Source organism: Nonomuraea sp. NPDC050310, assembly GCF_040655795.1.
Lineage (GTDB): Bacteria > Actinomycetota > Actinomycetes > Streptosporangiales > Streptosporangiaceae > Nonomuraea.
In genome coordinates, this window is record NZ_JBFAKP010000011.1 from 112,167 (window position 1) to 223,826 (window position 111,660).

Annotated in this window: 107 protein-coding genes and 4 tRNA genes (2 of these 111 running past the window's edge); 38 read left to right on the top strand and 73 right to left on the bottom strand. The window is 72.1% G+C overall.

Annotated features, from left to right (window positions below; all coding sequences use genetic code 11):
- The 3 genes in view from AB0I67_RS24785 to AB0I67_RS24795 are tightly spaced (at most 12 nt apart) and all read right to left on the bottom strand, a layout consistent with a single transcriptional unit that may run on beyond the window.
- On the bottom strand, positions 1–200 hold the start of the coding sequence (locus AB0I67_RS24785; protein WP_357927699.1) for a ferritin-like protein. 826 nt of this gene lie to the left of the window's left edge; only the first 200 of its 1,026 coding nucleotides appear in the window; its start codon is at positions 198–200; its stop codon lies off the left edge, out of view.
- Positions 197–610, bottom strand: coding sequence for a cupin domain-containing protein (locus AB0I67_RS24790; RefSeq protein WP_357927701.1), 414 nt, complete (start codon positions 608–610; stop codon positions 197–199). Before AB0I67_RS24790 ends, AB0I67_RS24785 begins: the two co-directional genes overlap by 4 nt.
- Before the next feature lie 12 nt (positions 611–622).
- Positions 623–1,375: an SDR family oxidoreductase gene (locus AB0I67_RS24795; protein ID WP_357927703.1), complete on the bottom strand. Its 753-nt coding sequence runs from the start codon at positions 1,373–1,375 to the stop codon at positions 623–625.
- A gap of 172 nt (positions 1,376–1,547) precedes the next feature.
- On the opposite strand from AB0I67_RS24795, the gene AB0I67_RS24800 reads away from it, so the two are divergent.
- A complete protein-coding gene (locus AB0I67_RS24800) occupies positions 1,548–1,856 on the top strand; it encodes a UBP-type zinc finger domain-containing protein (RefSeq protein ID WP_357927705.1) in 309 nt (102 codons plus the stop codon).
- Here the strand turns inward: AB0I67_RS24800 and AB0I67_RS24805 are convergent.
- The 3 genes from AB0I67_RS24805 to AB0I67_RS24815 all read right to left on the bottom strand — a co-directional run bounded on the left by AB0I67_RS24805 (position 1,846) and on the right by AB0I67_RS24815 (position 7,887).
- Complete coding sequence (locus AB0I67_RS24805) at positions 1,846–4,596, bottom strand: AAA family ATPase (protein WP_357927706.1); 2,751 nt, start codon at positions 4,594–4,596, stop codon at positions 1,846–1,848. The two genes, AB0I67_RS24800 and AB0I67_RS24805, sit on opposite strands and share 11 nt — an antisense overlap.
- 104 nt (positions 4,597–4,700) lie before the next feature.
- Complete coding sequence (locus AB0I67_RS24810) at positions 4,701–5,534, bottom strand: SDR family NAD(P)-dependent oxidoreductase (RefSeq protein WP_357927708.1); 834 nt, start codon at positions 5,532–5,534, stop codon at positions 4,701–4,703.
- A gap of 106 nt (positions 5,535–5,640) precedes the next feature.
- Entirely contained in the window at positions 5,641–7,887 is a 2,247-nt protein-coding gene (locus tag AB0I67_RS24815) for a helix-turn-helix domain-containing protein (protein ID WP_357927710.1), read from the bottom strand.
- A gap of 122 nt (positions 7,888–8,009) precedes the next feature.
- Between AB0I67_RS24815 and AB0I67_RS24820 the strand changes: the two genes are divergently transcribed.
- Positions 8,010–10,841 carry an AAA family ATPase gene (locus AB0I67_RS24820; RefSeq protein ID WP_357927712.1) on the top strand — a complete coding sequence of 944 codons (2,832 nt, stop codon included), beginning with the start codon at positions 8,010–8,012 and terminating at the stop codon, positions 10,839–10,841.
- 30 nt (positions 10,842–10,871) lie between these two features.
- Positions 10,872–11,699: an alpha/beta hydrolase gene (locus AB0I67_RS24825; protein WP_357927714.1), complete on the top strand. Its 828-nt coding sequence runs from the start codon at positions 10,872–10,874 to the stop codon at positions 11,697–11,699.
- A gap of 15 nt (positions 11,700–11,714) precedes the next feature.
- On the opposite strand, the gene AB0I67_RS24830 is transcribed toward AB0I67_RS24825, so the two are convergent.
- On the bottom strand, positions 11,715–12,368 hold the full coding sequence (locus tag AB0I67_RS24830) for a sigma-70 family RNA polymerase sigma factor (RefSeq protein ID WP_357927715.1): 654 nt from the start codon (positions 12,366–12,368) through the stop codon (positions 11,715–11,717).
- A gap of 297 nt (positions 12,369–12,665) precedes the next feature.
- Between AB0I67_RS24830 and AB0I67_RS24835 the strand changes: the two genes are divergently transcribed.
- The 3 genes from AB0I67_RS24835 to AB0I67_RS24845 all read left to right on the top strand — a co-directional run bounded on the left by AB0I67_RS24835 (position 12,666) and on the right by AB0I67_RS24845 (position 14,758).
- A complete protein-coding gene (locus AB0I67_RS24835) occupies positions 12,666–13,484 on the top strand; it encodes an alpha/beta hydrolase (RefSeq protein WP_357927717.1) in 819 nt (272 codons plus the stop codon).
- A 116-nt stretch (positions 13,485–13,600) separates the two neighbouring features.
- Positions 13,601–13,891: a WhiB family transcriptional regulator gene (locus AB0I67_RS24840; RefSeq protein WP_357927719.1), complete on the top strand. Its 291-nt coding sequence runs from the start codon at positions 13,601–13,603 to the stop codon at positions 13,889–13,891.
- Between the two features lie 36 nt (positions 13,892–13,927).
- The gene (locus AB0I67_RS24845; protein ID WP_357927721.1) at positions 13,928–14,758 is read left to right on the top strand and encodes an alpha/beta hydrolase; all 831 of its coding nucleotides are present in this window, start codon (positions 13,928–13,930) and stop codon (positions 14,756–14,758) included.
- A 74-nt stretch (positions 14,759–14,832) separates the two neighbouring features.
- Here the strand turns inward: AB0I67_RS24845 and AB0I67_RS24850 are convergent, their stop codons facing one another.
- The 8 genes from AB0I67_RS24850 to AB0I67_RS24885 all read right to left on the bottom strand — a co-directional run bounded on the left by AB0I67_RS24850 (position 14,833) and on the right by AB0I67_RS24885 (position 21,786).
- On the bottom strand, positions 14,833–15,744 hold the full coding sequence (locus AB0I67_RS24850; RefSeq protein ID WP_357927723.1) for a sigma-70 family RNA polymerase sigma factor: 912 nt from the start codon (positions 15,742–15,744) through the stop codon (positions 14,833–14,835).
- 119 nt (positions 15,745–15,863) lie between these two features.
- Positions 15,864–16,079: a hypothetical protein gene (locus tag AB0I67_RS24855; RefSeq protein WP_357927725.1), complete on the bottom strand. Its 216-nt coding sequence runs from the start codon at positions 16,077–16,079 to the stop codon at positions 15,864–15,866.
- A gap of 22 nt (positions 16,080–16,101) precedes the next feature.
- Positions 16,102–16,848: an SDR family oxidoreductase gene (locus tag AB0I67_RS24860; protein ID WP_357927727.1), complete on the bottom strand. Its 747-nt coding sequence runs from the start codon at positions 16,846–16,848 to the stop codon at positions 16,102–16,104.
- A 101-nt stretch (positions 16,849–16,949) separates the two neighbouring features.
- Positions 16,950–18,674, bottom strand: coding sequence for an FAD-binding protein (locus AB0I67_RS24865; protein ID WP_357927728.1), 1,725 nt, complete (start codon positions 18,672–18,674; stop codon positions 16,950–16,952).
- 36 nt (positions 18,675–18,710) lie between these two features.
- Positions 18,711–19,940, bottom strand: coding sequence for a low temperature requirement protein A (locus AB0I67_RS24870; protein ID WP_357927730.1), 1,230 nt, complete (start codon positions 19,938–19,940; stop codon positions 18,711–18,713).
- A gap of 141 nt (positions 19,941–20,081) precedes the next feature.
- Positions 20,082–20,155, bottom strand: a tRNA-Lys gene (locus AB0I67_RS24875).
- Between the two features lie 45 nt (positions 20,156–20,200).
- Positions 20,201–21,118 carry a nucleoside hydrolase gene (locus AB0I67_RS24880; protein WP_357927732.1) on the bottom strand — a complete coding sequence of 306 codons (918 nt, stop codon included), beginning with the start codon at positions 21,116–21,118 and terminating at the stop codon, positions 20,201–20,203.
- Positions 21,119–21,393: 275 nt separating this feature from the next.
- A complete protein-coding gene (locus AB0I67_RS24885; protein WP_357927733.1) occupies positions 21,394–21,786 on the bottom strand; it encodes an OsmC family protein in 393 nt (130 codons plus the stop codon).
- 53 nt (positions 21,787–21,839) lie between these two features.
- Between AB0I67_RS24885 and AB0I67_RS24890 the strand changes: the two genes are divergently transcribed.
- Together AB0I67_RS24890 and AB0I67_RS24895 are read left to right on the top strand one after the other, a co-directional pair.
- Complete coding sequence (locus tag AB0I67_RS24890; RefSeq protein WP_357927735.1) at positions 21,840–22,160, top strand: hypothetical protein; 321 nt, start codon at positions 21,840–21,842, stop codon at positions 22,158–22,160.
- Between the two features lie 52 nt (positions 22,161–22,212).
- Positions 22,213–22,839 (top strand): FAD:protein FMN transferase, encoded by a 627-nt coding sequence (locus tag AB0I67_RS24895; protein WP_357927737.1) that lies wholly within the window; start codon positions 22,213–22,215, stop codon positions 22,837–22,839.
- Here the strand turns inward: AB0I67_RS24895 and AB0I67_RS24900 are convergent.
- Complete coding sequence (locus AB0I67_RS24900; protein WP_357927739.1) at positions 22,836–23,138, bottom strand: hypothetical protein; 303 nt, start codon at positions 23,136–23,138, stop codon at positions 22,836–22,838. The genes AB0I67_RS24895 and AB0I67_RS24900 overlap by 4 nt on opposite strands.
- A 42-nt stretch (positions 23,139–23,180) precedes the next feature.
- Between AB0I67_RS24900 and AB0I67_RS24905 the strand changes: the two genes are divergently transcribed.
- The 3 genes from AB0I67_RS24905 to AB0I67_RS24915 are packed head-to-tail and all read left to right on the top strand — an operon-like array spanning position 23,181 to position 26,066.
- Positions 23,181–24,374 (top strand): cation:proton antiporter, encoded by a 1,194-nt coding sequence (locus AB0I67_RS24905; RefSeq protein WP_357927741.1) that lies wholly within the window; start codon positions 23,181–23,183, stop codon positions 24,372–24,374.
- 4 nt (positions 24,375–24,378) lie between these two features.
- Positions 24,379–24,756 (top strand): phage holin family protein, encoded by a 378-nt coding sequence (locus AB0I67_RS24910; protein ID WP_357927743.1) that lies wholly within the window; start codon positions 24,379–24,381, stop codon positions 24,754–24,756.
- Positions 24,757–24,758: 2 nt separating this feature from the next.
- Positions 24,759–26,066 (top strand): aromatic amino acid ammonia-lyase, encoded by a 1,308-nt coding sequence (locus AB0I67_RS24915; RefSeq protein WP_357927745.1) that lies wholly within the window; start codon positions 24,759–24,761, stop codon positions 26,064–26,066.
- On the opposite strand, the gene AB0I67_RS24920 is transcribed toward AB0I67_RS24915, so the two are convergent.
- Positions 26,053–27,036 (bottom strand): LacI family DNA-binding transcriptional regulator, encoded by a 984-nt coding sequence (locus tag AB0I67_RS24920; RefSeq protein WP_357927747.1) that lies wholly within the window; start codon positions 27,034–27,036, stop codon positions 26,053–26,055. The two genes, AB0I67_RS24915 and AB0I67_RS24920, sit on opposite strands and share 14 nt — an antisense overlap.
- 140 nt (positions 27,037–27,176) lie before the next feature.
- Here AB0I67_RS24920 and AB0I67_RS24925 point away from each other — a divergent pair, with 140 nt between their 5' ends.
- Together AB0I67_RS24925 and AB0I67_RS24930 are read left to right on the top strand one after the other, a co-directional pair.
- The gene (locus AB0I67_RS24925) at positions 27,177–28,049 is read left to right on the top strand and encodes an amidohydrolase (RefSeq protein WP_357927748.1); all 873 of its coding nucleotides are present in this window, start codon (positions 27,177–27,179) and stop codon (positions 28,047–28,049) included.
- The gene (locus AB0I67_RS24930; RefSeq protein ID WP_357927749.1) at positions 28,033–28,521 is read left to right on the top strand and encodes a cysteine dioxygenase family protein; all 489 of its coding nucleotides are present in this window, start codon (positions 28,033–28,035) and stop codon (positions 28,519–28,521) included. Before AB0I67_RS24925 ends, AB0I67_RS24930 begins: the two co-directional genes overlap by 17 nt.
- On the opposite strand, the gene AB0I67_RS24935 is transcribed toward AB0I67_RS24930, so the two are convergent.
- From AB0I67_RS24935 to AB0I67_RS24945, 3 genes are read right to left on the bottom strand one after another with little or no spacing between them, the layout of a single operon-like run.
- Positions 28,502–29,467, bottom strand: a complete 966-nt coding sequence (locus AB0I67_RS24935) for a glycerophosphodiester phosphodiesterase family protein (protein WP_357927750.1) — start codon at positions 29,465–29,467, stop codon at positions 28,502–28,504. The two genes, AB0I67_RS24930 and AB0I67_RS24935, sit on opposite strands and share 20 nt — an antisense overlap.
- A gap of 14 nt (positions 29,468–29,481) precedes the next feature.
- Positions 29,482–30,123, bottom strand: a complete 642-nt coding sequence (locus AB0I67_RS24940; RefSeq protein WP_357927752.1) for a (2Fe-2S)-binding protein — start codon at positions 30,121–30,123, stop codon at positions 29,482–29,484.
- Positions 30,124–30,157: 34 nt separating this feature from the next.
- Entirely contained in the window at positions 30,158–31,294 is a 1,137-nt protein-coding gene (locus AB0I67_RS24945) for an MFS transporter (RefSeq protein WP_357927754.1), read from the bottom strand.
- Between the two features lie 105 nt (positions 31,295–31,399).
- Here AB0I67_RS24945 and AB0I67_RS24950 point away from each other — a divergent pair, with 105 nt between their 5' ends.
- Positions 31,400–32,374 carry a LacI family DNA-binding transcriptional regulator gene (locus AB0I67_RS24950; protein ID WP_357927755.1) on the top strand — a complete coding sequence of 325 codons (975 nt, stop codon included), beginning with the start codon at positions 31,400–31,402 and terminating at the stop codon, positions 32,372–32,374.
- On the opposite strand, the gene AB0I67_RS24955 is transcribed toward AB0I67_RS24950, so the two are convergent.
- Positions 32,346–33,566 carry an MFS transporter gene (locus tag AB0I67_RS24955; RefSeq protein WP_357927757.1) on the bottom strand — a complete coding sequence of 407 codons (1,221 nt, stop codon included), beginning with the start codon at positions 33,564–33,566 and terminating at the stop codon, positions 32,346–32,348. The two genes, AB0I67_RS24950 and AB0I67_RS24955, sit on opposite strands and share 29 nt — an antisense overlap.
- 107 nt (positions 33,567–33,673) lie before the next feature.
- Here AB0I67_RS24955 and AB0I67_RS24960 point away from each other — a divergent pair, with 107 nt between their 5' ends.
- A complete protein-coding gene (locus AB0I67_RS24960) occupies positions 33,674–34,657 on the top strand; it encodes a DUF5937 family protein (RefSeq protein WP_357927759.1) in 984 nt (327 codons plus the stop codon).
- Here AB0I67_RS24960 and AB0I67_RS24965 read toward each other — a convergent pair.
- From AB0I67_RS24965 to AB0I67_RS24975, 3 genes are read right to left on the bottom strand one after another with little or no spacing between them, the layout of a single operon-like run.
- Positions 34,632–35,459: a carbohydrate ABC transporter permease gene (locus AB0I67_RS24965; RefSeq protein ID WP_357927761.1), complete on the bottom strand. Its 828-nt coding sequence runs from the start codon at positions 35,457–35,459 to the stop codon at positions 34,632–34,634. The genes AB0I67_RS24960 and AB0I67_RS24965 overlap by 26 nt on opposite strands.
- Complete coding sequence (locus tag AB0I67_RS24970) at positions 35,456–36,349, bottom strand: sugar ABC transporter permease (protein WP_357927763.1); 894 nt, start codon at positions 36,347–36,349, stop codon at positions 35,456–35,458. Before AB0I67_RS24970 ends, AB0I67_RS24965 begins: the two co-directional genes overlap by 4 nt.
- Positions 36,350–36,392: 43 nt before the next feature.
- Positions 36,393–37,691, bottom strand: coding sequence for an ABC transporter substrate-binding protein (locus AB0I67_RS24975; RefSeq protein WP_357927765.1), 1,299 nt, complete (start codon positions 37,689–37,691; stop codon positions 36,393–36,395).
- A 759-nt stretch (positions 37,692–38,450) separates the two neighbouring features.
- Between AB0I67_RS24975 and AB0I67_RS24980 the strand changes: the two genes are divergently transcribed.
- Positions 38,451–40,340 (top strand): ABC transporter ATP-binding protein, encoded by a 1,890-nt coding sequence (locus tag AB0I67_RS24980; protein ID WP_357927766.1) that lies wholly within the window; start codon positions 38,451–38,453, stop codon positions 40,338–40,340.
- A gap of 199 nt (positions 40,341–40,539) precedes the next feature.
- Here AB0I67_RS24980 and AB0I67_RS24985 read toward each other — a convergent pair whose 3' ends face one another.
- The 4 genes from AB0I67_RS24985 to AB0I67_RS25000 form a co-directional block, all read right to left on the bottom strand.
- Positions 40,540–41,868, bottom strand: coding sequence for a threonine/serine exporter family protein (locus tag AB0I67_RS24985; RefSeq protein ID WP_357927768.1), 1,329 nt, complete (start codon positions 41,866–41,868; stop codon positions 40,540–40,542).
- A 222-nt stretch (positions 41,869–42,090) separates the two neighbouring features.
- Positions 42,091–43,440, bottom strand: coding sequence for a HAMP domain-containing sensor histidine kinase (locus tag AB0I67_RS24990; protein WP_357927770.1), 1,350 nt, complete (start codon positions 43,438–43,440; stop codon positions 42,091–42,093).
- Positions 43,441–43,533: 93 nt separating this feature from the next.
- Positions 43,534–44,925, bottom strand: coding sequence for a penicillin-binding protein 2 (locus AB0I67_RS24995; RefSeq protein ID WP_357927914.1), 1,392 nt, complete (start codon positions 44,923–44,925; stop codon positions 43,534–43,536).
- Positions 44,926–45,027: 102 nt separating this feature from the next.
- Positions 45,028–45,387, bottom strand: coding sequence for a MerR family transcriptional regulator (locus tag AB0I67_RS25000; RefSeq protein ID WP_357927772.1), 360 nt, complete (start codon positions 45,385–45,387; stop codon positions 45,028–45,030).
- A 77-nt stretch (positions 45,388–45,464) separates the two neighbouring features.
- On the opposite strand from AB0I67_RS25000, the gene AB0I67_RS25005 reads away from it, so the two are divergent.
- On the top strand, positions 45,465–46,364 hold the full coding sequence (locus AB0I67_RS25005; RefSeq protein WP_357927774.1) for an aldo/keto reductase: 900 nt from the start codon (positions 45,465–45,467) through the stop codon (positions 46,362–46,364).
- A 104-nt stretch (positions 46,365–46,468) separates the two neighbouring features.
- Here AB0I67_RS25005 and AB0I67_RS25010 read toward each other — a convergent pair whose 3' ends face one another.
- The gene (locus AB0I67_RS25010; protein WP_357927776.1) at positions 46,469–47,095 is read right to left on the bottom strand and encodes a TetR family transcriptional regulator; all 627 of its coding nucleotides are present in this window, start codon (positions 47,093–47,095) and stop codon (positions 46,469–46,471) included.
- A gap of 40 nt (positions 47,096–47,135) precedes the next feature.
- Positions 47,136–48,026, bottom strand: a complete 891-nt coding sequence (locus AB0I67_RS25015; RefSeq protein WP_357927778.1) for a hypothetical protein — start codon at positions 48,024–48,026, stop codon at positions 47,136–47,138.
- A 206-nt stretch (positions 48,027–48,232) separates the two neighbouring features.
- On the opposite strand from AB0I67_RS25015, the gene AB0I67_RS25020 reads away from it, so the two are divergent.
- Positions 48,233–49,666: an aldehyde dehydrogenase gene (locus AB0I67_RS25020; RefSeq protein WP_357927779.1), complete on the top strand. Its 1,434-nt coding sequence runs from the start codon at positions 48,233–48,235 to the stop codon at positions 49,664–49,666.
- Positions 49,667–49,870: 204 nt separating this feature from the next.
- Here AB0I67_RS25020 and AB0I67_RS25025 read toward each other — a convergent pair whose 3' ends face one another.
- The 5 genes from AB0I67_RS25025 to AB0I67_RS25045 form a co-directional block, all read right to left on the bottom strand.
- Entirely contained in the window at positions 49,871–50,623 is a 753-nt protein-coding gene (locus AB0I67_RS25025; protein ID WP_357927781.1) for an alpha/beta fold hydrolase, read from the bottom strand.
- Between the two features lie 71 nt (positions 50,624–50,694).
- Complete coding sequence (locus AB0I67_RS25030) at positions 50,695–51,372, bottom strand: AMP-binding protein (RefSeq protein ID WP_357927783.1); 678 nt, start codon at positions 51,370–51,372, stop codon at positions 50,695–50,697.
- Between the two features lie 56 nt (positions 51,373–51,428).
- Positions 51,429–52,229, bottom strand: a complete 801-nt coding sequence (locus AB0I67_RS25035) for an AMP-binding protein (protein ID WP_357927785.1) — start codon at positions 52,227–52,229, stop codon at positions 51,429–51,431.
- A 56-nt stretch (positions 52,230–52,285) separates the two neighbouring features.
- Positions 52,286–54,715 carry a tetratricopeptide repeat protein gene (locus AB0I67_RS25040; protein WP_357927787.1) on the bottom strand — a complete coding sequence of 810 codons (2,430 nt, stop codon included), beginning with the start codon at positions 54,713–54,715 and terminating at the stop codon, positions 52,286–52,288.
- A gap of 143 nt (positions 54,716–54,858) precedes the next feature.
- Positions 54,859–55,296, bottom strand: coding sequence for a hypothetical protein (locus tag AB0I67_RS25045; RefSeq protein ID WP_357927789.1), 438 nt, complete (start codon positions 55,294–55,296; stop codon positions 54,859–54,861).
- A 165-nt stretch (positions 55,297–55,461) separates the two neighbouring features.
- Here AB0I67_RS25045 and typA point away from each other — a divergent pair, with 165 nt between their 5' ends.
- From typA to AB0I67_RS25060, 3 genes are all read left to right on the top strand, one after another.
- Positions 55,462–57,315: a translational GTPase TypA gene (typA, locus tag AB0I67_RS25050; RefSeq protein ID WP_357927791.1), complete on the top strand. Its 1,854-nt coding sequence runs from the start codon at positions 55,462–55,464 to the stop codon at positions 57,313–57,315.
- 97 nt (positions 57,316–57,412) lie between these two features.
- A complete protein-coding gene (locus tag AB0I67_RS25055; RefSeq protein WP_357927793.1) occupies positions 57,413–57,988 on the top strand; it encodes a superoxide dismutase family protein in 576 nt (191 codons plus the stop codon).
- Positions 57,989–58,038: 50 nt separating this feature from the next.
- Positions 58,039–60,549 (top strand): hypothetical protein, encoded by a 2,511-nt coding sequence (locus AB0I67_RS25060; RefSeq protein WP_357927795.1) that lies wholly within the window; start codon positions 58,039–58,041, stop codon positions 60,547–60,549.
- On the opposite strand, the gene AB0I67_RS25065 is transcribed toward AB0I67_RS25060, so the two are convergent.
- The 4 genes from AB0I67_RS25065 to AB0I67_RS25080 form a co-directional block, all read right to left on the bottom strand.
- Entirely contained in the window at positions 60,546–61,196 is a 651-nt protein-coding gene (locus tag AB0I67_RS25065; protein WP_357927797.1) for a DUF2461 domain-containing protein, read from the bottom strand. The genes AB0I67_RS25060 and AB0I67_RS25065 overlap by 4 nt on opposite strands.
- A 19-nt stretch (positions 61,197–61,215) precedes the next feature.
- Positions 61,216–62,709, bottom strand: a complete 1,494-nt coding sequence (locus tag AB0I67_RS25070) for a helicase HerA-like domain-containing protein (RefSeq protein ID WP_357927799.1) — start codon at positions 62,707–62,709, stop codon at positions 61,216–61,218.
- Positions 62,706–63,422, bottom strand: coding sequence for a polysaccharide deacetylase family protein (locus AB0I67_RS25075; RefSeq protein WP_357927801.1), 717 nt, complete (start codon positions 63,420–63,422; stop codon positions 62,706–62,708). Before AB0I67_RS25075 ends, AB0I67_RS25070 begins: the two co-directional genes overlap by 4 nt.
- Positions 63,423–63,911: 489 nt before the next feature.
- Positions 63,912–64,487 (bottom strand): XRE family transcriptional regulator, encoded by a 576-nt coding sequence (locus AB0I67_RS25080; protein WP_357927803.1) that lies wholly within the window; start codon positions 64,485–64,487, stop codon positions 63,912–63,914.
- 32 nt (positions 64,488–64,519) lie between these two features.
- On the opposite strand from AB0I67_RS25080, the gene AB0I67_RS25085 reads away from it, so the two are divergent.
- Both AB0I67_RS25085 and AB0I67_RS25090 read left to right on the top strand, forming a co-directional pair.
- The gene (locus tag AB0I67_RS25085) at positions 64,520–65,362 is read left to right on the top strand and encodes a DMT family transporter (protein WP_357927805.1); all 843 of its coding nucleotides are present in this window, start codon (positions 64,520–64,522) and stop codon (positions 65,360–65,362) included.
- A 20-nt stretch (positions 65,363–65,382) separates the two neighbouring features.
- Complete coding sequence (locus AB0I67_RS25090; protein ID WP_357927807.1) at positions 65,383–66,240, top strand: sensor histidine kinase; 858 nt, start codon at positions 65,383–65,385, stop codon at positions 66,238–66,240.
- On the opposite strand, the gene AB0I67_RS25095 is transcribed toward AB0I67_RS25090, so the two are convergent.
- Positions 66,241–66,828 carry a sigma-70 family RNA polymerase sigma factor gene (locus AB0I67_RS25095; RefSeq protein WP_357927809.1) on the bottom strand — a complete coding sequence of 196 codons (588 nt, stop codon included), beginning with the start codon at positions 66,826–66,828 and terminating at the stop codon, positions 66,241–66,243.
- Between the two features lie 229 nt (positions 66,829–67,057).
- Between AB0I67_RS25095 and AB0I67_RS25100 the strand changes: the two genes are divergently transcribed.
- Entirely contained in the window at positions 67,058–68,113 is a 1,056-nt protein-coding gene (locus AB0I67_RS25100) for a PLP-dependent cysteine synthase family protein (protein ID WP_357927811.1), read from the top strand.
- Here the strand turns inward: AB0I67_RS25100 and AB0I67_RS25105 are convergent.
- Positions 68,106–69,092 carry an iron-siderophore ABC transporter substrate-binding protein gene (locus tag AB0I67_RS25105; protein WP_357927813.1) on the bottom strand — a complete coding sequence of 329 codons (987 nt, stop codon included), beginning with the start codon at positions 69,090–69,092 and terminating at the stop codon, positions 68,106–68,108. The genes AB0I67_RS25100 and AB0I67_RS25105 overlap by 8 nt on opposite strands.
- Positions 69,093–69,186: 94 nt before the next feature.
- On the opposite strand from AB0I67_RS25105, the gene AB0I67_RS25110 reads away from it, so the two are divergent.
- From AB0I67_RS25110 to AB0I67_RS25120, 3 genes are read left to right on the top strand one after another with little or no spacing between them, the layout of a single operon-like run.
- Positions 69,187–70,179 (top strand): iron ABC transporter permease, encoded by a 993-nt coding sequence (locus AB0I67_RS25110; RefSeq protein WP_357927814.1) that lies wholly within the window; start codon positions 69,187–69,189, stop codon positions 70,177–70,179.
- Positions 70,176–71,201: an iron chelate uptake ABC transporter family permease subunit gene (locus AB0I67_RS25115; RefSeq protein ID WP_357927816.1), complete on the top strand. Its 1,026-nt coding sequence runs from the start codon at positions 70,176–70,178 to the stop codon at positions 71,199–71,201. Before AB0I67_RS25110 ends, AB0I67_RS25115 begins: the two co-directional genes overlap by 4 nt.
- Positions 71,198–71,980: an ABC transporter ATP-binding protein gene (locus AB0I67_RS25120; protein WP_357927818.1), complete on the top strand. Its 783-nt coding sequence runs from the start codon at positions 71,198–71,200 to the stop codon at positions 71,978–71,980. The genes AB0I67_RS25115 and AB0I67_RS25120 overlap by 4 nt, the downstream gene beginning before the upstream one ends.
- A 9-nt stretch (positions 71,981–71,989) precedes the next feature.
- Here the strand turns inward: AB0I67_RS25120 and AB0I67_RS25125 are convergent, their stop codons facing one another.
- From AB0I67_RS25125 to AB0I67_RS25190, 14 genes are all read right to left on the bottom strand, one after another.
- On the bottom strand, positions 71,990–72,877 hold the full coding sequence (locus AB0I67_RS25125; protein WP_357927820.1) for a glycerophosphodiester phosphodiesterase: 888 nt from the start codon (positions 72,875–72,877) through the stop codon (positions 71,990–71,992).
- A 26-nt stretch (positions 72,878–72,903) separates the two neighbouring features.
- Positions 72,904–74,565 (bottom strand): tetratricopeptide repeat protein, encoded by a 1,662-nt coding sequence (locus AB0I67_RS25130; RefSeq protein WP_357927822.1) that lies wholly within the window; start codon positions 74,563–74,565, stop codon positions 72,904–72,906.
- A 417-nt stretch (positions 74,566–74,982) separates the two neighbouring features.
- On the bottom strand, positions 74,983–76,158 hold the full coding sequence (ftsY, locus tag AB0I67_RS25135; RefSeq protein WP_357927823.1) for a signal recognition particle-docking protein FtsY: 1,176 nt from the start codon (positions 76,156–76,158) through the stop codon (positions 74,983–74,985).
- A gap of 119 nt (positions 76,159–76,277) precedes the next feature.
- The gene (gene smc / locus AB0I67_RS25140) at positions 76,278–79,967 is read right to left on the bottom strand and encodes a chromosome segregation protein SMC (protein WP_357927825.1); all 3,690 of its coding nucleotides are present in this window, start codon (positions 79,965–79,967) and stop codon (positions 76,278–76,280) included.
- Positions 79,968–80,127: 160 nt separating this feature from the next.
- Complete coding sequence (locus AB0I67_RS25145; protein WP_357927827.1) at positions 80,128–80,322, bottom strand: hypothetical protein; 195 nt, start codon at positions 80,320–80,322, stop codon at positions 80,128–80,130.
- Positions 80,323–80,514: 192 nt separating this feature from the next.
- A complete protein-coding gene (locus AB0I67_RS25150) occupies positions 80,515–80,799 on the bottom strand; it encodes an acylphosphatase (RefSeq protein ID WP_357927829.1) in 285 nt (94 codons plus the stop codon).
- A complete protein-coding gene (gene mutM, locus AB0I67_RS25155; RefSeq protein ID WP_357927831.1) occupies positions 80,796–81,638 on the bottom strand; it encodes a bifunctional DNA-formamidopyrimidine glycosylase/DNA-(apurinic or apyrimidinic site) lyase in 843 nt (280 codons plus the stop codon). The genes AB0I67_RS25150 and mutM overlap by 4 nt, the downstream gene beginning before the upstream one ends.
- Positions 81,639–81,643: 5 nt before the next feature.
- A complete protein-coding gene (gene rnc, locus AB0I67_RS25160) occupies positions 81,644–82,405 on the bottom strand; it encodes a ribonuclease III (protein ID WP_357927916.1) in 762 nt (253 codons plus the stop codon).
- A 255-nt stretch (positions 82,406–82,660) separates the two neighbouring features.
- Positions 82,661–82,840, bottom strand: coding sequence for a 50S ribosomal protein L32 (gene rpmF / locus AB0I67_RS25165; protein ID WP_139632166.1), 180 nt, complete (start codon positions 82,838–82,840; stop codon positions 82,661–82,663).
- Position 82,841: 1 nt separating this feature from the next.
- Positions 82,842–83,387 (bottom strand): YceD family protein, encoded by a 546-nt coding sequence (locus AB0I67_RS25170; protein WP_357927833.1) that lies wholly within the window; start codon positions 83,385–83,387, stop codon positions 82,842–82,844.
- Positions 83,388–83,457: 70 nt separating this feature from the next.
- A complete protein-coding gene (gene coaD, locus AB0I67_RS25175; RefSeq protein WP_357927834.1) occupies positions 83,458–83,934 on the bottom strand; it encodes a pantetheine-phosphate adenylyltransferase in 477 nt (158 codons plus the stop codon).
- A 28-nt stretch (positions 83,935–83,962) separates the two neighbouring features.
- Positions 83,963–84,526: a 16S rRNA (guanine(966)-N(2))-methyltransferase RsmD gene (gene rsmD, locus AB0I67_RS25180; RefSeq protein ID WP_357927836.1), complete on the bottom strand. Its 564-nt coding sequence runs from the start codon at positions 84,524–84,526 to the stop codon at positions 83,963–83,965.
- 495 nt (positions 84,527–85,021) lie between these two features.
- Entirely contained in the window at positions 85,022–87,205 is a 2,184-nt protein-coding gene (recG, locus tag AB0I67_RS25185; RefSeq protein WP_357927837.1) for an ATP-dependent DNA helicase RecG, read from the bottom strand.
- Positions 87,206–87,285: 80 nt separating this feature from the next.
- A complete protein-coding gene (locus tag AB0I67_RS25190) occupies positions 87,286–88,812 on the bottom strand; it encodes a DAK2 domain-containing protein (RefSeq protein WP_357927839.1) in 1,527 nt (508 codons plus the stop codon).
- A gap of 208 nt (positions 88,813–89,020) precedes the next feature.
- Here AB0I67_RS25190 and rpmB point away from each other — a divergent pair, with 208 nt between their 5' ends.
- Positions 89,021–89,206, top strand: coding sequence for a 50S ribosomal protein L28 (rpmB, locus tag AB0I67_RS25195; protein ID WP_357927840.1), 186 nt, complete (start codon positions 89,021–89,023; stop codon positions 89,204–89,206).
- A gap of 78 nt (positions 89,207–89,284) precedes the next feature.
- On the opposite strand, the gene thiD is transcribed toward rpmB, so the two are convergent.
- The 3 genes from thiD to AB0I67_RS25210 all read right to left on the bottom strand — a co-directional run bounded on the left by thiD (position 89,285) and on the right by AB0I67_RS25210 (position 92,713).
- A complete protein-coding gene (gene thiD / locus AB0I67_RS25200; RefSeq protein ID WP_357927917.1) occupies positions 89,285–90,088 on the bottom strand; it encodes a bifunctional hydroxymethylpyrimidine kinase/phosphomethylpyrimidine kinase in 804 nt (267 codons plus the stop codon).
- Positions 90,085–91,233, bottom strand: a complete 1,149-nt coding sequence (locus AB0I67_RS25205) for a hypothetical protein (RefSeq protein WP_357927841.1) — start codon at positions 91,231–91,233, stop codon at positions 90,085–90,087. Before AB0I67_RS25205 ends, thiD begins: the two co-directional genes overlap by 4 nt.
- Before the next feature lie 508 nt (positions 91,234–91,741).
- Positions 91,742–92,713 carry a thiamine-phosphate kinase gene (locus AB0I67_RS25210; RefSeq protein ID WP_357927919.1) on the bottom strand — a complete coding sequence of 324 codons (972 nt, stop codon included), beginning with the start codon at positions 92,711–92,713 and terminating at the stop codon, positions 91,742–91,744.
- 87 nt (positions 92,714–92,800) lie between these two features.
- Between AB0I67_RS25210 and AB0I67_RS25215 the strand changes: the two genes are divergently transcribed.
- Both AB0I67_RS25215 and AB0I67_RS25220 read left to right on the top strand, forming a co-directional pair.
- The gene (locus AB0I67_RS25215; RefSeq protein WP_357927842.1) at positions 92,801–93,034 is read left to right on the top strand and encodes an Lrp/AsnC ligand binding domain-containing protein; all 234 of its coding nucleotides are present in this window, start codon (positions 92,801–92,803) and stop codon (positions 93,032–93,034) included.
- On the top strand, positions 93,031–93,465 hold the full coding sequence (locus AB0I67_RS25220) for a DUF3515 family protein (RefSeq protein WP_357927843.1): 435 nt from the start codon (positions 93,031–93,033) through the stop codon (positions 93,463–93,465). Before AB0I67_RS25215 ends, AB0I67_RS25220 begins: the two co-directional genes overlap by 4 nt.
- On the opposite strand, the gene AB0I67_RS25225 is transcribed toward AB0I67_RS25220, so the two are convergent.
- From AB0I67_RS25225 to AB0I67_RS25235, 3 genes are read right to left on the bottom strand one after another with little or no spacing between them, the layout of a single operon-like run.
- Positions 93,448–94,536: a D-alanine--D-alanine ligase family protein gene (locus tag AB0I67_RS25225; RefSeq protein ID WP_357927844.1), complete on the bottom strand. Its 1,089-nt coding sequence runs from the start codon at positions 94,534–94,536 to the stop codon at positions 93,448–93,450. The genes AB0I67_RS25220 and AB0I67_RS25225 overlap by 18 nt on opposite strands.
- Before the next feature lie 11 nt (positions 94,537–94,547).
- A complete protein-coding gene (locus AB0I67_RS25230) occupies positions 94,548–95,558 on the bottom strand; it encodes an NAD(P)H-dependent glycerol-3-phosphate dehydrogenase (RefSeq protein WP_357927846.1) in 1,011 nt (336 codons plus the stop codon).
- On the bottom strand, positions 95,551–96,261 hold the full coding sequence (locus AB0I67_RS25235; RefSeq protein ID WP_357927847.1) for a lysophospholipid acyltransferase family protein: 711 nt from the start codon (positions 96,259–96,261) through the stop codon (positions 95,551–95,553). The genes AB0I67_RS25230 and AB0I67_RS25235 overlap by 8 nt, the downstream gene beginning before the upstream one ends.
- Before the next feature lie 84 nt (positions 96,262–96,345).
- Here AB0I67_RS25235 and cofC point away from each other — a divergent pair, with 84 nt between their 5' ends.
- Positions 96,346–96,975: a 2-phospho-L-lactate guanylyltransferase gene (gene cofC / locus AB0I67_RS25240; RefSeq protein ID WP_357927849.1), complete on the top strand. Its 630-nt coding sequence runs from the start codon at positions 96,346–96,348 to the stop codon at positions 96,973–96,975.
- Here cofC and AB0I67_RS25245 read toward each other — a convergent pair.
- The gene (locus tag AB0I67_RS25245; protein ID WP_357927851.1) at positions 96,943–98,175 is read right to left on the bottom strand and encodes an MFS transporter; all 1,233 of its coding nucleotides are present in this window, start codon (positions 98,173–98,175) and stop codon (positions 96,943–96,945) included. The genes cofC and AB0I67_RS25245 overlap by 33 nt on opposite strands.
- Positions 98,176–98,230: 55 nt before the next feature.
- Here AB0I67_RS25245 and AB0I67_RS25250 point away from each other — a divergent pair, with 55 nt between their 5' ends.
- Positions 98,231–98,434 (top strand): hypothetical protein, encoded by a 204-nt coding sequence (locus AB0I67_RS25250; RefSeq protein ID WP_357927853.1) that lies wholly within the window; start codon positions 98,231–98,233, stop codon positions 98,432–98,434.
- Positions 98,435–98,494: 60 nt separating this feature from the next.
- Here the strand turns inward: AB0I67_RS25250 and AB0I67_RS25255 are convergent, their stop codons facing one another.
- From AB0I67_RS25255 to leuC, 4 genes are all read right to left on the bottom strand, one after another.
- Positions 98,495–98,794 (bottom strand): HU family DNA-binding protein, encoded by a 300-nt coding sequence (locus tag AB0I67_RS25255; RefSeq protein ID WP_357927854.1) that lies wholly within the window; start codon positions 98,792–98,794, stop codon positions 98,495–98,497.
- Positions 98,795–98,884: 90 nt separating this feature from the next.
- Positions 98,885–99,103: a hypothetical protein gene (locus AB0I67_RS25260; protein ID WP_357927855.1), complete on the bottom strand. Its 219-nt coding sequence runs from the start codon at positions 99,101–99,103 to the stop codon at positions 98,885–98,887.
- Positions 99,082–99,669 (bottom strand): 3-isopropylmalate dehydratase small subunit, encoded by a 588-nt coding sequence (leuD, locus tag AB0I67_RS25265; RefSeq protein WP_357927857.1) that lies wholly within the window; start codon positions 99,667–99,669, stop codon positions 99,082–99,084. The genes AB0I67_RS25260 and leuD overlap by 22 nt, the downstream gene beginning before the upstream one ends.
- A gap of 12 nt (positions 99,670–99,681) precedes the next feature.
- Complete coding sequence (leuC, locus tag AB0I67_RS25270; RefSeq protein ID WP_357927858.1) at positions 99,682–101,049, bottom strand: 3-isopropylmalate dehydratase large subunit; 1,368 nt, start codon at positions 101,047–101,049, stop codon at positions 99,682–99,684.
- Between the two features lie 61 nt (positions 101,050–101,110).
- On the opposite strand from leuC, the gene AB0I67_RS25275 reads away from it, so the two are divergent.
- Complete coding sequence (locus AB0I67_RS25275; RefSeq protein WP_357927860.1) at positions 101,111–101,827, top strand: IclR family transcriptional regulator; 717 nt, start codon at positions 101,111–101,113, stop codon at positions 101,825–101,827.
- A gap of 34 nt (positions 101,828–101,861) precedes the next feature.
- The gene (locus AB0I67_RS25280; RefSeq protein WP_357927861.1) at positions 101,862–103,592 is read left to right on the top strand and encodes a hypothetical protein; all 1,731 of its coding nucleotides are present in this window, start codon (positions 101,862–101,864) and stop codon (positions 103,590–103,592) included.
- Between the two features lie 4 nt (positions 103,593–103,596).
- Here the strand turns inward: AB0I67_RS25280 and AB0I67_RS25285 are convergent, their stop codons facing one another.
- Both AB0I67_RS25285 and AB0I67_RS25290 read right to left on the bottom strand, forming a co-directional pair.
- The gene (locus AB0I67_RS25285) at positions 103,597–103,983 is read right to left on the bottom strand and encodes a YchJ family protein (RefSeq protein ID WP_357927863.1); all 387 of its coding nucleotides are present in this window, start codon (positions 103,981–103,983) and stop codon (positions 103,597–103,599) included.
- A 141-nt stretch (positions 103,984–104,124) separates the two neighbouring features.
- On the bottom strand, positions 104,125–105,681 hold the full coding sequence (locus AB0I67_RS25290) for a hypothetical protein (protein ID WP_357927865.1): 1,557 nt from the start codon (positions 105,679–105,681) through the stop codon (positions 104,125–104,127).
- A gap of 129 nt (positions 105,682–105,810) precedes the next feature.
- Between AB0I67_RS25290 and AB0I67_RS25295 the strand changes: the two genes are divergently transcribed.
- Complete coding sequence (locus AB0I67_RS25295; protein WP_357927867.1) at positions 105,811–106,164, top strand: hypothetical protein; 354 nt, start codon at positions 105,811–105,813, stop codon at positions 106,162–106,164.
- Between the two features lie 72 nt (positions 106,165–106,236).
- Here AB0I67_RS25295 and AB0I67_RS25300 read toward each other — a convergent pair.
- From AB0I67_RS25300 to AB0I67_RS25310, 3 genes are all read right to left on the bottom strand, one after another.
- A tRNA-Glu gene (locus AB0I67_RS25300) sits at positions 106,237–106,312 on the bottom strand.
- Positions 106,313–106,335: 23 nt separating this feature from the next.
- Positions 106,336–106,408: transfer RNA gene (locus tag AB0I67_RS25305), tRNA-Glu, on the bottom strand.
- Between the two features lie 35 nt (positions 106,409–106,443).
- Positions 106,444–106,515: transfer RNA gene (locus AB0I67_RS25310), tRNA-Gln, on the bottom strand.
- A 177-nt stretch (positions 106,516–106,692) separates the two neighbouring features.
- Between AB0I67_RS25310 and AB0I67_RS25315 the strand changes: the two genes are divergently transcribed.
- The 3 genes from AB0I67_RS25315 (at position 106,693) to AB0I67_RS25325 (ending at position 110,165) form a co-directional block, all read left to right on the top strand.
- The gene (locus AB0I67_RS25315; protein WP_357927869.1) at positions 106,693–108,666 is read left to right on the top strand and encodes a M3 family metallopeptidase; all 1,974 of its coding nucleotides are present in this window, start codon (positions 106,693–106,695) and stop codon (positions 108,664–108,666) included.
- A gap of 75 nt (positions 108,667–108,741) precedes the next feature.
- A complete protein-coding gene (locus AB0I67_RS25320) occupies positions 108,742–109,290 on the top strand; it encodes an RNA polymerase sigma factor (protein WP_357927871.1) in 549 nt (182 codons plus the stop codon).
- Positions 109,290–110,165 carry a CU044_5270 family protein gene (locus AB0I67_RS25325; RefSeq protein ID WP_357927873.1) on the top strand — a complete coding sequence of 292 codons (876 nt, stop codon included), beginning with the start codon at positions 109,290–109,292 and terminating at the stop codon, positions 110,163–110,165. The genes AB0I67_RS25320 and AB0I67_RS25325 overlap by 1 nt, the downstream gene beginning before the upstream one ends.
- A gap of 46 nt (positions 110,166–110,211) precedes the next feature.
- Here the strand turns inward: AB0I67_RS25325 and AB0I67_RS25330 are convergent, their stop codons facing one another.
- Together AB0I67_RS25330 and gltX are read right to left on the bottom strand one after the other, a co-directional pair.
- Complete coding sequence (locus AB0I67_RS25330) at positions 110,212–111,021, bottom strand: NAD(P)H-binding protein (RefSeq protein WP_357927875.1); 810 nt, start codon at positions 111,019–111,021, stop codon at positions 110,212–110,214.
- A 126-nt stretch (positions 111,022–111,147) separates the two neighbouring features.
- Positions 111,148–111,660, bottom strand: the final stretch of a protein-coding gene (gene gltX, locus AB0I67_RS25335) for a glutamate--tRNA ligase (protein WP_357927920.1). The gene runs 819 nt beyond the window's last position; 513 of the gene's 1,332 nt are visible here — the last part of the coding sequence; the start codon falls outside the window, past its right edge; it ends in the stop codon at positions 111,148–111,150.

Consider the following 111,660-nt stretch of genomic DNA (forward strand, 5'->3'; position numbering starts at 1 on the left):
AGCAGGTTCGCCGCGAGCGCCAGGTGCAGCATCTCCTCGATGAAGACGCCCTCGACGGCTTCGGCGGCCTCCGGGTTGCGCTCGGCGTCGAGGGAGTAGAGCGCGACCAGGTAGGGCGGAAGGGTGGCGTGCTCCAGTTCGACCGCCCACTGCAGATGCTCGCGCAGGCCGGCGAGCGTGGTGATGGGCTCGCGGCTCATCCGCCCCGCACCTCGGCCTTCCGCCGCAGCTCGTCCTCGCCGACGAGGACGAACATCGGCTGCCCCGGCGGGCAGAGCATCGTCACGGTGAACCGCAGCGGCACGTCGTCCCGGTTGTTGCCGTCGCGGTAGTGGATGAGGTCGCCGCCCGGCTCCCAGAACGCCTCGCCGGCGCGGATCACGCGAGGGGGCTCGCCTTCGAGCTCCATCAGCATCTCGCCGTCGAGCACGACGCCGAAGGCGGGGCCCGGGTGCCGGTGCGGCGGTGCGCCGGGGTCGCCGGCGGGGTATTCGACGAGCACGGTCATCACGTGCGCGCCGTCGGGGATGAACGGCGGCTGCGCTTCCTGGAGCACGGTGAGCGCGGTCTGCCAGGCCGTCGATCGCGACTTGGACGGATGGGCGTTCATGTCCGGCTCCCCCTACTTCCCGGCGCCGCTGTCGAGCCACTCCCGGTAGGTGATCTTGGCGAGCTGGGCGCCCTCGCCCGGCACCAGGGTGCGGTCGCCGGGCACGCTGCCGAAGTAACGCGCCTGCGGGTCGGTCACCACCTCGCGCGGATCGCCCCAGGCGGCCAGCGCCTTGCGGAAGAACTCGTCCATCCGGTACTCGATCGGTCCCCCGACCTCCAGCCGTCCGTTCAGCGGGGACCCGGCGGCCGTGCGGCCGACCGCCTGCGCGACCTCCTCGCCCGCCATCGGCTGGAAGGCGACCGGCGCGATCCGCACCTGGCCGTCCACCGCGGCCTCGTCGGCGATGCGCCGGGCGAACTCGAAGAACTGCGTGGCGTGGACGAGCGAGAACGGGATGCCCGAGTCCTGGATCAGCCGCTCCTGAGCGATCTTCGCCGCGAAGTAGGCGTTCTCCGGCATCTTCTCGGTGCCGACGACGGACAGGGCGACGTGGTGGCCGACGCCGGCCCGCTTCTCCGCCTCGAGCAGGTTGCCGGTCGAGGTGGTGAAGAAGTTCATCACGTCGGCGGGGGCGAAGGAGGGCGAGTTCGACACGTCGATCACGACGCCGGCGCCTTCCATGACCTCGGCCAAGCCCTGCCCGGTGAGCGCGTTGACGCCGGTGTCCGGGGAGGCGGCGACCGCCTCGTGGCCGTGCTCGCCGAGCTTGCGCACCAGCTTCGACCCGATCAGACCCGTTCCACCGATGACCACGACTTTCATGCGAACCTCCTGTGGACCGCCGGGCAGCCCCTGCTGCCCGGTCGCTGCTTAGACCGGACGGCAGTCCGCGTTCGTGACAACGGGCGGGAAAATCTCCGGCTCGTCCGCCGCTCGCCGGGCGCTCACGCTTTCGTGCGATGTCGGCGCGGGCCGCCGGCCGCACAGTCGAGGCATGCACAACGATCTCCAAGCCCTCTGCTCCCACGTGTACGGCTCGCGCCCGGCCGTGCCGGCCGGCCACGCCGACGTCTGCGAGGAGTGCTCGACCTCCGGCGGCCGGTGGGTGGAACTACGCGAATGCCTCACCTGCGGGTACGTGGGCTGCTGCGACACCTCGCCGGGCCGGCACGCCGCCGCCCACTGGGCCGCCACGGCGCACCCGGCGACCGCCTCGCTGGAGCCGGGCGACCGCGGCGGCTGGTGCTACGCCGACCGCAGCCCGTTGCGGTCGGTACGGCGAAGCCGCCGGATCACCGTGTAGGGACGTCGTGGTCGAGCACGAGCCGGGTCAGCTCCACCCGGGAGCTGATCCCGAGCTTGGTGAAGGCGTGCCACAGGTGGGTGCTGACCGTGTGCGGGGACAGGTGAAGCTGCTCGGCCACCTGCCTGTTGGTCGCCCCGCCGGCCACGAGCCGGACGATCTGCAGCTCGGAGGCGGTGAGGCTGTCCCATCCCTCGGTGGGACGGCTCGCCACCGTGCGGGCGCGACGCTCGCCCAGGGACCGCAGCCGCTCGCGCACCCTTGCCGCGTCGCGCACGGCCTCGGCCTGCTCGTAGAGGCTCAGCGCGTCGTCGAGGCAGTCGATCGTGCCGGTGTCCTCCAGGGCGGCGGCGAGCACGAGCGGGCGGGGGAGGTCGCGGTAGTGCTGGACCGAGCGGGCGAGGAGCGCGCGGTCGCCGGCCAGCAGGGCGCGGGCGTGGAGGGCGGTCGCGGTGAAGATCGGGATGCCGGGGTTGGCCCGATGCCGGGTCTCGGCGAACTCGGTGGCCCCGATCGCGCCGGCCCGGTCACCGGCGCGCAGAGCCCTGCGCACGAGCACGACCTCGTCCACCGGGTCGCCGGGATGCAACAACAACGACACGCCCCGGCCGCCCCCACCGGCCTCCGCCCCCAGAACCGCCCGGCCCTGTCCGGCCTCGGCTGCCAGAAGGACCCCGGCGGGTGCCCGGCCCTGGTCCGGCTCTTCTGGGTGGCCGGTGTGGAGGGCGATCCGGGCGAGCACGTGCCGGACGGCGGCCTCGTCGAAGCTGCCGGGGCCGAGCTCGCGCGCCATCGCCAGGACCGCTTCCGCCTCGGCCCGGGCGTCGCCGAGCCGGCCCGCGTCCAGGAAGATCCGGCAGCGGGCCATCCCCCAGGGCAGCAGCCCGGTCTGCCCGAGGTGCCGCGCCCTGCGCACCCCGTCGTCCGCCTCGGCCAGCGCCTGCTCCACCTGCCCCAGCGCGCTCAGCAGCAGCGACTTCCAGACCCGCGGCAGCCACGGCGCCTCACCCTGCGGCAGGTCCCCCGCCACGGACACCGCCTGGTCGGCGAGGTCGAGCGCACGATGGACCTCCAGCCGGTGCTCGGCGATGATCGAGCCGACGCCGAGCAACGTCGCCCGCGAGGCCTGGTCGGCCGCCTGGGTCGCGGCCACCAGAGCCTCCGGCAGCAGCCGGCCCGCCTCGGCGATCCCGTCCTCGTCGAGGAGCGCGAGGTTGACGACCAGGGTGGCCAGGAGCTGGGTGCGGGTCCTGGCCGGGAGCCCCGGCAGCGCGAGGCCGGCCCGGCTCTGCCGTACCGCTTCAGAAACGGAGCGCTGGTCGGCCACCAGGGCCAGCCCGAGCCTGATGTTCGCCTCGACCTCGACCGGGAGCGGACGGGCGAGCGCGCTCTCGGCGAGCGCGTACGCCTCACCGGCCTGGCCGGTCTGGGAGAACAGCGGCAGCGCCTCGGCGATCAGGGCGGCCTGGCGCAGCGGATCGGGCGCGGACAGCTCGATCGCCCGGCGGCTCATCTCGACCGCCGCCGACGGTGTCATGCTCGCGAGCTCCCGGGCGGCCTGCCTGAGCAGCGCGACCGCGCTGTGGTCCCCCGGCTCGGCGATCTCGGCGAGGTCGGCGGCCACCCGCACGACCGGCACGCCCTGCGCCAGCCGCAAGTCGACGGCCTCGCGGCGCAGCGCCCTGCGCAGCGTGGCCGGCAACGCCGCCCGGACGGCCTCGCGGATGAGGTCGTGGCTGAACACGAGGCTGCCGCCGGTCTCCGTCAGGAGGTCGGCCTGCAGCAGTTCCTCCAGCGCGTCCAGCAGGGTGGCCGCCGGCTCCCCGGTGAGCTCGGCGAGCTGGTCGACCGCGACGGCGCGGCCCAGGACGGCCGCGATCTGCGCCGCCTTGCGCGCGGACGGCGACACCTGCTCCAGGCGGTGCTGGACCGAGGCGTGGAACCGCAGCGGCAGCCGCCGCCTGGTCAGCCGGGCGACGCCGCCGGCGACGGCGACCGCGCCTTCGTCGAGCACGCCGTTGATCAGCTCGTTGAGCAGCAGCGGCTGGCCCTGAGCGCGTTGCGCCAGCTCCAGCAGGGCGTCGTCGGGGGTGGCGGCGAGCAGGTCTCCGGTCATCGCCGCGACCGCCCGGCTCCCCAGCGGCGCGAGGGTGAGCAGGTGCGCGCCGGACAGGTCGAGCGCGGAGAGCGTGGCGCGCACGTCCGGCGCGAGAGGCCCGGTGCGGGTGGCCAGGATCCAGGCGACGGGGTGCATCGCGAGCCGCCGCGGCAGGGTGCGCAGCGCGAGCAGGGTCCCCTCGTCGCACCACTGGAGGTCGTCGAGGACGATCACCACCGGGGCGGCGAGGGCGGCGCGCTCCAGATGCTCGTGGACCTCCTGCAGCAGCCAGTACCGGCTCGCCGAGGTCTCGGGCGGGTCCTGGACCGCGTCCGGGGGCAGGATGTGGTGCGGCGCCGAGTGCAGCGCGCCGAGCAGTGCGCCGAACGGGATCGTCTGGCTGTCGGGGTCCCCGCCGCCGTGGATGACGCGCAGGCCCGTCTCCTCGGCCATCTGCCGGGCCTCGGCGAGCAGCCTGGTCTTGCCGAGGCCGGGGCTGCCCTGGACGAGCACGGTGGTGCCCCGGCCCTGGGACAACGAGGCGAGGTGGGCGCGCAGGCCGGCCACCTCGTGCTGTCTTCCGCGCAGCCGATGGCGGCCGTGCTCAGCCGCGGCGCCTGCCTTCGACTGACGTGCGTTCAAGCTGCCCTCCGATCAACGGCGGCACCGCTCGATGCGGTGCGTGCGGGTGGGGTGTGTGCGGGTGGGGTATGTGCGGGTCCGGGTGTCGGGCGCCGGGTGGCCGGTCATCGGACCGATGGCGGCCGGTGGCCGTTCCAGCCGTTCTGACCGTTCCAGCCGTTCTGGTCGCTCTGGCTGTTCTGGGTGGGTGGCTCGTGGGGGGCGTCCGTGCTGAGCGACACCGGCCGCCACGCGTCGAGGTCCTGCGCCACCCGTTCGAGCTTGGCCTCGACGGCCGCGACCGCGTCCGCCCCGAGGTGCAGCCGCATCGGCGGGTCCTCCGCCTCCAGCAGGTCGACGATCGCCGCACCCCCCTTGACCGGGTCACCCCCCTTGCCCCGGTCCGAGGGAAGAGCCCTGAGGCGGCCCAGTTCCACGACGGTGACGCGGATCCCTGCCTCGGCGAGCTCGGCACGGAGGGCCTCGCTCACCGCCTCGACCGCCGCCATCGACGCGCCGTACCAGCCCGCGCCGGCCGGGGTGGAGAACCCCGCCACGGACCCGACCACGACAAGGCGGCCGGTCCGCTGCGCGGCGAGCACGGGCAGGACCGCCCGCACCACCGCGAGCAGCCCGAACACGTTCACGTCGAACAGCGCACGAGCCTGCGCCTCCGTCATCTCGGCGAACGGCGCGCGAACGGTGCGGACGGCGTCATGGACGAGCACGTCGATCCGCCCGAACCGGCGCATCGAGCGCTCCACGGCCGCCGCGGGCGCCTCCGGACGGCGCACGTCGAGCCCCAGTGGGAGCACCTCCCCGGCCAGACCGGCGAAGGCCGCCGTCACCGCCGTGCGGTCACGGCCCGTCGCGACCACCCGGTGCCCACGCCGCAGCGCTTCGCGGGCGACCTGATGGCCGATGCCCCGCGCGGCCCCCGTGACGAACCAGACCGCCATACGTCCTGCCCGATGTCGGCCTCCTCCCCCGGCGGGAGGCGGTGCCGTCCACCGTGCCATCGGAACGCGAGGCGGCACATCGCACGAACGTGCGATGTTCACCGGTTCACGCCGCCAGCTCCTCCAGCTCGACGAGGATCGCGTCGGCCCGCTGGACGTCACCCGAGAGCCTGAACTGCCGGGCCGCCTCGGCGAACGCCGCGCGGGCCTCGCCGGCCCGGCCGACGTGCCACAGCGCGCGAGCCAGGTTGAGCCGGGAGCGGCCGAACGCCAGGCCGATCGGATGCGCCTGGAGTTCGATCAACGCCTGCTCGTAGGAGTCGATCGCCTCGGCCCAGCGCCCGAGCTCGGCGTAGTTGTCGCCGAGGTGGTCCAGGGCGGTCCCGAGGCTGAACGCGACGATCGCCGGCGAACCGCCGTACTCCGGGTCGCGCAGCGTGGCCACCAGCGCCAGGTTCCGCTCCAGCGACTCCTCGCGCCGGCCCAGCCTGCGCAGGACGGAGATGTGCCCGGTCTCGGCCTGGGGATAGCCCTCGAGGTCGCCGGCCTGGCGGAGCAGTTCGCCGGCCCGGGAGATGTAGTCCAGCTCGCGGGCCCAGTTGGCCGGGTCGTCGTCGATCGCCCAGGTCGCGTAGACCAGCGCCCAGCCCTGCTGGCGGAGGTCGCCGATCTCCTCGGCCAGGGCCATGGCCCGCAGCGCGGCGGCCTCGGCCTCGGCCGCCCGGCCTTCGCAGATCCGCAACGCCCAGGACAGGTAGTTGAGGTGGACCGCCTCCTGCAGCTTGTCGCCCATGGCACGGGCCGCGGTCGAGGACAGCTCGAAGATCTCCCGCCAGTTCCCCCAGGCGATCCACTGGTCGGAGAACCAGTGCATCGACTCGGCCACCTCGACCACCGTGGCGTGCTCGCCCCGGCGGGCGGCCGAGCGCAGGGCCTCCAGCCAGGCCGTGCCCTCGGTCTGCAGCCAGTCGCCCGCCTCCTCCCGGCTGCCGAGGCTGACCAGGGAACGCCAGCCGGGGGGCGGCGCGCCGTATTCGGGCTCGAACCAGCGGCCGGCCACCACCGCGGTCTCCAGCAGCCATGCCTCCATCCTCCGGCGGCCCCGCTCGCGCACCTCCTCGGTCTCCTCCGCCGCGAGCCGGGCGCGGCTGTAGAGGCGGACCAGGTCGTGGAAGCGGTACCTGGCCGGGTACGGCGACTGCAGCAGGCCGAGCTCGGTCAGCTCCTCCAGCGCGTCCTCGGCGTCGTCCAGGTCGAGCTTGGTCAGCACCGCGGCCAGGGGCACGCCGAAGGTGGGCGCGGCGGTCTCGGCCAGCCAGCGGAACGCCTGCCGGGCCGTGGGGCTGAGCTGCTCGTAGGAGAGGGCGAAGGCCGCGGCGACGTGCAGGTCTCCGGCGGTGAGATGGTCGAGGCGGCGCTCCTCGTCGCCCAGCCGCGCGGAGAGCTGCTTGATCGTCCAGCCGGGACGGCTCTGCAGCCGGTTGCCCGCGATGCGCAGCGCGAGGGGCAGGTGCCCGCAGAGGCGGGCCACTTCCTCGACGGCGTCGGGCTCGGCGGCCGCCCGGTTCTCCCCGACGATGGACAGCAGCAGGGCGGCCGCGTCGTCCGCGCCGAGCTGGGCGAGCGGGATCCGGTGCACGCCTTCGAGGCCGCCGAGCGGACGGCGGCTGGTGACGATGGTCATGCTGGGGCCGTCCGAGACCAGGAAGGGACGGACCTGTGCCTCGTCGGCGGCGTTGTCGAGCACGATGAGGCAGCGCCGGCCGGCGAGCTGGGCGCGGTACAGCCCGGCGCGCTCGTCCTCGTCGGCGGGGATGCGCCGCTCGGGTGTGCCGAGCGCCTTCAGCAGCCGCGCCAGGCCGCTCGAACTGTCCAGCGGAACCGCGTCCATGCCGCGCAGGTCGAGGAAGAAGCGGCCGTCGGGGAACAGGTCGGCGAGCTGCCCGGCGGCGTGGACGGCGAGCGCGCTCTTGCCCATGCCCGCCACGCCCCAGACGGCCACCGCCACGGCGTCGCCGGAATCGCGTGGGACCAGGCCGCGCAGCAGGCCGAGTTCGTGCTCGCGGCCGGTGAAGTCCCCGATGCGGCGGGGCAGCTCGCACAGGCCGGTGCCGGCGGGAGCCGGCCGGGGACGTCCTTCCCTGGCCGCGTCGAGGAGCGCGTCGTGATCGTCGGGCGAGAGCTGCAGCACCTCGGCGAGCGCGGCGACGGTGCGGCGCTGCGGGCCGCGGCTGACCCCGCGCTCCATGTCGCCGATGGCCCGCACGCTCACCCCCGAGGCGTGCGACAGCTCCTCGATCGTCAGTCCGGCCGCCTGACGATGCGTTCTGAGCAGCGCACCGAAACCCGTCACCTCATGCCTCCCGGTTCAGGCAGAGGGCGGACCGCCTACTTCTGCCTGTCGTTCCGCCTCGTCGCAAACCACCACGGTTGCTTCCATTGTCCTACGCGACTTCTCCCGGAACGGACGTGCACATGAGCCGCACCAGCCTGGCGACAGCGGGCTTCGCCCCTTCCGAGCCCACCCCGTCCAGCCCCGCCGGCGCCGCCCCGGCGCTGCCGCTGCGTGGGCGGGAGGCGGAGCTGCGCGTACTGCGCGACCGGCTGCACGCCCTGCGCCGGGGGTCGGGCGGCGCCGTCCTCATCGAGGGGCCCCAGGGCGCGGGCAAGTCCAGGCTGCTCGCCGAGGTCGCCGAGCTGGCCACGAGCCAGGGCCTGAGCGTCCACGCCGGGGCCGGGACGAGGGAGGGCCACGCCGTCCCGTTCGCTCCGCTGCTGGACGCGCTGCTGGCAGGCCGCGAACCGCTGGTGGCGCGGCGGCGGCTCCTGGCGCTCAGCGCGGCGGTGGACCAGCGGTTCTGGCTGCTGCGCGAGCTGCAGCACGAGCTGGAGCGCGCCGCTTCCGAGGCGCCGCTGGTGATCGTCATGGACGATCTGCAGTGGTGCGACGCGGCCACGCGAAGCGCGTTGCGCGCGTTGCCGTCCCGGCTGGCCGGCTGCCCCATCCTGTGGGTTCTGGCCACCCGAGAGCACCAGCAGCCGGGCGCCTCGCGGGCCTGGCCGGCGGAGCGGCTGGTGTTGCGGCCGCTGTCCGCGGAGGCCGTGGCGCTCCTGGCCCACGACCTCCTGCGGGCCGTGGCCGAGCCGGCCCTGCTGGAGCTCGCCCGCAAGGCCGACGGCCGCCCGATGCTCCTGGTCGAGCTGCTCAACGGCATCCGTGAGGAAGGCGCGATCACCGTCGCGGACGGGATCGCCCGGCTGCGCGAGGCCGGGCGGATGCCGCTCCGCTTCCGCTCGTCGGTCCGGCACCGGCTCGACCAGCTCTCGCCGCTGGCCCGGGACAGCGTGCGCTTCGCCGCGATGCTCGGTCCCGACGTGGACGTCGAGGTCCTGGCCGAGTTGCTGCGCTGCTCGGCGGTCGACCTCATCGGCCCACTGCAGGAGGCCCTGCGCGCCGACCTGCTGACCGACCGGCACGGACGGCTCGCGCTCAGGAACGACCTGGTCCGTGAGGCGGTCCGGGTCGGCGTGCCGGCGGCGTTCCAGGATCTCGTGCGCCGCCAGGCCGTCGATGTCCGGCTGCGCCGGGGCGCGGCGGTCATGGAGGTCGCCGGCGACCTCGCCGCGGTCGCGCGGCCCGGCGACCACGAGGCCGTCTCGCTGCTGCGCCGGGCCGCCACCGACCTCGCGGGCCACTCCCCCGCCACGGCCCTGGACCTCAGCGTCCGCGCCACCGGCCTGGCCCCCGCCGACCACCCCGACCGCCCGGCGCTGATCGCCGAGACCGTCGTCCTGCTGTGGCTGGCCGGCCGCGAGGCGGACGCGCTGGCCATGGCCGAGGACGCGCTCGCCGGCCCGCTCGCCCCCGAGTCCGAAGCCCTCGTACGGCTCAGCCTCGCCCGGGTGTCCGGCGGGCGTTCGCCCCGCGAGGCGCTCCGGCAGTGCGACCTGGCCCTGGCCCTGACCGGCCCGTCGCCCGCGACCCGGGCCCAGCTGCTCGCGTTGCGGGCGCTCCTGCTCGCCCTGGCCGGCGAGGGCGAGGACCTCGGCCGGGGCGCCGAGTCGGCGGTGTGGACGCTCGACTCCCGCGGCAACCACGCCGTCGAGGCCACCGCGATCGCCCTCGGCGCCCTCGACGCCGTCCAGCGCATGGACTGGGGGCGGGCCTTCGACCGCCAGGACGAGGCGGTACGGCTCGCCACCGGCGTCGGCGTCCTGCACTCGCTGTGGCTGCCCGACCCGTCGTGGAAGAGCCTGCTCTGGGGATCGACCGGCCGGCCGGAACGCGGGCTGGAGGAGGCCGACGCCGGGCTGCGCCAGGCCCGCGAGCACGGACGCGCCGCCGCGGCGGCCACCTGGTCGATGTACCGGGCGCGCCTCCTGCTCGACGCCGGACGGCTGGCCGAGGCCCGCGCCGAGGCGCAGTCGGTCCTGGCCGGCGGGGAGCGCGGCGCCCTCGCCGACCTCACCGCCGGGTACGCGCTCGGCCGGGCCGCGATCCACGCCGGCGACCAGCAGGGCGTGGCCACGTTCGCCGCGGAGGCCCGGCGCATGACGGAGGAGGGGACGGCGTTCACCGCGCGGGCCGGATCCTGGCTGCTCGCCCTGGCCGCCGACGCCGGCGACGATCCTGGCTCGGCCCTGGCCCACGCGCACGCCGCCGTCGCCACCCCGGGCGGCGAGCTCACGGCGACGCCCCTGGACCCCGCCGACGACGTGGTCTTCGTGCGCATCGCCCTCCAGGCCGGGGACCGCGAGTCGGCGGCCCGGATGGTCCGGTTGACCGAGGAGCGGGCCGCCCGCAACCCGGAGTTCCCCTTCTTCGCCGCACTCGCCGCGCACGCCCGCGGCCTGCTCGACGGGGACGCCGCCCGGCTCGCCCGCGCCGGCGAGGAGCTCGGCGGCTTCGCCAGGCCGCTCGTGCGCGCCTCGGCCCTGGAGGATGCCGGCCGTACGTTGGGGGCGAGCGACCCGAAGGCGGCCGTCCGGCACCTGACCGCGGCGCTCGACCTGTACGAGGCGGCCGGCGCCCAGCGCGACGCGGCGCGGCTGCGGCGCAGGCTGCGCGAGGCCGGGATCCGCCGCCGCGGCCGGGCGTCCGGCGCGACCCACGGCTGGGGCGCGCTGACCGCCGCCGAGCTGCAGGTCGTCCGGCTGGTCGCGCAGGGAGCCACCAACCGCCAGGTCGCCGAGCGGCTGTTCGTCTCGCCGCACACGGTCAACACCCACCTGCGCCATGCCTACACGAAGCTCGACGTCAACTCGCGCGTCGAGCTCACCAGGGTGGTCGTCGAACACGACGGCTGACCGCGACATCGGAAAGGAGGCGGCGGCCTCATGGCTCACCTGCCAGGCGGCGCCACCCGTGGCCGTACCCCGGCCGACCTCTGCTACGAGGACTACGGTGACGGCCGTCCCGTCCTCATGCTGCACGACTGGCCGCTGTCCAGGCACATGTGGGCGGCGCAACTGCCGGCGCTGGTGGAGGCGGGGTACCGGGCGATCACCTACGACCGGCGGGGGTTCGGCGACTCCGGGCGGCCGTGGGACGGCTACGACTACGACAGCCTGGCCGGCGACCTGCGCCACGTGATCGAGCGGCTGGACCTGGGCGAGGTGACCCTGGTCGGGGCCGGGATGGGCGCGGCGGAGATCGTCCGCTACCTCACCCGGTACGGCCCGGCGGGGATCAGGGGCGTGGTGCTGGCGGGGGCGGCGCTGCCGTACCTCTACCGCTCCTACGACAACCCGCGCGGCCCCTGGTCGCCGGAGCTGTTCGACCGGATGCGGACCCGGCTGGGCGCCGACCGGTTCGCCGAGCTCGACGCCTACACCTCGAAGATGTTCGAGGCGGACGGCCGGGTGCTGCTGAGCGACGCCCACCGCGGCCACTACCGGACGCTGGGCACGAGCGCGGCCCCGCACGCGCTCGACGCCGCGCTGGCCACGCTGGCCCGCAGCGACCTGCGCCATGAGCTGGCGCTCCCGGTGCCCGCGCTGGTCGTGCACGGGGAGCACGACGAGATCGCCCCCTTCGAGGCGACCGGCGCGCTGGTCGGGGCCGGCACGGTCGAAGTCATCCAGGGCGCGCCGCACGGCTGCCAGACGACCCATCCGCTGCGGTTCAACCGCGCCCTCCTGCAGTTCCTGGCGCAGGGCCGATGACGCCGGCCGCCTGCCTCAGCGTGCCTTCCTGACCGGGAGCGCGGCGGCCAGCAGTTCCTCCAGCGGGGCCAGCTCGCCGTCCTGGGCGGCGGCGGAGAAGGCACGCACCAGCCGGCGGTGGGCGACGCCGTCCACCCGCTGGCGGCGCCCGCCGCCGAGGCGCTCGCCGGCGCGGCGGACGAGCTGGCGGGCGTGGTCGGCGCCGAGCTGGAGCACCTCCGCGATCTGCCGGTAGGGGTAGTCGAAGGCCTTGCGCAGCAGGTAGGCGCCCCGCTCGGCGGGCGTCAGGCGCTCCATCAGCAGGCGGACCGCCGCCTCGATCGCCTCGTGCCGTTCCGCCACCGTGTCCAGGCCGTCGGCCGGGTCGGGCGGTTCGGGCAGCCAGGGACCCGCCGCGCTCTCCCGGCGCTTCCACGCGGACTGGGTCACGTTGATCGCCAGCCGGGTGGTCGTCAACGCGAGGAACGCCGGCGGATTGTGCACGGCCGAGCGGTCGGTGCGTTCCCAGCGCAGCCAGGCCTCCTGCACCACGTCCTCGGCCTCGGCGGCGTCGCCGAGGAACTGCCTGGCGATGGCGTGGAGGCGTGGCCGGGCGGAGGTGAAGACGGCGGCGTCGGCGTCGCGGGGGCAGTCCAGGACGGTCAGGGCGCGGGCGCGGAAGTCGGGCATGGGCGGTCTCCAGTCGAGAGGTCGGCGCCGGTCGGTGGGCCCAGGAAACGCCGCACCGGATCGGCCGACATCGCACGGATGCGTGACCCCGCGCGCGGGCGCCAAGGCGGATCTGGAGCACGGGCCGGGGCCTCGCCCCCGATCGGGGCGGGCGCACGGCCGCTGAAGAGCGGCGGAGCGACCTCAAGTCTTCGTGCGATGTCGCGCGGGGCGGCGGCTGGAACGGTGGGACACAGGCCGGCGGCGACACCCGAGCCGCCGGAACTCCCCGCCAGAACCCCTGAGAAAGGTGTTGTCATGCTTCGACGATCGACTGCCCTGCGAGCCGCGGCCCTGGCCGTCGGCCTGGCCTCCGTCACGCTCTCCACCACCCCCGCCCTGGCCGGCGAGGAGGCGCGCAAGCTGCCCACGGTGGTGCTCGTCCACGGCGCCTTCGCCGACGCGAGCAGCTGGAACGGCGTGGTGTCCCGGCTGCAGGAGCGCGGCTATCCGGTGATCGCCGCCGCCAACCCGCTGCGCAGCCTGTCCGGCGACGCCGAGTACATCGCGAGTGTCGTCAAGAACGTCGAGGGCGGCGTCATCCTCGTCGGCCACTCCTACGGCGGCACGGTCATCACCAACGCCGCCCGCAACGCGCCCAACGTCAAGGCGCTCGTGTACGTCGCGGCCTACCTTCCGGAGGAGGGCGAGAGCACGCAGACCGCGCTCGACCCCGCGAAGTTCCCCGGCAGCCTGCTCGGCCCGGCCACGCTGGACCAGCGCCCCTACCGTGACACCGCGGGCGAGGGCGTCGACCTGTTCATCAAGCAGGCCAGCTTCCGCGAGGTCTTCGCCGCCGACCTGCCCGCCGCGCAGAGCCGGGTCATGGGCGCCACGCAGCGGCCGTTCGCCGTCGCCGCCTACACCGGCGTCTCCGCCGCGCCCGCCTGGAAGACGGTTCCGAGCTGGGCGCTCGTCGCCACCCAGGACCGGGCGATCGACCCGGACGGGCAGCGCTGGATGGCCGCCCGTGCCAAGGCCCACACCGTCGAGGTGAAGTCCTCGCACGCGGTCTCGGTCAGCCACCCGGGCGCGGTCACCGACGTCATCGTCGCCGCGGCTCGCCGTACTCGCTGAGCCCGGGCGGACCGGCCCGCGAGGGGGCGGGCCGGCCTCTGCGCGACAGCACGATCCGGCTCCACGTGGGCGGGCCGGATCACCTTCCCACCGGCACCGACCACCGGACGGCGACCATGATCATCGATCGGCGGCACGAGGCCGCCTCCGGCTCCACGCCGAGCCTGGGCTGGACGGCCCGCGCGGCGTGCAGCACCAGCGATCCCGACCTGTTCTTCCCGCTCACCTGGGAGGGACTGCCGGCCGGGCGCAGCGACACCGCCCGGCTCATCTGCCTGGGCTGCCCGGTCCGGCTGCCCTGCCTGACCTGGGCGGTCGAGACCGGCGAGCCCGACGGCATGTGGGGCGGCACCACCCCGGCGGAGCGCCGCCGGCTCCGCCTCCGGCTCGAACGCGCGGGCGTGTGACCACACCCCGTTCCCACCTCCAGAGATAGGACTGACATGCCCTTCATCAAGGTCGGCCAGGAGAACTCCCGGCCCGTCGAGCTGCACTACGAGGACCACGGCAGCGGCCGTCCGGTCGTGCTCATCCACGGGTATCCGCTGAACGGCGACTCGTGGGAGAAGCAGGAACGCGCGCTGCTGGAGACCGGCCACCGGGTGATCACCTATGACCGCCGCGGCTTCGGCCGGTCGAGCCGGCCCGTCGGCGGCTACGACTACGACACCTTCGCCGCCGATCTCAACGCCCTGCTGGAGCGGCTCGACCTGCTCGAGGTCACCCTCGTCGGGTTCTCCATGGGCAGCGGCGAGGTGACCCGTTACCTCGGCGCCTACGGATCCGGCCGGGTGAGCAAGGCGGTGCTGATCGCCCCGCTGCAGCCGTACCTGCTGAGGACCGAGGACAACCCGGCCGGTCTGGACGCCTCGGTCTTCGAGAACACCATGAAGGCCGCGGAGGCCGACCGGTTCGCCTTCCTGAAGTCGTTCCTCGACGACTTCTACAACATGGACGTGCTGGGCGGCACCCTGGTCAGCGAGCAGGCGTGGCAGGCCAGCTTCCAGGTCGCGGCGGCCGCCTCGGCCACCGCGACGGTCAAGTCCGTCCCGACCTGGGCCACCGACTTCCGGGGCGACCTGGCGGCGTTCGATGTGCCCACGCTGGTCATCCAGGGCGACCAGGACCGCATCCTGCCGATCGACGCCACCGGCAACCGGCTGGAGGGCCTGATCGAGGACCTGCGGTACGTGGTCGTCGAGGGCGGCCCGCACGCCATCGGCTGGACCCACGCCGACCAGGTCAACGCGGCCCTGCTCGACTTCCTGAAGTAACACCCGAGACGCCGCCGGCGCCGTCCCTGTCCCGGGGCGGCGCCTTCGGCATGTGAGCAGACGATCCCGCGGGCTCAGCGGCCCGTGCGGGTGCGCGAGCGCTCGAAGGTCTCGATCTTGTCGGGGCTGACCACCCACAGGAGCTGGTGGATGCCCTCCGGCGAGGCGTCGATGGTCAGCAGTGCCCGGCCGTGGCGGCCGCGCGGGACGAGGACGGCGGGCCGGCCGTTCAGCTCCACCCAGTCCGGCTCGACGCCCTGCCAGAAACGCGGCGCGAACGCCGCCATGAACCGCGCCACCCGGTTGCGGCCCGGCACGGGGAAGCGGGCCGCGCCCCTCAGGCCGTTGCCGTCGGAGGTGCTGACCACGTCCGCGGCGAAGAGCGCTTCGAGCCCGGCCACGTCGCCGTTCCTGGCGGCGTCGAGGAAGGCCGCCAGCAGGCGCCGGTGCTCGGCCCGGTCGACCGGCTCGTGCCGGACGGCGGTGAGGTGCTTCCGTGCCCGGCTGACGAGCTGGCGGACGTTGGCCGTGCTGAGCCGCAGGATCTCGGCGATCTGCGGGTAGGGGTAGTCGAAGGCCTCACGCAGGACGTAGGCCGCGCGCTGGGCGGGGGTGAGCCGTTCGAGCAGCAGCAGGAAGGCCAGTTCGAGGGCTTCGCCGCGTTCGGCGCCGACGGTCGGGTCGAGGCTGGTGTCGATCGGGTCGGGCAGCCAAGGCCCGACGTAGGCCTCCCGGCGGACCGGCGCCGACCGGGCGAGGTTGATGGACAGCCGGGTGGCGATCAGGGCGAGGAAGGCGGGCGGGTTCTCCACCACCGACCGGTCGGTGGCCTGCCAGCGCAGCCACACCTCCTGGACGACGTCCTCCGCCTCGGTCGCGCTGCCCAGCATGCGGTAGGCGATGCCGAACAGCCGAGGCCGCAGCTCGACGAAGGCCGAGGCCGCCGCTTCGAGGTCGTCCGCCTCCGCCGGGAGCCCGATCTGCATCTCGGCCCGCGCCTCCACCTCGTCGTCAGCCCGCCACGCGCTCCAGGCGTCGAGGCACCACGAGGGAATCGTACGGCGCGCCGCGGCGTCTCCCGCACGGAGACGCCGCCCGCCACGTGTCAGACGAGGTCGTCGCGCCGGTGGCCCTCCTCCAGCGCCTCGACCGCGTCGTGCAGGCCGCGCAGGCCGATCTCCTCGCGCTCGACGTCGGCCGGGTCGAACCTCCACTCGGTGATCGGGAGAGCCATCTCCTCCTCGGGCCGGCTCGACTCGGCGATGGTCAGTTCGACCTCGACCTCGACCCTGAGCTCGACCAACGCCTCGTTCTCGTGCATCTCTTCCTCCAGGTGCGAGTGATCAGGCATTACGGTCGAGCCAGCCGCGGTAGGTGGTCGTGCCGAGCGTCGCACCGTCGTCCGGCACGAGCGTGCGCTCGCCCGGCACGCTGCCGAAGTAGCGGGCGCGCGGGTCGGTGACCACCTCGCGCTCGTCGCCCCAGGCGGCCAGCGCCTTGCGGAAGAACTCGTCCATCCGGTCCTGCTGCGGGCCGCCGACCTCGACGCGGCCGTTCAGCGGGGCGCCGAGCGCCACCCGGCCGACGGCCTCCGCCACGTCGTCGCCCGCCACGGGCTGGAAGCGCACGGGCGCGATGCGCACCTCGCCGTCCACGGTCGCCTCGTCGGCGATGCTCCGCACGAACTCGAAGAACTGCGTCGCGTGCACCAGCGAGTACGGCACGCCGGAGTTCTCGATCAGCCGCTCCTGGGCGATCTTGGCCGCGAAGTACCCGTTCTCCGGCATGCGCTCGGTGCCCACGACGGACAGGGCGACGTGGTGCCCGACCCCCGCGGCCACCTCCGCCGCCAGCAGGTTCCGCGTCGAGGTGACGAAGAAGTCCATGACCGCCGATGGCTCGAAGGAGGGCGAGTTCGACACGTCGACCACCACCCGCGCCCCGGCCAGGACCTCGCCGAGCCCCTCCCCGGTCAGGGTGTTCACGCCCGTGCCCGGCGAGGCCGCCACCGCCTCGTGGCCCTGCTCGCCGAGCTGTTTCACCAGTTTCGATCCGATCAGCCCGGTACCGCCGATCACCACGATCTTCACTGCCGACCCCCTTCTGGCTGCCGGGGCGCACCACGCGGCACCCGGTCACCAGCTAAGACAAGGCAGCTCCCGAAGCTGTGACACCGGCCGGGCGGTCTTCGCTACTCGACGAGCTTGCCGTCGGCGGAGACCTCCGCCATGAGCGTCGCGATCTCGGCGGGCACGGGCGCGATCGCCTCGCGCTCGACGGCTCCCGGCCCCGACCAGACGAGGTTGACGCGCAGCGCGGGGTCCGCCTCGGGGTAGTCGGAGCGGTTGTGGCAGCCGCGCGTCTCCCGGCGTTCGAGGGCGGTCTCGACGGTGGCCCGGGCGGCCAGCAGCGACGACTTGAGGTCGAAGGCGTGCGCGAGATCCTGGAATCCGGCGAGGTCGGGGTGCACGCCCAGCCCGTCCAGCCGGGCCTCGACCTCGTCGAGCTCGGCCAGTCCCTTGCGCAGGCCGGCCTCGTCGCGGACGACGCCGGCGTGCTCGGTCATGGTGTCACGCAGCGTGCGTTGCAGGACGCGCACGTTCTCCGGCCCGTCGGCGGCCAGCAGGCCGTCCACCTCGGCGCGGGCCTCGGCCAGGGCTTCGGCCGAGCGGCGCTGGGCGGTCAGCCCCGCCGAATGGGCGGCGGCGGCCTGGCCGGCGAGCCTGCCGTACACCAGCAGTTCGATGAGCGAGTTGCCACCGAGCCGGTTGGCGCCGTGCAGGCCGCTGGCCGCCTCGCCGATCGCGTACAGGCCGTCGACGTCCGTGCGATGGTCGGCGGGGCGGACCCACACACCGCCCATCGAGTAGTGCGCGGTGGGCGCGATCTCGATCGGCTCCTTGGTGATGTCGCGCATCTGCAGTTCCAGCAGCGTCTGGTAGACGCGCGGCAGCCGGTTCATGATCGTCTCTCTGGGCAGGTGCGAGACGTCCAGCCACACCCCGCCGTCCGGGGTGCCGCGCCCCTCCTTGATCTCGGTGTAGGCGGCCAGCGCCACCCGGTCACGGGTGGACAGCTCCATGCGCTCGGCGTCGTATCGCCCCATGAACCGCTCGCCGAGCGCGTTGCGCAGGATCCCGCCCTCGCCGCGCGCCGCCTCCGAGACCAGCGTGCCGGCCACGTCCTCCGGCGCGATCAACCCGGACGGGTGGAACTGCACCAGTTCGGGATCGCGGAGGCGGCAGCCCGCCAGGACCGCCAGGCGGAAGGAGTCGCCGGTGTTCTCGTCCCGCCGGGAGGAGGTGCGCCGCCAGATCCTGGTGTGCCCGCCCGCGGCCAGGATGACCGCGTCGGCGTGGATGACGTAGCGGCTGCCGTCGGCCAGGTCGAACCCGTAGGCGCCGCAGACCGCCTGGTCGCGGACGAGCAGGCGGGTGATGTACACCGAGTCGAGGATCGGGACGCCGAGCCGGGTGGCCCGGCCGACGAGGGTGCGCTGGATCTCCAGGCCGGTGTAGTCGCCGGCGAAGGCGGTGCGCCGGTGGGTGTGGGCGCCGAAGAAGCGCTGGGAGATGCGGCCGTCGGCCTCCCGGGCGAAGGGCATGCCGTACCGTTCGAGGTCCGCGATGCCGCGGGCGGCGTTCTCGGTGACGATCCGCACGATCTCGGGATGGGCCAGGTGGTAGCCCTCCTGGATCGTGTCGGCGGCGTGCTGCTGCCAGGTGTCCTCGGGGTCCATCGTGGCGAGCGCGGCGTTGATGCCGCCGGCGGCGAGCGCGGTGTGCGCGTCGGCCTTGGGCCGCTTGCCGACCGCGAGCACGTCGACCCGGCGTTCGGCCAGCTCGATCGCGGCCCGCAGTCCTGCTCCCCCGGTTCCTATCACCAGGACGGACGTGGCGATCCTGTGCTCGGTCATGGCTGTTCCTCCGGCGCGCGACGAGAGCGGTCGGCATCAAGACCGGACGGCGGCGCGTTCCGTGACAACCGCCCGCGAAACGGACCACAGCGTGGCGGCCAGGAGGCCCACGCAGGCCAGGGCGACGAGCACGACCACGGCGGCGACACCGGCCCATGCCGCCGTGAGCGGCAGCAGCAGGAGCGCGGCCAGGCAGAGCAGCAGGGCCGGCGCCCGCACGACCGGCGCGCCGGCGGCCAGCGCGTGGACCGCCCAGAGCGAGGCGAGGTAGCCGGCGGCGGGGATCGCGACGGCGTAGCCGATCGCCTGCGGCGAGGCCGCCACGTGGTGCCCGCTCTGCTCCACCGCGACCTCCAGCCCGGCGCCGAGGGCGGCCAGGGCGGCGAACACGCCGAAGTGCCCGTAGCCCCACCAATAGGACCGGTGCCGCCGGTCGCTGAGCCCTTGACCCGCCTCCACCAGGAAGTACAGCCACCAGAGCGTGAACAGCAGGATCAGCCCGGCCCCGGCGATCACGACGAACCGCCAGCCGACCTCGCCCGCCGCGAGCGCCCCTTCCACGCCCCTGCTGGCGGCCAGCACGCTCTCGCCGAGCAGGATGATCGTGAACAGGCCGTAGCGTTCGGCGATGTGGTGCGGGTGCCAGGTCGTGGGCCGCGCTCGTTCCGCCCACCTCGGCACCGCCAGCTCCAGCGCGGCCAGCACGAGGAAGAGCGGCAGGAGGGCGGAGCCGGGGAGCACGCCGCTGTCCGCCAGCGCCAGCCGGAGCAGCCAGCCCACCTGGGCGAGGCCGATGCCGAGGGCGTACCGCAACCCGGTGCGGCGGCCCTCGGGGTCCTCCAGCGCCGCCCGCACCCACTGCGCGATCAGCCCGGCGCGCATGACCAGGTAGCCCACCGTGATGATCGCCAGATCGCCGTCCTCGACCGCCGCGGGCACCCCGGCGGCCAGGACGAGCACCCCGGCCATCTGCGTCATCGTCAGCACCCGGTAAAGGACGTCGTCGGTGTCGTACGACGAGGCGAACCAGGTGAAGTTCATCCACGCCCACCAGATCGCGAAGAACACCTGGAGGAACGGCACCAGCCCGCCGAGCGCGTGCCCCTCGGCGACGGCGTGTGCGAACTGGGCGACCGCGGCGGCGACCGCCACCACGAAGGTGAGGTCGAACAGCAGCTCGAGCTGGCTCGACACCCGGTGCGGCTCGTCGATGGGCCGCGAGCTCATCCGCAGCCGGATCCGGACGGAGATGATGGGGGCAGGCACGGTGGAGCTCCTGTCGCTGTGCATGGGCCGGTCCGACACATGGACAAGACAGCAGGAGGATTTGTGACAAGCGGGGCGACGCGCTTGAGGCGCCGACACGAGAAAACCCCAGCTCAGTTCTGAGCTGGGGTTTTCCGTCTGTGCGCCGCCAGGGACTCGAACCCCGGACCCGCTGATTAAGAGTCAGCTGCTCTAACCAACTGAGCTAGCGGCGCTTGCGACGAGAAGAACTCTACCAGCCCTCAGCCACCACTCGCACATCACCCAAGCCGTTCGGCCAGCCTTTCGTAGGAGGCGATCAGCAGCTCCCAGAACCCGCCGACGTCCAGCCCGGTGGCCACCAGGGCGTTGCCGCCGTCGGCGGTGAAGCGGGTGACGGTCATGCCGGAGCTGAAGCGGCCGGCGGTCTCGACGTCGACCTGGGCCGGGGTGAGGTGGACGAGGCCGGGGTCGAGGGCGTAGGCGACGGCGACGGCGTCGTGCAGGGCCGGGCCGCCGTCGGTGGTGACCTGGCCGTAGAACTGGCAGCAGGGCACGACGAGGTCGGCGAGCCGGCCCAGGGGGCGCATGCGGTCGAGGACGGCGGTGGTGACCAGGGCGGTGAGGGTGACGTCCAGGGTGATCTGGGTGACCTTCCAGCCGGCGCCGAAGACGATGGCCGCGGCCTCGGGGTCGGTGAGGATGTTGAACTCGGCGGCCGGGTTGGTGTTGCCGCGGGTGAAGGTGCCGCCCATGACGACCAGCTCGCGAGCCCATTCGACGATGCGGGGCTCCAGGCGTACGGCGAGCGCGATGTTGGTGAGCGGGCCGACGGCGACGAGGGTGATCTCGCCGGGGCGGGCGCGCAGGGAGGAGATGATGAAGTCCACCGCGTGCCCCGGGTCGGCGCCGCGGGCGGGGGCGGGGAGGTCGACGCCGGCCAGGCCGTTGTCGCCGTGCACGTGCGCGGCGTGGATCTGGTCGCGGAGCAGGGCGCGGCCGGCCCCGGCGTGCACCGGGACGTCGCCGAGCGCCAGGAACTCCCGCAGGGCCAGGGCGTTGGCGGTGGTCCGGTCGAGCCCGACGTTCCCGGCGACCGTGGTCACACCGACCAGTTCCACCGAGGGGGAGCCGGCGAGCAGCGCCAGGGCCAGCGCGTCGTCGATGCCGGGGTCACAGTCGAGGATCAGAGCAGTCATAGGACAAAAGTAGAGGCCGGGCGGCCTCCCCCAAGAACCGCCCGGCCGGTACAAAAGCGGAGGCCGGGTGGTCTCCCCCAAGAACCACCCGGCCTCCCAGATGCGGTCCAGGCCGGTACTTTCCCCCAAAGCACCGGCGGCCCCGCAAAGCAGACAGCGGTCCCCCTCCGCGTCCGCATCGGCAAAAGTCTGCAAGTCAGTCGCAGCACCCTTGACCTGCTACCACGCTACCGAGCGGAACGTCACGGACGGTTCATAACCCGGCATAAACGCCCCTAAGGAAGCTCCAGGTTCACCTTGGTCCCCTCTTGCAGGGAGCGGCTCACGGTGCAGTACTTCTCGTGCACCCGCTCGGCCACCGCGCGGTAGACCTGGTCGGCCGCCTCGGAGGGCAGCTCGACGTCGTAGGTGACGGTGACCGGCCCGAGCAGGTTCGGCTCGACCTTCTCCGACTCGACGGTCATGGCCAGCCGTACGAGCTGGTGTCCCCGCTTGGCGGTCAGCGGCTCGACGGTGACGATGTTGCACCCGCCGACCGCGGCCAGCAGGAGCTCGACCGGGGAGAAGACGCCCTCCTCGTCGCCGGCGCCGATGCGCACCTCGGCGCCTCGGGCGTTGACGGCGCGGAAGCCGCCTTCGGTGGTTCGTTCGACGCGTACATTAGCCATGTCCACAGGAACCACTAAGAGCGCTCTCATCTTCCTGACGCACCGTCGAAGACATGACGAGCACCGTTCTGATCGCCGCCGACGTGGACGCCGCCGAGCTCCGCGCCCTGCTGGCCGACCTGCCGCCCGACGCGCCGGCCCTCGTCAGGACCGCCCGCGTGACCCCCGAGCTGCGCGAGCTCCAGGCCCGCCGCGGCGTGGTCCTGGTGGTCGGCGAGGAGCACGATCCGCGCGCCAAGGAGCAGGTGAGCGCCTCCGGCCTCAGCCGCCTGCTCCCCGACATCACCCGCCGGAAGGTACGGCTGGCCGGCCCGAAGCCCTTCCGCAGATACGTCCGCGGCTCACTCAGGCGCCTCCGGAGGCAAAGCGTTTAGCCCGGCCTTACGGTCGTTATGAAAGCGTGATCTCTGAGTCTGAGGAGGCAGAATGACGTTCCCTGGAACTGCCCGGATGGAAGTGGTCATGGGCATCCCGGTCATGGTGGACATCCGGACCGCGTTGCCGGAACGAGAGCTCGTTCCGGTCATGGCCGACGCGTTCGCCTGGCTGCGCTGGGCGGGCGAGACCCTGGCCCCGGAGATGGACCGCTTCCACGGCGGCCAGACCATCGAGCAGCTCCCCGAACTCATCGAGGTCCTGCACCGCTGCGACGAGCTGTACGAGGCCACCGGCGGCTGGTTCGACAAGGCGGATCATCCCGCCTACATAAGGGGCTGGGCGATCGAGCGGCTGTCGCGGGCGCTGACCAACGCCGGGGCGGTCGACCATCGCATCGACGTGGGCGGCGACATCCGCGTGCGCGGTTCGGCCTCGCCCGGACGGGCGTGGCGGATCGGCGTGCGCGACCCGCGCGAGGGCACCGTCCGCCGGGTGCTGAGCGCGCACGACCTGGCCGTGGCCACGGTGGACGAGGTCACCGTCTGCGGGCCCGACCTCGGGGTGGCCATGGCCTGGGCGCTCGCGCTGCCGCGGATGCGCCCGGCCGCCGCACGGCTGCCGGGCGCCGACTACGAGGTGATCGCCTCCTCCGACGAGGGGCTCCTGGTCGGCTAGGCGTCCGGATGCTGGGCGAGGTACTCGACGTACACCGGTTTGAGCGCCTCGCCGAGCTCGCCTTCACCGGCCGCCATGGCGTCGCTGAGCAGGGCCGACACCCGGCTGAGGTCGTTGGCCGACTCCCCGCCGTGACCGCTCGCGGCCTCGGCCGCCGGGATCACCTTGAGCAGATCCCACAGGAAGGCGAAGTCCCCATGGCGTACGGCATAGCGCACGGCGCGCTCGTGCAGCTCGCTGGTGGGCAGGGCTTCCAGCTCCTCGACGTCCATGGTTGCGCTGTTCCCGCGAAACAGCATGAGTAACGACTACCCGGCGTAATCGTTGGGCACATAGCGTGCATGTCCGATCATGCTCTGACCAGCGTGCTGGTGGTGGCGCTGGCGGCGATGCTCGCGCCGATCCTGGCCGCGGCGTCGGCACGCGTGGTGCGGGTGCCGAACGTGGTGCTGGAGATCCTGCTGGGCGTGCTGGTCGGACCGGTGGTCCTGGGCTGGGTGCGGGTGGACGGACTGGTCGCCGCGATCTCCGACTTCGGCCTGGCGATGCTGATGTTCATGGCCGGTTTCGAGATCGAGTTCCAGCGCATCCGCGGGCGGCCGATCCGGCTGGCGGTGCTCGGCTGGCTGATCTCGCTGGCCGCCGGGATGGCGATCGGCCTGGCGCTGTTCGGGTTCGGGACCGCCGCCCAGGTGATCGGCCTGGCGCTGACCACGACCGCGCTGGGGACGATCCTGCCCATGGTGCGCGACGCCGGCGCGCTGGGCTCGCCGTTCGGCGGGCGGGTGCTGGCCATGGGCGCGCTCGGCGAGTTCGGGCCGATCGTGGTGATGGCCTTCGTCTTCTCCGAGGACGAGAAGATCCACACCGTCCTGGTCATCGCGCTCTTCGCGCTGATCGCGATCGCCGCCGCGGCCTGGGCGGCCCGGCCGCGCGATCCGCGGCTCGGCGAGCTGGTCAGCGTCACCATGAGCACGAGCGGGCAGCTCGGCGTGCGGATCGTCATGTTCGTCCTGGTGCTGATGCTCTGGCTGGCCGCCACCTTCCGGCTCGACGTGCTGCTCGGCGCGTTCGCCGCGGGCATCGTCATCCGGCTGGCGGTGAACTCCGGCCCGCCCGGCGAGGAGGAGATCGTCGCCTCGAAGCTCGACGGCATCGGCTTCGGGATGCTCATCCCCTTCTTCTTCGTGATCAGCGGCGTCACTTTGGACTTGAAGGCGATGTTCGCCAGTCCGGCCAGCCTGCTGCTGATCCCCGTCTTCCTGCTGCTGTTCCTGCTGGTCCGGGGCCTGCCGACCTACCTGCTCAACCGGCGCGACCCGGAGCTGCGGCTGGGCGAGCCGCGCGCGCTCGGGCTTTTCGCCGCCGCCGCGCTCCCACTCATCGTCGTGATCACCAACACTGGAGTAGAGGAGGGTGTGCTGACCACCAGCACCGCGGCGGCCATGGTGACCGCGGGTGTCATCAGCGTCATGATCTATCCACTGGCGGCCCTACGGCTCTATCGCGCCGCCGAGCAGAATGCGAGGATCTAGCAGCGTGAGATTCATCCTGAACATCCTGGCAGCCGCGGTCGCCTTCTGGGTGGCGACCAAGCTCCTGCCGGACGACATCGTCGTCAGCTCCACCGGGGGCACCGCCAAGTACTGGGGCACCCTGCTCATCGTGGCGCTGATCTTCGGCGTCATCAACGCGATCGTCAAGCCGATCGTCCAGGCCCTGGGCTGCGCGCTGGTCGTGCTCACCCTGGGGCTGTTCCTGATCGTCATCAACGCCGGCATGCTCATGCTGACGAGCTGGATCTCCGGGCAGCTCGACGTGCCCTTCACCGTGGAGACCTTCTGGCCGGGCGCCGTGCTCGGCTCGATCATCATCAGCGTGGTCACCTGGGTGATCGACCTGATCATCCCCGACTGACCATGGAACTGACCGGCTCGGGCCTGACCTGCGCGCAGCTCTACGCGGTGGCGTACGGCGGCGCGCGGGTGGGGCTCGGGCCGCTCGACCGGGCCTGGCGGGCCTGGGAGAGCGCGCAGGACCTCACCGGGCCGGTGTACGGCCAGAGCACCGGCGTGGGGGCCAACAAGGATGTCGACGTCGCCCAGGGCGGGTTCGACCTGCTGCGCAGCCACGCCGGCGGGGCCGGGCCGCTCGTGCCGGCCGAACGGGTGCGGGCGATGCTCGTGGTCCGGGCCAACCAGCTTCTCGCCGGCGGGTCCGGGGTGGATCCGCGGGTGCTTCCCGTCCTGGTCGAGGCGGTGAACGGCGGCTTCGTCCCGCCGGTCCGCACCTACGGCGCGATCGGGACCGGCGACCTCACCGCGCTGGCGACCACCGCGCTGTGTCTGCTCGGCGAACTACCCTGGCACGACCAAGCCGAAGGTCCGCGGTTCGCCCTCACGTCCGCCGACGCGCTGCCCTTCATCAGTTCGGGAGCCGCCACGCTGGCGGATGCCGCGCTGGCCTGCCACCAGGTGGCGCACCTGCTGGAGGCCGCCGTCACCGTCGCCGCGAAGGCGTTCGCCGCGGTCGGCGCCTCGCCGGAGCCGCTGGCGCTCGCCGTGCAGCGGGCCCGGCCGCAGCCCGGCCAGGTCGCCGCGGCCGAGGCGCTGCGGCCGATGCTGGGCGTCGAGGGGGCCAGGCTCCAGGACCCGTACGGCTACCGCGCCTTCGCCCAGGTGCACGGCGCCGCCCTCGACGCGGTGCGGCACGCCTGCCGTACCGTCGAGATCGATCTGAACGCCGCGGCCGAGAACCCGCTGATCGCGGAGTCGCTGGCCTGGCACAACGGCAACTTCCACGCCGCCTCGGTGGCGCTGGCGCTGGACACGCTCCGGGCGGCGGTGTGCTCGGTGGCGCAGTTGAGCGCGGCCAGGCTGGCCACGCTGATGGAGCCGGAGTACACCGGCAGGCTGCCCTTCCTGGCCGCCGCGCCGGGCGCGTCGGGGGCGATGATCCTGGAGTACGTGGCGCACGACGCGCTGGCCGAGCTGCGGCACCTGGCCGGCCCGGTGTCGACCGGAAGCGCGGTGCTGTCGCGCGGCGTGGAGGATCATGCCTCGTTCGCCACGCAGGCGGCCCGGCTGGCGCTGCGCTGCGTGGAGCCGCTGGAGATCGTGCTGGCCTGCGAGCTGGTCGCCGCCACCCGCGCACTGGGCACTCCCGGCCCCGACCGCCCGCTGGACGGCGAGCTCGACGCCGCGCGGGCGACGTTCAGAGCCCCTTGACCGACCCGCGCTCGATGAGGGTGGGCTGCTGGATGGAGCGCCGCCGCCGCATGGTGCCGTCGGCCGCGGCCACCACCAGCCGCACCGAGGAGCGGACGATCCCGTCGATGTCCCAGTCGACCGTGCTCAGCCCGGGGGTGAGCAAGGCGGACATCGGGTGGTTGTCGTATCCCATGACGGAGAGGTCGTCCGGGATGCTCCTGCCCAGCTCGGCCGCCGCCGCGTACACGCCGTAGGCGATGGAGTCGGCGAAGCAGAACACCGCCTGCGCGCCCGCCTCCAGCACCTCGCGGGCGACCGCGGTGGCCCCGCCGAGGTCCTGGGGCGCGGTGCGGACCTCGACGGCGAGGCCGAGCCGCTCGCCCTCGGCCAGCACGTGCACGTCGGCGGGCCGGTCGGGGGTGGAGGCCATGGTGGGCGTGAGCAGCACGATCCGGCGCTGGCCGAGCGCCAGGAGGTGTTCGAGGACGAGGGTCACGCCTCGCCGGTTGTCGAAGACGACTTCTCCGGCGGTTCCCGGCAGCGAGTCACCGATCGCCACGACCGGCACCGATTCGCACAACTCCGCCCAGAACTCCGCAGCCGGGTCGATCGGGTGGACGATCATCGCGTCCACCCGCTGGTCGCGCAGTTGCTGGGCGAGGGTCCGCTGGCGCGCGGGCTCACCGGCGGCGTCGAGGATGAGCGCGTAGCGGTCGTGGGCGAGCAGGCGGCGCCCGATGCCGACCACGAGCGCCTGCTGCCAGAGGTCTTCGAGGGAGCCGGCCAGCAGCCCGATGGTGCCGGTCTTGCCGCTCGCCAGCGCCCGGGCGATGGGATCGGCCTCGTAGCCGAGCTCGGCCGCGGCGGCGCGCACCCGGAGCATGGTCTCCTCGGAGACCTGCAGGCCACGCAGCGCGTACGACACAGCGGCGGGTGACAAGCCCGTCGCCTGTGCCACCTCACGGATCGTCGCTCGTTTCCGCGGCATCGGGCCAGCCTAACCCCCATTGACACAGAAGCGGGTGAAGCGGTTCACTGAACCGTATCACTGAACCGTTTCACACCGATGTGTTCCGCAACCGACCTGGTTTACCTATAAAATCAGTCGGAAATGAAGGGAGTGTGAGCATGGACGTGCACCAGCACCTCTGGACCCCGGCCTTCGTCGAGGCGCTGCGCCGCCGTGCCCGCGCTCCCCGGCTGGACGGCTGGACCCTGTTCCTGGACGGCGAACCGCCCTACGAGGTGGACCCCGCCGACCATGATCCGGCCACCCGCGAGACCGGCGGCCTGGCCCTCGTCTCGCTCTCCAGCCCGCTGGGCATCGAGGCGCTCCCGCCCGAGGAGGCCTGGCCGCTGCTCGACGCCTACCACGACGGCGCGCTCGCGCTCCCGGCCGGCTTCGGCGCCTGGGCCTCGACCTGCCACAGCGCGCCCGACCCCGACCGGCTGGCCGCCGACCTCGACCGGGGGTTCGCCGGGCTGCAGATCCCGGCGACCGCCGAACCGGCCGACGAGCTGCTCGCCGTACTGACCGAACGGGACCTGCCACTGTTCGTGCATCCCGGACCGGCCGCCGGGCCGTCGCCCACGCCCTGGTGGCCGGCGGTCGTGCCGTACGTCCAGCAGATGCACGCCTCCTGGCACTACTTCCACGCGGTGGTCCGGCCCCGCCACCCCCGGCTGCGCGTCTGCTTCGCGCTGCTGGCCGGGCTGGCCCCGCTGCACTCCGAACGGCTGCTCGCCCGGGGCGGCCGCAGCGGCCGGGGGCGCGTCGACCCCGGCTTCTTCGTCGAGACCTCCAGCTACGGACCCAAGGCGATCGACGCGATCGTCCGCGAACTCGGCATCGACGTCGTCGTCAACGGCTCCGACGCCCCCTACGCCACCGCCCCCGACCTCGGGCCCGGCCTCGGCGAGGCCGCCGCCCACGCCATCCGCGTCACCAATCCGCATCGCCTCTTGCACGGAAGGAGATCCGCACGTGAACACGCTCCCTGAGCGCAACCTCGACCGGAGGGAGCTGCGAGACCTGGTGGAAGAACTCGCCGCCGATCCGGCGCGGTGGCAGGACCAGGTCGAGTTCCCCGAGGGCGAGGGGCGTCACTACGCCTCGCTCTACCGTGACGCCTACGTCGACGTCTGGCTGCTGTGCTGGCGGCCGGAGGACGACACCGGCTGGCACGACCACGACATCAGCTCCGGCGCGGTGCGGGTCGTGCGGGGCGCGCTCCTGGAGTGCAACCCGCGCATCGGCGGCCAGCACCTGGAGACGGTGGTCGGCGAGGGCCAGTCCTTCTCCTTCGGTCCCGACCACATCCACCGGCTGACCGGCGCGGTGGACCGCAGCGTCTCCATCCACGCCTACTCGCCGCCGCTGTGGCGGCTCGGCCAGTACTCCATCGACGACACCGGGCTCATGCGCCGCGTCTCGGTGAGCTACGCCGACGAGCTCAGGCCGATCGTCGCCTGAGCACCGCCGAGGCCAGACCCGGATCGTCGCAGAACGCGCCGTCGATCCCCAGATCGAGCAGCCGGCCGAGCCAGCCCGCCACGTCCCCGGTGGCGCGCTCGTAGGCCGGGCTGGCCGGGTCGCCCAGCCGGTGCTCCGGCGGGAGCTGCGAGTTCTCGTTCCTGATCGTCCAGACGTGCACCTGCAGCCCCGCCTCGTGGGCGTCGCGCACCAGCGTGGTCGGCTCGCCGTCGCGCACCACGCACCCGGTGTGCACGCCGATGCCGTCGGCGTAGGTCGCCACCTCACGCAGGCCCTCGGGGGTGAGCAGCTCGTCGTAGCCGCGGGTCTCCTCCCCCGAGACCACCCAGTCGTACGGCCGGCCGCCCGCGTACATGAGCTGGATGAGCGGCAACGACGTCTTGCCCCGCAACTCCCGCAGGTTGCCCACCTCGAACGACTGCAGGAACACGCGGGGCACCGGCGTCGCCGCCAGCCGCTCCAGCATGAGGTCCTCCAGCGGCAGCCCGAGCGCGGCGAAGTGGCTGGGGTGCTTGGTCTCGGGGTAGACGCCCACCCCGTGCCGCCGGGCCAGCGCCAGCACCTCGTCGAAGGTGGGGATCTCGGCCAGCCCGTCGAAGGCGGTGTTGGCCGGCCGCAGCTCGGGCACGCGCTCGCACGCCCGCAGCGTCTTGAGCTCGGCGAGGGTGAAGTCCTCGGTGAACCAGCCGGTCACCGGCCGGCCGTCGATCTCCTTGGTGGCCCGCCGGTCGGCGAACTCCGGCCGGGCCGCCACGTCGGTGGTCCCGCTGATCTCGTTCTCGTGCCTCGCGACCAGCACGTGGTCGCGGGTGGCGACCAGGTCGGGCTCGATGTAGTCGGCGCCGAGAACGATGGCGCACTCGTAGGAGAGCAGGGTGTGCTCGGGGCGCAGTGCGCTGGCTCCGCGGTGGGCGATGACGATCACACGGCGACGGTAGCTCAGCCCTTGGCGAGGATGCAGCAGGTGCCGCAGGGCTCCGCGTCCGGCAGGGTGATCCACAGGCAGCAGGTGCGGCGGAAGTAGCCGTCGCCGCCCGGCTGGATGAGGCCGTGCACGGGCGGGCCGATCCGCTCCAGCAGGCTCATGTAGTCGCCGGGGACGTAGACCTTCAGCGGGTGGGCCACGGCTTCGGCGGTGGAGCCCCACAGGGTGCGCTCGCCGACGCGGGCGATCGTGGACAGCCGCTTGACGAGGGGCTCCTGCGACTCCAGGAGGGCCGGGCGGATGTCGCCGGCGTCGCCCCAGGAGACCTCGCTCGCGCCCAGCGTGACGCCGGCGTCGGAGACCTTGAACCACGTGTCACGAAACTTCATGATCGGTACGTGGCCGTCCAGGGCCCAGCCGACCGCCATGGGCAGGGTGTGCCAGTAGGAGTAGGTCTTCCAGAACAACGCGGCCCCCACGTGCCGGGGCGCGTTCCAGCGGGCGGCGGTCTGGTCGACCAGGGCGTCGAGGTCGGGGCCGGACAGCAGCGCCGAGGCCGGGGTCCAGCTCTCGTCCGGCTCGATGACCAGGCCGGGCACCACGCCGAGCACCCCGCCCCGTTCCGCGGCGAACCGCTCCAGCACCGTGGTGAGCACCCAGAACTCCTTCCCTATATAGGCAAGGCTAACCTTAACGAGGCACGGGGCGTCCGGCGAGCCAGCCCGCCACCACCTGGATCAGGCAGAACGCCAGCCCCGCCAGCAGCGGCACGTCCCATCCCCCGCTGGCCTCGCGCAGCGCCCCGACCAGCACCGGACCGGCCGCCGCGAGCAGATAGCCGGCCGACTGGGCGACCGCCGACAGCGCGGTGACCGACGCCGGGTCGGCCGCGCGCATGGTGATGATCAGCAGGGCCAGCGCCAGCGTCGCGCCCTGGCCGACGCCCAGCACGATCATCCACAGCCAGGGCAGCACCGTGGGCGCCATCAGCACGCCCAGGTACCCGGCCACGGTCAGCAGGGTCGCCGCGACCACGTGCGGCACCTGCGAACCCCGGCCGCCGGCGTGCATGGGCGCGCCGAAGGTGCCCACGACCTGGGCCACGGCCGACAGGCTGAGCAGATAGCCGGCGTTCTCGGCCGAGACGCCCGACTCCTGGAAGATCGTCGGGAGCCAGGCGAGCATGATGTAGTAGGTCAGCGACTGCAGCCCCATGAAGGCCGTCACGTACCAGGTCACCCGGCTGCGCAGGATGGCGCGGAACGGCCTGGCCCCGCCGTTGCCGCCGGCCTGCCGGCCCAGCGCCTGGGGCAGCCAGAGCACCGCCGCCAGCAGGGCCGGGACCGCCGCGAGCGCCGAGACGCCGCGCCAGCCGTACCCGGTGAGCCGTTCCAGGGGGATCACGAAGGCGGAGCTCGCGGCGGCGCCCAGCACCAGCGCGGAGACGTAGACGCTGGTGAACGGGCCGACCCGGCTGGGGAAGTGGTGCTTGACGACGCCGGGCATGATCACGTTCATGATCGCGATGGCGGTGCCCGCGACGGCGGCGCCCAGGTACAGCAGGACGGGCCCGTCGAGGCTGCGGATCACCACGCCGACGGCGAGCAGCGCCAGGCCGGCCAGCAGCGTGCGGTCGACGCCGATCCGGCGGGCCAGCAGCGGGGCGAGCGGGCCGAAGACGCCCAGGCAGATCACCATCACCGTGGTGATGGCACCACCCCCGGCCGCGGTGAGGCCCACGTCGGTCATGATCTCGTCGAGGAGCGGGGACACGCCGGCGATGGCGGGACGGAGGTTGAGCGCCGCGAGCACGAGCCCGGCGACCAACAGAGCAGATCTCAGCCACATAGCGCGACTACTCTCCCATTCGCCGTAACGTGCTTGAAACCGGGCCGGGTAGGCGGCGTTGACAACGTTGTCTATGATCCTGTCGTGAGACCGACGATGAAGGACGTGGCCCGGGCGGCGGGTGTGGCGCTCAAGACCGTCTCGCGCGTGGTGAACGGCGAGCCGGGCGTGAACGAGGTCACCGCCGGGCGGGTGCGCGAGGCCATCGAACGGCTCGGGTACAGCCGCAACGAGGGCGCCCGGATGTTGCGCCGGGGCAGGACCGCGACGATCGGCCTGGTCATCGAGGACGTCGGCGACCCCTTCTACGCCGGGCTCAGCCGCGCGGTCGAGGACGCCGCGCTGCGCCACGGCTGCCTGCTGCTCAGCGGCTCGTCCGGGGAGGACCCGGCGCGCGAGCGCGACCTGGTGCGCGAGTTCTGCAGCCGCCGGGTGGACGGGCTGATCATCGTCCCGGCCGGCGGCGACCACACCTACCTGCGGCCCGAGCTCGACGCCGGCACCCCGGCGGTGTTCGCCGACCGGCCGCCCGGCCCCGGCGTCGCGGTGGACACCGTGGTGTGCGACAACGCCGGCGGCGCGGCGCTCGCCGTCGAGCACCTCAGGCAGCACGGTCACCGGCGCATCGCGTTCCTGGGCGACAGCCCGGCGATCTTCACCGCCACCGAGCGGCTGCGCGGATACCGCGAGGCGCTCGGCCCGCTGTTCGACCGGCGCCTGGTCTCCATGCGCGCGCCCGTCCTGGAGGGGGTGCGGGCCGACCTGGAGAGCATGCTGGCGCTGGAGGACCCGCCCACCGCGTTGTTCACCGGCAACGGGCGGCTGACCGTGACCGTGCTGCGCGCGCTGGCCGGGCGCTGGATGCCGCTGGTCGGCTTCGACGACTTCGAGCTGGCCGACCTGCTCACGCCCGGCGTCACCGTGGTCGCCCAGGATCCGGTGGGGCTCGGCCGGGTCGCCGCCGAGCTGCTGTTCCGCCGGATCGGCGGCGACACCGGGCCGGCCGAGCACGTCGAGCTGCCGGTCCGCCTCATCCCGCGGGGTTCGGTCGCCCGCTGACCGCCGCGTCGGTGGCCGGGGTGTCGGTGGTGAAGAGGCCGCGCACGGTGAGCAGGGCGGCCAGGATGCCCACCGCCCCCGCGGCGGCGATCGCCAGGTGCGGGCTGACCAGCTCACCGGCCCCGCCGACCAGCGCGGCGCCGACCGCCTGGCCGGTCATCAGCCCGGTGTTCTGCAGCCCGAACGCCTGCCCGCGCACCCGCTCGGGCACCGCGTCCAGGAAGGGCCGCTGCAACCCGAGGGTGTACCCGAGGCAGCCCGCCGACAGCGCCGCGCAGGCCGCGGCCACCGCCGTGCCGGGCTCGAGCAGGAAGAACAGCCAGGGCACCCCCATCGCCACCGCCAGCGGCCGGACCAGCCGCTCGCGCAGCGCGGGCGTGGCGAAACGGCCCACCAGGAACTCGCCGACCGCCATCCCGCCGGCCGCGAAGCCGAGCACCAGGCCCGCCCGGCTCCCCAGGTAGGGCACGAGCATCGCCTCCGCCCCGGCCAGGAACATGACCGGCGTCCACTGCGCCAGCAGCAGCCGCCGCACCCGCCGGTCGGCGAACAGCCGCCGGTTGACCCGCCAGGTGCCGCCCGCGCCTCCCCTGGCCTCGCGGTACGGCAGGCCGGCCCGCAACACCACCGCCGCCACCGCGCTCATCCCCGCCGTGACCAGCAGGGCCGGCTCCGGCCCCACCGTCGCGATGAAGCCGCCGCCCACGGCCATGCCGACGATCTGCGCCCCCGCCGCGGTGACGCCGAACACCGACCGGCCCAGCACGAAGGCGTCGCCCGGCAGCACCTCGGGCAACATCGCGTTCCTGGCCGCCATGAAGACCGGGGTGAACAGCCCGCTGAGCAGCACCAGGCCGAGCATCACCCAGATCGGCGCCCCGGTCAGGGCGATCACCAGGCAGACCGCCATCCGGACGAACTCGCCGAGGATCATCAGCAGCCGGGGCGAGACCCGGTCGGCCAGCGACAGCAGGAACAGCCCGCCGAAGACGAACGGCAGCCAGCCGGCCATGTAGGCGGTCGCGGCCAGGCCCGGCGAGTTGGTGCGGTCGAAGACCAGCACCGACAGGGCCAGCATCTTCACCGAGTCGCCGGCGACGAGCAGGGCGAAGCTGCCGAACAGGACGCGGAACTCCCGCACGGCGAAGACCTCGCCGAAGGTCGCGCCACGGGCGGGGGTGGACGTTGCCAAGGAGCACTCTCTCTCGCTTCGGAGGCGGCCCGGAGGGAGGTCGGGCCGCCGATTCGAGGATGAAGCCGGGAGCCGCTCGACAACACTTATTCGGATATAACCGAAAGGTGTATCGCCTGGAGCTGACCCCGCAGGACCTGGTGACCAGCCGCTTCGCCATCTCGCCGCTGGTCGAGACCATGCACGCCCAGCTCGTCCTGGACGGCCGGCAACCCGCCCCGCTGCTGACCGACTGGGCCGAGCGATGGCGCGAGCCGTACCGGCGGCTACGGGCCCGGCACCACGGCCTGCAGGTCATGGCGGCCATCATCGGCGCGAAGGGGGTGGCCAACGTGGACTTCCTCGCGCCCCCGCCCACCGGCGTGGACGTGCCGTTCGAGACCGAACTGGCGAAGATGCGCGCGGTGCCGCTGGAGCAGGCGCACGCCGAGATCCGGCAGGCGCTGGCGCTGCGACCGCCGGTGGACGAGCCGACCCGGCGGCTGCTGTTCGGGGCCGACATCGTCGAACTGCTGGCGGAGGGCATGCAGGCGCTCTGGACCGAGATCGTCTCACCGGGGTGGCCGCGCTTCCACGCCGTCCTGCAGCGCGACATCGCGCACCGCGCCGGGCGGCTGGCCGCCTACGGCTGGGCCGAGGCGCTCGAGGACCTCAGCGAGCACGTGCGCTGGATCAGCAGCGGGCACATCGAGGTGGACATGCACAGCGAGGGCGAGATCAGCCTCGGCGGGCGGGGGCTGCTCCTGCTGCCCAGCGTCTTCGGTCCCAAGGTGGGCGCCTACCTGGCGGAGGCCTGGCCGTACGCGCTGATCTACCCGGCGCGCGGGGTGGCGGCGGCCAGCCGGGAGCACCGCGACCTGGCCGGGCTGATCGGGCGCAGCCGCGCCAGGATCCTGGCCGAGCTGTCGGGACCGGCCACGACGACCCAGCTCGCGGCGCTGCTCGGGCAGAGCCCCGGCACGGTCGGCGAGCACCTGGCCGCCCTGCGCCGGGCCGGTGCGGTCACCGGGGCCCGGGCCGGGCGGCACGTGCACTACTCGCGCACTCCCCTGGGGAAGGCGCTGATCAACCCTTCAACGCTCCGGCCATGAGGCCGCGCATGAAGAAGCGGCCGAGGAAGACGTAGATCAGCATCGTCGGGATGGAGCTGAGGATCGCCGCGGCCATCTGCTGGCTGTACGGCGTGGCCTGCGCCCCGGCGATGTTGTTGAGCATCACCGTGGTCGGCCAGTTCTGCGGGCTGGCCAGGAAGACCGCGAACAGGAAGTCGTTCCACAGCGAGGTGAACTGCCAGATGATCACCACCGCGATGGCCGGCCCTGAGACGGGCAGGACGACCGACCAGTAGGTGCGCAACATGCCCGCGCCGTCCACCCGCGAGGCCTCGATGAGCTCGCCGGGGATGGTGACGTAGTAGTTGCGGAAGATCAGCGTGCAGATCGGGATGCCGTAGACGACGTGCGCGAGGACCAGGCCGGGCAGGCCGCCGTAGAAGACGCCGTTGAGCCCGGTGACCTCGTCCATCTTGATCAGGAGCTGGACCAGCGGGATCATCACCCCCTGGTAGGGGATGAACATCCCGAACAGGAACAGCGTGAACAGCACGTCCGCGCCCGGGAAGCGCCACTTCGACAGCACGTAGCCGTTCATGGAGCCGAGCGCGCAGGCCAGCAGCGAGCCGGGCACGGCCAGCAGGAAGCTGTTGACGATGCCCGGGCGCAACTTCTCCCACGCCACCGCCCAGGCGTCGAAGGTCCAGGTGCGCGGCAGGTTCCAGGCCTGCGACGGATCGGCCTCGGTGAGCGGCTTGAAGCTGGTGACCAGCAACACGTAGACCGGGATCAGGATGATCAGGACGAAGGCCAGGAGCAGCCCGAAGCGTACGGCTTTCACGAGCGCTTCTCCTTGCGGACCGACCAGATCAGGTAGGGGATGACGAAGATCGCGACGGCCAGGACGATGTAGGCGGCGATGGTCGCGCCCTTGGCCGGGTCGTCGGAGTCAAAGACGGTCACCCACATGAAGACCGCGGGCACGTCGGTGATGATCTGCTTGCCGGACACCGCCATGATCAGGTCGAAGACCTTGAGCGAGATGTGCCCGAGGATGATCAGCGCGGAGAGCGTGACCGGCCGGAGCAGCGGCAGCACCACGTGGCGGTAGACGCCCCACTCGGTGCAGCCGTCCACGCGCGCCGCCTCACGCAGTTCCTCGGGGACGCCCCGGAAGCCGGCCAGGAACAGCGCCATGACATAGCCGGACATCTGCCAGACCGCGGGGATGGCCATCGCCGCCATGCCCCAGTCGGGGTCACGGAACCACGCCCACTGTGGCAGCCCGATCGCGTCGAACAGCCGGTTGAGCCCGACCGCGCGCTCGTCCTGCCCGGAGTTCATCAGCCAGCGCCACACGATGCCGGTGGCGACGAAGGAGATGGCCATGGGGAAGAGGTAGATGGTGCGGAAGGCGCCCTCGCCCCTGATGCCCTTCTCCATCAGGAAGGCCAGGAACCAGCCGAGGATCAGCGCGCCGAGCACGAAGACGATCGTGAAGAGGATCGCGTGCTTGACCGACAGGTGCCATCTGGGCTGGTCCCAGAGGCTGATGAAGTTGTCCAGCCCGACGAACTGCTCCTCCGGCTGGCGGCTCGTGTGCCGGTCGGTCATCGCCAGCCGGAAGTTCCAGCCCAGCATGCCGTACACGAAGACGCCGATCGCCACGATGGACGGCGTGACGAGGAGCAGCCCGGGCAACCACGTGCGTGCCCGCCTCACGATGTGCATCCCTTTCCGGCGGGGGGCGCGGGCGGCGCCCCCCGCGGTAGACCTACTGCAGGTTGGCCTTGGCCGCGTCGGCGAGCGCCGACTGCAGCGCCCCGACGTCCTTGGTGCCGAGGAACAGGCCGACGGCCTCACCGATCGCCGCCAGGTGCGGCTGGCTGACCGCGACGCCGTGCTGGATGGAGCCGGCCAGCTTGTTGCTGCTCCAGTCCTTCAGCGCGTCGGCCAGGTAGTCGGTGTAGAGCGCGGTGTCGGCGTCCTTGCGGGCGGGGATGGAGCCCTTCTTCGGGTTGAAGGCGTCCTGGCCCTCCTTGCTGGCGGCCACCTTCAGCCACGCCAGCGCGCCCTCGCGGTTCTTGGCGCCCTTGGGCAGGGTGAAGCTGTCCGACAACCACAGGTAGGTGCCCTCGGTGCCGGGCGCGGGCGCCCAGTCGAAGTCGGTCTTCGAGGTCTTGCCGAGGCCGCCGTCCGGCGGGTTGTGGAAGTAGCCGTAGGCCCAGTCGCCCATGATGTTGAAGGCGGCCTCGCCGTCGGCGACCTGCTTGGCGGCGGGCTGCCAGTCGTCCTGCGGGTCACCCGCGTAGGACATGATCGTCTTGAAGCTCTCCAGCGCCTTGGTCACCTCGGGCGAGGCCCAGTCGGCGCCCGGCTTGAACAGCGCGTTGTAGGCGTCGGTGCCCATCGAGCCGAGCATGACGTTCTCGAGCAGGTGGGCGACGGTCCACTCGGAGCCGACCGAGAGCGGGATCTTGCCCTTGGCCTTCACCTTCTCCAGCGCGGCGATGAACTCCTCGATGCTCTTCGGCGGGCCGGCCACGCCCGCGTCCTTCAGGACGGTCGGGTTGAACCACAGCACGTTGGAGCGGTGGATGTTCACCGGCACGGAGTAGATCTTGCCGTCCACGCTGATCTGGTTCACCAGGTCGGCCGGGAAGACGTCCTTGAGCTTGAGCTCGTCGTAGAGGGCGTTGAGGTCCTCGAGCTTGCCGTCCTTGATGTAGCCCTGCAGCTCGGCGCCGGCGTGGCCCTGGAAGGTGTCCGGCGGCTGGTTGCCGTCCAGCTTCGTCTTCAGCAGCGCCTTGGCCTTGTCGCCGGAACCGCCGGCGACGGCGGCGTCGAAGAAGGTGAAGCCGCTGTTCTGCTTCTCGAAGATCTCCTTCATGGCCTTCAGGCCGTCGGCCTCGCCGGGCCCGGTCCACCAGGAGAAGACCTCCACCTGCTTCTTGGCGTCCCCGCCGGCGCCACCCGTGGCCTGGGTGCCGGCGGGAGCCGTCCCGCCACCTCCGCAGGCGGCCAGGCTCATCATGCCGGCCATGGCGATGGTCGCTAACCACCGTCGTCGCATCGCACACCGTCCCTTTCGCAACCCCGAGCGGTTCATCAGGTGACAACGTTGTCAGTAGGGCAATCAACCCACTTCGCGGTCTCTGGCGTCAAGGTGGTCCCGGTAACAGGTCCGCAACCTCGGGAGAACGCTCTCTCGACTGTAGCCGTCCCGGTGGAGGGGGCAAGGGAGCCCGCCGAATCGTGATGTTCACCGCTCCTATGCACCGTACGGCGAAGCATGCACAACGCCGTGGCGACCGCCTCGTCGGCCGGGCCCGGGTCGCCGCGTGCGCAGAGCCGAGGTCGGTGCCGGTGTCCTATGCCGCCCGCCCGGCCAGAGGGTCCGCGTGCCGGATCCCTCCTGCCCGGGCGCGTCCCCCCTCGTGGCCCCCTCCACCGGAGCGGCCGGGCGAGCCGTACCGGAACCCCTGGACGGGCGGGCGGCAGGTGTGCGGGTCCGAGCCCTGCGCGACTCGGACCCGCTGTCGCACGTCGCCGGCCGAGACCCCCACCCCTCCGAGGAGGCCGGGCCGGCAGTGACGCGCGACGTCCGCGGATCGGGCCGCCGCCCGCCCCGCACGAGCTCGCCCGGGGCACGGGAGGCTGAAGCCGATGACGGGCGCGCGGCCGATCGCACCCTTGACGGTAGGCCGCCCGGCCACCGCCGCACATGAGCTGTTCTCACCATTCACCGGGGTATCCGCACCCATGTAGCCGGCGGGCGACAGGTATGCACACGCCCCCGGAAAGTGTCGGTGCGGCATCGCACACTGGACCCATGGCCGACCACCCACCCCCCTCGGCGACAAGCGAAGACCCCCTCGAACTCGGCGAGATCGCCGTGTCCGACTGGCACGCGCACAGCGACCGGATGGCCTCGGTGCGGTTCCTCACCATCGCCCGGCGCCTGCCCACCCTCATCCGCCAGGCCACCGAGCTGGCCTGGCGGGCCAGCCCGCGCGACACCGTGGCCACCGTCGCGCTCAACCTGCTCGGCGGCGTCTTCACCGCCTTCGGCCTGCTGGCCACCACCGGCGTCCTGGAGGCGCTCTTCCGCGACGGCCCCACACCCGACCGGCTGCGCGCGGCCCTGCCCAGCCTGGCCGTGGTCGCCGCGGCCGCCGCCCTGCGCACCACCACGCAGGCCGCCGCCGGCTGGGCCCAGGCGCGGCTCGACCCGCAGATCAGCCGGCTCACCGAGGAACGCCTGTACGGCCTGACCAGCCGGGTCGAGCTGGTCAGCTTCGACGACCCCGACTTCCACGACGCCCTGCAGCGCGCCCGCATGCGCGGGGTGAGCATGGCCGACGTGGTGGTCGCCACCGCCATCGACCTGGTCACCGCCGTGGTCGGCCTGGCGGCCGTGGCCGGCGTGCTGGCGGTCCTGCACCCGGTGCTGCTGCCGCTGTTGCTGCTGGCCGTCCTCCCCGACGCCTGGGCGACCGTGCGCGCGGCCAAGATGCGCTACACCACCACCTACTCCCTCGTCCCGGTCATCCGGCGCAAGTGGATCATCGCCGAGCTGCTCGCCGACCGTGACCCCGCCGCCGAGGTGCGGGCCTTCACCATGCGCGGCTTCCTGCAGCGGATGTACGACGCGGTCGCCCGGGCCGAGCAGGAGGTCCTGCTGCGCCTGGCCCGCCGCCAGACCGTCGCCCGGCTCGTCGGCGAGGCCCTCGGCGGGCTCGGCACCGGCCTGGTCTACCTCGCCCTCGGCATCCTGCTCGCGCTCGCCGCCATCCCGCTGGCGGTCGCCGGCACGGCCGTCCTCACCATCCGGCAGGGGTCGATGTCGCTGAGCAACCTCATGTACGCCACCAACCGGCTCTACGAGGAGGGCCTCTACTTCACCGACTTCCTCGACTTCTGCGCCGACGCCGAACGCCGGATCCCCGCCGCCCGTCCCGTCCCCGCGCCGGCGGCCTTCCACCGGATCACCGCCGAGGACATCTCCTTCACCTACCCCGGCGGCGACTCCCCCGCCCTGCGCGGCGTCTCGGTCGAGATCGGCCGTGGCGAGGTCATCGCCTTCGTCGGCGAGAACGGCTCGGGCAAGACCACCCTGGCCAAGATCCTCTCCGGGCTCTACGAACCCGACGGCGGCGTCGTCCGCTGGGACGACACCGACCTGCGCACCGTCGACCCCGAGGCGTTACGCGCGCACATCGCGGTCATCGCCCAGGACCACACCCGCTGGCCACTCACCGCGCGCTACAACATCACCATGGGCACCGACAAGGGCGACGCCGCCCTCGACTCCGCCGCCCGCGTCGCCGGGGCCGACGAGGTCGTCGCCGACCTGCCCCACGGCTACCGCACCCTGCTCGACCGCCGCTTCAAGGACGGGCAGGAGCTGTCCGGCGGGCAGTGGCAGCGGATCGCCGTCGCCCGCGGGTTCCACCGGGACGCTCCGCTCCTCATCTGCGACGAGCCCACCGCCGCCCTCGACGCCCGCGCCGAACACGCCCTCTTCGAGCGCATCCGCTCCCACGCCGACGGCCGTACCGTCCTGCTCATCACCCACCGGCTGGCCAGCGTCCGCTACGCCGACCGGATCTACGTGCTCGACCACGGCAAGGTCGTCGAGGAGGGCACCCACAGCCACCTCATCGGTCTGGCCGGCCTCTACGCCGAGCTCTACAACCTCCAGGCCGACGCCTACCGCTGACCCTTTCCACCTCTCGACCCCGGGTTCCCGGTCTGGCCCGCCCCCGGCCTTCCGTTTCAGCCTGCTCTCCTTCCGGTGCCCCGGCCATCGTTCCCGTCTCTGCTGCGAGCTTCGCTACCGCACCTCTTGGTGTTTCCGGGCCCTCTCGGCCCGTCGCGGGCTCCCCGACTCTCTGTCCCGGCCTTCGCGGGCCTGCCTCTCACTTGGACGGGCGGGTGGCGAGGAGGGTGCCGAGGACGACGCCGACGCCGATGGCGGCCGTGGTGGCGAGGGCGGAGAGGAGGAGTCCCGGCGCGGCGGCGGACCCCTTGGCGTACTGGACGAGGCTGGCGTAGACGGTCGGTCCGGGCAGGAGGGCGCCGGTGACGCCGGGAAGGGTGGTGGCGGCCGAAGGCACGCCGAAACAGGTCCCCACGACGGCGGCCCAGGCACCGAGGACGGTGGCGGCGGCGAGCGCGGCCAGCGGCGGGCTGTGCAGGAGGGCGAGCATGAGCTGGTTGACCAGCCCCGCCAGCAGCCCGGCCGCGACCCCCAGCGGCACCAGCCGCACACTGCCCCCGTTGAACAGCGTGTTCCCCGCCGCGCCCACCGCCGACGACAGCAGGCTCAGCCCGAAGGGCAGGGCGGCGAAGCTGACCCCGTAGGCGGCGAGCTCGAAGCCGGACCGGTCGAGCACCAGCGACCCGGTGATCGCGGTACCGGCGATGATGCCGCCCACCAGCATGGTCACGGTGATCGCCCGCCCGGCGGCGATCTGCGGGAAGCCCATGATGGCGTCCTCGGCCAGCGAGACGACCGACAGGATGGGCAGGAGCAGCACCAGGTTCGCGGCGAGCATGCCCGCGACGGCCTGCCCGCTGAGGCCGGCGGCGAAGGCCACAGCGCCCGCGCCGACGGTGAGGGCGGCCTGGGCGGCGGTGGTGTAGAAGGCCGGGATGCCGACGCGGCCGAAGAGCCGGCCGACCCGGTTGACCAGCACGAGCAGCAGCGCCGCCAGCACCGCACCGCCCTGGGTGCCGCCGGCCTGGAGGCAGATCATGGCGGCCAGGACGGCGCCGCCCGCGACGTCCACCCACCAGGGGCGGCCCGCACCGGCTCCGGCGATGCGGTCGACCTCGGCGGAGGCCCCCTTGAGGTCGAGCTCGCCGGCCAGCAGGCGGCCCACGACGCGGTGCAGCCGGCTCAGCCGGTGCAGGTCGCGGGCGCCGTCGGTGGTGATGGTCCTGAGCATGACCATGGGGCGTTCGCCGGGGGGCGAGTACTGCAGGTGGATGGAGCGGGCGGCGAAGTCGATCTGGAGGTGGCCCATCCCGAGGTGGCGGGTGGCGGCGAGCACGGCGGCCTCGACGGTGCCGGTCTCGGCGCCGGAGCGGAAGAGCTGTTCGCCCAGGTGGAGGACGAACCGCAGCATGGCGGGGGCTTCGTCGGGGTCGACGATGCCGTCGCCGGTCAGGGGCGAGGGGGTGTAGGGGCTCCAGCGGTGCCCGCCGCGAGGCCAGATCCTGCCGAAACCGTCCCGCCCGATCACGCCACCGCTCCATCCTCGGCCCACCCCGGCTCAGCCCGAGCCCAAGGTTCCGGGACCCGAGCCGAAGAGCCCCGGCTCGGCTGTGGGCTCCCACGCCCGGCTCCGGGTGAGGGCTCCTCAAGCTCGACTCCGGCTCAGGCGTTCCTGTGTCCCGGCTCTGGCGGAGGGTTCCCGGGGGTGGCTCACGGGAAGACCGGGGCGGTGACGGCACCCGGCAAAACTTCAGGCCGCCAGCGGCAGCCGGAGCACCAGCCGGGCACCCCGCGGGTTGGGCTCGGCGGTGAGGGTCCCGCCGTACATGGTGGCGATCTCCCGGGCGATGGGCAGCCCCAGCCCCGTCCCGTGCGGGTCGCGGGCGCGGCTCTCGTCGAGCCGGGCGAAACGCTCGAAGACCCGCTCACGATCGGCCTCCGGGATGCCGCCGCCGTCGTCCCGCACCTCCAGCACGGCCTCCGAGCCGTCCCGCCGTACGGTGACCATGACCTGCCCGGCGGCATGCCGTTCGGCGTTGGCCAGCAGGTTGTTCAGCACCCGGCTGAGCCGCAGCCGGTTGGCCGTGACCTCGACGCCGGGCTCGAGTTCGAGGGTGAGCGGCACCCGGTAGCTGCGGAACCCGGTCTCGGCCCGCACCAGGTCGTCGAGCTCGACGCGGGACAGCGGCGCGGGGGCGCGGGCGTCGAGGCGGGCGAGTTCGAGCAGGTCGACGACGATGTCGTTGAGCCGGTCGGTGTGCCGCAGGGCGGCGTCGATGAGCGGCCGGGGCTCGGGGTCGTCGAGCGCGATCTCCAGGGTGGTGCGCAGGCCGGCGATCGGGTTGCGCAGGTCGTGCGAGGCGTCGGAGATGAACCGGCGTTCGCGCGCGGTGGCGGTCTCCAGCCGCTCCAGCCCGGCGTTGATCGTCTCGGCCAGCCGCTGCACCTCGCCGCCGGTCTCGGGGACCGGCACGCGCAGGTCGAGCTGGTTGGTGGTGATGTGGGACAGCTCGCGGCGGATCTCCTCCACCGGGGCGAAGGTCAGCCCGATCGTCCACCAGGTGCCCGCGCCGATCAGCACCAGCAGCGGCACCATCACCCAGCCGACCACGATCGGCAGCCCGAGCCCGCCCAGCGCCCGCGGCTCGATCACGGCGGCCAGCGCGATGCTCTCCTGGCCCGGGATGCGGAAGCCGGCGACCCGTACGCAGTCCTTCAGGTACGGCGGGCAGACCCGCTGGTCGATTCGGATGTCGGGCGCCACCGGCCGCGCCGTGGTGAGCGCCGGCCGGCCGTGGAGAGCGCTGCTGGAGGCGAGCACCTCGCCTCTTGGCCCGACGATCTGCACCAGGTTGGTGCCGCCCGGCGGGGAGAGCAACTGGTTCCCGGCGCCGGCCCGGACCGCGGTGTAACTCACCTCGCGCGCCGAGCGTGCCGCCCGGTCCACGGTGTCGGCCTCCAGGAAGGACCGGATCAGCAGCACCGCGAGGATCCCGCAGAGCGAGAGCACGACCGCCGCGACGCCGACGGCGATGACGGTCGCCCGGCCTCGGACGGAGTACAACATGCGCATCCGCGTGCGATGCAGCCGGTTCCTCACGTTTCGTTGCCTTCCGATGACGGACTGTCCGTCCCTCTCAACACGACGTGACGTTCATTTCACGTCGAGCCCCGACAAGCCTTGAACGATCCTTTACCCCAGCGCCGCCTGGAGCACGGCCCTCGCGACCGGCGCCGCGACGTCTCCCCCGGCTCCGCCGTTCTCCACGACCACGCCCACCGCGACCACCGGCGCCTCGGCCGGCGCGAAGGCGGTGAACACCGCGTGGTCCGGCGCGCCGGGCACGTTCTCCGCGGTCCCGGTCTTGGCCGCCACCGCGATCCCGGGCAGAGCCGCCCCCGACCCGGTGCCGCCGGGCTGGGCGACGGTGACCATCATCGCGGTCAGCGCCCGGGCGGTCTGCACGTCGAGCACGGTCCGGTACTCCACCGGCTCGGCCCGCCCGATCACCGTGCGGTCCGACATCCTGATCTCCTCCACCAGGTGCGGCCGCATCAGCACGCCGTTGTTGGCCACCGCGGCCGAGAACATGGCGATCAGCAGCGGCGTGGCCCGGTCGTCGTGCTGGCCGATCGCGGCCATGGCGGTCTGGGCGTGGTCGAGCCGGGCGGGGAAGACGCTCTCGGCGACCGCCAGCGGCACGGTCAGGTCGGTGGCGTTGAAGCCGAACGCCTCGGCCTGGTCCCGCAGGACGTCCTGGCCGAGCTGCAGGCCGATCCGGGCGAAGGCGGTGTTGCAGGAGACCTGGAAGGCGTAGGCCAGCGGCGGTTGCCCGTCGCCGCACGGCTGGCCGCCGGCGTTAGGGAGCTGGACGGAGCTGGCCGGCAGGAGCAGCCGGCGCGGCGCCTCGACCCGGGTGGCCGGGGTGTACTCCCCCGAGGCCAGCGCGGCGGCGGCCGTGACCACCTTGAAGGTGGAGCCCGGCGGGTAGGTCTGGCTGGTGGCGCGGTTAAGGAGCGGCTGCCCGGGATCGGCGCGCAGCCCCCGGTCGGTGGCCGTCAGCTTCGCGACGTCGAAGGTGGCGTAGCGGTTGGGGTCGTAGGACGGGTAGGAGGCGAGCGCCAGGATCGCCCCGGTGGCCGGGTCGATCGCGACCGCGGCTCCCGGGCGGCCGGTGGCCCGCAGCGCGTCGTAGGCCGCTCGCTGGACGCGGGAGTCCACGGTCAGCCGCACGTCCGCGCCGCGCCGGCCGCCCTCGCGCATCAGGGAACGCACCCGCACCCGCGGGTCGTCGCCGGACAGCACCGGCCCTTCGAGGCGTTCGAGCCCGGCCGAGCCGAACAGGCTGACGTACCCGGTGATCGCCGCGTACCGCTCGCCGTCCGGATAGGTGCGCTTGTAGGCGTGCATGCTGGTGCTCGACCGCACGCTGCGGGCGACAGCCGTACCGTCGAAAGTGAGGATGTCTCCGCGCGGGTGGTCGAAGCGGGCGAGCTGGGTGCGGCGGTTGCGGGCGTCGGCGTTGAGGGGGTCGGCGCGGAAGGCCTGCAGCCAGGTGAGGTTGGCCAGCAGCAGGAAGAGCATCACCGCCCCGACCAGGGCAACCCGCCTCAGTGGGATATTGATGCGTTTCGCCCTGGGTCCGGCCATACCACCTGGTGTAACAGCCCGAACACCAAGTTCCGGCTAGAGCGCGCTGCGGTAGTAGGAAATCTTGCGCTGGATGTAGTCCTGGCGGGACCGCAGGGTCGCGACCTGGGCCTCCACCCGCCGGTCGTGCTCCTCCAGCAGCGCGATGCGGTCGGCGAAGGTGTGGTCGCCGGACCGGACGAGCTCGGCGAAGCGCAACATCTCCGCGATCGGCATCCCGGTGTCGCGCAGGCAGCGGATGGTGCCCAGCCAGTCGAGGTCGTGCTGGGTGAACCGGCGCTGACCGGCGGCGTTCCGGCCGACCGGCTCGAGCAGGCCGATCTTCTCGTAGTAGCGCAGCGTGTCGAGGGTGAAGCCGGTCTCCTCGGCCACCTCGGACGGTGTGTACACAGTCACCCCGCCAGCTTGCCAGGTATCACCGGTTTTCGGATGACTTGACCTGGAGTGCACTCCAGGACGCATCGTCATGACCCATGCAGATCGCACTCGGCGCGCTCTCGTTCGGCTCCACCGTCGGCGAGCGCGACTCCTTCGCCCTTCTCGACCGCTTCGTGGCCGCCGGCGGCACCCTGATCGACACGGCCAACAACTACGCGTACTGGATCGACGGCCGCACCGGCGACGAGAGCGAGCAGACCGTCGGGGCCTGGCTCGCCGCCCGCGGCAACCGCGACCAGGTGTTTCTCTCCACCAAGGCCGGCGCCCGCCCGGACGCCTCCGGCGCGTGGGAGGGTCTGTCGGCCCCCGTGCTGGCCGCGGCGATCGAGGGCAGCCTGCGCCGGCTGCGCACCGACCACGTCGACCTCTACTGGGCGCACGTGGAGGACCGCTCGGTGCCGCTGGAGGAGACGCTGGAGGCGCTCGACGCCCTCCACCGGCAGGGCAGGGCGGTCAGGCTCGGCGCGAGCAACCACCCGGCCTGGCGGGTCGAGCGCGCCCGCGCCCTGGCCACCGCCCGCGGCTGGCTGCCCTACTCGCACGTGCAGCTGCGGCACAGCTACCTGCGCCCACGCCCCGGCGCGGCCCTGCCGGAGGCCGGCCACCGGCAGGTCTCGGACGAGACGCTCGACTTCGTCCGGGACGCGGGGCTGACGCTGTGGGCCTACAGCACGCTGCTGAGCGGCGCCTACCGCGACAAGCCCCTGCCCGAGGTCTACGAGCACCCCGGCACCACGGCCAGGCTCAAGGTGCTGGCCGAGGTCGCCGCCGAGGTGGACGCCACGGTCAACCAGGTCGTGCTGGCCTGGCTCGGCGCTCAGGGCATCGTGCCGATCGTCGGGGTCACCAAGCCCGAGCAGCTCGACGAGGCCATGGCCGCGACCCGGCTCACCCTGCCGGAGGCCCTGCTGGCACGCCTGGACGAGCCGGCCTGACCCGCACGTCGCTGGCCCGCCTGGACGAGCCGGCCTGACCCGCACGTCAACCCTGGCCGAGACGCCCGTTCCGCTTGAAACGCGCGCTCGGCCTCGAACCCCGTTCAGCGCAGGTGGACGGCGAGGTACCGCCTGGCCAGCAGCTTGCACTCGGCGATCAGGTCGGGATCGCCCTGCGGATGCGCCCGGAACGCCAGCTTGAGCACCGCGTCGGTGGCCTCCACCGCGACCAGGACCGCCCGGTCGACGCTCGTCCCGGGCGGCGCGTCGAGCAGCACCCGGAGCCGGTCGGCGACCACGGCGTTGTTCTCCAGCGCCGCGTCCAGCATGTGGTTGGTCCCCGGTACGGCAGGCCCGCCGGGCGTCGGCAACACCTCGCCGAAGTCGACCACCGCGAACCCGGGGGTGGTCCGCTTCATCTCGACGAACTCGTCGATCGCCAGGTCGACGAAGTCGGTCCAGTGGTCGGGCTCCCGGACGGCGATGCGCTCGGAGACGCGGGCGAGGAAGGCGTCGAGGTTGCGCAGCGCCAGCGCCCGCACGAGCCCGCGTTTGTCGGGGAAGAACTGGTAGAAGGTGCCGATCGGGACCTCGGCGCGGCGCGCTACCTCCTTGGTGGTCAGCGCGTCGTAGCCGACCTCCTCCAGCAACGCCGCGCATTCGTCGAGCATCCGCTCGACCCGCTCCACGCTGCGACGCTGGGCGGGACGGCGGCGGAGGGTACTCGTCATGCTCCCATCCTGGCTCATTACCGGAGGGTAGAGGGCGCCGCTAGAAGACCGAGACGTGCACGTGGTCCCAGTGGTTGGCGGTCACGCCGCCGCGGTCGGACATGGGGTCCCAGCCTCCGCCGCCGCGGATGTCGTAGTAGCGCTGCTTCCAGATGATGTACATGACCCCGAGGCGCGAGCCGTTGTTGATCAGCCACTGGGCGAGCTCGTCGCCGCGCCGCTCGGCGTCGCCGGTGGCCATCTGGCCGCCCGTGGTCATCATGAAGTCGCAGGCCCGGCCCTTGCCGTGCTCGCCGGGGTCGCCCGCGCGGAAGCAGCCGGTGCTGGGCACCAGGAACTGCGAGAGCACGGCGTCCTTCACCGCGGTCATGCGCGGGGTGAGGCCGCCGGTGCCGATGGTCTGCTGGAAGCCGTACTTGGCCAGCAGCCGTTCGATGTCGCGGCGCTTGTTCTGCATGGCCTTGATCTCTTTTTCGAGATCGCCGATCTTCGCCGAGGCGGCGGCCTTGGCCTTCTTGGCCTCCGCGATCAGCTCGCGGAGCCTGGCCAGCCGGCCGGCGCGCTCGTTGGCCAGGTAGGACATGCTCGCGGCCAGGCCCAGGGCGCTGTGCGGGTCGCCGCCGTAGTTGAGCAGCTTGGTGGAGTCGATCGGGCCGTTGATGTAGTTGCTCTGCGCGATGAGCGTGACGTCGCCCTGCGCCGAGGCGAGTTGCCTGGTCAGCGCGGCGGCCCGCGCGTTGGCCTTCTTGACCTGGATCTTCGCCTCTTCGAGGCTCTGGATCTCGCCGCGGTACTGCTTGGTCAGCGCGGTGGCCTGCTGGTTGAGGCGACGGAGTTTGGCCTGGTCGGGATCGGCCTCGGCGGGAGCGCTCTGGGTGAGGAGCAGGCCGAGCAGGGCGACGGCTGACACGGCGAGACGGCCGGTTCTCAACGCTCGTCCTCCCCTCAAGCGACGGGCGAAACTATAGAAGATGATCTTGATGCCTGCCACCGGAACGAGGTAAGTCACGCACCATTGGCGAACTATCTACCAGTTCGTGAAGGTTACGCCAAAACAGGATTGCGCCTTGTCGAGGGCCCCAGAACATGGTTCGGTTTGATCGGGACATAAGCCACGAGCAGGAAGAGGCTCACGACATGCGCCAGCACGACAAGCTGTTCATCGGGGGCGAATGGGTGGCGCCAGCGGGGACCGGCACCATCGAGGTCGTCTCCCCGCACACCGAGGAGGTCGTCGGCAGCGTACCGGACGGCACCCCCGAGGACGTGGAACGGGCCGTCGCCGCCGCCCGGCACGCCTTCGACCACGGCCCCTGGCCGCGCCTGAGCTTCGCCGAACGCGCCGAGAAGATCGCCCGCCTGGCCGAGATCTACGCCGCCCGCCAGGGCGAGATGGCCGCCCTGATCACCGAGGAGATGGGCTCCCCCATCACCTTCTCCCAGCTCGCCCAGGCCCCGCAGCCGCTGGGCATGCTGCAGTTCTACGCCGAGTACGGCAGGACGTTCGAGCAGGAGGAGCAGCGTCCCGGCCTGTTCGGCCCCACCACCGTGCGGCGCGAGCCGGTCGGCGTGGTCGCCGCCATCGTGCCGTGGAACGTCCCGCAGTTCGTGACCATGACCAAGGTCGCCCCCGCGCTGCTGGCCGGCTGCACGATCGTGCTCAAGCCCGCGCCGGAGACCCCGCTGGACGCCTACCTGCTGGCCGAGATGGTCCAGGAGGCGGGCATCCCGGCCGGCGTGCTCAACATCGTCCCGGCCGGCCGCGAGACCGGCGAGCACCTGGTCGGCCACCCCGGCGTGGACAAGGTCGCCTTCACCGGCTCCACCGCCGCCGGCCGCCGCATCGCCGCCATCTGCGGCGAGCAGCTCAAGCGGGTCAGCCTCGAACTCGGCGGCAAGTCCGCGGCGATCATCCTCGACGACGCCGACCTCGGCGCCAGCATGGGCATGCTCGCCATCGCCAGCCTGATGAACAACGGCCAGGCCTGCGTCGCGCAGACCCGCATCCTGGCCTCGCGCAGCCGCTACGACGAGGTCGTCGAGGCGGTCGCCGCGATGATCGCCGGCCAGCCCGTCGGCGACCCCGCCGACCCGGCCACCGGCATCGGCCCGATGGTCGCCAAGCGCCAGCAGGAGCGGGTCGAGAGCTACATCCGCATCGGCATGGAGGAGGGCGCCAAGGTCGTCGTGGGCGGCCTGGAGCGCCCCTACGACCGCGGCTGGTACGTCGCCCCGACCCTCTTCGCCGGCGTGCACAACGACATGCGCATCGCCCGCGAGGAGATCTTCGGGCCCGTCCTCGCGGTCATCCCCTACGAGGACGAGGCCGACGCCGTGCGCATCGCCAACGACAGCGACTACGGCCTGGCCGGCACCGTCTGGACCAGCGACGCCGACCACGGCATGGACATCGCCCGCCAGGTGCGCACCGGCACCTACGGCGTCAACTGCTTCATGCTGGAGGCCAACGCGCCCTTCGGCGGCTACAAGGCCAGCGGGCTCGGCCGCGAGCTCGGGCCCGAGGGGCTCAGCAGCTACCTGGAGTACAAGACCATCTCCAGGCTCGGGTAACCCGGGCGGCTCGGCCCGGAAAAGCCGAGGCTCCGGTACGGCATGCCGTACCGGAGCCAGATGGGCCCAGCGCGCCCCCGCGACGCTGGGCGACCACCCGAACACGGGAAGTATCTCGCATGCCCGCCCCTGATGGGAGGGCTTGCCCCAACGAGACCTCTCCCTGGGGGTATCTTCCATCCGCCCTAAGTAGACGATGTTTACTCAGGAAAGGTTCGAACCGATCCACTTTCCGATCCGGCGGACCAGATCGGGTCTGGCGGCCGATTCGGCATGGCCGTACCCCGGTTCCACCCAGAGCTCCTTCGGCTCCCGGGCGTTCCCGAAGAGCTGGTGCGCGTGCTCCAGCGGGAAGAAGGTGTCCGCGTCCCCGTGCACGACCAGCAGCGGCGTGGGCGCGATCAGCGAGACGGCCTCGTGCGGCGGCATCGGGACCGGGTTCCACGGCCCGCGGGCGATCCGGGTGCGCTTGCCCAGCCGGGCCGCCCAGCGGCCGAAGCGGCGCTCGATCGCCCAGTGCACGGTGCGCATCGGGCGGGTGCCCCGGTAGTACCAGCGGGCCGGGGCGCTGACCGCGACCACCGCGTCCACCCCGCCGATCAGGCCCGCGTGCCGGACCGCGACCGCCGCGCCCATCGAGAAGCCGACCAGCGCGATGCGCCGGTAGCCCAGCCCGCGGGCGTGCCGTACCGCCGCCTCCACGTCGAGGATCTCCAGGTCGCCCACGGTGCTGAGGCCGGTCGAGCGGCCGTGGCCGCGGAAGTCGAAGGCGATCACGCCGCCGGTCAGCGACAGGACGTGCGCGATGCGGCGGGTGTCCTTGCAGCGCCACGAGCCCGTGAAGCCGTGCGCGAGCACGATGCCGATCTCCTGCGAGGGGCCGGGGGTGTGCACGGCGTCGAGCCGGACCCCGTCCTTGGTCACGAGCATCGCGGGGTAGTTGGTGGCGAGAGGCATGGCAAAAGGGTAGGTCCAGCCTCCGCGCAGACCGGGCACCGCCCTGGTCACCGGGTGGGTCACCGGGTGGGTCACGCGCGCCGCGCGAAGGCCGAGTCCTCCAGGACGCGCAGCTCGGTCTGGCCGGCCAGCCGGCGGGCCAGGTCGGCCGGGACCGCGACGACGCCGGCGCCGTGCTCGGCGGCCAGCACCCGCAGGCCCAGCACGGTGGGCTCGTGCGCGAGCACGATGTGCGCGCCGTTGAGCAGCGCGAGGTCCAGCAGGCGCAACGACCGCAGCCGGTCGGTCAGCGAGGCCAGGAGCACGTCGCCGGGCCGGATCAGCCCGGCCTTGGACAGCCGGCGCAGGTCGTCGGTGAGGTCCGCCTGGGTGAGCACCTGGCCGCCGAGGATCATGGCGGGGCCGGCGATGGGGCCGAACTCCAGGGCCTCTCCGCCGGCGGCCAGGGCGTTCAGTGCCCCGGGGTCGTCGATCGCCATCGTCGCCTCGCCGCCCGGGTCGGCGAAGCAGACCACGCCGCCCGCCCAGGCGGCGGCGTGCGTGCCGACCAGCAGGTTCAGGCCGGGCGGCAGGTCGATGAGGATCCGGTGGCCGGGGCGCAGCCCGCGGCGGCGCAACCCGCCGGCGATCAGCGTGATCCGGCGGGACAGGGCGGCGTAGGTCAACGCCTCGCCGGTCCTGATCTCGGTCACCGCGGGGCGCTCGCCCCGCGCGGGAGCCGCGCTCAGTACTAGCTCTGTCCAGGTCATGGCGCCACTGTAAGCAGAGGGGACGGGGGGACACATGCGCAGGATGATGTAGCGGCCTACGTACGCGGGGTGCGTACGAGCACCATGGTGTGCCCGTGCACGGTCAGCCGGACGTGCTCGCCGTCCAGCACCGGAGCCAGCCGCGGCGGCACCGCGGCCACGCTGACCCGGTGGTCGGCGATCAGTTCCCGGCAGCGGCTCAGCGTCGGCTCGACGGTGGCGATCACGTGCGCGCCCGCCATCATGGCCAGGTCGAACATGACCGCCTGCTCCCGTGCCTCGGTGGCGGCCACGAGCACGGTGTCGCGCTCGGTCAGCCCCACCTCGCGCGACAATCGCCGCAGCTCGGTGACCATGCCGGCGTGGCCGATGCGGTGGCGGCCGTCGAAGCTGGCCGCGACCGAGACCGGCACCTTCGCCGGCCGGCCGTCCAGGTCGCAGAAGGACGTCGCCCCCGGCACGTCGCCGAAGGCGAAGATCTGCCGGATCCGCGACTCGCCCACCGCCGAGGTGGACCACTCGGCCAGCTCGGCGTCGGTGATCAGCAGCCGGGCGCGGCTGGTGCACAGCCGCTCGTAGAACAGCTCGGTGTCCATGTCGCACTCCAGCGGCAGCACCAGCGCCCCCGCCGCCGCGGCGGCGTGCAGCGCCAGCGGGTAGTTCGCGCCCGGCGGCAGATGGACCAGGACCGGGTCGCCCGTGGACAGGCCGCGCTCGCGCAGCCCGGCCGCCGCGCGGCCGAGCTTCTTGGCCAGCAGCTCGTACGTCAGGACCTCGCCGGTCCGCACGTCGGTGACCGCCGGCCGGCCGTTTCGGCGAGTTGCGTCCCCGAGCACGACATCAGTCCAGGTAGGCATGCGCACTACGGTAGGAAAGCCAGCTCCTGCGCACATGCACACGAATATGTAGTGACCTAGCCATTCACGATGCGCTGCTCCAGCGCCCAGGCGGCGACCTGGGTGCGGGAGGAGAAGCCCAGCTTCAGCATGATGTTGGCCACGTGCCGGGCCGCGGTCGCGGTGCTGATCACCAGCTCCTCGCCGATCTTGCGGTTGGACAGGCCCCGCACCAGCAACGCGACCACCTCGCGCTCGCGGGCGGTCAGCAGGGAGGCGGTCTCCACCGCCACCTGCTCGGCGGGACGGCTCACCGGGGCCTGGAGCGGCTGCGCCGTACTGGCGGTGGTCAGGGCGTCCTCGGCCGACATCGCGCGGCCGTGCGCGTACAGCAGGCCGGTGCGCGAGTCGCCCAGCACCGCGCGCGCCCGGCCGAGGATCTCCTCGGCCCACGCGACCGACGACTTCTGCCCGATCGTCTCGCGCAGCGCGGCGACCGTCCCGCACAGCAGGACCGCCGACTCGATCTCGCCGCGCGCCTCGGCCACCCGCGCCAGCGCGGCCAGGCCGCGGGTCACCCCGCGCCGCTGGCCGATCTTCCGGCTCAGCTCCACGCTGGCCACCAGCCGGTCCCGGGCGCGCTCCAGATCCCCCTGCTGGGTGGCCACCCGGCCCAGCTCCGACAGGGCTCGCGCGATCTCGGGCTTGGCGTCCAGGGCTTCGAGGTACGGCAGAGCGGCCTCCAGGTTGGCCCGCGCGTTGTCGTAGTCCTCCCGGATGCGGCCGAGCACGCCCAGGCTGATCAGCGCGCGCCCGATGCCCCACGGCTGGTCGGTCTCGCGGAAGGCCACCAGGGCGTCCTCGGCGTGCCGCTGGGCCTCGCGGAGCTTGCCGTCCAGGCCGGCGATCAGGGTCAGGCCGTTGTGCGCCATGCCGATGTTCCACAGGTCGCCCGCCTGGGTGGCGCCCTCCAGGGCCTCCTCGGCGTGGCTGCGCGCCTGCTCGGGGCGGCCGGTGCGCAGGTAGATCATCGCCACGTTGTTCAGCGACAGGCCCAGCGCGAACCGGTAGCCGGGCCGGGTGCGCATCAGCTCCAGGCCGCGCAGGGCCGACTGCTCGGCGATGGCCAGGTCGTCCTGGCCGAAGGCCATGTCCGCCTGGCGGCACCACGCCTCGCCGACCAGCTCCGGCGGCACGTCCGTGGTGTCCATGGCCAGCAGGCGCTCGTACCAGCCCCGGTTCTCCAGCCAGCTCCCCCTGACCGCCCAGATCGGGTAGAGGAAGCAGGCCGTCTCCAGGCCCGCCTCGGCCTGCCCGGACTCGACCGCCCAGGCCAGCGCGGCACGGTGGTCGGCGTTGCGGTCGGCGACCTTGGCGAAGGCGGTCAGCCGGGTCTCGCCCGGCAGCTTGACCAGCATGTCGTTCCAGAAGTCGTCCCTGGCCCGGTCGCGGGTCACCCGCAGGTGCCGGTCGCGCAGCTCCTCCTCCTCGCCGGCCTCGCGCAGCCGCTCCCGGGCGAAGTGCGCGATCGTCTCCAGCAGCCGGTAGCGGGCCTCGCCCCGCTGGTCGCACTGGACCAGCGACTTGTCCACCAGCCCGGCCAGCAGGTCGAGCACGTCGTCCGGCGCGAGCAGCGCGTCGCCGCACACCCGCTCCACGTACTCCAGGTCGAACTCGCCGGCGAAGACCGCCAGGCGGCGCAGCAGGATCCGCTCCTCCTCGGGGAGCAGCTCGTGGCTCCACTCGACGGTCGCGCGCAGCGTGCGGTGCCGGGCGGGAGCCGTACGGTCCCCGCCGGTCAGCAGTTTGAAGCGGTCGTTGATGCGGGCGGCGATCTGCTCCGGTGCCAGTACGGCGGTGCGGGCCGCCGCCAGCTCCAGGGCCAGGGGCATGCCGTCCAGGGCCCGGCACAGGCCGCCCACCGCGTCCAGGGTCTCCGTGGTCAGCTCGAACCGGGAGCCGGCCGCGTAGGCCCGTTCCAGGAAGAGCTGCACCGCCTCGCTCGCCTCGATCTCCTCGCGTTCCTCGGGCAGTTCCAGCGGCGGGACCCGCCACACCAGCTCCCCCGCGATCCGCACCGGCTCCCGGCTCGTCGCCAGCACCCGCAGCCCCGGGCAGTTGGCCACGAGGGCGTCCACCAGCTCCGCGCACGCCTCGATCACGTGCTCGCAGTTGTCCAGGACCAGCAGGATGCGTTGCGACCCGATCCGGCCGACCAGCGTGTCGAGCAGGGTGCTCGCGCCCTCCTCGTGCGCCCGCAGCACGTCCGCCACCGCGTGCGCCACCAGGTCCGGCCGGTTGATCCTGGCCAGTTCCACCAGCCAGACCCCGTCCTGGAAGTCGTCCACCACCTCCCGCGCCAGACGCAACGCGAACCGGGTCTTGCCGATCCCGCCCGCACCGCACAACGTGGCGACGCGATGGCGCGAGAGCAACCCGATCACCTCGGTCAGGTCCCGCTCCCGGCCGATGAAACGGTTCGGCTCACTGGGAAGGTTGTGGGGCATCGTGGTCCAAGGGCTGGAGGCTGGATCACTCGGAGTCTGTTCTCGACCGCGAGGCCTTGCAACCCCTTGCCCGATTTGTCACCGCAGCCAGAGACCGCACCGCTTGCCCTGTCTTGTGGCGATCAGTAGGCCCTTGACCAGGATCACCACACCCTGGCCACCGCCTCGCGAATCCGCCGCCCCACCTCGAACGCGCCGAGCACGACCAGCGGCAGACCGTAGAGGATCTTGGCGGGCCACTGCGACCCGTCGAGGTCTGGGAGGTCGACCATGAGCATGAGCACGACCCACAACGCGCCGGTCAGCCCGAACTCGATCAGCCGGTCGATCACCAGGTCCCGGCGAGACCGGGGCGCCTGCCGTACCGGGAAAGCGGCGGGCGTGCCGCCCAGTTCGGCGGAGCGGGCGAGGGCGGCGGCGCTGTCCTCGCCGCGGCCCTGGGCGGCGAAGATCATCGAGCGCAGTTCCCAGGGCTCGGGGTCGCCGGGCCGGTCGGCGGCGAGCCGGTCGACGTAGGAGTGCGCCCACGGGAAGCGCCCTTCCTCGCAAAGCCGGGCGACATGGTCACGGTGGGAGGACACACGACCATCCAACAGATAGCAAAGCAGCCCCCTACAAGAGGGGTACAGAGTCGGAATTGTGCCCCTTTGCGCCTGCGCCGCCCTAGGTGCTAGCGGGATCAACTAAAATGGTAGAGCCGCGGTTCGCGCGGACGACCCCAAACGATCACAGAGCGAGACTCCAACATGCCTTTGAACAGCCGCGACGACCTGCGCAACATCGCGATCATCGCGCACGTCGACCACGGGAAGACGACGCTGGTCGACGCCATGCTCTGGCAGTCGGGGGCGTTCCGCGCCAACCAGGACGTCGACGACCGGGTCATGGACTCGAACGACCTCGAGCGCGAGAAGGGCATCACCATTCTCGCGAAGAACACCGCGGTCAAGCACGGCGACATGACGCTGAACATCATCGACACCCCGGGCCACGCCGACTTCGGCGGCGAGGTCGAGCGCGGCCTGTCGATGGTCGACGGCGTGGTCCTGCTGGTCGACGCCTCCGAGGGCCCGCTGCCGCAGACGCGGTTCGTGCTGCGCAAGGCGTTCGCCGCGAAGATGCCGGTCATCCTGTGCATCAACAAGGTGGACCGCCCCGACGCCCGCATCAAGGAGGTCGTGGACGAGGTCTACGAGCTCTTCATGGACCTCGACGCCACCGAGGAGCAGATCGACTTCCCGATCGTCTACGCCTCGGCCAAGGCCGGTCGCGCCAGCCTCAACCGTCCCGAGGACGGCGGCATGCCCGACAGCGACGACCTGGAGCCGCTGTTCGACATCATCAAGTCGACCATCCCGGCCCCGACCTACGACCCCAGCGCCCCGCTGCAGGCGCACGTCACCAACCTCGACGCCTCCTCGTACCTCGGCCGGATCGCGCTGTGCCGCATCCACCAGGGCACGATCAAGAAGGGCCAGCAGGTCGCCTGGTGCAAGACGGACGGCACCATCCAGCGGGTGAAGATCACCGAGCTGCTGATGACCGAGGCGCTGGAGCGCAAGCCCGCCGAGGAGGCCGGCCCCGGCGACATCATCGCGATCGCGGGCATCCCCGAGATCATGATCGGTGAGACGCTGGCCGACCCCGAGGACCCGCGCCCGCTGCCGCTGATCACGGTGGACGAGCCGGCCATCTCGATGACCATCGGCACCAACACCAGCCCGCTGGTCGGCCGGGTCAAGGGCTCCAAGGTCACCGCCCGCATGGTCAAGGACCGCCTCGACAAGGAGCTCGTCGGCAACGTGTCGCTGCGCGTGCTCCCGACCGAGCGTCCCGACGCCTGGGAGGTCCAGGGCCGTGGCGAGCTGGCGCTGGCCATCCTGGTCGAGCAGATGCGCCGCGAGGGCTACGAGCTGACCGTCGGCAAGCCGCAGGTGGTCACCAAGGAGATCGACGGCAAGATCCACGAGCCGGTCGAGCGCCTGACCGTCGACTGCCCGGAGGAGTACCTCGGCGCGGTCACCCAGCTCCTGGCCGTCCGCAAGGGCCGCATGGAGCACATGACCAACCACGGCACCGGCTGGATCCGCATGGAGTTCGTGGTCCCGGCGCGCGGCCTGATCGGCTTCCGCACCGAGTTCCTCACCGAGACCCGCGGCACCGGCCTGGTCCACCACGTGTTCGAGGCCTACGAGCCGTGGTTCGGCGAGCTGCGCACCCGCAACAACGGCTCCCTGGTGGCCGACCGCTCCGGCCCCGTCACCGCCTTCGCGATGACGAACCTGCAGGAGCGCGGCACCCTGTTCGTCTCCCCCGGCACCGAGGTGTACGAGGGCATGATCGTGGGCGAGAACTCCCGCGGCGACGACATGGACGTCAACATCACCAAGGAGAAGAAGCTCACCAACATGCGCTCCTCCACGGCCGATGTGACCGAGACGCTGATCCCGCCGCGGGTGCTCTCGCTGGAGCAGGCGCTGGAGTTCATCCGCGAGGACGAGTGCGTGGAGATCACGCCCGAGACCGTGCGCATCCGCAAGGTCGTCCTCGACCAGGCGACCCGCGCCCGCACGACGGCCCGCGCCAAGCGCACCAACTAAGCCGCCGCTCCGGGCGATCGTGACGCCGAGGAGTGGGTAGGAGTGCCGGGTGAGCCCCCGGCCAGGCCCACTCCTCCTTACGGAAGGCAGTCACGAAATGACCGGAAAAGCGCATCTGACCCTCGTCGCCCTGCTGGCGACGGGGGTCGCCGCTGTCTGGACCACGGCCGCGATCGGCGCGGACGGCCCAAGCGCGCGTGCCGCGCTGCACGACGTCTCGGGACGCAAGGTCGGCGAGCTCTCCGTCCGCCCCGAGGGCGGGGCCTCCCGCGTCTCGGTCCGCGTCAGCGGGATTCCCAAGGGCGTGCACGGCTTCCACCTGCACACCACCGGCGTCTGCGACCCCAAGGCCGTCGACCCGTCGACCGGGGCGGTCACGCCGTTCTTCACCGCCGGCGGGCACTTCGACCTCGCGCAGGCCTCGCACGGCGAGCACTCCGGCGACCTGCCGCCGCTGCTGGTGGGCGCGGACGGCACGGGGACGGCCTCGTTCGTCACCGACCGCTTCCGCCTCCGGCAGCTCATGGACCAGGACGGCAGCGCGGTGATCGTGCACGCGCTGCCGGACAACTTCGCGCACATCCCGCCGCGTTACGCGCCGAACGGCCCGGACGAGGCGACGAAGAAGACCGGTGACGCCGGCGGCCGGATCGCGTGCGGCGTCATCAGATAGTTATCTTCTTCGGCTGAACCTTTGCCCGCGCGTGGGGATCATCCTTAACCGTGGGCACGTTACGGCTGGTCATCGGTTATGCACTGGCCGCTCTCTCGGTGGCGGCGATCGTGTGGGGTGCGGTCGCCGCCCAACCGGTGCCCGGGCCGCCGCGCGCGGTGCTGCCGAGCCCGGCCGAGCTGCTGGTCAACCAGGGTCCCCGGGTGTCCGACACCGATCCGCCGGAGATCGCCACCAAGGTCGAGGTGCTCCAGCCCCGGGACGCCGACCTGGAGCGGGTCGCGCCCAGCCGGCTCGACGTCGGCCAGCGCCAGATCAAGCTGGTGATCACGCACACGCTCACCGCCGACCCGGACGAGACGCGGCTGCTCAACCGGCTGCGCGAGCGGCAGAACTTCCCCGGCTCCCTGCGTGCCGAGACCGACGAGCTGTTCGGCCCGATCGTGGCCGAGGGCGGCGCCGAGCTGACCCCCACCGCGCGCTTCGCGCCGCAGACGGTGACGTCCGGCGGGCGCACCACGGTCACCTACGGCCTGGTCATGATGTACCAGACGGCTCCGGGCGCCCTGCTGACGTTGCGTTTCGAGGTGCCGACCGGCCGCCCGCTGTGGACGGCCAGCCGCGAGATCTCCGTGGCGCCCGGCCAGTGGCGGGTGGTGAGCACGCCGGACTTCGTCCCCGACGTCGAGACGCCCGACCTGCTCAAGGTCTCGATCAACCCCAACCCGGTGCGGCTCTCCCTCGCGCACGGCCGCCACGAGTACGTCGAGGCGGTCAAGGACGACGAGGTCTCCTGGTCCGCGGCCCTCGGCGTGGCGACCGCCCTGGTCATGGCCGTGCTGCTGCTGCGTGCCCTGGGCGGGAGCTGGTGGCGCCGGCGGCGCAACCGCTGGCTGGCGGCCGGGGTGGCGCTCTGCGCGGCCGTGGTGGCGCTCTCGCTGCCGATCGAGCCGCTGCACCTGGCCGGGTACGTGATGCTCTTCGTGGTGCTGCCGATCCTGACCCTGCGCCACGCGATCAAGGTGGTGCCCGGTCCGGCCCCGTGGACCACCACCGACCTGCTGGTGGTCACCGCCGCCGCGGTCGCGGTCGGCGGCGGCATGCTGCTCTGGTCCGGCCTGTACGGCCAGCTCCCCCTGACCACCCTGCTGGGCTCCGGCACGGTCGCCGCCCTGTCGGCCGCCGGCTCGGCCGTGGCGTTCGGCGCCGACCTGGGCTCCCGCCAGATGACCGTACGGCTGGCCCTGATCGCCGCCGGAGTGGCCCTGGGCGCGCTCGCCTTCGCGTTGTGGATGCGCGCCCTGATGACCGCGGTCTACCCGCCCGACAGCGTGCGCCTGGTGCTGGCCCTGGCCTGGTCGCTCATCCCGGTGGCCGGCATCGCGGTGATGACCCGGCAGTGGTCGCGCCCGGTGGTCGTCTTCGGCGTGCTCGCCGGCCTGCTGGTCCAGGGTTGGCCGGCGGAGTGGCTGGACGCCGAGTCGTGGAGCGTGGCCGGGCAGCCGGGCCCGCCCGACGGCCTCGACCCGGTGCTGCGCGGCGCCCAGGGCCTGCTGCTGCTGGCCTTCGTGCTCATGGTGCTGCGGCTGCGCCGGCTGGGCACCTCGCCCGACGTGCTGGGCAGCTCGGCGGTCCAGGCGACGATGATGGTGACGTTGCTGGCCGTCTACCTCACGCCCCGCGAGGGCGCGCTCGACGTCGGCGTGACCCTGCCCTCGCTGGCGATCACCTCGCTGATGGCGTGGGGCGGGGCGAGCTGGCTGATCTCCGGCCTGCGTCCCGAGTTCGTCGAGCCGGACAGCCCGGCCGAGCATCGTGACCTGGTCCGGAAGGCCCTGCACCAGCGGTTGCTCTTCCAGGCCAAGCAGGAGCTCTACCGGCTCGGCCGGGGCAAGCTGGGCGCGGGCGAGATGTCGCTGGACGACTTCGACGAGCGGCGCCGCGACCTCAACGAGGCGCTCGGCAGCGACTCGCACCGGCCGGAGACCGCGTTCGCGACCGCGGCGGCCTGCTCGCCGTGGCACAACGGCGTGATGGCCTTCGTCGTCACGCTGGTGCTGACGCTGCCGTTCGCGTTCATCTTCGGGCTGCCGGCCGGCTCCAACCTGAGCGAGGTCGCCTTCGACGCGCGCGGCCTGCTCTCGCTTCCCGTCTTCGGCTTCCTGTACGGCTACTTCTACCCGAAGATCCGCGGCACCCAGCCGATGACCAAGGCGCTGCACCTGATGGCCGCCGCCACCGCGACCGAGCTGTCGGCCTATCTGACCGCGCTGTTCGAGCCGGACATCGGCGCGGCCGACAAGATCCAGCTCATCGCCATCGTGGTCGGCCAGACCTCGCTGGCCTGCATCGGGCTGGGGCTGTACTGGGAGTGGCGGATCATGCACCTGGCCGGCGAGCCGTGGGGCCGGGTCCGCAACGTCCGCAGCGTGCGCAGCCTGGCCACGCCGCTGCTGGCGGTGGTCATCGCCGCCGGCACCACCGCCGCCACCTCGGTCGCCGGCAAGACGGTGGACCGCATCCTCAAGGGCGACGGCTACACCTCCCAGCAGAAGGACTAGCGGCGGCTGAGCTCGCTGCCCCGCACGTGCGCCGCCAGCCAGTCGACCAGCGGCCCGTAGGCCCGCCACGTCTCCCGCACCCGCTCGGCCACCTCGGCGGTGTGCACCCACGGCTCGGGCTCGAACCGCGAACCGGCGTAGAGCGACTTGTGCCGGAGCAGGTCGATGCGGGGATGGCTCTCGTCGAAGCCGCGCGGCTTGGTCTTGAGGCGCTCGCCGGAGATGGCGTAGCCCTCGCCGCGCAGCTCCTCGACCAGCTTCTCCAGCGGCACGCCGGTCAGCTCGTTGTCGATCGCCGCCCGGAAGCGGGCCACCTGGTCGGAGGCGGTGCTGTAGCAGCCGCCCGCGGTGTAGAGCCCGCGGGCGCTGATCTCCACGTAGAGGCCGATGGACGGCTGCAGGTCGATGAAGGCGCCCTGGTGGTCCTTGTAGGGCGACTTGTCCTTGGCGAAGCGCACGTCCCGGTAGGGCCGGAACAGGTGGGCCGTCCCGAACTCCGCGGCCAGCTCCTCGGTCAGGGCCAGCATGGGCGCCTTGACCGCCTCCTCGTACAGGTGCTTGTTCCGGGTGAAGTAGGTCTTGGAATTGTCCGCCTCGAGCCCCTCGTAGAAGAGGAAGGCCTCGTCGGGGAAGCCGGTGAACGCCATGGGCCCCAGGGTATGCCGTCTACCTGCGCCGCCTGGCCGTACCGAAGATGGCCCGGCTGATCTCCCGGCCGAACGCGCTGGCGGCCGAGCGGGCGAAGGACCGGAAGACCGACGAGCCCAGGATGCCCTCCAGCACGCCCGGCTCCTGCCGCTCGGCGGCCGGGGGCGGGGCGGCCGGCGCCTGCGGGGCGGGCTGCCGCTCGACGACGCGGGCGGCCAGCAGCTCGTAGGCGGACTGCCGGTCGACCGACTGGCCGTACTTGGCCATGAGCGGCGACTGCGCGATCAGCCCGCGCATGGCGACCGGGTCGGTCGGCCCCATCCTCGACTGCGGCGCGCGCAGCCGGGTCCAGGCGACCGGGGTCGGCACGCCCTTGTCGCCCAGCACGGTGACCACCGCCTCGCCGATGCCGAGCTGGGTCAGCACCTCTTCGAGGTCGTAGCCGGAGCGCGGGAAGGTGGACACGGTGGCCTTGAGCGCCTTGGCGTCCTGCGGGGTGAACGCCCGCAGCGCGTGCTGGACCCGCGCGCCGAGCTGCGCCAGCACGTCGGCCGGGACGTCCTTGGGCGTCTGGGTGACGAAGAAGACGCCCACGCCCTTCGACCGGATGAGCCGCACGGTCTGCGTGATGGCCTGCAGGAAGGCCTTGGAGGCGTCGTTGAACAGCAGGTGCGCCTCGTCGAAGAAGAACACCAGCCGCGGCTTGTCCGGGTCGCCCACCTCGGGCAGCTCCTGGAACAGGTCGGCCAGCAGCCACATCAGGAAGGTGGAGAAGAGCGCGGGCCGGTCCTGCACCGAGGGCAGCTCCAGCATCGAGACCACGCCCCGCCCGTCGGGCAGCACCCGGAGCAGGTCGGCGGTCTCGAACTCGGGTTCGCCGAAGAACTGCTCGGCCCCCTGCGCCTCGAAGTTGACCAGCGTGCGCAGGATCACCCCGGCGGTCTGCTTGGACAGCCCGCCGACCCCGCGCAGCGCCTCAGGGTTGTCGATCAGGTACTGGATGACCGCGCGCAGGTCCTTGAGGTCGAGCAGCGGCAGCCCCTGGCTGTCGGCGAAGTGGAAGACCAGCCCAAGCGAGGACTCCTGGGTCTCGTTCAGCCCGAGCACCTTGGCCAGCAGCGTCGGGCCGAAGGCGGTGATGGTCGCGCGCAGCGGCACCCCCTCGCCCAGCCCGCCCAGGGAGTAGAACTCCACCGGGCAGGCAGCCGGCTTCCAGTCCTGTCCGATCCCCTTGGTACGGCTGAGCAGCTTGTCGGAGCTCTCGCCGGGACTGGCCATGCCGGACAGGTCGCCCTTGACGTCGGCCAGGAAGACCGGCACCCCCTGCGCGGAGAGCTGCTCGGCCAACACCTGGAGGGTCACCGTCTTGCCGGTGCCGGTCGCGCCGGCGACCAGGCCGTGCCGGTTGAGCATGCGCAGCGGGATGCGGATCTGGTCGCCGGGGCTGGGCTCGCCATCCACCAGGAGCGCGCCAAGGTCGAGGACCGGGCCGTCGAACTCGTAGCCGATCATCGTTCGGTGTACTTCCTTCCCGGCGCGGGACGCTTGCCGTACAGCTCGGAGACGGTCACGAAGTCGAACCCGCGCCGCGACAGGGAGGCGACCAGCGACGGGACGGCGGCGACGGTGCTGCGGTGGATGTCGTGCATGAGCACGATGGAGCCGGGGGCGGCCTGGACGGCGCGGCGGGTGACGACCGAGGCGACGCGGTCGCGCCAGTCGAGCGTGTCGACGTTCCACAGGATCTGGGCCAGGCCCTCGCGGCGGCTCTCGGTGGCGACGCGGCCGTCGGTGGAGCCGTACGGCGGGCGCATGACCTGCATCTCCACGCCGGTGCGGTCGGCAACGATGTCCTGGGTGCGGGCCAGTTCGGCGCGGATGCCGTCGCTGGACAGGCCGGTGAGCTGGGCGTGGCTCCAGGAGTGGTTGCCGAGTTCGTGCCCGTCCTGGACCATGCGCTGCAGGGTGTGGTGCCGGTCGGCGGCGACCATCTGGCCGACCACGAAGAAGGTGGCTCGCACGCCGCGTTCGCGCAGCAGGTCGAGCAGGCCGGCGGTGTAGTCGCCGGGTCCGTCGTCGAAGGTGAGCGCCACGCACTTGCGTTTGGCGCAGTTGATCTCGGCCTTCGGACGGGGCCAGTGCGGTTGCATCCCACTCAACCGCTTGGCCAGCTCCTCAGGCGCCATTCGCACTGCCGGGCGGCCCTCCTCCACCCGGACGGTCATGGCCCCTCTCTCTGGTGGCTTGGTCGCACATCCAACCGCCACCGCCATGACCAGCAGCGCACATCGTCCGCGCAAGCTTCCCCCCGAAACGCGTTCGGGGGCTTACATCACGGATAGTCCTGTGCCGAGTCCCCCCGCAGTTCTCGAGCCAGGTCTTCCCACCAGGGTGGGACATCCGCCTGGAGTTCTGTGTACCGGCGCGCCACTCTTATGGCACATCCAACCGGATCCGTACCCAAATGCCGACGCTTCACCGTCCCTTCCTGCCATCGGTAAAAACCATCACGGAACCGAACCACCAGACCGATCCACACGGAGAGCGTGGAATCGTCACCGACCTCATCTGTGTCGGTCACGCCGAGACCGGCAAGCTCCGCTCGGAGCTTCTCGATCGCAGCACGGGCTTCACTCACCTGAACCCCTATCGACGGGTTGTCGAACAGATAGGGATGTACCCAGCATCTGTTGACCGATTGAGTAATCGGAACTTTACGATTCGGCGACTTCTTTCGGCTCGACAACGACCATCGTGAAGCGAAGAGGTTGGGATCCCGTATTCGCGTAGCGGTGCGGGCGGTCGGCGGTGAACAGCAGCGCGTCGCCCTCGGTGATCGTGTGGGTCCTGCCGTGGACGGTGAGGGTGAGCTCGCCGTCGAGGACGGTCAGCATCTCGCGGGTGCCGGGCGGGTGGGCGTCGCCGTCGTGGTGGGCGCCGGGGTCGAGGCGCCAGTCCCACAGTTCGAGGATCATCGGCGAGTCGGCGCCGACCAGCAGCTTGGCGACCGAACCGGCGTTGGTGAAGGTCATCACCTCGCTCTTGGCGATCACCCGCACCGGCGGCACGTCGTAGACCTCCACCAGCTTGGCGACGGTCGTGCCGAGCGCGGCGGCGATGCGGGTCAGCGTGGAGACGCTGGGGTTGGTCCGGCCCTGCTCGATCTGGACGAGCATGCCCTTGCTCACGCCGGCCCGCTGGGCGAGGGCGTCGAGGGTGAGCCCGCGGTGGGTGCGCTGCCCGCGGACGTTCGTCGCGATCGCCGCGGTGATGGCCTCTGTCTCGTGCAATATAGAGTACCAATCGTGCAATGGAGTGAACTATGCTTGCTGTGATCTTAGCGACAACCTGCGCCGTGGTGTACGGCACCGCCGACTTCTTCGGCGGCCTGGCCTCCAAGCGCTCGCGAGTGCTGTCCGTCGTGGTGCTCTCCCAGCTCGCCGGGCTGGCCCTGGTGCTGGTCCTGCTGCCGGTGCTGCCGGGCGCCTACTCGGGCGAGGCGCTGGCCTGGGGTATGGCCGCCGGCGTCGCGGGCGGGCTGGGCCTGGTGCTGTTCTACCGGGCGCTGGCCACCGGGGTGATGTCGGTGGTCGCGCCGACGACCGCGGTGACCTCGACGGTGCTGCCGGTGGTGTTCGGGCTGGCCATGGGCGAACGGCCGCACCTGATGGCGGTGGCGGGCATCGTGCTCGCGGTGTCGGCGGTCGTGCTGGTCAGCCGCAGCCCCGCCGAGGGCTCCCGGTCCTCGACCGGCGCGGTGCTGTCGGCGCTGGCCGCCGGCGCGGGGTTCGGCGGCTTCTTCATCCTGCTCGCCCTCGCCCCCGAGGGGACGGGCATGTGGTCCCTGGTCGGCGCCCGGCTGGCCTCGGTCGGCCTGGTGGCGCTGCTGGCGGTGCTCACCCGGCGCTCGCTGCGGCCCGGCCAGGGCTCGATGCGGATCATCCTCGCCGCGGGCGTGCTGGACATGGCGGCCAACGTGCTCTACCTGCTCGCCGAGCAGCAGGGACTGCTCAGCCTGGTCGCGGTCCTGGTCTCGCTCTACCCGGCCAGCACGCTGCTGCTGGCGCGCTTCGTGCTGGGCGAGCGGTTGCGCGGCATCCAGATGGCCGGGGTGGCCTTCGCGCTCGGGGCGGTGGCGCTGATTGCCGTTGCACCCGCGCCCTAGCGCTTGCTACGGTTCGCAGCGTGCTCACGCACATCGCCGTGCCGTACGAGTCCGACGAGGGGTTCCTCCGGCTCGTCCGCCCGCGTGTCGAGCAGGCGCTCCACGACGGCCGCCACGCCCTGGTCATCACCTCGCCGCGGCGGCTGGAGCTGCTCGGCCTGCCGGTGGACAGCGCGCCGTCGGGCGAGTGGTACCGCCACCCGCAACGGGCACTGGCCGCGCTGCACGAGTACGCCAGCGGGCGGCGCACCATGGTCGTCGGCGAGCCGCCGGTCGAGGGCGAGGGCTGGATCCGCTACGAATCGGTGATCAACGCGGCGCTCAGCGAGCAGGACTGCACCATCCTCTGCCTGTACGCGGCGCTGCCGGAGCACGTGCTGCTGACCCATCCGGCCGAGCTGGCCGCCGACGGCCTGCGGCCCAGCAGCCGGTACGTGCACCCGGCCGAGCTCGTCCTGGCCGGTGACCGGACGCCGCTGGCCGAGCCGGTCGGCGAGGTGCGGGCGACCGCCTTCACCGCGCCGGAGCTGGCCAGGCTGCGCCGGGTGGTGGCCGACTACGCCCGCGCGGCGGGCATGGAACGCGGCCTCATCTCCTCGCTCGTGCTGAGCGTCTCGGAGGTGGCCGCCAACAGCGTGGAGCACGGCGCGGGCCACGGCACCATCACGATGTGGACCAACGGCCGTGAGGTGGTCTGCGAGATCTGCGATCCCGGCGGCGCGCTGACCGACCCGCTTCCGGGCTATCTGCCACCAGAGCCCGAATCCCAGCGGGGATACGGGCTCTGGATCAGTCGTCAGTTGTGTGATCTGGTGCAGATCAGGGGTGGCGAGGTGCTGCGCATCAGGCTGCACATGCGCCTGCGCCAGAGCGCCTGATCAGGCCGCGCGCTGCGCCGGGATGCCGGCCGCCCGGCCCTCCTCGAGCGCGTAGCCCTCCAGCATGCTGCGGAGCTGACGGCGCCCGCGGTGCAGGCGGGACATCACGGTGCCGATCGGCGTGCCCATGCGCTCGGCGATCTCCTTGTAGGCGAAGCCCTCGACGTCGGCGAGGTAGACCGCCACCCGGAAGTCCTCGGGCAGGGCGCGCAGGGCGTCCATCACCGTGCTGTCCGGGAGCTGCTCCAGCGCCTCGGTCTCGGCCGACTTCAGGCCGGTGGAGCTGTGCGACTCGGCCGCGTGCAGCTGCCAGTCCTCGATCTCCTCGGCGGCGGAGAGCTTCGGCGAGCGCTGCTTCTTGCGGTAGTCGTTGATGAAGTTGTTCGTGAGGATGCGGTGCAGCCACGCCTTGAGGTTGGTGCCCTCACGGAACTGGTGGTAGGACGTGTAGGCCTTCGTCACCGTCTCCTGGACCAGGTCCTCGGCGTCGGCGGTGTTCCGGGTGAGACGCATGGCGGAGGCGAAAAGCTGAGTGGTCACCGGTACGACGTCACGCTCGAACCAGTCCTGACGCTGCTCATCGGTCATCGTGATCAATTCTCTCCCCCTCGCACTATCCCCCGGTCCGGCGCGAGCGCCGGATCCCATGCTCGCAAACCCGCCCTAAGGTGGGTGTTAGCTGGTCACTGGGGCCTACCATCCGTTTGCTCGCGGCGTGCGGTGCTACGTCCACGGCCGGACAAGTCTCATTATCATAACACTCTCTCTGCAATTCAGCATGAGATGTGGCAGGAGTCACAAAGGTTAGGTATGCGACATGAAACCTGTTGACCGCCAGTGGGTCGCGGACGCCGTCCGCACCGTCGAAGCGGACTCGAACCGGAGTGCTGACACCCATCTCCATGTTTTTCCGCTTCCCTCGCGCTGGGGGGTAAACCTCTACCTGAAAGACGAGTCGGTCCACCCCACCGGTTCACTCAAACACCGGCTCGCCCGCTCCCTTTTCCTGTACGGCCTGGCCAACGGCTGGATCGGCCCGGCGACGACGATCGTCGAGGCCTCCAGCGGCTCGACCGCGGTGAGCGAGGCCTACTTCGCCCGGCTGCTCGGCCTGCCGTTCGTGGCGGTGATGCCGGCCAGCACCTCGCCGGAGAAGATCGCGCTGATCGAGTTCTACGGCGGCAAGTGCCACCTGGTGGAGGACCCGACGACGATCTACGCCGAGTCCCGGCGGGTGGCCGAGGAGAGCGGCGGCCACTTCATGGACCAGTTCACCTACGCCGAGCGGGCCACCGACTGGCGGGGCAACAACAACATCGCCGAGTCGATCTTCCAGCAGCTCACCCTGGAGCCGCACCCGATCCCCCGCTGGGTGGTCGTCGGCGCGGGCACCGGCGGCACCTCGGCGACCCTGGGCCGCTACATCCGCTACCGCTGCCACCCGACCCTGCTGGCGGTGGCCGATCCCGAGGGCTCGGCCTTCTACGACTCCTGGGCCACGGGCGACCCCTCGGTGACCGCCGCCGGCTCGCGCATCGAGGGCATCGGCCGGCCCCGGGTCGAGCCGTCCTTCGTGCCCGCGGTGATCGACCGGATGATGCGGGTGCCGGACGCGCGTTCCATCGCGGCCATGCGCTGGGTGCGCGAGGTCACCGGGCGCGACGTGGGCGGCTCGACCGGCACCAACGTCGCCGCCGCGGTGGACCTCATCCGGGAGATGCGGGCCGCGGGCGAGCGGGGCAGCGTGGTCACCCTCATCTGCGACGGGGCCGAGCGTTACCGCGGCACCTACTGCGACGACCGCTGGGTCGCCGCGCAGGGCCTGGACCTCGGCCCCCATCTCGAGGACTTCGAGCGCTTCCTGCTCAGCTAGCGCGGGCCGGGTCGACCGCGAAGAGCTTGGCCAGGTCGTCCAGGATGGCGTGGGCGCCCTGCAGGCCGACCGCGCTCATCCAGATGGCGTCCTGCACGTCGTGCTTCTCGCCCTTGAGCTTGCCCCACAGTGGGTTGTTCACGAACTGCTTCTTCGGCCCCTCGGCGGAGGGGTCGGCGTAGGTCGAGACGAAGATGTGGTCGGCGTCGAACTCGGCGATGCGCTCCTGGGAGATGTCCACCGCGATGGCGTTCGGGTCCTTGGGCTGGTTCTCCGGCCGGGGGAAGCCGACGTCCTTCAGCACGATGCCGGAGTAGGAGTTCTCCACGTACAGCCGCGTCGTGGGCTCGCCGGCGAAGCGCACCACGGAGACGGTGGGCATCTCGCCCTCCTTCTCCTTGATCGCCGCGCCGATCTTGCCGGCCCGGTCCTCGAACTCCTTGATCTTGGTGTCGGCGAGCTGCTCCTTGCCGAGCGCCTGGCCCATCAGCCGGACGTTCTCCTTCCAGATGGCGCCGGTGGTCTCGCTGAACACGGTCGGCGCGATCTTGGAGAGCTTGTCGTACAGGGCCTCGTGCCGCACCTTCGCCGAGACGATCAGGTCGGGCTTGAGCGCCATGATCTTCTCGAGGCTGGGCTGCTCCAGGCTGCCGACCGGGGTCGCGTCCTTGCCGTACTCGGCGGCGACCTTGGCCATGTAGTCGGGCAGCTTGTCGTCGATCGAGCGGTAGGTGGTGTAGCCGACGACCGGCGTCTCCAGCGTCAGCACCGCGTCCACGAAGCTCTGGTCGAGCGCGACGACCCGCTTCGGCTGGGTCGGGATCTTGGTCTCGCCCATGGCGTGCTTGATGGTGCGGAAGGCCTCGGCGGACTGGCCGGCGGCCGGAGCCGAGGCGCCGCCGCTCGTGCTGGACGACCCGCAGGCGGCGAGTCCCATAGCGAGCACGGCACCGAGGGCCACTGCGGGGAACAGCTTCATGACAGAACTCCTCGTAAGGGCAACCTAAGTAAGTTTAGGCAGCCCTAAGCTGGCATACTTCAACGGGACCGGCAAATGGGCTAGGAGGACAGCGGTGGAACGTGCACGCTTCCTTGCCGTGCTCATCGGGGCTCTGGCCGTCGCCGTTGTGCTGAGCATCACCATCGGGGCGAAGGCCGTGCCGCTCGCCGACGCCTGGCAGGCGCTCACCGCGCCCACCGGCACCGAGAACGACATCATCATCCGCTCGCTCCGCATCCCACGGACCGTCATCGGCGTGCTCGCCGGGATCGCGCTCGGCGTCGCCGGCGCGCTGATGCAGGGCCACACCCGCAACCCGCTGGCCGACCCCGGGCTGCTCGGCGTGACCCAGGGCGCCGCCTTCGCCATGGTCGCCTCGATCATCTTCCTCGGCACCACGAGCCTGTACGCCTACATTTGGTTCGGCCTGGCCGGCGCCCTGATCGCCAGCGTCGGCGTCTTCGCCCTCGGCATGGTCGGCGGGCGAGGCGGGCCGACCCCGGTGACGCTCGCGCTGGCCGGCACCGCGGTCAGCGCCTTCCTCTACGCCCTGACCTCCGCCGTCGTCCTGCTGGACGAGCAGGCCATGGACGTCTTCCGCTTCTGGCAGGCCGGCTCGATCGCCGCCCGCGGCTCGGAGGTGATCTGGCAGGTCCTGCCGTTCATCCTGGTCGGCCTGGTGCTGGCCATGATGAACGCGCCCGGCCTGAACGCGCTGGCCCTGGGCGAGGACGTGGCCCGCGGCCTCGGCCAGAACGTCAACCGCACCCGCGCGGTCGGCGTGGCCGCGGTCACGCTGCTGACCGGCGCCACCGTCGCCGCCTGCGGCTCGCTGGCCTTCATCGGCCTGATCGTGCCGCACCTGGCCCGCTCGCTGTCCGGCACCGACCACCGCTGGCTCCTGCCCTTCTCCGGGCTGATCGGCGCGGTCCTGCTGCTGCTGGCCGACGTGATCGGCCGCGTGGTCGCCCCGCCCGGCGAGCTGGAGGTCGGCGTGGTGCTCGCGCTGATCGGCGCGCCGTTCTTCATCGCGCTGGTGCGGCGCAGGAAGCCGGTGCGGCTGTGAAGCTCCGCGTGCGCCCCCGCGCCCTCATGGTCTCCGCCATCGGCTTCGTCCTGCTGGGCTTCCTGATGGCGCTGAACATGCGCATCGGCGACATCCCGCTCTCCTTGCCCGACGTCCTGCGGGCCACCTTCGACCCCGCCGACCCCGCGCACTTCGTGGTCATGGAGCTGCGCCTGCCCCGCGCGCTGACCGGCGTCCTGGTCGGCGCCGCCCTGGCCATGTCCGGCGCGATCATCCAGTCCATCGCCCGCAACCCGCTGGCCAGCCCGGAGATCCTCGGCGTCACCACCGGCGCCTCGGTGACCGTCGTGGCCGGCATGGTCGTCACCGGCAGCACGTACGGCGGAGCCAGCGGCCTGCTGATGGCGCTCGGCATCCCGGTCCTGGCCCTGGCCGGCGGCCTCATCGGCGCGATCGTCGTCTACGCCCTGGCCTGGCGGCGCGGCCTGGACGGCTACCGCCTGGTCCTGGTCGGCATCGGCGTCGCGGCGGTCTTCACCAACGTGAAGTACTGGCTGATGACCGTGGGCGACGTCAACGACACCACCCGCGCGATGGTGTGGATCTCCGGCTCGCTCAACGGCCGCGGCTGGGAGCACGTGGTGCCGGTCGGCCTGGCGCTGCTGCTGCTCATCCCGCTCACCCTGGCGGGCGCCCGCATCCTCGACGTGCTGCGCTTCACCGACGACACCGCGGTCGCGCTGGGCGTGCGGCTCAACCGCTCGCGCGGGCTGATGATCCTGTCGGCCGTGCTGCTGGCCGCCGTCGCCACCGCCTCGGCCGGTCCCATCGCCTTCGTCGCCCTGCCCTCGCCGCAGATCGCGATGCGCCTGGTCGGCTCCGGGCGGCCGCCGCTGGTCACCTCGGCGGTGGTCGGCTCGGTGCTGGTCGCCGGGGCCGACCTGGTGGCGCGCACCGCCTTCTCCCCGCTCGAGCTGCCGGTCGGCATCGTCACCGCGGTGCTCGGCGCGCCCTACCTGATCTACCTGCTCGTCCGAATGCGAAGGGGGAGCCGCGTATGAGGCTTCAGGCCGTCGACGTCCGCCTCGGCTACGGCGATCGCGTCGTGGTGGACGGACTCGACCTCGGCATCGAGCCCGGGACCGTCACCACGATCATCGGCCCCAACGGCTGCGGCAAGTCCACGCTGCTGCGCGCGCTCGGCCGGCTGCTCAAGCCGAGCGGCGGCGAGGTGCTCCTGGACGGCAAGCGCATCGACAAGCTGCCCACCCGCGAGGTGGCCCGCGTGCTGGGCGTGCTGCCGCAGGCGCCCTCCGCGCCCGAGGGACTCACCGTGGCCGACCTGGTCGCCCGCGGCCGGCACCCGCACCAGACCTGGTACCGCCAGTGGTCGTCCGACGACGAGTCGGCCGTGGGCCACGCCCTGGCCATGACCGGTCTCGCCGACCTGGCCGAGCGCCCGCTGGACGAACTGTCCGGCGGCCAGCGCCAGCGCGCCTGGATCTCCATGGCGCTGGCGCAGGGCACCGACCTGCTCCTGCTCGACGAGCCCACCACCTTCCTCGACCTGGCCCACCAGGTGGAGGTGCTGGAACTGGTGCGGCACCTGCACACCTCGGCCGGCCGGACGATCGTCATGGTCCTGCACGACCTCAACCTGGCCGCGCGCTACGCCGACCGGCTGGTCGCCATGCGGGACGGCCGCGTGGTCGCCTCGGGCGCCCCGCACGAGGTGCTGACCGAGGAGCTGCTGGCCAAGGTCTTCGACCTGGACGCGGTGGTCATCGCCGACCCGGTCGCCGGCACGCCGCTGGTGGTGCCGATCGGCACCCGGCACTAGCCGCCGGCGTCAGCGGCCGAGCACCTTCTTCAGCAGGTCGGGCCGGTCGGTCATGATGCCGTCCGCGCCCAGCTCCACCAGCCGGCGCATGGTCGGCTCGTCGTTGATCGTCCAGTAGTGCACCTGCAGGCCCAGCCGGTGCGCGCCCTCGATCAGGGCGGGGTCGGTCAGGTCGAAGCCGCTGCTCTCGGTCGGGAGCTGGAGCACCCCGGCCTGCGGGCGGTAGAAGCCGGGCACGAAGAACTTGTGCGTCAGCGCGAAGGCCGTCGCCTCGGCCCGGCCCGCGCCCAGCGCCACCCGGCCCTGGGACAGCTCGTCGAAGCGGTCCACGATGGCCTGGTCGAAGGAGACCACCACGACCCGGTCCGCCAGGCCGTGCTTCTGGATCAGCGCCCACAGCTTCGCCTCGATGCCGGGGTAGGGCGCCTTGATCTCGATGTTGAACAGCTTGCGGTAGCGGGTGAAGAGCTCCTCCAGGCGCGGGATTCGGGCGCCCTTGCCGCGGAAGCTCGCCCGCCCGTCGAGATCGGTGAAGCGGTAGCCCGCGTCCAGCCGGCTCAGCTCGGCGTAGCTGAAGGAGTCCACCCGGCCGGTGCCGTCGGTGGTGCGGTCGACGGTCTCGTCGTGGATCGCGACGAGCTCGCCGTCGGCCGTCAGGTGCACGTCGGTCTCCAGCACGTCCGCGCCCAGCGAGACGGCCAGGTCGAAGGCCTCCAGCGTGTTGCTGGGCGCGAGCTGCTCGCCGCCCTGGTGGGCGATGAACAGCGGCGTCCTGGCGCCCGGGAAGGGCTGGACGGGCCGGTCCGGCGGGAACAGGTGCGTCATCGCCAGGTTGACCAGGAACGCCCCCGCCAGGACGGCCACGAGCCCGCCCAGGAACCGCCGTATCAGCTTCACGAGGCTCATTATGGGGCGAAACGCCCTCAGTCTTCCGCGAGCGCCTGCCGGACGTCCGGGTCGTCGGGGGCCAGCTCGGCGGCCCGCAGCAGGTCCTCCCTGGCCTCCTGGTGCCGGCCGCAGGCCCGCAGCGCCACGGCCCGGTTGAACAGCAGCTCCGCCGACTCGGCCAGCTTGACCGCCTGGGTGAGGTCGGCGACCGCCGCCTCGAACTCGCCGCCCAGGTAGGCCAGCTCGCCGCGGTTGGCCCATGCCGCCACCAGGTCGGGCTGCAGGCCGAGGGCGGCGTCGTAGGCCGCGCGCGCCGCCTCCGTACGGCCCTCGATCGCCTCGACCTGCCCGCGTACGGCATGCAGGTGCGCGTTGGCCGGGTCGAGCTCCAGGCCCTTGGCGACGTCGCGGGCGGCTCCGCCGTACTCGCCGAGGGCGACGAGGAGGCCCGCCCGGTTGACGTAGGCGGGCGCGAAGCCCGGGTCGAGCTCCAGGACGTAGTCGAGGTCGGCCAGCGCCCCCGCGTGGTCACCGGCCGCGAAGCGCAGCTCCGAGCGGTTGTAGTACGGCTCGGGAAAGGGCGGGCTGAGCCGCATCGCGCTCTCGTAGTCGGCCAGCGCCTCCTCGGTGCGGCCCAGCTTGGCCAGCAGGTTGCCCCGGTCGAGGTAGTAGTCGGGGTAGCCGGGGTCGAGCTCGATCGCGCGGGTGTAGTCGGCCAGGGCCGCCTCTCCCCCGCTCAGCAGCGCGCGGTTGCCGTACAGCACCAGCAGGTGGATCGGGTGCGTCCCGGCCAGGTGCCGCTCGGCCAGGTCGATGGCCTCGGCCACCAGGCGCGCGGCGGCCTCGAAGCGGCGCAGCCGTACCTCCACCAGAGCCCGGGTGTTGAGGTCGAAGCCCAGATGGAAGGCGCGCTCGGCCGGGTCGGGCAGCAGCGAGGTGATGGCGATCGCCTCGTTGACCCAGGCCAGCGCCTCCGTCGCGTCGCGGCGGGCGGGGTCGTGGTGGCGCACCAGCAACGTCGCCATCGAGCAGGCGACGGTGGCGCGGTGCTTGGGGTCCACGCCCTCGCGCCGGGCGAGCTGGTAGAGCTCCCAGGCCTCGTCCTCGCGCTCGATCGCCTCCAGCGCCCCGGCGGTGCGGTGCAGCAGGGTCCACCACTCCTCCTCACCGGGCGTCAGCCGGGCCAGCGCGGGCGGTCCAGCCTCGGCCATGGCGTGGTGGAAGCCCTCGTCGCGGTAGCGGTCGAAGTCCTCGCGCAGCGGGCCGCCGGCGGAGGTGTGCGCGCCCTCGACCAGGCGCAGGGCCGGCACCCGGCGGCGCAACACCTCGATCAGCTCGCGGTCGGTCTGGTCGGCCTCGGCCAGGTTGTCCACGGTCACCGTGAGCTCGCGCCCGGCCAGGGCGTCCCGGCAGAACTCGGCCAGGCCGTTGGCGATGCGCAGCGTACGGCGGGCGCCGGGGATCAGGATGCGCTGCGCGGACGGCAGCGAGTCGGCGCGGCTGCGCCGCCGGACGGGCACCCGCTCGGCCAGGTTCGGCGCCGCGACGCGCAGTTCGATGTCATGGGCGGCCACCAGGTCCGGTGACGCCGCGGGCAGCAGCAGGCCGATCAGGGCGGCGCCGAGCGTGTACGGCCCGCCGATCCGCCGATCGGCGTCCAGGCGCGCGGCAGCGTCCTGAAGAAAAGGTGTGGTCACCAAGAACTCCCGAGAAACAGCTTCCGTACCCGGGGTCCACGGAACGCTCCCGCGCTGGAGAAGTCCCGGTCCAGGCCGCGCACGAGCGCGGCCGGCGCCCCGGAAAGGGCTCGCGCGATGGGCCGGCGACCCTGTCCAGGACGCCGGCCTCCCGCAGCGTCAGCCCTTGTGCCTCGGCGCGGCGGCGCCTGCAGGCTTCACGGTTCCGGGCTTGTGGACCACGACCTTCTTCATGTGCACCTCTCGTCCGACCAAGGCGAGCCGCCGACAAACTGTGCCATCGCCCGCGATCTCGCCATGACGCCTCATGTGACCACGGTCTCCCGCATAGATCAAGACTTGACGCGGTAAGGGACAATTCCCCTAAATACGGAAACGCTCCGCGAAATTCGCGGAGCGTCCGAAATCACCGAGAGTTCACTCGCCGAGCAGTGCGTCGACGAACACCTCCGGGTCGAAGGGCGCCAGATCGTCGGGGCCCTCGCCCAGCCCGACCAGCTTCACCGGCACGCCCAGCTCGCGCTGGACCGAGATCACGATGCCGCCCTTGGCCGTGCCGTCGAGCTTGGTCAGCGCGATGCCGGTGATGTTGACCACCTCGGCGAAGACCTGCGCCTGGCGCATGCCGTTCTGGCCGGTGGTGGCGTCGAGCACCAGCAGCACCTCGTCCACAGTGGACTTCTTCTCGATGACCCGCTTGACCTTGCCCAGCTCGTCCATCAGGCCGGTCTTGGTGTGCAGGCGGCCGGCCGTGTCGACGATGACCGTGTCGGCCTTCTCCGCCAGACCCTTGGCCACCGCGTCGAAGGCCACCGAAGCCGGGTCGCCGGCCTCGGGACCGCGCACGACCTCGGCCCCCACCCGGTCGCCCCAGGTCTGGAGCTGGTCGGCGGCGGCGGCGCGGAAGGTGTCGGCCGCGCCGAGCACGACCTTCTTGCCGTCGCCGATCAGCACGCGGGCCAGCTTGCCGGTGGTGGTGGTCTTGCCGGTGCCGTTGACGCCGACGACCAGGACCACCGCCGGGCGCTCGCCGTGCTTGTCCACGTGCAGCGTCCGGTCGAGCTCGGGGTTGATCTGGATCAGGAGCTGCTCGCGCAGCAGCGCCCGCACCTCGTCGGGACTGCGGCTGCCCAGCACCTTCACCTTGGTGCGCAGCTCCTCCACGATCGCCTGCGTGGGCGCGACGCCGATGTCGGAGGTGAGGAGGGTCTCCTCGATCTCCTCCCAGACGTCCTCGTCGAGCCGGTCACGGGAGAGCAGCTCCAGCAGGCCCTTGCCCAGCGCGCTCTGCGAGCGGGCCAGCCGGGCGCGCAGGCGCACCATGCGGCCCGCCGAGGGCAGCGGCACCTCGACCTCGGGCTTGACCACCATCGGCTCGGCCGGCGGCGGAGGCGGGACCGTGGTGGTCGCACCGCCTTCGCCCTCCTCCACGCCCTTCGGCCGCGGGGCCTCCTCCTCGACCGGCTTGGCCTCCGGCGGCTTCACCTCCGGCGGGGCGGCCTTGCCCCCCGGCCGGAACAGGAAGAAGAGGCCGCCTGCCGCCAGCAAGGCGACGACGGCCACGATCACGATGATGACAAGGGAGTCAGTCACAATTAGTCAGTTTTCCAGATCAACGAGCATGCTCCGAACACCGAAGCCTCCCGCCGTCCCCGCACCCGGCCTCACCTGGGCGCTCCCCAGGGCTCCGCGTGGCGGCCGGAACCGCGCGCTCAGGCGGGTTCGCGCTCGCGCAGCCGCTGGCTGACCACCTGGGTCACGCCGTCGCCACGCATCGACACGCCGTACAGCGCGTCGGCGATCTCCATCGTGCGCTTGTTGTGCGTGATCACGATGAGCTGCGAGGTCTGCCGCAACTCCTCGAACAGGGTCAGCAGCCGCTGCGTGTTGGTGTCGTCGAGCGCCGCCTCGACCTCGTCCATCACGTAGAACGGGCTCGGCCGCGCCTTGAAGATGGCCACCAGGAAGGCCACCGCGGTCAGCGACCGCTCCCCGCCGGACAGCAGCGACAGCCGCTTGACCTTTTTGCCCGGCGGCCGGGCCTCCACCTCGATGCCGGTGGTCAGCATGTCCTCCGGCGCGGTCAGCACCAACCGGCCCTCACCGCCGGGGAAGACCCGGGTGAAGATCTGCTCGAACTCGCGGGCCACGTCCTCGTAGGCGGAGCTGAACATCTGCTCCACCCGGTCGTCGACCTCCTTGACCACGGTCATCAGGTCGCGCCGGGTCTTCTTCAGGTCCTCGAGCTGCGAGGTCAGGAAGGCGTGCCGTTCCTCCAGCGCCGCGAACTCCTCCAGCGCCAGCGGGTTGACCTTGCCGAGCTGCGTCATCTGCTTGTCGGCGGCCCTGGCCCGCTTCTCCTGCTCCTCCCGGACGTACGGCACGGCGGGATCACCCGGCACCAGCGCCTCGGGACCGTACTCGGCGATCAGCGCCTCGGTCTCGACGCCGTACTCGTCGAGCGCCCGCTGCTCCAGTTGCTCCAGCCGCAGGCGCTGCTCGGTGCGGGCCACCTCGCTGCCGTGCACCCGGTTGACCAGCCGGTCGAGCTCCTGGCCCAGCTCGCGCACGTGCACGCGGACCTGCTTGAGCTCGGCGTCCACCGCGACCCTGGCCAGGTCGGCCTCGTCCCGCTCGCGGGCCGCCCGCGTCACCGAGGAGGCCAGCGTGGTGAGAACCTGGCGGGCCGCGCCGGCGATCTTCTCGGCCAGCTCGGCCTGGCGGCGGCGGCGCTCGCGCTGCTCGACGGCGCGCACCCGCTCCTCGCGCTCGCGCTGGGCGGCGGCGATGAGCTGGTCGGCCTTGCCCTCCACGCCCCGCACGCGCTCCTCGGCGGTGCGGACCTGGAGGCGGGCCTCCATCTCGCGCTGCCTGGCCGCCTCGCGGGCCGCGGCCAGCTCGTCCCGTTCGTCGGTGGTGGGCTCGGCCTCGAGCTCCTGGGCGTACTCCGCCTCGGCCAGGCGCATCTCCAGCTCGGTCGCCTCTTCCTGGCCGTCGGCCCGGGCGTCCTCGGCCGCGCGCACGCTCGTGTTGAGCCGCTCGGCCTCGCCCAGCGCCGCCTTGGCCGCGGCGTCGAGCTGGGCCAGCCGCTTGGCCGTGGCCGCGTTGCGCTGGTCGGCCTCGCGCTGCCGGGCCCTGGCGCGGTCCAGGGCGCCCTGGGCCGTGCTGACTCCGGCCTGGGCCGCGCTGGCCGCCCGCTGGGCCTCGGCCACGCCGGTCTGGGCCGTCTCCAGCGCGGCCTGGGCCGCCTGCTCCGCGGCCAGCGCCTCGTCCAGGGTCTCGGCGGTCGTCTCCGCGGTCGCCCTGGCCGCCTCCAGGTCGGCCACCGCGGCGTCGAGGGCGGCTCTGACCTGCAGGATCGAGCTCCCGCTCGTCGCCCCGCCCTCGGCGATGTGCATACCCACGACGTCCCCGTCGCGGGTCACCGCCCGCAACTCCGGGTGCCGCTCGACCAGGGCCCGGGCGCTCGCCAGATCCTCGACCACCACGACACCCGAGGTCAGGTGGCCGAGCGCGGCCCGCAGTTCGCCCGGCACACTCACCAGCTCAGCCGCCCACCGCGCCCCACCCGGAGCCGGTACGGCGTCGCCCGGACTGGCCACCAGGAGGCCCGAGCCGGCCACCAGCAGGGTGGCGTGCCCGCCCGCCGACTCTCGAAGGTGCGTCAGCGCCTCGACCGCCGACTCCAGCGACTTGACCGCCACCGCCTCGGCCGCCCCACCCAGCACGGCGGCGACCGCGGCCTCGTACCCGGGCTCGACGGTGAGCGAGGCGGCCAGCGGCCCGAGCACCCCGGCCAGCCCGGCGGCCAGCAGAGCGGCCCCACCGTCCGCGCCCCGGGCCAGGCCGAGCTCCAGCGCCTCCCGGCGCGCGTCGAGCGCGGCGACAGCCCGCTGAGCCTCCTGATCGGCGGCCCGGGCAGTGCCCACCGCCGCCTTGGCGGCCTGGAGAGCGGCCCGGGGCTCGGCCAGGGCGGCGGAGGCGCGCTCCACGGCCTCCCGGGCGTCCTCGGCCACCAGGACGGCCTCCTCGACCGCAGCGCTCGCCGTGGCGAGCTCCTCGGCCAGGGCGGGATCGGTCTCGGGCTCCTCGGCCAGCGCCAGCTCGTGCTCCTCCTGCGCTCGGCGGGCCCGCTCGGCGGCGTCGAAGACGGCCTTCTGCAACCGGCCGATCTCCTCCTCGGCGGCCCTGACCCGGCTGCGGGCCGAGTCGACCTGGCCGCGGAGCCGTACGAGCCCCTCACGGCGGTCGGCGGCGGCCCGGGCGGCGGCGGCCAGCCGGCGCTCCTCCTCGGCCAGCGCGGCATCGGCCTCGGCCCGGCGCTCGACCACCTCGTCGAGCAGTTCTTGGGCGTGCTCCAGCTCGGCGGCCAGGATGAGCTCCTGCTCGCGGGCCTCGGCGGCCTCGCGCTCCAGCTCCTCAGGGTCGCGGCCGCGCCGTTCGATGGAGGCGGCGTCGAGGGCGTGGCGGTGCCGCTCGGCGGCGAGCTGCTCCAGGCCGGTGATGCGCTCACGCAGCGAGGAGAGCCGGAAGTAGGTCTCCTGGGCGGCGGTCAGCCGGGGCAGCGCCTCGGCCTCGGCCTCCTCCAGCGCGCTCTCCCGGAGCTGGCCCTCCTCCAGGGCGGCCTCGACCTGGCGGCGGCGCTCCAGGATCGCGGCCTCGTCGGCGGCCTCGCGCTCCAGGGTCCGGCGGAGGGTGACCACGTCGTCGGCGAGCAGCCGCAGCCGGGCGTCGCGCAGGTCGGCCTGGATGACGGCGGCCTTGCGGGCGATCTCGGCCTGCCGGCCCAGCGGCTTGAGCTGGCGGCGCAGCTCGGTGGCGAGGTCCTGGACGCGGGTCAGGTTGGCCTGCATCGCGTCGAGCTTGCGGAGCGCCTTCTCCTTGCGCTTGCGGTGCTTGAGGACGCCGGCCGCCTCCTCGATGAAGGCCCGGCGATCCTCGGGGCCGGCGTGGAGCACCGCGTCGAGCTGGCCCTGGCCCACGATCACGTGCATCTCGCGGCCGATGCCGGAGTCGGACAGCAGCTCCTGGATGTCGAGCAGGCGGCAGGTGTCGCCGTTGATGGCGTACTCGCTCTGGCCGCTGCGGAACATCAGCCGGCTGATCGTCACCTCGGTGTAGTCGATCGGGAGCGCGCCGTCGGAGTTGTCGATGGTGAGGGTGACCTCGGCCCGGCCCAGCGGCGGGCGGCTGGAGGTGCCCGCGAAGATCACGTCCTCCATCTTGCCGCCGCGCAGCGACTTGGCGCTGTGCTCGCCCATGACCCAGGCCAGGGCGTCGACGACGTTGGACTTGCCGGAGCCGTTGGGACCGACCACGCAGGTGATGCCCGGCTCGAAACGCAGGGCGGTGGCGGAGGCGAAGGACTTGAAGCCGCGCAGGGTCAGGGTCTTCAGGTACAAGCGCTGCCCCCTCCCCTCGGCGCTCCCGTCAGCGTCAAAGGGCAAGCCTACTGGTCATCCCCACCCCGCGCTGGTCATCGGCGGGGCGGCGGAAGGGGCCGGAAAACGCCGAAGGGACGCCCGCTTCGAGGCGTCCCTATGATTTAGCGCTTCCGACCACTCAGGTGAGTGCCGGCTCGCGCTCTTGCAGGCGGTTGTATGCCTCATCCCGGTTCTGGGCCGCAAGAGCATCGTTCTGTGCCTGAAGCCGGATGAGTTCTGCCTCCAGATCGCGGATCCGCTGCTGCAGACGGCGCATCTCCGAGACCATCCGAGGGTCAGGACCGCCGACGTGGCCGAGTAGAGCCTTCGCCATGGTAAAGGGTCCTCCACGCTGAGTGACCAGACTGGTTCGCGCACTTCTTCATTCCGCGGGAGGGGTGCGCGTGGTACCTAACAAGAGTCGCACCGGTGGTCTGGACGGTCAAGTTGAACGCACCGCGTCGACCTACCATTGGGCACTCCCGACATACAAATATACCCTATTTGGCGCGTTTGGCCAAATGGATCATCGCTCGACAAAGCCGATCAAACTACCTCGGGCTTCACTCCATCGTTCCACCACTCCATCCACCTGCCCCGGCGTGTCGCAACCATGCAGCAGATGGAGAAGCTTGACGCAAGACTGCTTCGAACCTTCCGCGACCACCTCGACCCGACCGTCGGCGGTGTTGCGCGCCCAGCCGGTCAGCCCGAGCTCCAGCGCCCTGGCCCGGGTCCACCAGCGGAACCCGACGCCCTGCACCCGGCCGCGCACCCACGCGGTCAGCCGGACCGGATCGGCCTCGCTCACCGGGGCCTGCGCTGGCAGGTCGGGCACGAGTAGGACGAGCGGTTCATGAACGGATCGCGCCGGATCGGCGTGCCGCACCGCGAGCACGGCTGGTCGCGCCGGCCGTACACCTCCAGCGAACGGTCGAAGTAACCGCTCTCCCCGTTGACGTTGACGTAAAGGCTGTCGAACGAGGTGCCGCCCTGACCCAAAGCCTCGGCCATGACCGCGCGAACCCCGGCCAGAAGTTCGGAGATCTGTGGCCGGGTGAGCGTGGCGGTCGAGCGCGCCCAGTGCAGCTTGGCCCGCCACAGCGCCTCGTCGGCGTAGATGTTGCCCACGCCGCTGATCAGCGACTGGTCCAGCAGCGCCCGCTTGACCTCGGTCCGCTTCGCCCGGAGCCGGCGCGCGAACTCCTCCTCGGAGAAGACCTCCTCGAACGGGTCGGGCGCGATGTGCGTGATCGGCTCGGGGATGCCGTCGACCAGCGGGGTGACCATGACGTGGCCGAACGTCCGCTGGTCGACGAAACGCAGGTCGGGGCCGGAGTCGGTGAAGGACAACCGCACCCGCAGGTGCTTCTCCGCCGGGGTGTCCGGCCGCACCACCAGGAGCTGGCCGCTCATGCCCAGGTGCGCCAGGAGCGCGTCGGAGCCGTCCAGCGGCAGCCACAGGTACTTGCCGCGCCGCCGTACGTCGGAGACGGTACGGCCGGCCAGCGCGGCGGTGAAGGCGGTCGCGCCCGGCAGATGGCGGCGGATGGCCCGCGGGTGCAGGACCTCGGCGGTGCCGACGGTCCGGCCCGTGACCCACTCGGCCAGCCCCCGCCGGACGACCTCGACCTCGGGCAGTTCGGGCATCGGGCTTAACCAGCCGCGCCCGGCACCTGCGAGGCCGGCTGCTGGAGCTGGCTCGCCTGCTGGGCGTCACGCGCCTCGCGAGCGGCCCGGATGCGGGTCCAGGCGGCCTCGGCCGCCTGCTGCTCGGCTTCCTTCTTGGAACGCCCGCTGCCCGACCCGTAGGACTGGCCGCCCACGCGGACGATCGCGGTGAACGACTTGGCGTGGTCGGGGCCGCTCTCCTCGACGTGGTACTCGGGCACGCCGAGCGCCTCGGCGGCGGTGAGCTCCTGGAGCGAGGTCTTCCAGTCGAGCCCGGCGCCGAGCGAGGCGGAACGGATGATGAGCGGGTCGAAGAGCCGGTGCACGACACGGAAGGCCTCGTCGAGGCCCTTGTCCACGTAGATCGCGCCGATCAGCGCCTCGAGGGTGTCGGCCAGAATCGACGACTTGTCGCGCCCGCCGGTGCCCTCCTCGCCGCGGCCGAGCCGCAGGAAGCGGCCGAGCCCGAGCTGGCGGGCCACATCGGCGAGAGCACGCATGTTGACCACCGCGGCCCGGAGTTTGGCCAGCTGGCCCTCGGGCAGATCGGGGTGGTTGCGATAAAGGGTGTCGGTGACCACCAGGCCGAGCACCGAGTCGCCCAGGAACTCCAGGCGCTCATTGGTGGGCAGGCCACCGTTCTCGTAAGCGAACGAGCGGTGCGTCAGCGCCCGCTCGAGGATCTCGGCGTCGACACGGACGTCGAGCACTTTGTCGAGCTCGTCACGAGCGACTTCGACGGCGATGGGTTTGGGAGCTACGCCCACGTGCTTCCTCCTCGGACATCATCCAGCAATGCGCGATGGCTGGAGATGCCCGAAAACGTGGTGGGCGTCGGGGACGAGCCGACTACACGGGTTCTGATCCGTCGGGATGAGCCGACTGGAACCCAGTCTGCACGAGCTCCGGCGTCCACCACGGCCGCGGGCGAACCGCCACCGCGTCGCGATGGAGACCATGAGGCCGACCGGATCATCCGGCCGGCACAAGGTCACCTGCGATCAGGCAGACGGCTCGATGACCTGACGGCGGTTGTAGGTGCCACAGGTCGGGCATGCGATGTGCGGCTGCTTGGGGGAGCGGCACTGCGGGCAGCTCACCAGCGCGACAGCAGTCGTCTTCCACTGGGAGCGGCGGTGGCGAGTGTTGCTCCGCGACATCTTCCGCTTCGGGACGGCCACGTCACTTCTCCTGATCGTTCTCGATTGCCAAACCTTGCAACGACGCCCAGCGGGCGTCGATCTTCTCGTGCCGGTGATCCGCGCCGGCTTCCGCCAGCCTGATCCCGCACTCCACGCAGAGCCCCTGACAGTCGTCCTGGCAGACCGGGCTCAACGGCAGTGCGAGCACCGCCGCGTCGCGGAACGTCGGCTCGAGGTCGAGCAGCTCCCCGTCGAGCAGCGAATCCTCCTCCGAGGCATCCTCGTCGGAGTAGAAGAAGAGCTCCTGCAGATCGACCTCGATCTCGTCGGAGACCGGTTCGAGGCACCGCACGCACTCCCCCGCGAGGGGGGCGCGAGCCGTGCCGGACACGAGCACGCCTTCCATCACTGCTTCGAGCCGGAGATCCAGCTCGACTTCGGCGTCCTTGGGGACACCGATCATGTCGACGCCCAGATCCAGCGGAGCCGGGAGAGTGAGATGCATCTGGCGCATCGAACCCGGTCGCCTGCCCAGGTCGTGGGTGGAGATCACCCATGGGGCGCGTGGGTCGAGGTGCTGTGTCATCCTGCTCTCGCTAGGCATGGCGGAATCATCGCGTCGTACAAGGCCGAATAGAAACAATACCAGGCGCGAGTCAGCCCCTGAGCCGCTCGATCAGCAGCTCGTGTACCAGATCCGGCACGAGGCCCGAGACATCCCCGCCGTAGCGGGCAATCTCCTTCACCCGGCTGGACGAAAGGAAAGAGTACTCGGGGTTGGTCGGCATGAACAACGTCTCGACCCCGGACAGCCGGTAGTTGAGCTGAGCCATCTGCAGCTCGTAGTCGAAGTCGCTGACCACCCGGATGCCCTTGACGATCGCCGGGATGTCGTTCTGCTTGCAGAAGTCGACCAGCAGGCCGTGGAACTTCTCCACCCGGACGTTCGGATACCTCGCCGTCACGGTGGTGAGGATGTCGATCCGCTCGTCGACGGTGAACAGGCTGCTCTTCTCGACGTTGATCAGCACGGCGACGGTGACCTCGTCGTACAACATCGCAGCGCGGCCGATGATGTCGAGGTGGCCGTTGGTGATGGGGTCGAAGGACCCCGGGCAGACTACGCGACGCATGACGCCTCCCCACGGTGTAAGGGGGCGCTCACGGCAACCCCGCGGCGCGACCGTACCAAACGGCCGCTTCGCCGTAACGACGGACCCTCTCCTCTTCGTACCCAGCCGGCCAGACCAGCGCTTCGCCCCTGCTCTCGCGCTCGTAGGCGACCACCGCGTCCTCCGCCAGCCACCCGTTGTCCCGCAGCGCCGCCAGCACCTCGCCGGTGCCGCCCAGCGCGTAGGGCGGGTCGGCGAAGACGATGTCGTACGGCTCCGCGCACGGCTTGGCCAGCACGCGCTCCACCTTGTCGGCCAGCACGCCCACCCGGCCCTCGAAGCCCAGCACCGCGATGTTGGCCCTGATCGTGCGGACCGCCTTCGGATCCGACTCCACCAGCAGCGCGTGGGCGGCCCCGCGCGAGACCGCCTCCAGCCCGATCGCCCCCGACCCCGCGTACAGGTCGAGCACCCGCGCCTCGCGCAGGCCGATCATCGAGTCGAGCGTGGAGAAGATCGCCTCGCGGGCGCGGTCGCTGGTCGGGCGCGTGCCCCTGCCGGGCGGCGCCTGGATCCTCCGCCCGCCGGCGCTGCCCGCGATGATCCGAGTCATGACCCCATTCTTCCAGCCGATTACCCCACGTCCGCGCAGGTCAAGAGTTCACAAGTGTCGTCCTGCTCTGCGCAAGGATCATTCACATCCGGCGGGCGGGCCCGCATGATGATGACTGCGGCCTTCGAGGTGACCCACAGGGAGGCCGTCCGGCGTGATCGTGAGCCCTTCCGCACGCCGGAACCCTCGGCACCTGACCCGAGGGTGGGCCCAGGCGGGGACGGCATTCGGGGGGAGGCCGTCCCCGCGACTGGGATTTCAACCCAGTCGCGACCCCCACTCCCCCGGCACCCACCGCCACACCGGCCCATCGGCCCACCGACGGCCCACGCACCCGCCTCCTGAGACCCCCGCACTCCGCGGCCCCACCCTCCTGGAGAGCCCGCACGCTGCGGCCCCGCACCCTGAAGAACCCCTGCCTCACCACCGCGCCCGCCCAGGGGCCCCCGGGCCCCACCGGCCACCACCCCGGCTGGGCTCCCTTGCCCGGCGCGGTCAGGTCTTCTCGAGGTAGTCCGCCTTCTCGTCCCGCAGCAGCCGGTCGATCTCCGCCCGCAGCCCGTCGTGCGACTCCAGCGTGGGGTCGGCCGCCAGCAGGCCGGCCGCCTCGGCCCGGGCGGACTCGATCACATCCTCGTCCCGCAGCAACTGCAGCAGCTTGAGCGAGGACCGCTTGCCCGACTGGGCGGCCCCCAGCACGTCCCCCTCACGCCGCTGTTCGAGGTCCACCCGCGACAGCTCGAACCCGTCGAGCGTCGCCGCCACCGCGTCGAGCCGCGTGCGCGCCGGAGTGCCCTCGGGGAACTCGCTGACCAGCAGGCACAACCCCGGCAGCCCGCCCCGGCCGACCCGGCCGCGGAGCTGGTGGAGCTGGGAGACGCCGAACCGGTCGGCGTCCATGATGACCATGACCGAGGAGTTGGGCACGTCGACGCCGACCTCGATGACCGTGGTGGCGACCAGCACGTCCACCTCGCCACGGGAGAAGGCCCGCATGATCGCTTCCTTCTCCTCCGGCGGCAGCTTGCCGTGCAGGACCGCCACCCGCAGCCCCTCCAGCGGCCCGCCGGCGAGCATCTCGGCGACCTCCAGGACGGCCAGCGGGGGCCGGCGGTCGTCGGCCGAGGAGGAGATGTCGCCCTCGTCGCCTTCGAGGTCGCCGATGCGCGGGCAGACGATGTACGCCTGCCGTCCCAGGGCGACCTCCTCCCGCACCCGCGACCAGGTGCGGTCGAGGTAGTGCGGCTTCTCCGCGACCGGCACCACGTGCGTGGTGATCGGCGCGCGCCCCGAAGGGAGCTGGGACAGGACGGAGACCTCCAGGTCGCCGAAGACGGTCATCGCGACCGTGCGCGGGATCGGGGTGGCCGTCATGACCAGCACGTGCGGCCGCCCGCCCGAGACCTTCTCCCGCAGCGCGTCGCGCTGCTCGACGCCGAAGCGGTGCTGCTCGTCCACCACGACCAGGCCGAGCTCGGCGAACTGCACGTGCTCCTGGAGCAGCGCGTGGGTGCCGACGATGATGCCCGCCGTACCGGAGGCCGCGTCGAGCAGGGCCGAGCGCCGGGCGGCGGCGCCCATGGAGCCGGTGAGCAGGGTGACGGCGGTGCCGCCGAACATGCCGCCGGCGGCCAGGTCGCCGAGCATGGCGGTGATGGAGCGGTGGTGCTGCTGGGCCAGGACCTCGGTGGGGGCCAGCAGCACGGCCTGGCCGCCGGAGTCGACGACCTGGAGCATGGCCCGCAGCGCGACCACGGTCTTGCCCGCGCCGACCTCGCCCTGGAGCAAGCGGTGCATGGGGTGGCCGAGGGCCAGGTCTCGGGCGATCTCCTCGCCGACCGCGGCCTGGCCGTCGGTCAGCTTGAACGGCAGGCGGCCGTCGAATTCGGTCAGCAGCCCGCCCTCCACCCGCGGCCGGGGCTTGGCGGGCCAGGCGACGGCGGCGGCACGGCGCTGCAGCAGCACGGCCTGGAGGACGAAGGCCTCGTCGAACTTGAGCCGCTCGCGGGCCCGGGTGACGTCGCCGAAGTCGCGGGGCCGGTGGATGGCCTCCAGCGCCTCTCCCAGCGGCATCAGCCCGTGCCGGGCGCGCAGCTCGGGCGGGAGCGGGTCTTCGAGCGGGCCGAGGGTGTCGAGCACGACGCCGATCGCCCGCCGGATCACCCAGGGCGTGAGGTCCTTGCCCGCCGGATAGATCGGCACCGGCGTGGTGGCGAACTCCTCCGCCGAGGCCGCGGCCTCCTCGAACAGCTCGAACTCGGGGTGGGAGAGCTGCCAGCGCGGGCTGGTGCGGGTGCCGAACATGCCGACCTTGCCGGCGAACATGCCGCGCCGGCCCGCCTTGAGGCGGTTCTCCGCGATGTGCGAGCCCTTGCCGAAGAAGGCGAGGTAGATCTTGTTCCGGTTGCCGTCGACGACCTCGACCTCCAGCCAGGTGCCGCCGCGGTTGCGCATGGGTTTGCGCATCAGCCGGGTGACCTCGCCGACGACGGTGACGTGCTCGTCGACCTCCAGCGCGTCGAGCGAGGTCAGCTCCCCGCGGGTGGCATAGCGGCGCGGGTAGTGGCGCAGGAGGTCGCCGACGCTCTCCAGGCCCAGCACGCCGTGCAGCAGCTTGGCCGTCTTCGGGTCGAGCGCCCTGGTCAGCGCCTCGTCGAACCGGCTGGTGGTCTCGCTCACGTACAGAGTTCTACCGCCTGGCGCCGACAGGATTCACTCGACGCGGGCCGGGCGGACTCGTTCGGCTTGAGCCGTGCGGCTCATTCGACGCCGATGAGCAGGGGGTAGACGCCCTGCCCGCCCTCGTGCACGGTCACCTCGACCAGCGGGCCGAGCCGTTCCTCGATCTCCCTGGCCAGCCCGGGGGGCGCGTCCGCGCCGGTGACCAGGGTGACCAGCTCGCCGCCGCCGGAGACCATGCGGTTGACCACCCGGATGGCCACCTCGGCCAGGTCGGGCCCGAGGTCGGCCACGTCGCCGTCGATCAGCCCCAGGACGTCGCCCGGGCGGCAGACCCCCGCGCTGGTGAAGGCCGCGCGTGTCGCCACGGTGACATGTCCGTACCTCGTGTGCCCGGCCGCGTCGGTCATCGCCACCACGTCGTCGTCGAAGCGCCGCAGCGGGTCGTGCACGGCCAGCGCCGCCAGTCCCTGGACGGTCGCCTTGGTCGGCAGCACGCTGACCGTCACGCCGTCCTCGCGGGCGACCTCCGCCGCGGCCATCGCCACCGCGCGCACGGCCTCGTCATTGGGCAGCACGGCCACCTCGCTGCCCGCCTCGCGGATGCCGGCCACCATCGCGGCCAGCGGCGGCGAGCTGCCCGGTTCGCGGCGCACGACCACCGCGCCGCACTCCTCGAACAATGCCGCGATCCCGGCCCCGGCCGCGACCGCGACCACGCCGCGCCCGCCGCGGGCCCGGTGGGTCCGCTCGGCCAGGTAGGTCACCCTGATCCGGTACGGCCGGCCCACCCGCAGCCCGGCCTCGATCGCCGCCCCCGCGTCCTCCACGTGCACGTGGACGTTCCACAGCCCCTCGCCGCCGACGATCACCAGCGAGTCGCCCAGCTCGTCGAGCTCCTCGCGCAGCTTGTCCACCTCCAGCGCGTCGAGCAGGTACATCACCTCGTACCCGGCGCCCTCCTCGGCCTGCTGCACCACCGCCGCCGTCGGCGCGGGCACCACGAACCGGCCCTCCCCCGCGCCCGTCACGACCTCTTCGAGCGCGTCCAGGATGATCGCCAGCCCGGCTCCGCCCGCGTCCACCACCCCGCTTCTGGCCAGCACCTCGAGCTGTTCCGGCGTCCGGCCCAGCGCCGCCCGCGCGGCCCTGGCCGCGACCGTCGCGGTCTCCCCCTCTTCCTCCCGTACGGCTCGCGCCACGGCGTCGAGCACGGTGAGCACGGTCCCCTCGACCGGCCTGGCCACCGCCGCCCTGGCCAGTTCGGCGGCCCGCACCAGGCCCGCGCGCAGGTCGCCCCGGCCGTCCTTGAGCACGTCCGCCAGCCCGCGCAACGCCTGGCTGACGATCACCCCCGAGTTGCCCCTGGCCCCGACCAGCGCGCCGTACGAGAGGGTCTGCCAGGCGATCGCCACGTCGACGTCGTCGGGCAGCGACTCCACCGCCTCGGCGGCGGACAACATCGTCAGGTGGAGGTTGGTGCCGGTGTCGCCGTCGGCCACCGGGAAGACGTTCAGCGCGTCGATCTCCGCGCCGGCGCGGCCGAGGCTGTCGGCGGACAACCGCGCCCAGCGGCGCACCCCGGCCGGATCGACAAGGGTGCTCACTCTCGCGCGCTCCTCGGTGTGCGGTAGCGTTATGGTCAGGAGAATATCGTCACGGCCCGGATTGCACAGGGTCCGCTCGCGCTCGCGTGGCAGGTTGTGCTCCGGATCGGATATCCTCGACTAGCTCGCCGGTTGTCCCGGCATGCCCTCCGCAAGGCACCGACGTGGCGGACCGGGCTGTATATCGACTGTTTTAAGGAGCGATACCGTGGCTTCCGTCTGCGATGTCTGCGCCAAGGGCCCGACCTTCGGCAACAACATCTCCCACTCGCACCGCCGTACCCGCCGCCGCTGGAACCCGAACATCCAGACGGTTCGCGCGGTGGTCGGTGGCACCCCGAAGAAGCTCAACGTCTGCACCTCGTGCATCAAGGCCGGCAAGGTCTCCCGCTAGATCTTCGGCTGCGAACCGAAAAGCCCGGCGCTCCGCGCCGGGCTTTTGGCATGCCCGCGATCGGGCTGGATGCTTGCGTCAGCGCCACTGCCAGGCGTGATCGACGGGGCCGATGCCGGAGCCGAGCGGGAAGCCGAGGCCGATGGCCCCGGTGACGTACCGCTTGGCCGACCCGACCGCCTCCGGCACGTCCTGGCCGAGAGCCAGATACGAGGCGATGGCCGAGGCCAGGGTGCAGCCGGTGCCGTGGGTGTGCCGGTTGTCCAGGCGCTCGGCGCGGAAGCGGTGCTCGCGCTCCCCGTCGGTCAGCAGGTCGACCGGCTCGCCCGGCAGGTGACCGCCCTTGACCAGCGCCCAGCGCGGCCCCAGGGCCAGCACGGCGTCGGCGGCCCGGCGCAGGTCGCGCTCGTCCTCGACCTTGATCGAGGTGAGCTGCTCGACCTCCCACAGATTGGGCGTCACCACGGTCGCCACCGGCAGCAGCCGCGTCCGGAGCGTGTCGACCGCCTCGGGCGCGAGCAGCGAGTCACCGTGCTTGGAGACGCCGACCGGATCGACGACCACGGGCGCGTCGTAGGCGGCCAGCGCGGCGGCGACCGTCTCGACCAGCACGGGCGAGGCCAGCATGCCGGTCTTGATCGCCTGCGCGCCGATGTCGCCCAGAACCGAGTCGAGCTGGGCGCGCACGGCCTCGGGAGGCAGTTCCCAGTACCCCTGGACGCCCAGCGAGTTCTGTGCCGTCACGGCGGCGATCACGCTCATGCCGTGCACGCCGAGGGCCAGCATGGTCTTGAGGTCGGCCTGGATCCCGGCGCCACCGCCGGAGTCGGAACCGGCGACGGTCAGCACGCGGGGCGGGGTGAGGGAGGACACGCCTCCTATCCCATCACACACTCCGCGCCGACCACGCCGCAGGTCTGGGGCGTCTCGGCCGTGCCGTACACCCCGATGGTGACCGACACCGACTCGCCCGCCGACAGCTCGCCGGGCAGGTCCAGGATGAGCAGGTCGCCGTCCTGCATCCACGACGAGGCGCCCTCGACGTCGTACACCTGGCCGCTGAGCGGCAGCGAGACGGTGGCCGCGGAGAAGGGCTTGGCGCTCTCGTTGGTGACCGACAGCCGGGCGGTGTAGCTGGAGTCGCGCTCGCGCAGGACGCTGAAGCCGACGTTCACCGCGCCCTGGCGCGACGATTGCTGGAACGGGGCGGCGGACTCGGTGCTGAGGGGCGTCACGGCTTCTGAAGGACCTTCCTGGGCTTCGGGCAACTGGTGGGACGGGGTGCTGGACTCCTGCGGGGTGCTGTCGTCCTTGTCCGCTTCCTCTGCCTCGATGGTCGGGACAGGGGTCTGTTTCAGCTTGGTCTTGCTCGGCTTCGGGACCGGGGTACGGCGGGGCGAGCGTTGCGAGGTGACGGTGGGCTTGGGGGTCGGGCCGGTGGTCTCGGTGGCCGGGTCCTCGTCGGGGGCGGCCTCACTCTCGTCGGCGGCCGGGGAGGTCGTCACCGGGGCGGCGGCCTGCTTGGCGGCGGTGCAGGTGTCGCCGGTGCAGTTCGCCGGGGTGGCGGAGCTCATCATGCGGACGCCGGCCACGGTGCCGCCCAGCACGACGGCCACCGCGGCCACGGCCAGGACCGCGGCCTTGCCCTTGCCCTTGCCGCGCGGGTCGTCGCCGCCGCCGTCTCTCGGTGGGCGGCGGCGGCCTCTGCCTCGTCTGGGCGGGTCGCCGGCCAGGTTCTCCTCGCGGGACCAGCCTTCTTCGGGGCGGGACCAGTTCTCGCCGTCCAGGAAGCCGGTGGGCGCCTCGGCCCAGGCGGGCACGGCCGCGGTGGGGGCGGCGGCGTCCGGGGAGGACGGGAAGGTGTCCGGGGACTCCAGGAACGGGCCTGAGGACGTCGGGAACTGGCCTGAGGATGCCGGGAAGGGGCCCGAGGACGTCGGGAACTGGCCCGTGCCGGGCTGGGTGGACTCGACGCGGCTGCCCGCGACCTTCACGTCGCCGGGCGCCGGCGGCGGCCCCTCCTGCACGGGCCACCCGGGCTCCTGCGGGGGCTGGGCGGGCTCAGGGCTGGGCCAGGAGGGCTGGGTGCCGGTGCCGGACGACTGCCAGGCCGCCAGCGGCGCGGTCTCCTGAGCGGGCCACCCGGTCTGAGGCCCGGGTTCCGGCTGCGGCCAGGCGGCCTGAGAGGCCTCGGACCGAGGGGCCTGGGCGGGTTCCGGCCAGGGGGCCGGGGAGGGCTGGGGCCAGGGGGCCGGGGTGGTGGGGCCGGCGGGTGGGGGCGGAGCGGCGGCCCATTGGCCGGTCACCTCGACCTGGTCCGGCGGTTGCGGCCAGCCGGGCTGCTCGGAAGCAGCAGACGCCGCGGGCGGAATCCAGAACGCCCCCGTGGAGATCGGGTCCTGCGGATATTCGCTCTCCGATCCACCAGTGCCATGGCGGCCCATAGTCGACCTTTCTGCCGGGTACGGTGGCCGCCCATCTTCATAACACCTTTACTACGCCTTTGTCACAACTTTCCCGGCAGTATCCGGCGCCTCAACGGAAGTGGTCCCACCCACCGGAGACCGCAGCACGCCCGCTGACCTGCACTCCAGCCCCTTCCACCACCCGCCCGACCACCGTCCAGGCGTCGGTGAGGGGTATGTCACACGGAAACACCGCCGCGAGCGCGTGGTCCTCTCCCCCTGCCAGCACGAGGTCCAGCGGATCGACCCCGAGCCGCTCGGCCGCCGCCCGCACCGGCTCGGCGACCGGCAACGAGGCGGGCTCCAGCACGATGCCCACCCCGCTGGCCGCCGCGATGTGCCCGAGGTCTTGGACCAGCCCGTCACTGACGTCGAGCATCGCGGTGGCGCCCAGCACCGCCGCCTCCGGCCCCTGCGCATAGGGCGGGCACGGCCGCCGGTGCGCCTCGACGACCTCCCGCGAGCCGCCGGCCCCCGAGACGCCGGCCCCCTCCCGCTCCAGCAGCGCCAGTCCCGCCGCGGCCCACCCCAGCCGCCCGGCGACCGCGACGACCTGCCCGGGTCGCGCTCCCGACCGCAGCACGGGCGCCCGCCCGCCGAGGTCACCCAGCACGGTCACCGAGACCACCACGAGCGGCCCGCGGGTCACGTCACCGCCGGCCACGCTCGCCCCGACCAGGTCGCACTCGTCCCGAAGCCCGTCGGTCAGCTCCTCCAGCCACGCCACCGGAAGATCGGCGGGCAGCGCCAGCCCGACCACGAGCGAGGTCGGCACGGCCCCCATGGCAACGGCGTCGGCAAGATTCTGTGCTGCGGCTTTACGTCCTACGTCGTACCCGCTGGACCAATCGCGACGGAAATGCCTACTCTCAAGCAACAAGTCCGTTGACACGACAATGCGCCCGTCAGGGGCGCTGACCATCGCGGCGTCGTCGCCGGGTCCGAGCAGGACGCTCGCGCCTTGCGGCAGGCGTCCGGTAATGCGAGCAATGACACCAAATTCGCCGAGTTCTCCGACTGTGATGGCATGCCTCCTGACAATGGACGTTCTGGGTGCCTTCGCTTCGCTGCGGATCCATCACAGGGTACGGTGGCCCTTCGGCGTGATCCAATTGCCCGGGAGGACGCAATGGTGCAGGCCTACATCCTGATTCAGACCGAGGTCGGCAAGGCCGCCGACGTGGCCAGGGAGATCGCGAGCATCTCCGGGGTGACCCAGGCGGAGGACGTCACGGGTCCCTACGACGTCATCGTCCGCGCGGAGGCCAGGAATGTCGACGAGCTCGGCAAGCTGGTCGTCGCCCAGATCCAGGGCGTGGAGGGCATCACCCGCACGCTGACGTGCCCTATCGTCCATATATGAGGGTGATGCGGGGGGCTGCTCTCCTGGTGCTGCTCGGGTTCGCCGCCGGGTGCGGCGGAGCCGTACAGGTGGAGCCGCCCGTCCCGGAGGGCGAGGCGGCGGCGGCCTGCGCGCGCCTGGCCCCTCTCCTGCCCGCCGAGCTCGACGGGTCGGCCCGCGGCCGGTCGGAGCCGGAGTCGCCGTATGTCGCCGTCTGGGGGGACGGCGAGATCGCGTTGCGCTGCGGCGTGCCCCGGCCCAGCCGGATGGAGCCGACCGACCAGCTCATGGAGATCGACGGGATCGGCTGGTTCGCCGACCCCGCCACGCCCACGCTCTTCACCGCCGTCACCGACGCCGCCTACGTCGAGGTCACCGTGGCCCGCAACCACCAGCCCGCCGAGGTCCTGGTGGACCTCGGCAAGCCGATCGGGTCAGCGCAGACCGGGTGAGCGCGCCAGCGCGAGCTGGATGAGCCGGTCGACCAGCTCGGGATAGGTGATCCCGGAGGCGCCGAGAAGCTGCGGCGCGACCGACAGCGAGGTGAAGCCGGGCATGGTGTTGATCTCGTTGAAGATCACCTGGCCGGTCGGGGTGTAGAAGAAGTCCACCCGCGACAGGCCCTCGCAGCCCAGCGCCTCGAAGGCGCGCACGGCCAGCTCCCGCACCCGCTCGGCGACCTCGGCCGGCAGGTCCGCCGGCACGTCGAGGCGCATCTGGTCGGGGTAGTACTTGGCCTCGAAGTCGAAGAACTCCTGGCCGCCCTCGACGATCACCTCGCCGGGCTGGGAGGCGATGGGCGGCTCGTCGCCGGGCGACTGGAGCACCGCGCACTCGATCTCGCGGCCCGGGATCGCCGCCTCGACCATCACCTTGGGGTCGTGCTCGCGGGCGAACTCGATCGCCGTCTCCAGCGAGGCCGCGTCTTGCGCCTTGGAGATGCCCTGGGAGGAGCCGGCGCGGGCGGGCTTGACGAAGACCGGCCAGCCGAGCTCCTCGACCTCCTTGAGCACGCGCTGGCGGTCGAGCCGCCAGTCGCGGTCGCGCACCACGACGTACTTGCCGACGGGCAGCCCGGCGGCGGCGATCACCGTCTTCATGAAGGCCTTGTCCATGCCGACCGCGCTGGCCAGCACGCCGGAGCCGACGTAGCGCACGCCGGCCATCTCCAGCAGGCCCTGGATGGTGCCGTCCTCGGCGAAGGGGCCGTGCATGACCGGGAAGACCGCGTCCACCGCGCCCAGCTCCACTGGGATCGTGCCGGCCTCGAAGGCGACCAGCTCGCCGGAGGGCAGGGCCAGGGCGGCGCCGGTCTCCTGCACGACGGGCAGCTCGCCGTCCTCGATCGCGTAGCGCTGCTCGCCCGAGGCGAGCAGCCATCTGCCGTCCTGGGCGATCCCGATCGGGATCACCTCGTACTTGTCATGGTCGATCACCTCCAGCACGCTGCCGGCCCCCATGAGGGAGACAGCGTGCTCGGAGTTACGACCTCCGAAAACGACAGCTACGCGTGGCTTGCTCATGTAACCCGAATCTACACTCCGTACCGCTCCGGCTTGGGTGAGCGCGACATGAGCAGAACGCCGGCTTCGGCCGGAGCCATCCCGTCATGGACCACTCCGACGACGACCTCGGTGATCGGCATCTCCACGTCGTGCTTGCGAGCCAGCTCCAGCACGGACTCGCAGGACTTGACGCCCTCGACCGTCTGCTTGCTGGAGGCGATGGCCTCCTCCAGCGACATGCCGCGGCCCAGCTTCTCGCCGAAGGTGCGGTTGCGCGCCAGCGGCGAGTTGCAGCTCGCGATGAGGTCGCCCATGCCGGCCAGGCCGGCGAAGGTGTGCGGGTCGGCGCCGAGCGCCGCGCCGAGGCGGGAGATCTCGGCCAGGCCGCGGGTCATCATCAGCGCGCTGACGTTGTCGCCCATGCCCATGCCCTGCGCCACGCCGATGGCCAGCGCGATCACGTTCTTGATCGCGCCGCCCAGCTCCACGCCGATCACGTCGGGGTTGGTGTAGGCGCGGAACCACGGCGGCACGTGACACGCCTCCTGGAGGCGCTCCATCACCCGCTCGTCGGGGCAGGCGACCACGGTGGCCGACGGCTGCCCGGCGACGATCTCGCCGACCAGGTTGGGCCCGGAGACCACCGCGACCCGCTCGGCGGGCACCTCGGCGACCTCCATGATGACCTCGCTCATCCGCTTGGTCGTGCCGAGCTCGATGCCCTTCATCAGGCTGACCAGGACGGCGTCGCCGGGGATGGCCGGCTTCCACTGCATCAGGTTGCCGCGCAGCGTCTGCGAGGGCACCGCCAGGACCAGGAAGTCGGCGCCCGCCAGCGCCTCGGCCGGGTCGGTGGTGGCGCGCAGCGTGGGCGGCAGGGCGATGCCGGGGAGGTACTCGGGGTTCTCGTGCCGGTCGCGGATGGCCTCGACCACCTCGGCCCGGCGGCCCCACAACGTCGTCTCGACCCCGGCCCTCGCCATGATCATCGCGAAGGTCGTGCCCCAGGAGCCGGTGCCGAAGACCGCCGCCCTAGTCATTCGGCGCCTCCCACGGCTGGTCGGGGGCCTTCTCACCGCGCAGCTCGGCGAGCTGGGTCATGATCGCCATCATGATGTCGTGCGTGGCGTCCTTCAAGACCTTGCCGCGCATCGGCTGGCCCTCGTACTTGGACAGGTCCACCGGCTCGCCCACCGAGACGCGGAAGGTCTTGCGGGGGAAGAGCCTGAGCTTGGTCGAGCCGTAGGGCAGCAGCTCCTGCGCGCCCCAGTGGGCCACCGGGATGACCTTCGCGCCGGTCTCCAGCGCCAGCCGCGCCACGCCGGTCTTGCCGGCCATCGGCCACAGCTCCGGGTCGCGGGTGCAGGTGCCCTCGGGGTAGAAGAGCACCGCCGCGCCGTCGCGCAGCCGCTGCCGGGAGATCTCCAGCGACTTGGCCGCGTCGGTGCTGCCCCGGTAGACCGGGATGGCCAGCAGCGAGCGCACCGCCTTGCCCAGCACCGGCACGGTGAACAGCCCCGACTTGGCGAGGATCACCGGCCAGCGGCCGTTGTTGTAGAGGAAGTGCGAGATCAGCACGGGATCGGTCCAGGACAGGTGGTTGGCCGCGATGATCAGGCCGCCCTGCCGGGGGATGCGCTCCCCGTGCCGCCAGTCCTTCTTGATCAGCAGCCGCGACAGCGGTTTGACCACCACGACGGCCAGCCATTCCCAGAACCGGGTCGGGCGCACACGACCGCTCACTGACTTCCTCCGAACCTCAACGGGACAGCGCCCCCAAGTCTCCCTGTTGCTCAGCAGACATGTCGAGGCGCGATGCTTAAGCCTATGAGCAACCGCTGGTCCCTGGTCATCCCGGTGAAGACCCTGGTCGCCGCGAAGACCCGGCTGGCCGCCGCGCTGGGTCCGCACCGCGAGCGCCTGGCCGTCGCCATCGCCTGCGACACCGCCTCGGCGGCACTCGCCTGCCCCGCCGTGGCCCGGGTAGTCGTCGTCACCGCCGACCCCCTGGCCGCGGCCCCCCTGTCGGCGCTGGGCGCCCTCGTCGTGCCCGACCCCGACCGCGGGCTCAACACCGCGCTCCGCACCGGGGCCGCGCATGCCGTACGGCTGGCGCCGGACGACCCGGTCGGCGCGCTCCAGGCCGACCTGCCGGCGTTGCGCCCTGCGGAGCTGGCCCGCGTCCTGGAGCTCGACTTCGAGCAGGGCTTCGTCCCCGACGCCCAGGAGGTCGGCACCACCTTCTACGGCGTACGGCAGGGCGTCCCGTTCACCCCGCGCTTCGGCGGCGAGTCGCGGGCCAGGCACCTGGCCGGCGGGGCCAAGGAGCTGGCCGCGGCCGGCATCGACTCGGTGCGCAGGGACGTGGACACCCCCGACGACCTGCGGGCCGCCGTGGCGCTCGGGGTGGGCCGGCACACCGCCTCAGTCCTGGCGGACCTGGAGCTTGCGCACTGAGGGCGCCGCCACGATCGGCAGGTGCGCGACCGACACCACCAGGCAGGTGATCCAGAGCACCTGGTGGATCGGAAGCGCGCCGGCCAGCACGCCGCCCAGCAGGCCGCCGAAGGGCATCGCGCTCCACATCAGGAAGCGCATGCTGGCGTTCATCCGGCCGCGCAGGTGGTCGGGGGTGACGAGCTGCCGGTAGCTGGACTGGCCGACGTTGAAGACGACGGCGGAGACGAGCCCGAGGAAGCCGCCCAGCGGGTAGAGGACGAGCTGCCAGCCCGGTCCGCTGAGCGGCATCAGCAGCGGGAAGAGCATCGACAGCGCGGCTCCGCCGTACATGGCGGGTCCGAAGCCGTGGCGCTCGACCACCTTGGGGGCGAGCACGGCGCCGGCCACCCCGCCCAGGGCGTAGGAGGACAGGATCAGGCCGTAGACGCCGGCGCTGAGCTTCAGCTCGCCGATCAGGTAGAGCGGCTGGACGACCGCCCACAGGCCGTTGGAGAGCATGGCCAGGGCCCCGACCACGGCCACGCGCCGCAGGACGGGGTGGCCGAGCACGTACCGCACGCCTTCGCCCAGTTCGGCGCGCAGGCTGCGGCGCTCCTCGCGGGGCGCGGGCGTCTCCTTCGCCCGCACGCCGCGCAGCAGCAGCGCCGACAGCAGGTAGGACACGGCGTCGGCGAGGATGGCCAGCGGTCCTGACAGCACCTGCACCAGCCAGCCGCCGAGGCCGGGCCCGGCGACGCCGGCGACCGAACGGCAGGTCTCCAGCGCGCCGATGCCGCGCGGCAGGTCCGACTTGGCGATGACGGAGGGCAGGAAGCTCATGTGCGCGACGTCGAAGAAGACCGTGCACACACCCATGACCAGGGCGACGGCGAAGAGCTGGGCCAGGCTCAGCACGCCGAGCAGGTGGGCGACCGGGACACTCAGCAGCGCCAGCGCGCGCACCAGGTCGGCGACGACCAGCACCGGACGGCGGCGCATGCGGTCCACCCACACGCCCGCGGGCAGGCCGAGCACCAGGAAGGCGATCATCTCCGCGGTGGTGATCAGGCCGAGCTGCAGCGGGGACGCGCCCAGCGTGAGGTAGGCGACCAGCGGCAGCGCGACCAGGGTGACCTGGGTCCCGAACTGGCTGAGCACGTCTGCGCCGAGATAGCGGCGGAAGGCGGGGATACGCCAGATGCCCGGTTCGTCTGTCACGAGCCGCGATCCTCCGATGCTCGCCGGGCGAGGTCAACCGAATTACGCTGGCAGGGTGCAGGCTACGGTCAGGACCTTCGATCCGCTCACCCGCTCGGGCTCGGTCTTCCTCGACGACGGGACGGTGCTGGAGTTCGGTTCGCGCGCCTTCGACGCGGGGCCGCTGCGGCTGCTCAGGTCGGGGCAGCGGGTGAACCTGGTGGCTCGCGGCCAGGAGATCACCTTCATCACGCTGTCCACCTTCCCGGTCCCCGACTGACCGGCCTACAACGCGAAGACGCCCGGACCGTGGACCGGTCCGGGCGCCTCCAACGCGCTGCTACTTCTTCTTGGCGGCCTTCTTGCCGCCGTCGTTGACCAGTTCCTTGAAGTCGGAGCCGGGACGGAACTTGGGCGCCCAGCTCTCGGCGACCTTGATCTCCGCACCGGTCGAAGGGTTCCTGGCCGTGCGAGCCGGCTTGTGGACCATCTCGAAGGCGCCGAAGCCGGTGATGGAGACCTTGTCACCGCTCGCGACCGCGTTCTGGATGGCCTCGAGAATCGCGTTCACGGCCTCGGTGGCCGTCTTCTTGTCGCCCACGCGGCCGGCGATGGCGTCGACGAGTTCCCGCTTGTTCATCTATCCCCCTGGTATGGAGCGGGGTTCCAGCACAGACGTCAACGAAGAAACCCCTTACGCGCTCGAAATTAAGGCTGATCGCGGGGGAACTCAATCACCGAGCGTGTTTTCTTGGGCGCGTGGCGTGTCGTCCACTTCGGCCAGAAAGGCGTCCAACCGGGCCGAGGCGCGGGCCGGATCGTGCTTGGCGAGGTCGCAGATCGTGATGAAACGCCGCTGCATCCCGGGTGGGAGCAGGCGGACGCGGCGGTGCGCCTCGCGCAACCGCCGCGCCAGAGAGTCGTCTTCTAGACGGTCGTCGGCAGCCATGGCTGCCGACCATTCTCGTATGCCGTGATGTCGTCGGCGTGACGCAGGGTCAGCCCGATGTCGTCGAGGCCCTCCATCAGCCGCCAGCGGGTGTAGTCGTCGATCTCGAAGCTCCACGCCTGGCCGCCCGCGCGGACCTGGCGTTCGCCCAGGTCGACGGTGATCTCGGTGGCCGGGTCCGCCTCGACCAGGTCGTGCAGGTGGTCGACGACCTCGGCGGGCAGGACGACCGGGAGCAGGCCCATCTTGGTGGAGTTGTTGCGGAAGATGTCGCCGAAGCGGGCGGCGATGACGGCGCGGAAGCCGTACTGCTGGATGGCCCAGACGGCGTGCTCGCGCGAGGAGCCGGTGCCGAAGTCGGGACCGGCCAGCAGGACGCTGGCGCCGGCGTAGCGCTCCTGGTTGAGGACGAAGGCCGGGTCCTCGCGCCAGGCGGAGAACAGGCCCTTCTCGAAGCCGGTGCGGCTGACCTGCTTGAGCCAGACGGCCGGGATGATCTGGTCGGTGTCGACGTTGCTGCGGCGCAGCGGCACCGCCGTACCGGTGTGGGTGGTGAAGGCGTCCATGGGGCGGGTCTCCTAGGCCAGGTCGGCGGGGGCGGTCAGTTTGCCGGTGACGGCGGTCGCGGCGGCGACCTGCGGCGACACCAGGTGGGTCCGGCCACCCTTGCCCTGGCGGCCCTCGAAGTTGCGGTTGGAGGTGGAGGCGCTGCGCTCGCCCGGCTGGAGGGTGTCGGGGTTCATGCCCAGGCACATCGAGCAGCCGGCCTGGCGCCACTCCGCGCCGGCCTCGGTGAAGACCTTGTCCAGGCCCTCCTTCTCGGCCTCCAGCTTGACCAGCATGGAGCCGGGGACGATCAGCGTGCGGGTGCGGACCTTGCGCCCGCGCAGGATGTCGGCGGCGGCCCGCAGGTCCTCCAGGCGGCCGTTGGTGCACGAGCCGACGAAGACGGTGTCCACCTCGACCTCGCTGAGCGGGGTGCCGGCGGTCAGGCCCATGTACTGCAGGGCGCGCTCGTCCTCGGAGTTGCGCGGCGCCGGGATCGGCGTGTTGAGCGGGGCGCCCTGGCCCGGGTTGGTCCCCCAGGTGACGAACGGGCTCAGCGTGGAGGCGTCGATCTCCACGACCGTGTCGAAGACCGCGTCCTCGTCGGTCTGGAGCGTCCGCCAGTACTCCACCGCGGCGTCCCAGTCGGCGCCCTGCGGGGCGTGCGGGCGGCCCTTGAGGTAGGCGAACGTGGTCTCGTCCGGCGCGATCAGGCCGGCGCGGGCGCCCGCCTCGATGGACATGTTGCAGATGGTCATCCGGCCCTCCATGGAGAGCTTGCGGATGGCCTCGCCGCGGTACTCCACGATGTAGCCCTGGCCGCCGCCGGTGCCGATCTTGGCGATGATGGCCAGGATCAGGTCCTTGGCGGTGACGCCCACCGGCAGCTCGCCCTTGACCTCGATCGCCATCGTCTTGGGGCGGTAGGCCGGGAGCGTCTGGGTGGCGAGCACGTGCTCGACCTCGGAGGTGCCGATGCCGAAGGCGATGCCGCCGAAGGCGCCGTGCGTCGAGGTGTGGGAGTCGCCGCAGACGATGGTCATGCCCGGCTGGGTCAGGCCGAACTGCGGGCCGATGATGTGCACCACGCCCTGGCCGGCGTCGCCCATCGGGTGCAGCCGGATGCCGAACTCGGCGGCGTTCTTGCGCAGCGTCTCGACCTGGGTCTTGGAGACCGGGTCAGAGATCGGGCCGAGCACGGTCGGCACGTTGTGGTCCTCGGTGGCGATGGTGAGATCGGGCCTGCGCACGCTCCGCCCGGCCAGCCGAAGGCCGTCGAAGGCCTGAGGACTGGTCACCTCGTGGATGAGGTGCAGGTCGATGAAGAGCAGGTCGGGCTCACCTTCGGCACGTCGGACGACGTGCTGCTCCCAAACCTTCTCCGCCAGTGTGCGGCCCATGATCTCCTCCTTGAGAACCGCCGACTTGCTTTCTCGTATGCTGAGACGGCAGTATCGGTGTATGGACAACTCTAGCGGAGTCGGCGTACTCGACAAGGCCGTTTTGGTGCTCAATGCGCTGGAGGCGGGTCCCGCCTCGCTCGCGCAGCTCGTCGCGGCGACCGGACTGGCCAGGCCCACGGCCCACCGGCTCGCCGTCGCGCTGGAATTCCACCGGTTCGTCTCCCGTGACACCCAGGGGCGGTTCGTGCTCGGCGCGCGGCTGTCGGAGTTGTCCACGGCGGCCGGGGAGGATCGCCTGCTGGCCGTGGCCTCGCCGGTGTTGACCCAGCTCAGGGACCTTACCGGCGAAAGCGCACAACTCTACCGCCGCCAGGGCGACGAGCGGGTGTGCGTGGCCGCCGCCGAACGGGCCAGCGGGCTGCGGGACACCGTGCCGGTGGGCTCGGCGTTGCCGATGCTGGCCGGGTCGGCCGCGCAGATCCTGCTCGCCTGGGAGGAGCCCGACCGCCTGCACCGCGGATTGCGTGGCGCGAAGTTCACCGCGGCCACCCTCGCCTCCGTACGGCGGCGCGGCTGGGCCCACAGCGTGGGCGAGCGGGAGCAGGGCGTGGCCAGCGTCTCGGCTCCCATCAGGGGAAACGGTGGCAAGGTGATCGCCGCGGTCTCGGTCTCCGGTCCCATCGAGCGGCTGACCCGCACCCCCGGGCGGCTGCACGCGGTGCCGGTCATGGCCGCCGCGGAGCGCATCACGGAGGCCATGCGGCGCTCGTCCTGAGAAAATCGAGTGCGCGACGCACTAGCCTGGTCGGGTGACAGATCGCATCGAGGTAGCCGCCACTGAGCTGCGACCCCTGCTCGAGGAGTTCATCGTCTGGGCCCGCCACAACGTGCCCGACTGCTCGCCGGATCTCGTCGGGCCCGCCGCGCTGTGGCACCGGCTGGCCTTCTCCGACGACGTCCGCACCTGGAAGAGCGAGGACCTCCGCGGGCTCCTGCTGGACCGCCTGCCTCAGGTGATCGACGACCCCGACGCGGCCGCCGACGGTCTCGTCCACGCGCTCGATGCCTACCTGACCTTCCTGTCCGGGACGGGGCGCCTGTCGCCCGAGTCCGACCCGGTCGACCAGCTGCGCGGCGAGCTCCTCGATCTCGAGGACGAGTTCGTCGACGCGATGGAGGAGATCGAGGTCGAGGACGAGGAGGACGACGAGGAGGAGGAGTACACCGACCTCGGTGACTTCGAGCTGTTCGCCGACGAGCTGGCCGACCTGCCGGTCGTCCGGCTGCGCTCCGACGCCGAGCTGGCGGACGCGGCGCGTGCCGTACCGCTCATCGCCAAGGCCCGCGACCTGGCCCTCTGGGTCGGCCCCGCGCGCCGGGTGGGCGAGGAGAGCCTCCTTTCCGACGACGAGGTCGAGGAGGCGCTCGCGGTGGTCGGGCTGCCCCGGCCCGCCGCCTCCGGGCCGCTGGCCCAGGCGGTCCCGCAGCTCTGGAGCATCTGGAACCTCGCGGTCGACCTGGAGTTCCTGGAGCCCGGCGACGACGAGACGGTCAGCGTCCGCGCCGACACCGCCGACTGGCCCTTCGACGACGACGATGACGTGCTCGACGCCTGGTCGCAGGGCCTGCACTCGGTCGACTACGCCGACCCCGAGCTGCCCGACGACGACTACACCGAGGCCCTGACCGGGCTGACCCGCGGGCTGCTCATCCGGCTCCTGCTGGCCGGCGGCTCCGCCGAGATCGCCGCGCTCCGCGCCGGCCTCGCCTCCGCCGCCGCCGAGCTCGACGACCTGGGCGCCGACGCCTGGGCCGCCGCCACCGAGCTGTACGGTGACCCGCTCGCCCCGGTGATCGACTGGCTGGTCGGCTACGGCATGGTGAGCGTCACCAAGACCACCGCCACGCTCACCCCGCTGGGCGTCGACGGCGTGGTCCACCTGGTGGACGACGCGGACATCGACATCGACGCCCGCCCGGCGATCGACACGATGAGCGCCCTCGACCTGCTCTCGCTCAGCGCCGACCTGCCCGAGGAGGAGGCCGACGCGGAGCTCGCCGCCTGGATGGAGCTGCGCGACCCGGCCAAGGCCGCCTCCGAGCTGCTGGACGCCGCCGCCTCCGACGCCAGTGACGCGCTGATCCGGGTGCAGGCGGCCAGCGTCGTCGGCTCGCTCGGCGAGGCCGGCATCCCGGCCTGGCGGGCCGCGCTGGCCCAGCCCTCGCTGCGCCCCTACGCGGCCACCCACCTCACCCAGCTCGGGGTGGCGGACGCGCCGGAGCCCACGCAGGAGGACACCCACTGGCTGATCCTGGACATGTGGACGATCTCCGCGGGCCTCGGCCGCGAGGAATTTGTCAGCAGTTTGCAGGACATCGGGCCCGACCTGCTCGACGGGCTGCTGGAGGTCGTCTGGCGCATCCCCCACGCGCACGTGGAGGAGCTGCTCGACCTGATCTCCCAGGTGCACCCCGACCGCCAGGTGGCCAAGGCCGCCAAGCGGGCCCTGTTCAAGGCCCGTTCCGCGGCCGGCAGGTGAGCCGCTAGGCCACGTCGCCGTCGAGGTAGAGCCAGGCGCCGTCCTCGCGGGTGAAGCGGCTCTTCTCGTGCAGCTCGCCCTCGGCCCCGCGGTGGCTGTAGCGGGCGGTGAAGGTGACCGTGCCGGTGCTGTGGAAGGCGCTGCCCTCGGTGGTGGCCTCGATCTCCAGCCCGGTCCAGCGCATCCCCCGCTCCAGGCCCACGCGGGCGGGGCGGGTGCGGGGGTGCCAGGTGCGCAGCAGGTACGGCTCGTCGCCGAGGGCGAAGGCGGTGTAGCGGGAGCGCATCAGCGCCTCTGCGGTGGGGGCGAGCCTGCCCGCGTGGTAGCGGCCGCAGCAGTCGGCGTAGGTGGCGGGCAGGCCGCAGGGACAGGGCGCGGTGGCTCGGGACATGCTCCCATTGTCGCCGGACCGCGCGCCCGTCTTGTCGCCGGACCGCGCGCCCGTCCGAGCAGGTCGGACCGCGCGCCCGTCCGAGCAGGTCGGACCGCGCGCCCGTCCGAGCAGGTCGGACCGCGCACCCGTCCGGGCCGGTCAGTCCACGGGCACCAGGTCGGGGCCGAGCAGCCGGCCCTGTTCGGGGTGCGGGTGGGCCTGGTCGTGGTGGGAGTGCACGGCGTACCACACGACCACGTTCGCGCCGTTGATGTTCTCGCTGTTCAGGAACCGGTTGAGCATCGCGCGGTTGCGCGGGTCCGGGTCGCCGTCGTACAGCTCGGCCGGATGGTGCCGCAGGAACCACAGGTCGGCGATGCCGTAGGCGTCGGCGGTCCCGTCGAACTCGCCGGGGTGGATCTGCCAGCCGGCCCCCGAGGACTTGTCCCGCACCTGCCACCAGCGGATGTTCGGCCGCCGCTTGCGCGAGGTCTCACGGACGATCGGCTCGGGGACCGGCACCAGCTCGCCGGTCTCGTTGACCTGCTCGACCAGGTCGTTCTCGGCCCCGGCGACGTCGAAGTCGAAGCGCCAGTAGGCGTGGTGGCGGTGGACCTTGCAGGTGTGCTCGTTCTTGGTGGCGGCGAAGCCGAAGCGGGGCTTGATCGTGCCGTCGTCGGTCAGCCGCCAGTCGGAGGAGTAGCGGTACCAGCCGGCTTCGAGCTCGCTGACGATGCGCAGCTCCTCGCCGTCGTGGTGGAAGGCCACGCCCTGGAAGTTGCCGGCGTCGGTGCTGGGCCGTTCGAGGATGGTCTGCGGCGGGCGCGGGCACAGCCGCCAGCCGCGGCCGACCGGCTCCGTGCCGTTGGCGGAGAACTTGGTCTCGATGCTGACGCCGTCGCGGAAGGTCTGGTCGATGGTGAGGTACTCGACGTTGAGGATCGGCAGGTGCGCCTGGCGCAGCACCAGCCGCCCCCGGTAGCGGACGTTGCGGAGCTCGACGCCGCCGCCCATGCCGGTCTGCGGGGCCGAGGCCCGCGGGCGCACCACGACCAGGTTCCACAGCTCGGTGCCGCCGCGCAGCACCCGCACCCGGACCTGGTCGGGGCCCGACTCGTCCCAGACACCGCCGACCGCGTCCGGGACGCTGTCCTCGCAGTCGTGCATCGGGTGCAGCACCACCCCGGCCGGCGTCCAGTCCACCTCCCCGGCCAGCGGGTCGACGGCGACGATGCGGTGCCGGACCCCGGTCGGGTCGGAGGGGGTGTAGATGCCGAGCGTGGGCCGGCGGACGGTGGTGCCGTCCGGCCGTTCGAGGTCGGCCAGCGGCGGCATGGGCCGGTAGACCAGCACGTCGTCACCCGCCGGGAAGCCTGGGTCGGCGCGCAGGATCTCCGCCGCCGCCTCCTGCTCGGCGGGCGTGGGCCAGGGCCGGTGCGCGCTCGGTCGCACCTCGGCCCGCTCGGGCGCGTCCAGCGTGCCCCGCAGCTCGACGCCGCGGTTGCCGACCGGGTCGAAGACCGTCGCGCGGAACGGCGCGTCCGGGCCCGGGTCGTGTCCCAGCGGTACGGCAGGCGAAAGGTGCAATCGCGCCGCGTCGGCCACCTCCAGCTCGGCGAGGACCTGCGGGTGGGCGGTGACGACCTGGCGTAAGTCCTCGGCGCTGAGCCCGGCCTTGGGCACGGCCTCCAGCAGGACACGGATCTCATCGGACACGGTTTTCCCCTTGATCGACGATTGGGCCCCCGTGCCCTTCCTACCCCGGCGGGCCACCGAGCGGAAGACGTCGAAAGCGCGAACAAAGCGGCGACCCTCATCGTGGCTGCACGACGAAGGGAGCAGGACATGCGCAAGATCGGGAGTATCGCGGTGGCGGCGCTGGCGGCGGCCGGGGCCCTGGCCGTCGCCGGGCCGGCCGCCGCCGAGCCGAGCCAGTGCGGGACCAGGACCTCCGACTCGGGAGGCGGTGGCGACTGGGACGCCGGCGTGCACCCCAACGGCCGGTACCTGTCCTACATCTACGGCACCTGGTACAACTGCGGCGGCTCCGGCACCGACCGGGTCCGGGTCCGGATCGACTACGCACCCGACGGGCCCTGCCTGTCGGTGCCCGCGCGGTCGGCGCTGAGCTGGTCGACGACGCTGCAGTACCCGGGACTGGAGATGCGGCCGCGCTACGCCGGCTGGTACCGCTGCTGAGAAACCGAGGCTGAGAAACCGCTGCTGAGAATGCGGAAAGCGCAGCACCCCGTGGGAGTGCTGCGCTTTCGTTGGTAGTCCCGACCGGATTCGAACCGGCGCTACCGCCTTGAGAGGGCGGCGTCCTAGGCCACTAGACGACGGGACCAAGCTTGTGAACGACGATCTGAGTAGTCCCGACCGGATTCGAACCGGCGCTACCGCCTTGAGAGGGCGGCGTCCTAGGCCACTAGACGACGGGACCGTGTCACAAAAGACAACCCTTGCGAGGCCGTCTAGCTGGGGTACCAGGACTCGAACCTAGAATAACTGAACCAGAATCAGTCGTGTTGCCAATTACACCATACCCCACCGAGTCACTCCCGTTTCCCTCGCGGGACCCGGAGCGCTTGGCGACGTCCCAAACAATAGCCGACGTTGGCGCGTGACACCAAAACGATTGCCGGACCCGGTCCACGCGGTGCTATTGCACGTGCGGCAGCGTGCCAAGCTAGAGGGGACAAAATCACCCCGTGAGGAGCCCGAGCGTTGACCGACAACCCGTTCTTCGCACCCAGCGGCCTGCCGTACCAGCTACCGGATTTCGCCTCGATCCGCGAGGAGCACTTCCTGCCCGCCTTCGAGCGTGGCATGGCCGAGCACCTGGCTGAGGTCGACGCGATCACCTCCAGCGGCGAGGCGCCGACCTTCGACAACACCATCGCCGCGCTGGAGCGCTCGGGGCAGATCCTGCGCCGCACGGCGACCGTCTTCTTCAGCCTCGCCTCCTCCGACGCCACGGACGGCATCCGCGAGATCGAGAAGGAGATCGCGCCGCGGCTGACCAAGCACAGCGACGAGATCAACCTCAACCGCGAGCTGTGGGCCCGGATCAAGCAGGTCGCCACCGAGGACGCGGAGGAGGCCTGGCTGCTGGAGCGCTACCGCACCGACTTCATCAAGGCCGGCGCCGACCTCGACGAGGCGCAGCAGGCCCGCCTCAAGGAGCTCAACGAGAAGCTGTCCACCCTCACCACGGACTTCTCGCAGAATGTGCTGAAGGCCACGTCCGAGTCCGCGCTGGTCGTCGAGGACGCCGCCGAGCTCGACGGGCTGGACGAGGCGCAGATCAAGGCGATCGAGAAGGACGGCAAGTACGTCCTGCCGCTGCTCAACTACACCAACCAGCCCGCGCTGGCGCAGCTCACCAACCGGGCGACCCGCGAGAAGCTGTACACCCTCAGCGTCGAGCGCGCGCCGGAGAACTTCGAGCTGGCCGCCCGGATCGCCGAGATCCGCATCGAGCGGGCCAACCTGCTGGGCTACCCCGACCACGCGGCCTACATCGTGGCCGACCAGACGGCCAAGACCGTCGACGCGGTCGAGTCCATGCTCGCCCAGCTCGTCGGCCCCGCCGTACGGAACGCCAAGAAGGAGGCCGAGGCGCTCGAGGAGCAGGCCGGCCACCCGATCGAGCCGTGGGACTGGTCGTTCTACACCGAGAAGGTGCGCAAGGCGCGCTACGACCTCGACGAGGCGGCCATGAAGCCGTACTTCGAGCTCGGCCGGGTCTTCGACGACGGCATCTTCTTCGCCGCGACCAAGCTGTTCGGGATCACCTTCACCCCGCGTCCCGACCTCAGGGGCTACCACCCGGACATGAAGGTCTGGGAGGTCTTCAACGAGGACGGCTCGGCGATCGGCCTGTTCCTGCTCGACCCGTACGCCCGCCCCACCAAGCGTGGCGGCGCGTGGATGAACAACCTGGTCGACCAGTCGTTCCTGCTCGGCGACAAGCCGGTGGTGATGAACAACCTCAACATCACCAAGCCGGCCGAGGGCCCGACGCTGATGACGTTCGACGAGGTCGAGACCGCCTTCCACGAGTTCGGGCACGCGCTGCACGGCCTGTTCTCGCAGGTGCGCTTCCCGCGCGTCGAGGGCACCAGCGTGCCGCGTGACTTCGTCGAGTACCCCTCGCAGGTCAACGAGATGTGGGCGACCTGGCCGGAGATCCTGGCCAACTACGCCAAGCACCACGAGACCGGCGAGCCCATGCCGGCCGAGCTGATCGACAAGATGCAGGCGGCCGAGCAGTTCAACCAGGGCTTCGCGACGCTGGAGTACCTCAAGGCGACGCTGCTCGACTGGTCCTGGCACCGCCTGGCCACCGGCCAGACGGTCGCCGACGCCCGGGCCTTCGAGGACGAGGCGCTGCGCGCGGCCGGCGTGGACTTCCCGCTGGTCCGCACCCGGTACCGGACGAACTACTTCCTGCACATCTTCTCCGACATCACCGGCTACAGCGCCGGCTACTACTCCTACATCTGGAGCGAGGTGCTCGACGCCGAGAGCGTCGAGTGGTTCAAGGAGAACGGCGGGCTCAAGCGGGAGAACGGCGACCACTTCCGCAAGACCCTGCTCTCGGTGGGCGGCAGCATGGACGCGCTGGCCGCCTTCCGCGCCTTCCGTGGCCGCGAGCCGCGGATCGAGCCGCTGCTCAAGCGCCGCGGCCTGGTGTAACGACGTGGCGTGAACTCTTCTCGGGGGCGGCGGTAAGTACCCATGACCGCTCACCCCCGAGAAGGGTTGCCATGCATGACTCTCACCCGCGAAGTCGCACTGTCCGACGACGCGAGTCTCATCCATCACTCGCTCCGTGAACCGGAGATTTTCGCCGTCCTGTTCGACCGGCACGCGCCCCTGCTGCACCGCTACGCGGTCCGCCGCCTGGGGCCAGACGCCGCCGAGGACGTGGTGGCCGACACCTTCCTGGCCGCCTTCCAGAGCCGGGAGCGCTACGACGCCGCCCGGCCCGACGCCCGGCCGTGGTTGTACGGCATCGCCTCCAACGTGATCGGCAAGCGCCGCCGTACCGAGCTCAACCTGTACCGGGCTTATGTGCGCACCGGCGTGCACCCCTTCTACGAGCTGGAGGACGGCGTCTCCACGCTGGCGGTCAACCGGCCGCTGGCGAGCGCGCTGCTCGGTCTCAAGCGAGCCGATCGTGACGTGTTGCTGCTGGTCGCCTGGGCCGACCTCACCTATGACGAGGTCGCGCAGGCGTTGGCCATCCCGGTGGGAACCGTCCGATCCCGGCTCAACCGGGCCCGTAAGAAGATCCGCGAGACCCTGGGAGCCGACTGATGGACGAGCTCAAGACCCTGTGGGCGGAGATCCCGCCCGCCGACCGCCAGACCCTGGACCCCGCCCGCCGCAGGCTGCTCGACGGCATGCGGGCCGGTCCGCCCCGGCGCGGGCGGCCGGCGTTCCGGTTCGCGGTCGCAGGGGGGCTGGCCGCGGCCCTGACCGCCACCTTCGTGGTGGTCCAGATCGGCGCCGACCCGGCGCCGGCCAGCGCGCAGGACGTGCTGGCCCTGGCCGCCGAGGCGGCCGCCGCCGAACCCGACCTGGCTCCACGGCCCGGCCAGGTGGTGCACTCGATCGGCCGGGACCGCTTCTCGGCCACCGAGTCGGAGCCGCGTGAGGACTGGGTCCCGGCCGACTGGTCCACCCGCGAGTTCATCATGCGGCAGGGCGAGCAGGTCACCCTCCACAAGCTGTGCGGCGACAGCTTCGACCGCACGATGGGCACCACCTACGCCGACATGGCGCGGTGGCCCACCGACCTGCCCGCGCTGCGCGAGCGGGTACGGCAGGCGGTGGCCGAGCACCCGGCCGAGCCGGACAAGCGGGAGATCTACACCCTGACCAAGCTGCTCGACCGGGCGGCGGTACGGCCCAGCCTGCGCGCCGGGCTGTTCCAGCTCGTCTCGGAGGTCAAGGGCGTCCGGCTGCTGCCCAAGGCCACCGACGCCCTCGACCGCACCGGGGTCGGCGTGGCCACCCCCGACGGGGCCGTGCTCGTCTTCGAGCCGGAGACCTACCGCTACCTGGGGTTCAACGTCCTGGACGCCAAGGGGGAGCTGGTCTCCGGGCACGCGGTGCAGAAGGTGGAGGTGCTGGACAAGCTGCCGATGGAGCTGGTCAACTTCCGCGACCCGAACTGCATCCCTGCCTGACCCGCGCGGCCGATGCGGGCCGGTCCCGGCCCGCATCGCGGGTGCGTCAGCGGAAGGCGTCGGCGTTCTCGGCCGCCCACTGGGCGAAGGTGCGCGGCGGGCGGCCGGTGAGGTCCTGGACCGTGCTGGAGGGCTGGTAGGCGTCCTCCGCCACCTCGCCGAAGACGCGGATCTGGAAGTCCACCATGTGCTCGGGCACGCCCTCCCTGCGGTACTTCTCCCGGAGCTGGTCGACGGTGAGCTCGACGAACTCGATCTCCCGGCCGATGGCCTCGCCGAGCAGGCGGACCTTGGCCGGGATGTCCAGGCGCTCGCCACCGGTGAGGCCGTAGGACCGGCCGGTGTGGCCGTCCGAGGTGAGGACGACGGCGATGACCGCGCCGATGTCGCCCTCGTGCACCATGACGGTCTTGGTCGAGGCGAAGGCCTCCTCGATGCGGTTGTGCTTGCGGACCGGCTCGGCCCAGGCCAGGGCGTTGGACATGAACTCGGTCGGCTGGATGTAGGCCCAGTCGAGGTCGGAGGCGCGCAGGGCGGGCTCCAGGGTGCCCTCGCCCCAGCTCGACAGCAGGGTCACCTTCCGGCCGGCCAGGAGCTGGACGATCTCTTCGCCGTTGCGCAGCGGGGTGTAGTCGTCGCCGCTGACGTCGATCAGGTGGACGGCCCGCACACCCTCCAGGGCGGCGGCGAAGGAGGCCAGGTCGGTCAGATCGCCCTGGACCACCTCGACCTCGGCGGGGAAGGCGGCCTTGGCCGGGTTGCGGGTCATCGCGCGGACCTGCTGGCCCCGCTCCAGGAGCTCGCGGACTACGTGGCGGCCGACGGCGCCGGTGGCGCCGGTAACGAGAATCGTCATACCGCATACGGTAGGAACTATTGCGGCAAGGTTCGTTCCGCGATTCACCGGCCTTTCCCGGAGATCCCCGAAAAGCCGAACACCGGCCGGTGCCTCACGCGCCGGCCGGTGTCCTGGGGTCAGGGGTCACGCCGCCAGTCTGGCCAGCGCGGCACGCACGCGGTCGACCGACTTCGCCCGGCCCAGCACCTCGATCGACTCGAAGAGCGGCAGGCCGACCGTACGGCCGGTGATGGCGACGCGGACCGGGGCCTGGGCCTTGCTGAGGCCCATGCCCACCGCCTCGCCGACCTCCAGCAGGGCGGCCTTGATCGACTCGGGGTCCCAGTCGACCGTCTCCAGCTTGGCCAGGAAGCCGGTGAGGATCTCGACCGGGTTCTTCTTCATCGCCTTGTCCCACGAGGCCTCGTCGAAGACGGGCTCGTCGAGGAAGAGGAAGTCGACGTTCTGCCGGATCTCGCCCAGGACGCCGATGCGGGTCTGGGCCAGCGGGGCGACCTTGCTGAACAGCTCGGCGTCCCAGGTGGGGTCGAGGTAGGGCAGGCAGCGCTCCTCGAAGGTCTCCAGCGGCAGCGCCCGGATGTACTCCCCGTTGAAGGCGCGCAGCTTCTTCTCGTCGAAGAAGGCGCTGGCGGAGTT

Excerpts from the sequence above, each read along its gene's own strand:
- AB0I67_RS25330 (WP_357927875.1), bottom strand. The coding sequence starts at position 111,021 with ATGACGATTCTCGTTACCGGCGCCACCGGCGCCGTCGGCCGCCACGTA.
- AB0I67_RS24970 (WP_357927763.1), bottom strand. The coding sequence starts at position 36,349 with ATGCACATCGTGAGGCGGGCACGCACGTGGTTGCCCGGGCTGCTCCTC.
- AB0I67_RS25010 (WP_357927776.1), bottom strand. The coding sequence starts at position 47,095 with ATGACGAGTACCCTCCGCCGCCGTCCCGCCCAGCGTCGCAGCGTGGAG.
- AB0I67_RS25020 (WP_357927779.1), top strand. The coding sequence starts at position 48,233 with ATGCGCCAGCACGACAAGCTGTTCATCGGGGGCGAATGGGTGGCGCCA.
- AB0I67_RS25230 (WP_357927846.1), bottom strand. The coding sequence starts at position 95,558 with ATGACTAGGGCGGCGGTCTTCGGCACCGGCTCCTGGGGCACGACCTTC.
- AB0I67_RS24835 (WP_357927717.1), top strand. The coding sequence starts at position 12,666 with ATGCTTCGACGATCGACTGCCCTGCGAGCCGCGGCCCTGGCCGTCGGC.
- AB0I67_RS25220 (WP_357927843.1), top strand. The coding sequence starts at position 93,031 with ATGAGGGTGATGCGGGGGGCTGCTCTCCTGGTGCTGCTCGGGTTCGCC.
- AB0I67_RS24845 (WP_357927721.1), top strand. The coding sequence starts at position 13,928 with ATGCCCTTCATCAAGGTCGGCCAGGAGAACTCCCGGCCCGTCGAGCTG.
- AB0I67_RS24880 (WP_357927732.1), bottom strand. The coding sequence starts at position 21,118 with ATGACTGCTCTGATCCTCGACTGTGACCCCGGCATCGACGACGCGCTG.
- AB0I67_RS25255 (WP_357927854.1), bottom strand. The coding sequence starts at position 98,794 with ATGAACAAGCGGGAACTCGTCGACGCCATCGCCGGCCGCGTGGGCGAC.
- AB0I67_RS24855 (WP_357927725.1), bottom strand. The coding sequence starts at position 16,079 with ATGCACGAGAACGAGGCGTTGGTCGAGCTCAGGGTCGAGGTCGAGGTC.
- AB0I67_RS24820 (WP_357927712.1), top strand. The coding sequence starts at position 8,010 with ATGAGCCGCACCAGCCTGGCGACAGCGGGCTTCGCCCCTTCCGAGCCC.
- AB0I67_RS25145 (WP_357927827.1), bottom strand. The coding sequence starts at position 80,322 with ATGGCGAAGGCTCTACTCGGCCACGTCGGCGGTCCTGACCCTCGGATG.
- AB0I67_RS24830 (WP_357927715.1), bottom strand. The coding sequence starts at position 12,368 with ATGCCCGACTTCCGCGCCCGCGCCCTGACCGTCCTGGACTGCCCCCGC.
- AB0I67_RS24790 (WP_357927701.1), bottom strand. The coding sequence starts at position 610 with ATGAACGCCCATCCGTCCAAGTCGCGATCGACGGCCTGGCAGACCGCG.
- AB0I67_RS24905 (WP_357927741.1), top strand. The coding sequence starts at position 23,181 with ATGTCCGATCATGCTCTGACCAGCGTGCTGGTGGTGGCGCTGGCGGCG.
- AB0I67_RS25075 (WP_357927801.1), bottom strand. The coding sequence starts at position 63,422 with ATGACCGTCCGGGTGGAGGAGGGCCGCCCGGCAGTGCGAATGGCGCCT.
- typA (WP_357927791.1), top strand. The coding sequence starts at position 55,462 with ATGCCTTTGAACAGCCGCGACGACCTGCGCAACATCGCGATCATCGCG.
- AB0I67_RS25100 (WP_357927811.1), top strand. The coding sequence starts at position 67,058 with ATGAAACCTGTTGACCGCCAGTGGGTCGCGGACGCCGTCCGCACCGTC.
- AB0I67_RS24850 (WP_357927723.1), bottom strand. The coding sequence starts at position 15,744 with ATGCAGATCGGGCTCCCGGCGGAGGCGGACGACCTCGAAGCGGCGGCC.
- AB0I67_RS24925 (WP_357927748.1), top strand. The coding sequence starts at position 27,177 with ATGGACGTGCACCAGCACCTCTGGACCCCGGCCTTCGTCGAGGCGCTG.
- AB0I67_RS24810 (WP_357927708.1), bottom strand. The coding sequence starts at position 5,534 with ATGGCGGTCTGGTTCGTCACGGGGGCCGCGCGGGGCATCGGCCATCAG.
- AB0I67_RS24900 (WP_357927739.1), bottom strand. The coding sequence starts at position 23,138 with ATGCTGTTTCGCGGGAACAGCGCAACCATGGACGTCGAGGAGCTGGAA.
- AB0I67_RS24800 (WP_357927705.1), top strand. The coding sequence starts at position 1,548 with ATGCACAACGATCTCCAAGCCCTCTGCTCCCACGTGTACGGCTCGCGC.
- AB0I67_RS24840 (WP_357927719.1), top strand. The coding sequence starts at position 13,601 with ATGATCATCGATCGGCGGCACGAGGCCGCCTCCGGCTCCACGCCGAGC.
- AB0I67_RS25320 (WP_357927871.1), top strand. The coding sequence starts at position 108,742 with ATGACTCTCACCCGCGAAGTCGCACTGTCCGACGACGCGAGTCTCATC.
- AB0I67_RS24895 (WP_357927737.1), top strand. The coding sequence starts at position 22,213 with ATGACGTTCCCTGGAACTGCCCGGATGGAAGTGGTCATGGGCATCCCG.
- AB0I67_RS25055 (WP_357927793.1), top strand. The coding sequence starts at position 57,413 with ATGACCGGAAAAGCGCATCTGACCCTCGTCGCCCTGCTGGCGACGGGG.
- AB0I67_RS25005 (WP_357927774.1), top strand. The coding sequence starts at position 45,465 with ATGCAGATCGCACTCGGCGCGCTCTCGTTCGGCTCCACCGTCGGCGAG.
- AB0I67_RS25030 (WP_357927783.1), bottom strand. The coding sequence starts at position 51,372 with ATGACCTGGACAGAGCTAGTACTGAGCGCGGCTCCCGCGCGGGGCGAG.
- AB0I67_RS25120 (WP_357927818.1), top strand. The coding sequence starts at position 71,198 with ATGAGGCTTCAGGCCGTCGACGTCCGCCTCGGCTACGGCGATCGCGTC.
- coaD (WP_357927834.1), bottom strand. The coding sequence starts at position 83,934 with ATGCGTCGCGTAGTCTGCCCGGGGTCCTTCGACCCCATCACCAACGGC.
- AB0I67_RS25035 (WP_357927785.1), bottom strand. The coding sequence starts at position 52,229 with ATGCCTACCTGGACTGATGTCGTGCTCGGGGACGCAACTCGCCGAAAC.
- AB0I67_RS24865 (WP_357927728.1), bottom strand. The coding sequence starts at position 18,674 with ATGACCGAGCACAGGATCGCCACGTCCGTCCTGGTGATAGGAACCGGG.
- AB0I67_RS24995 (WP_357927914.1), bottom strand. The coding sequence starts at position 44,925 with ATGCTCTTCCTGCTGCTGGCCAACCTCACCTGGCTGCAGGCCTTCCGC.
- AB0I67_RS25275 (WP_357927860.1), top strand. The coding sequence starts at position 101,111 with ATGGACAACTCTAGCGGAGTCGGCGTACTCGACAAGGCCGTTTTGGTG.
- AB0I67_RS24890 (WP_357927735.1), top strand. The coding sequence starts at position 21,840 with ATGACGAGCACCGTTCTGATCGCCGCCGACGTGGACGCCGCCGAGCTC.
- AB0I67_RS25085 (WP_357927805.1), top strand. The coding sequence starts at position 64,520 with ATGCTTGCTGTGATCTTAGCGACAACCTGCGCCGTGGTGTACGGCACC.
- mutM (WP_357927831.1), bottom strand. The coding sequence starts at position 81,638 with ATGCCCGAACTGCCCGAGGTCGAGGTCGTCCGGCGGGGGCTGGCCGAG.
- AB0I67_RS25260 (WP_357927855.1), bottom strand. The coding sequence starts at position 99,103 with ATGGCTGCCGACGACCGTCTAGAAGACGACTCTCTGGCGCGGCGGTTG.
- rsmD (WP_357927836.1), bottom strand. The coding sequence starts at position 84,526 with ATGACTCGGATCATCGCGGGCAGCGCCGGCGGGCGGAGGATCCAGGCG.
- AB0I67_RS25225 (WP_357927844.1), bottom strand. The coding sequence starts at position 94,536 with ATGAGCAAGCCACGCGTAGCTGTCGTTTTCGGAGGTCGTAACTCCGAG.
- AB0I67_RS24980 (WP_357927766.1), top strand. The coding sequence starts at position 38,451 with ATGGCCGACCACCCACCCCCCTCGGCGACAAGCGAAGACCCCCTCGAA.
- AB0I67_RS24975 (WP_357927765.1), bottom strand. The coding sequence starts at position 37,691 with ATGCGACGACGGTGGTTAGCGACCATCGCCATGGCCGGCATGATGAGC.
- AB0I67_RS25025 (WP_357927781.1), bottom strand. The coding sequence starts at position 50,623 with ATGCCTCTCGCCACCAACTACCCCGCGATGCTCGTGACCAAGGACGGG.
- AB0I67_RS24920 (WP_357927747.1), bottom strand. The coding sequence starts at position 27,036 with ATGCCGCGGAAACGAGCGACGATCCGTGAGGTGGCACAGGCGACGGGC.
- AB0I67_RS24885 (WP_357927733.1), bottom strand. The coding sequence starts at position 21,786 with ATGGCTAATGTACGCGTCGAACGAACCACCGAAGGCGGCTTCCGCGCC.
- AB0I67_RS25170 (WP_357927833.1), bottom strand. The coding sequence starts at position 83,387 with ATGACACAGCACCTCGACCCACGCGCCCCATGGGTGATCTCCACCCAC.
- AB0I67_RS25325 (WP_357927873.1), top strand. The coding sequence starts at position 109,290 with ATGGACGAGCTCAAGACCCTGTGGGCGGAGATCCCGCCCGCCGACCGC.
- leuC (WP_357927858.1), bottom strand. The coding sequence starts at position 101,049 with ATGGGCCGCACACTGGCGGAGAAGGTTTGGGAGCAGCACGTCGTCCGA.
- AB0I67_RS24825 (WP_357927714.1), top strand. The coding sequence starts at position 10,872 with ATGGCTCACCTGCCAGGCGGCGCCACCCGTGGCCGTACCCCGGCCGAC.
- AB0I67_RS25295 (WP_357927867.1), top strand. The coding sequence starts at position 105,811 with ATGCGCAAGATCGGGAGTATCGCGGTGGCGGCGCTGGCGGCGGCCGGG.
- AB0I67_RS25040 (WP_357927787.1), bottom strand. The coding sequence starts at position 54,715 with ATGCCCCACAACCTTCCCAGTGAGCCGAACCGTTTCATCGGCCGGGAG.
- cofC (WP_357927849.1), top strand. The coding sequence starts at position 96,346 with ATGAGCAACCGCTGGTCCCTGGTCATCCCGGTGAAGACCCTGGTCGCC.
- AB0I67_RS25285 (WP_357927863.1), bottom strand. The coding sequence starts at position 103,983 with ATGTCCCGAGCCACCGCGCCCTGTCCCTGCGGCCTGCCCGCCACCTAC.
- AB0I67_RS25065 (WP_357927797.1), bottom strand. The coding sequence starts at position 61,196 with ATGGCGTTCACCGGCTTCCCCGACGAGGCCTTCCTCTTCTACGAGGGG.
- AB0I67_RS25070 (WP_357927799.1), bottom strand. The coding sequence starts at position 62,709 with ATGATCGGCTACGAGTTCGACGGCCCGGTCCTCGACCTTGGCGCGCTC.
- AB0I67_RS25095 (WP_357927809.1), bottom strand. The coding sequence starts at position 66,828 with ATGACCGATGAGCAGCGTCAGGACTGGTTCGAGCGTGACGTCGTACCG.
- leuD (WP_357927857.1), bottom strand. The coding sequence starts at position 99,669 with ATGGACGCCTTCACCACCCACACCGGTACGGCGGTGCCGCTGCGCCGC.
- AB0I67_RS24795 (WP_357927703.1), bottom strand. The coding sequence starts at position 1,375 with ATGAAAGTCGTGGTCATCGGTGGAACGGGTCTGATCGGGTCGAAGCTG.
- AB0I67_RS24915 (WP_357927745.1), top strand. The coding sequence starts at position 24,759 with ATGGAACTGACCGGCTCGGGCCTGACCTGCGCGCAGCTCTACGCGGTG.
- AB0I67_RS25105 (WP_357927813.1), bottom strand. The coding sequence starts at position 69,092 with ATGAAGCTGTTCCCCGCAGTGGCCCTCGGTGCCGTGCTCGCTATGGGA.
- AB0I67_RS25215 (WP_357927842.1), top strand. The coding sequence starts at position 92,801 with ATGGTGCAGGCCTACATCCTGATTCAGACCGAGGTCGGCAAGGCCGCC.